The organism is Variovorax durovernensis, from assembly GCF_977011995.1.
In genome coordinates, this window is sequence record NZ_CDRNCW010000002.1 from 55,697 (window position 1) to 166,684 (window position 110,988).

General features: G+C 66.4%; 110 protein-coding genes and 4 pseudogenes (2 of these 114 only partly in view). 45 read left to right on the plus strand and 69 right to left on the minus strand.

All coding sequences use genetic code 11. The features are described 5' to 3' along the window. Positions 1–12: the 3' end of a hypothetical protein gene (locus tag ACWV14_RS32295; protein ID WP_454907905.1), read on the plus strand. Its footprint begins 258 nt before the window's first position; only the last 12 of its 270 coding nucleotides appear in the window; its start codon lies off the left edge, out of view; it ends in the stop codon at positions 10–12. 75 nt (positions 13–87) lie between these two features. Here ACWV14_RS32295 and ACWV14_RS32300 read toward each other — a convergent pair whose 3' ends face one another. The 4 genes from ACWV14_RS32300 to ACWV14_RS32315 form a co-directional block, all read right to left on the minus strand. After that, on the minus strand, positions 88–717 hold the full coding sequence (locus tag ACWV14_RS32300) for a phosphatase PAP2 family protein (RefSeq protein WP_454907906.1): 630 nt from the start codon (positions 715–717) through the stop codon (positions 88–90). Positions 718–848: 131 nt separating this feature from the next. Further along, positions 849–1,364 (minus strand): H-NS family nucleoid-associated regulatory protein, encoded by a 516-nt coding sequence (locus ACWV14_RS32305; protein WP_454907907.1) that lies wholly within the window; start codon positions 1,362–1,364, stop codon positions 849–851. A gap of 570 nt (positions 1,365–1,934) precedes the next feature. Next, positions 1,935–2,231: a hypothetical protein gene (locus ACWV14_RS32310; protein ID WP_454907908.1), complete on the minus strand. Its 297-nt coding sequence runs from the start codon at positions 2,229–2,231 to the stop codon at positions 1,935–1,937. 76 nt (positions 2,232–2,307) lie between these two features. Further along, on the minus strand, positions 2,308–2,958 hold the full coding sequence (locus ACWV14_RS32315) for a hypothetical protein (RefSeq protein ID WP_454908833.1): 651 nt from the start codon (positions 2,956–2,958) through the stop codon (positions 2,308–2,310). Between ACWV14_RS32315 and ACWV14_RS32320 the strand changes: the two are divergent. Then, positions 2,921–3,070, plus strand: a pseudogene (locus tag ACWV14_RS32320) (hypothetical protein); the annotation flags it as partial. The gene ACWV14_RS32315 and the pseudogene ACWV14_RS32320 sit on opposite strands and share 38 nt — an antisense overlap. A 15-nt stretch (positions 3,071–3,085) precedes the next feature. On the opposite strand, the gene ACWV14_RS32325 reads toward ACWV14_RS32320, so the two are convergent. From ACWV14_RS32325 to ACWV14_RS32355, 7 genes and pseudogenes are all read right to left on the minus strand, one after another. Then, positions 3,086–3,220 (minus strand): hypothetical protein, encoded by a 135-nt coding sequence (locus ACWV14_RS32325; RefSeq protein ID WP_454908834.1) that lies wholly within the window; start codon positions 3,218–3,220, stop codon positions 3,086–3,088. Then, complete coding sequence (locus ACWV14_RS32330) at positions 3,207–3,650, minus strand: NIF family HAD-type phosphatase (protein WP_454907909.1); 444 nt, start codon at positions 3,648–3,650, stop codon at positions 3,207–3,209. The genes ACWV14_RS32325 and ACWV14_RS32330 overlap by 14 nt, the downstream gene beginning before the upstream one ends. Before the next feature lie 348 nt (positions 3,651–3,998). Further along, on the minus strand, positions 3,999–5,000 hold the full coding sequence (locus tag ACWV14_RS32335; protein ID WP_454907910.1) for a hypothetical protein: 1,002 nt from the start codon (positions 4,998–5,000) through the stop codon (positions 3,999–4,001). An 84-nt stretch (positions 5,001–5,084) separates the two neighbouring features. Continuing rightward, positions 5,085–6,461: a J domain-containing protein gene (locus tag ACWV14_RS32340; RefSeq protein WP_454907911.1), complete on the minus strand. Its 1,377-nt coding sequence runs from the start codon at positions 6,459–6,461 to the stop codon at positions 5,085–5,087. Between the two features lie 8 nt (positions 6,462–6,469). Continuing rightward, a complete protein-coding gene (locus tag ACWV14_RS32345) occupies positions 6,470–8,191 on the minus strand; it encodes a molecular chaperone HscC (RefSeq protein WP_454907912.1) in 1,722 nt (573 codons plus the stop codon). 275 nt (positions 8,192–8,466) lie between these two features. Continuing rightward, positions 8,467–8,748 (minus strand): annotated as a pseudogene (locus tag ACWV14_RS32350) (hypothetical protein); the annotation flags it as partial. Then, positions 8,690–9,159, minus strand: a pseudogene (locus ACWV14_RS32355) (IS66 family transposase); the annotation flags it as partial. The pseudogenes ACWV14_RS32355 and ACWV14_RS32350, both read right to left, overlap by 59 nt. Before the next feature lie 241 nt (positions 9,160–9,400). On the opposite strand from ACWV14_RS32355, the gene ACWV14_RS32360 reads away from it, so the two are divergent. After that, complete coding sequence (locus ACWV14_RS32360) at positions 9,401–10,243, plus strand: dienelactone hydrolase family protein (protein WP_454907913.1); 843 nt, start codon at positions 9,401–9,403, stop codon at positions 10,241–10,243. Positions 10,244–10,257: 14 nt separating this feature from the next. On the opposite strand, the gene ACWV14_RS32365 is transcribed toward ACWV14_RS32360, so the two are convergent. Then, positions 10,258–11,484 carry a PQQ-dependent sugar dehydrogenase gene (locus ACWV14_RS32365; RefSeq protein ID WP_454907914.1) on the minus strand — a complete coding sequence of 409 codons (1,227 nt, stop codon included), beginning with the start codon at positions 11,482–11,484 and terminating at the stop codon, positions 10,258–10,260. A gap of 435 nt (positions 11,485–11,919) precedes the next feature. Between ACWV14_RS32365 and ACWV14_RS32370 the strand changes: the two genes are divergently transcribed. After that, positions 11,920–13,176, plus strand: a complete 1,257-nt coding sequence (locus ACWV14_RS32370; protein WP_454907915.1) for a lactonase family protein — start codon at positions 11,920–11,922, stop codon at positions 13,174–13,176. Positions 13,177–13,214: 38 nt separating this feature from the next. Here the strand turns inward: ACWV14_RS32370 and ACWV14_RS32375 are convergent, their stop codons facing one another. Together ACWV14_RS32375 and ACWV14_RS32380 are read right to left on the minus strand one after the other, a co-directional pair. After that, entirely contained in the window at positions 13,215–14,147 is a 933-nt protein-coding gene (locus ACWV14_RS32375) for an alpha/beta fold hydrolase (RefSeq protein WP_454907916.1), read from the minus strand. A 90-nt stretch (positions 14,148–14,237) separates the two neighbouring features. After that, entirely contained in the window at positions 14,238–14,894 is a 657-nt protein-coding gene (locus ACWV14_RS32380; RefSeq protein ID WP_454907917.1) for a dihydrofolate reductase family protein, read from the minus strand. A gap of 212 nt (positions 14,895–15,106) precedes the next feature. Between ACWV14_RS32380 and ACWV14_RS32385 the strand changes: the two genes are divergently transcribed. From ACWV14_RS32385 to ACWV14_RS32400, 4 genes are all read left to right on the plus strand, one after another. Beyond that, a complete protein-coding gene (locus ACWV14_RS32385; RefSeq protein WP_454907918.1) occupies positions 15,107–15,568 on the plus strand; it encodes an N-acetyltransferase family protein in 462 nt (153 codons plus the stop codon). Further along, positions 15,565–16,470: an alpha/beta hydrolase gene (locus ACWV14_RS32390; RefSeq protein ID WP_454907919.1), complete on the plus strand. Its 906-nt coding sequence runs from the start codon at positions 15,565–15,567 to the stop codon at positions 16,468–16,470. Before ACWV14_RS32385 ends, ACWV14_RS32390 begins: the two co-directional genes overlap by 4 nt. A gap of 236 nt (positions 16,471–16,706) precedes the next feature. Continuing rightward, positions 16,707–16,994 (plus strand): HU family DNA-binding protein, encoded by a 288-nt coding sequence (locus ACWV14_RS32395; protein WP_081269271.1) that lies wholly within the window; start codon positions 16,707–16,709, stop codon positions 16,992–16,994. A gap of 151 nt (positions 16,995–17,145) precedes the next feature. Continuing rightward, positions 17,146–17,682, plus strand: coding sequence for a C40 family peptidase (locus ACWV14_RS32400; RefSeq protein ID WP_454907920.1), 537 nt, complete (start codon positions 17,146–17,148; stop codon positions 17,680–17,682). A gap of 27 nt (positions 17,683–17,709) precedes the next feature. On the opposite strand, the gene ACWV14_RS32405 is transcribed toward ACWV14_RS32400, so the two are convergent. The 3 genes from ACWV14_RS32405 to ACWV14_RS32415 form a co-directional block, all read right to left on the minus strand. Then, positions 17,710–18,069, minus strand: coding sequence for a hypothetical protein (locus ACWV14_RS32405; protein WP_454907921.1), 360 nt, complete (start codon positions 18,067–18,069; stop codon positions 17,710–17,712). A gap of 1 nt (position 18,070) precedes the next feature. Continuing rightward, entirely contained in the window at positions 18,071–18,199 is a 129-nt protein-coding gene (locus tag ACWV14_RS32410; protein WP_454907922.1) for a hypothetical protein, read from the minus strand. A gap of 85 nt (positions 18,200–18,284) precedes the next feature. After that, the gene (locus tag ACWV14_RS32415) at positions 18,285–19,583 is read right to left on the minus strand and encodes an FAD-dependent oxidoreductase (protein WP_454907923.1); all 1,299 of its coding nucleotides are present in this window, start codon (positions 19,581–19,583) and stop codon (positions 18,285–18,287) included. Positions 19,584–19,795: 212 nt separating this feature from the next. On the opposite strand from ACWV14_RS32415, the gene ACWV14_RS32420 reads away from it, so the two are divergent. From ACWV14_RS32420 to ACWV14_RS32455, 8 genes are all read left to right on the plus strand, one after another. Next, the gene (locus tag ACWV14_RS32420) at positions 19,796–21,862 is read left to right on the plus strand and encodes a carbon starvation CstA family protein (protein ID WP_454907924.1); all 2,067 of its coding nucleotides are present in this window, start codon (positions 19,796–19,798) and stop codon (positions 21,860–21,862) included. A gap of 4 nt (positions 21,863–21,866) precedes the next feature. Next, on the plus strand, positions 21,867–22,073 hold the full coding sequence (locus ACWV14_RS32425) for a YbdD/YjiX family protein (protein WP_081269276.1): 207 nt from the start codon (positions 21,867–21,869) through the stop codon (positions 22,071–22,073). Between the two features lie 125 nt (positions 22,074–22,198). Then, entirely contained in the window at positions 22,199–23,479 is a 1,281-nt protein-coding gene (locus ACWV14_RS32430) for a M20/M25/M40 family metallo-hydrolase (protein WP_454907925.1), read from the plus strand. 156 nt (positions 23,480–23,635) lie between these two features. Beyond that, entirely contained in the window at positions 23,636–24,055 is a 420-nt protein-coding gene (locus tag ACWV14_RS32435) for a sel1 repeat family protein (RefSeq protein ID WP_454907926.1), read from the plus strand. A gap of 46 nt (positions 24,056–24,101) precedes the next feature. Continuing rightward, on the plus strand, positions 24,102–25,121 hold the full coding sequence (locus ACWV14_RS32440; RefSeq protein ID WP_454907927.1) for a LysR family transcriptional regulator: 1,020 nt from the start codon (positions 24,102–24,104) through the stop codon (positions 25,119–25,121). Positions 25,122–25,245: 124 nt separating this feature from the next. Beyond that, positions 25,246–26,835, plus strand: a complete 1,590-nt coding sequence (locus ACWV14_RS32445; RefSeq protein ID WP_454907928.1) for an AMP-binding protein — start codon at positions 25,246–25,248, stop codon at positions 26,833–26,835. Between the two features lie 32 nt (positions 26,836–26,867). Then, on the plus strand, positions 26,868–28,088 hold the full coding sequence (locus tag ACWV14_RS32450) for an acyl-CoA dehydrogenase family protein (protein WP_454908814.1): 1,221 nt from the start codon (positions 26,868–26,870) through the stop codon (positions 28,086–28,088). A 38-nt stretch (positions 28,089–28,126) separates the two neighbouring features. After that, positions 28,127–29,125, plus strand: coding sequence for a tripartite tricarboxylate transporter substrate binding protein (locus ACWV14_RS32455; protein ID WP_454907929.1), 999 nt, complete (start codon positions 28,127–28,129; stop codon positions 29,123–29,125). Between the two features lie 9 nt (positions 29,126–29,134). Here ACWV14_RS32455 and ACWV14_RS32460 read toward each other — a convergent pair whose 3' ends face one another. Continuing rightward, on the minus strand, positions 29,135–29,923 hold the full coding sequence (locus tag ACWV14_RS32460) for an alpha/beta fold hydrolase (RefSeq protein ID WP_454907930.1): 789 nt from the start codon (positions 29,921–29,923) through the stop codon (positions 29,135–29,137). 14 nt (positions 29,924–29,937) lie between these two features. After that, a complete protein-coding gene (locus ACWV14_RS32465; RefSeq protein ID WP_454907931.1) occupies positions 29,938–30,555 on the minus strand; it encodes a TetR/AcrR family transcriptional regulator in 618 nt (205 codons plus the stop codon). Positions 30,556–30,774: 219 nt separating this feature from the next. Between ACWV14_RS32465 and ACWV14_RS32470 the strand changes: the two genes are divergently transcribed. Beyond that, entirely contained in the window at positions 30,775–31,872 is a 1,098-nt protein-coding gene (locus ACWV14_RS32470; protein WP_454907932.1) for an alpha/beta hydrolase, read from the plus strand. An 89-nt stretch (positions 31,873–31,961) separates the two neighbouring features. Then, the gene (locus tag ACWV14_RS32475; protein ID WP_454907933.1) at positions 31,962–32,546 is read left to right on the plus strand and encodes a lipocalin family protein; all 585 of its coding nucleotides are present in this window, start codon (positions 31,962–31,964) and stop codon (positions 32,544–32,546) included. Positions 32,547–32,561: 15 nt separating this feature from the next. Here ACWV14_RS32475 and metC read toward each other — a convergent pair whose 3' ends face one another. The 4 genes from metC to ACWV14_RS32495 all read right to left on the minus strand — a co-directional run bounded on the left by metC (position 32,562) and on the right by ACWV14_RS32495 (position 37,175). Then, a complete protein-coding gene (gene metC, locus ACWV14_RS32480; protein WP_454907934.1) occupies positions 32,562–33,776 on the minus strand; it encodes a cystathionine beta-lyase in 1,215 nt (404 codons plus the stop codon). A gap of 46 nt (positions 33,777–33,822) precedes the next feature. Next, the gene (locus tag ACWV14_RS32485) at positions 33,823–34,845 is read right to left on the minus strand and encodes a Bug family tripartite tricarboxylate transporter substrate binding protein (RefSeq protein ID WP_454907935.1); all 1,023 of its coding nucleotides are present in this window, start codon (positions 34,843–34,845) and stop codon (positions 33,823–33,825) included. Between the two features lie 70 nt (positions 34,846–34,915). Next, positions 34,916–36,499: a rhodanese-like domain-containing protein gene (locus ACWV14_RS32490; RefSeq protein ID WP_454907936.1), complete on the minus strand. Its 1,584-nt coding sequence runs from the start codon at positions 36,497–36,499 to the stop codon at positions 34,916–34,918. 85 nt (positions 36,500–36,584) lie between these two features. Next, entirely contained in the window at positions 36,585–37,175 is a 591-nt protein-coding gene (locus tag ACWV14_RS32495) for a hypothetical protein (protein ID WP_454907937.1), read from the minus strand. A gap of 106 nt (positions 37,176–37,281) precedes the next feature. Here ACWV14_RS32495 and ACWV14_RS32500 point away from each other — a divergent pair, with 106 nt between their 5' ends. Together ACWV14_RS32500 and ACWV14_RS32505 are read left to right on the plus strand one after the other, a co-directional pair. Then, entirely contained in the window at positions 37,282–38,175 is an 894-nt protein-coding gene (locus tag ACWV14_RS32500) for a LysR substrate-binding domain-containing protein (protein WP_454907938.1), read from the plus strand. 46 nt (positions 38,176–38,221) lie between these two features. Beyond that, the gene (locus ACWV14_RS32505) at positions 38,222–40,318 is read left to right on the plus strand and encodes a TonB-dependent receptor (protein WP_454907939.1); all 2,097 of its coding nucleotides are present in this window, start codon (positions 38,222–38,224) and stop codon (positions 40,316–40,318) included. Here the strand turns inward: ACWV14_RS32505 and ACWV14_RS32510 are convergent. From ACWV14_RS32510 to ACWV14_RS32530, 5 genes are all read right to left on the minus strand, one after another. Next, the gene (locus ACWV14_RS32510; RefSeq protein ID WP_454907940.1) at positions 40,306–41,892 is read right to left on the minus strand and encodes a diguanylate cyclase domain-containing protein; all 1,587 of its coding nucleotides are present in this window, start codon (positions 41,890–41,892) and stop codon (positions 40,306–40,308) included. The genes ACWV14_RS32505 and ACWV14_RS32510 overlap by 13 nt on opposite strands. Positions 41,893–42,010: 118 nt before the next feature. Then, positions 42,011–42,868 carry a fumarylacetoacetate hydrolase family protein gene (locus tag ACWV14_RS32515; protein WP_454907941.1) on the minus strand — a complete coding sequence of 286 codons (858 nt, stop codon included), beginning with the start codon at positions 42,866–42,868 and terminating at the stop codon, positions 42,011–42,013. 49 nt (positions 42,869–42,917) lie between these two features. Then, on the minus strand, positions 42,918–43,670 hold the full coding sequence (locus ACWV14_RS32520) for an IclR family transcriptional regulator (RefSeq protein WP_454907942.1): 753 nt from the start codon (positions 43,668–43,670) through the stop codon (positions 42,918–42,920). An 18-nt stretch (positions 43,671–43,688) separates the two neighbouring features. Then, positions 43,689–45,188 (minus strand): bifunctional 3-(3-hydroxy-phenyl)propionate/3-hydroxycinnamic acid hydroxylase MhpA, encoded by a 1,500-nt coding sequence (gene mhpA, locus ACWV14_RS32525; protein ID WP_454907943.1) that lies wholly within the window; start codon positions 45,186–45,188, stop codon positions 43,689–43,691. Further along, the gene (locus ACWV14_RS32530) at positions 45,181–45,738 is read right to left on the minus strand and encodes a VOC family protein (protein WP_454907944.1); all 558 of its coding nucleotides are present in this window, start codon (positions 45,736–45,738) and stop codon (positions 45,181–45,183) included. Before ACWV14_RS32530 ends, mhpA begins: the two co-directional genes overlap by 8 nt. Positions 45,739–45,885: 147 nt before the next feature. On the opposite strand from ACWV14_RS32530, the gene ACWV14_RS32535 reads away from it, so the two are divergent. Further along, a complete protein-coding gene (locus ACWV14_RS32535; RefSeq protein ID WP_454907945.1) occupies positions 45,886–46,875 on the plus strand; it encodes a Bug family tripartite tricarboxylate transporter substrate binding protein in 990 nt (329 codons plus the stop codon). Positions 46,876–47,158: 283 nt separating this feature from the next. Here ACWV14_RS32535 and ACWV14_RS32540 read toward each other — a convergent pair whose 3' ends face one another. Together ACWV14_RS32540 and ACWV14_RS32545 are read right to left on the minus strand one after the other, a co-directional pair. Beyond that, positions 47,159–47,890: an aldolase gene (locus tag ACWV14_RS32540; RefSeq protein ID WP_454907946.1), complete on the minus strand. Its 732-nt coding sequence runs from the start codon at positions 47,888–47,890 to the stop codon at positions 47,159–47,161. 26 nt (positions 47,891–47,916) lie between these two features. Then, positions 47,917–48,894 (minus strand): Bug family tripartite tricarboxylate transporter substrate binding protein, encoded by a 978-nt coding sequence (locus tag ACWV14_RS32545; RefSeq protein WP_454907947.1) that lies wholly within the window; start codon positions 48,892–48,894, stop codon positions 47,917–47,919. 155 nt (positions 48,895–49,049) lie between these two features. Here ACWV14_RS32545 and ACWV14_RS32550 point away from each other — a divergent pair, with 155 nt between their 5' ends. After that, positions 49,050–49,928, plus strand: a complete 879-nt coding sequence (locus ACWV14_RS32550) for a LysR family transcriptional regulator (protein WP_454907948.1) — start codon at positions 49,050–49,052, stop codon at positions 49,926–49,928. Between the two features lie 35 nt (positions 49,929–49,963). Here ACWV14_RS32550 and ACWV14_RS32555 read toward each other — a convergent pair whose 3' ends face one another. The 3 genes from ACWV14_RS32555 to ACWV14_RS32565 all read right to left on the minus strand — a co-directional run bounded on the left by ACWV14_RS32555 (position 49,964) and on the right by ACWV14_RS32565 (position 53,440). Beyond that, positions 49,964–50,830 (minus strand): SDR family oxidoreductase, encoded by an 867-nt coding sequence (locus tag ACWV14_RS32555; protein WP_454907949.1) that lies wholly within the window; start codon positions 50,828–50,830, stop codon positions 49,964–49,966. A 144-nt stretch (positions 50,831–50,974) separates the two neighbouring features. Further along, complete coding sequence (locus ACWV14_RS32560; RefSeq protein WP_454907950.1) at positions 50,975–51,946, minus strand: Bug family tripartite tricarboxylate transporter substrate binding protein; 972 nt, start codon at positions 51,944–51,946, stop codon at positions 50,975–50,977. Positions 51,947–51,976: 30 nt separating this feature from the next. Continuing rightward, positions 51,977–53,440 carry an FAD-dependent oxidoreductase gene (locus tag ACWV14_RS32565; protein ID WP_454907951.1) on the minus strand — a complete coding sequence of 488 codons (1,464 nt, stop codon included), beginning with the start codon at positions 53,438–53,440 and terminating at the stop codon, positions 51,977–51,979. 88 nt (positions 53,441–53,528) lie between these two features. Between ACWV14_RS32565 and ACWV14_RS32570 the strand changes: the two genes are divergently transcribed. Then, entirely contained in the window at positions 53,529–54,458 is a 930-nt protein-coding gene (locus tag ACWV14_RS32570; RefSeq protein ID WP_454907952.1) for a LysR family transcriptional regulator, read from the plus strand. 321 nt (positions 54,459–54,779) lie between these two features. On the opposite strand, the gene ACWV14_RS32575 is transcribed toward ACWV14_RS32570, so the two are convergent. After that, the gene (locus ACWV14_RS32575; protein ID WP_454907953.1) at positions 54,780–55,703 is read right to left on the minus strand and encodes a LysR family transcriptional regulator; all 924 of its coding nucleotides are present in this window, start codon (positions 55,701–55,703) and stop codon (positions 54,780–54,782) included. A 165-nt stretch (positions 55,704–55,868) separates the two neighbouring features. Between ACWV14_RS32575 and ACWV14_RS32580 the strand changes: the two genes are divergently transcribed. Next, positions 55,869–56,981: a pectin acetylesterase-family hydrolase gene (locus tag ACWV14_RS32580; RefSeq protein WP_454907954.1), complete on the plus strand. Its 1,113-nt coding sequence runs from the start codon at positions 55,869–55,871 to the stop codon at positions 56,979–56,981. Positions 56,982–56,997: 16 nt separating this feature from the next. Here ACWV14_RS32580 and ACWV14_RS32585 read toward each other — a convergent pair whose 3' ends face one another. The 7 genes from ACWV14_RS32585 to ACWV14_RS32615 all read right to left on the minus strand — a co-directional run bounded on the left by ACWV14_RS32585 (position 56,998) and on the right by ACWV14_RS32615 (position 63,591). Beyond that, positions 56,998–57,603, minus strand: a complete 606-nt coding sequence (locus ACWV14_RS32585; RefSeq protein ID WP_454907955.1) for a nuclear transport factor 2 family protein — start codon at positions 57,601–57,603, stop codon at positions 56,998–57,000. Between the two features lie 44 nt (positions 57,604–57,647). Next, positions 57,648–59,099: an aldehyde dehydrogenase gene (locus tag ACWV14_RS32590; protein ID WP_454907956.1), complete on the minus strand. Its 1,452-nt coding sequence runs from the start codon at positions 59,097–59,099 to the stop codon at positions 57,648–57,650. A 30-nt stretch (positions 59,100–59,129) separates the two neighbouring features. Further along, positions 59,130–60,200, minus strand: a complete 1,071-nt coding sequence (locus tag ACWV14_RS32595) for an NAD(P)-dependent alcohol dehydrogenase (protein WP_455240228.1) — start codon at positions 60,198–60,200, stop codon at positions 59,130–59,132. A 71-nt stretch (positions 60,201–60,271) separates the two neighbouring features. Continuing rightward, positions 60,272–61,054: an ABC transporter permease gene (locus tag ACWV14_RS32600; protein ID WP_454907958.1), complete on the minus strand. Its 783-nt coding sequence runs from the start codon at positions 61,052–61,054 to the stop codon at positions 60,272–60,274. Next, entirely contained in the window at positions 61,051–61,812 is a 762-nt protein-coding gene (locus tag ACWV14_RS32605; protein WP_454907959.1) for an ABC transporter permease, read from the minus strand. Before ACWV14_RS32605 ends, ACWV14_RS32600 begins: the two co-directional genes overlap by 4 nt. Then, the gene (locus ACWV14_RS32610) at positions 61,805–62,617 is read right to left on the minus strand and encodes an ABC transporter ATP-binding protein (RefSeq protein WP_454907960.1); all 813 of its coding nucleotides are present in this window, start codon (positions 62,615–62,617) and stop codon (positions 61,805–61,807) included. The genes ACWV14_RS32605 and ACWV14_RS32610 overlap by 8 nt, the downstream gene beginning before the upstream one ends. A gap of 20 nt (positions 62,618–62,637) precedes the next feature. Next, positions 62,638–63,591: an ABC transporter substrate-binding protein gene (locus tag ACWV14_RS32615; protein ID WP_454907961.1), complete on the minus strand. Its 954-nt coding sequence runs from the start codon at positions 63,589–63,591 to the stop codon at positions 62,638–62,640. Between the two features lie 221 nt (positions 63,592–63,812). Between ACWV14_RS32615 and ACWV14_RS32620 the strand changes: the two genes are divergently transcribed. After that, the gene (locus ACWV14_RS32620; protein ID WP_454907962.1) at positions 63,813–65,606 is read left to right on the plus strand and encodes a sigma 54-interacting transcriptional regulator; all 1,794 of its coding nucleotides are present in this window, start codon (positions 63,813–63,815) and stop codon (positions 65,604–65,606) included. Between the two features lie 10 nt (positions 65,607–65,616). Here ACWV14_RS32620 and ACWV14_RS32625 read toward each other — a convergent pair whose 3' ends face one another. Further along, positions 65,617–66,243 carry a nitroreductase family protein gene (locus tag ACWV14_RS32625; RefSeq protein WP_454907963.1) on the minus strand — a complete coding sequence of 209 codons (627 nt, stop codon included), beginning with the start codon at positions 66,241–66,243 and terminating at the stop codon, positions 65,617–65,619. Between the two features lie 244 nt (positions 66,244–66,487). Beyond that, positions 66,488–67,429: an AraC-like ligand-binding domain-containing protein gene (locus tag ACWV14_RS32630; RefSeq protein ID WP_454907964.1), complete on the minus strand. Its 942-nt coding sequence runs from the start codon at positions 67,427–67,429 to the stop codon at positions 66,488–66,490. A 395-nt stretch (positions 67,430–67,824) separates the two neighbouring features. On the opposite strand from ACWV14_RS32630, the gene ACWV14_RS32635 reads away from it, so the two are divergent. From ACWV14_RS32635 to ACWV14_RS32645, 3 genes and pseudogenes are all read left to right on the plus strand, one after another. Beyond that, positions 67,825–68,304: an ester cyclase gene (locus ACWV14_RS32635; protein WP_454907965.1), complete on the plus strand. Its 480-nt coding sequence runs from the start codon at positions 67,825–67,827 to the stop codon at positions 68,302–68,304. 44 nt (positions 68,305–68,348) lie between these two features. Next, positions 68,349–68,789: pseudogene (locus ACWV14_RS32640) on the plus strand (IS30 family transposase); the annotation flags it as partial. Between the two features lie 17 nt (positions 68,790–68,806). After that, positions 68,807–69,325: a hypothetical protein gene (locus tag ACWV14_RS32645; RefSeq protein WP_454907966.1), complete on the plus strand. Its 519-nt coding sequence runs from the start codon at positions 68,807–68,809 to the stop codon at positions 69,323–69,325. On the opposite strand, the gene moaA is transcribed toward ACWV14_RS32645, so the two are convergent. Genes moaA through ACWV14_RS32665 form a run of 4 tightly spaced genes read right to left on the minus strand, consistent with a single transcriptional unit; the run spans position 69,288 to position 74,133 of the window. Beyond that, a complete protein-coding gene (gene moaA / locus ACWV14_RS32650) occupies positions 69,288–70,325 on the minus strand; it encodes a GTP 3',8-cyclase MoaA (protein WP_454907967.1) in 1,038 nt (345 codons plus the stop codon). The two genes, ACWV14_RS32645 and moaA, sit on opposite strands and share 38 nt — an antisense overlap. Then, positions 70,319–71,668, minus strand: coding sequence for an FAD-dependent oxidoreductase (locus ACWV14_RS32655; protein WP_454907968.1), 1,350 nt, complete (start codon positions 71,666–71,668; stop codon positions 70,319–70,321). Before ACWV14_RS32655 ends, moaA begins: the two co-directional genes overlap by 7 nt. Beyond that, the gene (locus tag ACWV14_RS32660; RefSeq protein WP_454907969.1) at positions 71,665–71,970 is read right to left on the minus strand and encodes a 4Fe-4S dicluster domain-containing protein; all 306 of its coding nucleotides are present in this window, start codon (positions 71,968–71,970) and stop codon (positions 71,665–71,667) included. Before ACWV14_RS32660 ends, ACWV14_RS32655 begins: the two co-directional genes overlap by 4 nt. A gap of 36 nt (positions 71,971–72,006) precedes the next feature. Further along, positions 72,007–74,133 carry a molybdopterin-containing oxidoreductase family protein gene (locus tag ACWV14_RS32665; RefSeq protein ID WP_454907970.1) on the minus strand — a complete coding sequence of 709 codons (2,127 nt, stop codon included), beginning with the start codon at positions 74,131–74,133 and terminating at the stop codon, positions 72,007–72,009. Positions 74,134–74,311: 178 nt separating this feature from the next. On the opposite strand from ACWV14_RS32665, the gene ACWV14_RS32670 reads away from it, so the two are divergent. After that, positions 74,312–75,196: a helix-turn-helix domain-containing protein gene (locus ACWV14_RS32670; protein WP_454914202.1), complete on the plus strand. Its 885-nt coding sequence runs from the start codon at positions 74,312–74,314 to the stop codon at positions 75,194–75,196. A gap of 96 nt (positions 75,197–75,292) precedes the next feature. Here the strand turns inward: ACWV14_RS32670 and ACWV14_RS32675 are convergent, their stop codons facing one another. The 11 genes from ACWV14_RS32675 to ACWV14_RS32725 all read right to left on the minus strand — a co-directional run bounded on the left by ACWV14_RS32675 (position 75,293) and on the right by ACWV14_RS32725 (position 86,047). Continuing rightward, positions 75,293–76,102: a GNAT family N-acetyltransferase gene (locus tag ACWV14_RS32675; RefSeq protein WP_454907972.1), complete on the minus strand. Its 810-nt coding sequence runs from the start codon at positions 76,100–76,102 to the stop codon at positions 75,293–75,295. A gap of 9 nt (positions 76,103–76,111) precedes the next feature. Next, a complete protein-coding gene (locus tag ACWV14_RS32680; RefSeq protein ID WP_454907973.1) occupies positions 76,112–77,206 on the minus strand; it encodes a hypothetical protein in 1,095 nt (364 codons plus the stop codon). Continuing rightward, positions 77,206–78,156 (minus strand): methyltransferase, encoded by a 951-nt coding sequence (locus tag ACWV14_RS32685; RefSeq protein ID WP_454907974.1) that lies wholly within the window; start codon positions 78,154–78,156, stop codon positions 77,206–77,208. The genes ACWV14_RS32680 and ACWV14_RS32685 overlap by 1 nt, the downstream gene beginning before the upstream one ends. After that, positions 78,150–79,040 (minus strand): iron-containing redox enzyme family protein, encoded by an 891-nt coding sequence (locus ACWV14_RS32690; protein ID WP_454907975.1) that lies wholly within the window; start codon positions 79,038–79,040, stop codon positions 78,150–78,152. Before ACWV14_RS32690 ends, ACWV14_RS32685 begins: the two co-directional genes overlap by 7 nt. A gap of 119 nt (positions 79,041–79,159) precedes the next feature. Beyond that, positions 79,160–80,353 carry a HupE/UreJ family protein gene (locus ACWV14_RS32695; protein WP_454907976.1) on the minus strand — a complete coding sequence of 398 codons (1,194 nt, stop codon included), beginning with the start codon at positions 80,351–80,353 and terminating at the stop codon, positions 79,160–79,162. Continuing rightward, complete coding sequence (locus tag ACWV14_RS32700; protein ID WP_454907977.1) at positions 80,340–81,521, minus strand: hypothetical protein; 1,182 nt, start codon at positions 81,519–81,521, stop codon at positions 80,340–80,342. Before ACWV14_RS32700 ends, ACWV14_RS32695 begins: the two co-directional genes overlap by 14 nt. Positions 81,522–81,526: 5 nt before the next feature. Next, a complete protein-coding gene (locus tag ACWV14_RS32705; RefSeq protein WP_454907978.1) occupies positions 81,527–81,811 on the minus strand; it encodes a hypothetical protein in 285 nt (94 codons plus the stop codon). 13 nt (positions 81,812–81,824) lie between these two features. Beyond that, positions 81,825–83,336, minus strand: coding sequence for a DUF4331 domain-containing protein (locus ACWV14_RS32710; protein WP_454907979.1), 1,512 nt, complete (start codon positions 83,334–83,336; stop codon positions 81,825–81,827). Between the two features lie 188 nt (positions 83,337–83,524). Beyond that, a complete protein-coding gene (locus ACWV14_RS32715; protein ID WP_454907980.1) occupies positions 83,525–84,355 on the minus strand; it encodes an urease accessory protein UreD in 831 nt (276 codons plus the stop codon). 127 nt (positions 84,356–84,482) lie between these two features. Then, positions 84,483–85,013 (minus strand): nucleoside deaminase, encoded by a 531-nt coding sequence (locus ACWV14_RS32720; protein ID WP_454907981.1) that lies wholly within the window; start codon positions 85,011–85,013, stop codon positions 84,483–84,485. Further along, entirely contained in the window at positions 85,010–86,047 is a 1,038-nt protein-coding gene (locus ACWV14_RS32725) for an ABC transporter substrate-binding protein (RefSeq protein WP_454907982.1), read from the minus strand. The genes ACWV14_RS32720 and ACWV14_RS32725 overlap by 4 nt, the downstream gene beginning before the upstream one ends. Before the next feature lie 336 nt (positions 86,048–86,383). Between ACWV14_RS32725 and ACWV14_RS32730 the strand changes: the two genes are divergently transcribed. After that, entirely contained in the window at positions 86,384–87,466 is a 1,083-nt protein-coding gene (locus ACWV14_RS32730; protein WP_454907983.1) for an aromatic ring-hydroxylating dioxygenase subunit alpha, read from the plus strand. A gap of 9 nt (positions 87,467–87,475) precedes the next feature. Here ACWV14_RS32730 and ACWV14_RS32735 read toward each other — a convergent pair whose 3' ends face one another. Next, entirely contained in the window at positions 87,476–88,777 is a 1,302-nt protein-coding gene (locus ACWV14_RS32735; protein ID WP_454907984.1) for a D-amino acid dehydrogenase, read from the minus strand. A 128-nt stretch (positions 88,778–88,905) separates the two neighbouring features. Here ACWV14_RS32735 and ACWV14_RS32740 point away from each other — a divergent pair, with 128 nt between their 5' ends. Genes ACWV14_RS32740 through ACWV14_RS32750 form a run of 3 tightly spaced genes read left to right on the plus strand, consistent with a single transcriptional unit; the run spans position 88,906 to position 90,318 of the window. Further along, entirely contained in the window at positions 88,906–89,373 is a 468-nt protein-coding gene (locus tag ACWV14_RS32740) for a winged helix-turn-helix transcriptional regulator (protein ID WP_237677263.1), read from the plus strand. Positions 89,374–89,393: 20 nt separating this feature from the next. Beyond that, entirely contained in the window at positions 89,394–89,888 is a 495-nt protein-coding gene (locus tag ACWV14_RS32745) for an N-acetyltransferase family protein (RefSeq protein ID WP_454907985.1), read from the plus strand. A 28-nt stretch (positions 89,889–89,916) separates the two neighbouring features. Next, complete coding sequence (locus ACWV14_RS32750) at positions 89,917–90,318, plus strand: OsmC family protein (RefSeq protein WP_454907986.1); 402 nt, start codon at positions 89,917–89,919, stop codon at positions 90,316–90,318. A gap of 23 nt (positions 90,319–90,341) precedes the next feature. Here the strand turns inward: ACWV14_RS32750 and ACWV14_RS32755 are convergent, their stop codons facing one another. The 3 genes from ACWV14_RS32755 to ACWV14_RS32765 are packed head-to-tail and all read right to left on the minus strand — an operon-like array spanning position 90,342 to position 93,030. Continuing rightward, positions 90,342–91,523: a serine hydrolase domain-containing protein gene (locus tag ACWV14_RS32755; RefSeq protein ID WP_454907987.1), complete on the minus strand. Its 1,182-nt coding sequence runs from the start codon at positions 91,521–91,523 to the stop codon at positions 90,342–90,344. A gap of 20 nt (positions 91,524–91,543) precedes the next feature. After that, entirely contained in the window at positions 91,544–91,903 is a 360-nt protein-coding gene (locus tag ACWV14_RS32760; RefSeq protein ID WP_454907988.1) for a winged helix-turn-helix transcriptional regulator, read from the minus strand. Between the two features lie 29 nt (positions 91,904–91,932). Next, positions 91,933–93,030, minus strand: coding sequence for an alpha/beta fold hydrolase (locus ACWV14_RS32765; RefSeq protein ID WP_454907989.1), 1,098 nt, complete (start codon positions 93,028–93,030; stop codon positions 91,933–91,935). A 244-nt stretch (positions 93,031–93,274) separates the two neighbouring features. Between ACWV14_RS32765 and ACWV14_RS32770 the strand changes: the two genes are divergently transcribed. The 3 genes from ACWV14_RS32770 to lpxO all read left to right on the plus strand — a co-directional run bounded on the left by ACWV14_RS32770 (position 93,275) and on the right by lpxO (position 96,378). After that, positions 93,275–93,958 (plus strand): response regulator, encoded by a 684-nt coding sequence (locus tag ACWV14_RS32770; RefSeq protein WP_081269315.1) that lies wholly within the window; start codon positions 93,275–93,277, stop codon positions 93,956–93,958. After that, positions 93,955–95,382, plus strand: a complete 1,428-nt coding sequence (locus tag ACWV14_RS32775; RefSeq protein ID WP_454907990.1) for a sensor histidine kinase — start codon at positions 93,955–93,957, stop codon at positions 95,380–95,382. The genes ACWV14_RS32770 and ACWV14_RS32775 overlap by 4 nt, the downstream gene beginning before the upstream one ends. A 99-nt stretch (positions 95,383–95,481) precedes the next feature. Next, entirely contained in the window at positions 95,482–96,378 is an 897-nt protein-coding gene (lpxO, locus tag ACWV14_RS32780; protein WP_081269317.1) for a lipid A hydroxylase LpxO, read from the plus strand. Positions 96,379–96,388: 10 nt separating this feature from the next. Here the strand turns inward: lpxO and ACWV14_RS32785 are convergent, their stop codons facing one another. Continuing rightward, positions 96,389–97,273, minus strand: coding sequence for a LysR family transcriptional regulator (locus ACWV14_RS32785; RefSeq protein WP_454907991.1), 885 nt, complete (start codon positions 97,271–97,273; stop codon positions 96,389–96,391). Positions 97,274–97,378: 105 nt separating this feature from the next. Between ACWV14_RS32785 and ACWV14_RS32790 the strand changes: the two genes are divergently transcribed. Continuing rightward, the gene (locus ACWV14_RS32790) at positions 97,379–98,371 is read left to right on the plus strand and encodes a Bug family tripartite tricarboxylate transporter substrate binding protein (RefSeq protein WP_454907992.1); all 993 of its coding nucleotides are present in this window, start codon (positions 97,379–97,381) and stop codon (positions 98,369–98,371) included. A 68-nt stretch (positions 98,372–98,439) separates the two neighbouring features. Continuing rightward, entirely contained in the window at positions 98,440–99,417 is a 978-nt protein-coding gene (locus ACWV14_RS32795; RefSeq protein WP_454908815.1) for a threonine aldolase family protein, read from the plus strand. A gap of 19 nt (positions 99,418–99,436) precedes the next feature. Here the strand turns inward: ACWV14_RS32795 and ACWV14_RS32800 are convergent, their stop codons facing one another. Then, a complete protein-coding gene (locus ACWV14_RS32800; RefSeq protein WP_454907993.1) occupies positions 99,437–100,126 on the minus strand; it encodes a phosphatase PAP2 family protein in 690 nt (229 codons plus the stop codon). A 112-nt stretch (positions 100,127–100,238) separates the two neighbouring features. On the opposite strand from ACWV14_RS32800, the gene ACWV14_RS32805 reads away from it, so the two are divergent. After that, positions 100,239–100,928, plus strand: a complete 690-nt coding sequence (locus ACWV14_RS32805) for a response regulator (protein WP_454907994.1) — start codon at positions 100,239–100,241, stop codon at positions 100,926–100,928. After that, positions 100,925–102,277 carry a sensor histidine kinase gene (locus ACWV14_RS32810; protein ID WP_454907995.1) on the plus strand — a complete coding sequence of 451 codons (1,353 nt, stop codon included), beginning with the start codon at positions 100,925–100,927 and terminating at the stop codon, positions 102,275–102,277. The genes ACWV14_RS32805 and ACWV14_RS32810 overlap by 4 nt, the downstream gene beginning before the upstream one ends. Here the strand turns inward: ACWV14_RS32810 and ACWV14_RS32815 are convergent. Next, positions 102,213–103,403 (minus strand): acyltransferase family protein, encoded by a 1,191-nt coding sequence (locus ACWV14_RS32815; RefSeq protein WP_454907996.1) that lies wholly within the window; start codon positions 103,401–103,403, stop codon positions 102,213–102,215. The two genes, ACWV14_RS32810 and ACWV14_RS32815, sit on opposite strands and share 65 nt — an antisense overlap. A 76-nt stretch (positions 103,404–103,479) precedes the next feature. On the opposite strand from ACWV14_RS32815, the gene ACWV14_RS32820 reads away from it, so the two are divergent. From ACWV14_RS32820 to ACWV14_RS32830, 3 genes are all read left to right on the plus strand, one after another. Then, positions 103,480–103,704 carry an oxidoreductase-like domain-containing protein gene (locus tag ACWV14_RS32820; protein ID WP_454907997.1) on the plus strand — a complete coding sequence of 75 codons (225 nt, stop codon included), beginning with the start codon at positions 103,480–103,482 and terminating at the stop codon, positions 103,702–103,704. Positions 103,705–103,794: 90 nt separating this feature from the next. Then, the gene (locus tag ACWV14_RS32825) at positions 103,795–104,052 is read left to right on the plus strand and encodes a hypothetical protein (RefSeq protein WP_454907998.1); all 258 of its coding nucleotides are present in this window, start codon (positions 103,795–103,797) and stop codon (positions 104,050–104,052) included. Between the two features lie 24 nt (positions 104,053–104,076). Continuing rightward, complete coding sequence (locus tag ACWV14_RS32830; RefSeq protein ID WP_454907999.1) at positions 104,077–104,715, plus strand: class I SAM-dependent methyltransferase; 639 nt, start codon at positions 104,077–104,079, stop codon at positions 104,713–104,715. Between the two features lie 24 nt (positions 104,716–104,739). Here ACWV14_RS32830 and ACWV14_RS32835 read toward each other — a convergent pair whose 3' ends face one another. The 4 genes from ACWV14_RS32835 to ACWV14_RS32850 all read right to left on the minus strand — a co-directional run bounded on the left by ACWV14_RS32835 (position 104,740) and on the right by ACWV14_RS32850 (position 108,345). Then, on the minus strand, positions 104,740–105,510 hold the full coding sequence (locus ACWV14_RS32835) for an ABC transporter permease (RefSeq protein ID WP_454908000.1): 771 nt from the start codon (positions 105,508–105,510) through the stop codon (positions 104,740–104,742). A gap of 13 nt (positions 105,511–105,523) precedes the next feature. Further along, positions 105,524–106,387 (minus strand): ABC transporter ATP-binding protein, encoded by an 864-nt coding sequence (locus tag ACWV14_RS32840; RefSeq protein WP_454908001.1) that lies wholly within the window; start codon positions 106,385–106,387, stop codon positions 105,524–105,526. Further along, the gene (locus tag ACWV14_RS32845; RefSeq protein ID WP_106938094.1) at positions 106,387–107,421 is read right to left on the minus strand and encodes an ABC transporter substrate-binding protein; all 1,035 of its coding nucleotides are present in this window, start codon (positions 107,419–107,421) and stop codon (positions 106,387–106,389) included. Before ACWV14_RS32845 ends, ACWV14_RS32840 begins: the two co-directional genes overlap by 1 nt. Positions 107,422–107,571: 150 nt before the next feature. Further along, a complete protein-coding gene (locus tag ACWV14_RS32850; protein ID WP_454908002.1) occupies positions 107,572–108,345 on the minus strand; it encodes an IclR family transcriptional regulator in 774 nt (257 codons plus the stop codon). A 157-nt stretch (positions 108,346–108,502) separates the two neighbouring features. Here ACWV14_RS32850 and ACWV14_RS32855 point away from each other — a divergent pair, with 157 nt between their 5' ends. Both ACWV14_RS32855 and ACWV14_RS32860 read left to right on the plus strand, forming a co-directional pair. Next, positions 108,503–110,137 carry an OPT/YSL family transporter gene (locus ACWV14_RS32855; protein ID WP_454908003.1) on the plus strand — a complete coding sequence of 545 codons (1,635 nt, stop codon included), beginning with the start codon at positions 108,503–108,505 and terminating at the stop codon, positions 110,135–110,137. Positions 110,138–110,188: 51 nt separating this feature from the next. Then, positions 110,189–110,988, plus strand: the 5' portion of a protein-coding gene (locus ACWV14_RS32860; RefSeq protein ID WP_454908004.1) for an S-methyl thiohydantoin desulfurase domain-containing protein. 262 nt of this gene lie beyond the right edge of the window; the window shows 800 of its 1,062 coding nt (coding positions 1–800); the start codon lies at positions 110,189–110,191; its stop codon lies beyond the right edge, outside the window.

Sequence of the window (110,988 nt, forward strand, 5' to 3'; positions counted from 1 at the left end):
GTCAAGCAGTAGGCGACGGGCAGCATTCCGTCAATGCCTGCTCGGGCATAAGCCCTCCGGCAGTTCTACGCCGCCTGCTTGACGACATCAGCCTGGGAAGGTGGCCAGCATGTCGTCACGGGTGTAGGGGCGCTCCCGGTTCGCCAGCTTTGCGGCAATAACCTCGAGAGCGTCTTGAGTCGGCGCTGGGCGCCCTTGTGAAGCCCCTGCAAGCAGAATGACAACAGCAACCAATGGCCATCGCCTGCCTTGAGCGGGCGAAATTGGCCGGCTGTGCCACCACAAAAAGCCGGCGCTGACGATGGTGCCCAGCACGGCACCCGCGACAACTTCCGAATTCGAGTGCACTTCCAGTGCCAGGCGCGAGATGCCAATGCTGATGGCCACGCACCAGCCCAGCGCTGCGGCGAGCAGCCGCCTACGTCGCGCCATGTGCGGCATAGCCATCCACAACAGCACAGGCCACACGCTGGTCGCCAATGCAGTATGACCACTGAAGCCGGTGAAATTGAGCTTTGCGCTGCCGATGCCCCAGCCCATGAAGGCGAGCTTCGACAGCATGACGATGAGACCGCAGGCACCGAACATCAGAACCCAGTGCAGGGCAGCCGTGCGCGAGCCTTTGTCAAGGAAGAGCCACAACGCGATGAGCAGCCCGGCAGGCAAGAGAAAGCCGCTGTCGCCCAATGAGGTGAAGGCCTGCCAGAAACTGTGCATGTGGCTAGGGGCGAGGTGTGAGTGGGAGAGAGCGGGAATTTCCCACCCTATTTAGCCCCAGTGCTGGCTCTGGATGGGCGCGATACAAGGGACTACGACAACTTCGCCCAGCTCATTCGCTCCCGAGACCGTCACGTTCCCGTTGCGGCCAGTTGCTCCAAGGTCTTGCCAGCCTCCAGTGCTTCCTTCAGCCATCGGGGCTTGGGGCCGAAGCCGGACCACGTGTTTCCAGCCCCATCGCGATACGCCGTAGCGATGCGCTTTTTCGTAGGCACGGCCTTGGCCTTCTTGGGTGCCTTCTCTGCTTTCGCCGGCGCAGACCCGCCTTGCGAGGCGAAGTCCTCGAGTGACTTGCCAGCAGCCAGCGCTGCCTTCAACCATTGCGGGCGTGGGCCGCGGCCGCCCCAGCTATTGCCAAGGCCGTCCGAGTACGCCGGGGCACCGGTAGCGCCCGCATTTCGCGCGTTGGCCTTTACCTTGCGCGGCGTGTCGCCATAGCCGAGTTGCTTTGCCGTCAAGCCGTAGTGGGCAATTGCCTCTTTGATGCGGGCAACGACGCCCTCGACCTCTTGAGCTCGAAGTTCGTCGGCTTGTCGTTGCAGTGCCTCGATCTGCTTCTGAATTTGTGCGTAGCTTTTCTGAGCCATGGGTATACCTAATTTATGTGAGTCCAGGGCGCGACTTTAATCCTATTTGCAAGTGGGCCTGTTATTCGACCGTGAGATGGATTCCGAATGCGATACCGCGCATTCGAAGTACAACGTCTGTCTGTTTGACTTTGAATGAGAAGTGCAACGGCGAAGAAACGCTCTCGAAGGTCTTTTCCGAGTGGCTGTTTGGATTCGCCGCATCGCTCCTGAAAGCGTTCCATATCTACAACCACAAAGCTAAACCACGATTTCAGCGCTGCGCTACGGACGTTTGCGTTCTCTCTCTGTGGCGAGCGGGACCTGTCTTTGAACTGCGTGAAATCCGTTCGTAAGACATCGACAATGTTCGCGCCAACGATCTCGATCTCGATCTCGATCTCGTAAGCATTTCCATGTCATGGTGAAACGCGATTACCTGACACGGCCGCTTCTGGCCGACAAATCGTCGTCCATTTACTTCCGCATCCGGCCGCGCTTGAAGCGAAAGAACATGCCGAGCCGCGAGCATCGCGAGGATGCCTCCCGGAATCAGATTTCCAACGATCGCAGCCAATGCCGCTCCCGAGATCAACCCGACGGAGATTGCACCGTCAATGAAGTGAAGTACTGCGTCCAGCTTTGCACCGGGATAGAGCTTGGCCAGTTGAGGATTTCAATGTCGGGTTGTAGCCAGGACTCCAATAAGGCTGTCCTTGAGCGGCAAGTGCTATCGCTGCCGTGAAGGCGCCACACCCTGATCTCGATGATCGAAGCAAATCTGCCATGCCAGCCCAAAGCAATCCTGGCACGACCGGCTTGAGACTGCCTTGCGACCCACGCACTCTCTGCGGGCAAAAGATCGGCGTCGTGGATGTCGTCGTTCATCGAGCTGAATCGTTGGTAGGCAGGGCCACGTCGGATGTCCGCTCACAGCGATATTGGCCGTCGGCACTCTGCGACCCTATCGATGCACCGCACTATGCGCTCGCAGTACCCTGTCTTTTTCCTGCACAGGCAGAAAGAAGACGCCTGGCTTGAGGCTGGAAAAATCCGAGCCCTCCAAGAGCAGCAATCTCGGGGTTGCATCGTTCTGGTGGGCGGACCGGATCTGCTCGAGGCTGTAGTGCATGAGCGGATCGAGTGGTACGAGCAATTTCTTTGGAACTCGTTTGGCGTTCGTAATCAGGGTCTCGTCGACGGCTACGTGAAGACGGATGACATTGTTCAAACCGGGCCCCGTACGCGCCTGACCATCCACGATGGGAAGGCCACTTCCGTCGACCATGTCAACGCCGACGACGTGACCGACGAGTACATGGTCGGCTTGCGCAACCATCTCGGCGAGGGACATTTGCAGCGGAAGACTTGCGAGTACGACCAAAGGGGTCGTTGCCGCCAGCGACAAGAGAAGGCGACCTATCAATCGTCCGACCACTTCACTACCTCCATGAGCATGTGATTCCTTCGGGTGCGTGCCGGCCACGGCAATGACCGCTGCTGCTGCCCGACTGTAGCCGGACAGGTTTTCTGCGCAAAGGGCGTACTTCCATTCAGAAATTGGCTGGTGGAGTTCGATGCCATCAACGTGGCCGGGGCGCGATTCAACTTCCATCTTCAGGGTCTACGGCAAAAGCGAAACCGAGATCGTCTTGGGCGAGGACGACAAGCACCTTGATTTCAGACTGTCATTACTCCATACCCCTGCCTTGTCTCCAACGCTCGGTGGCCAACTGACCATCTCAACGGTCGTCCACTGCCACAACCTCTTGGGCCAAGCCTATATTCCGAATCAAGTCTTCCGGATTGACCGAGCCACCGTAGGACAGCGGTGCAGGGCCTTTGGCGGCGTTGCGGGCAAGATCATTGAATTTCATCGGGTCGAATCCTCGCCGCCAGCGCATCAAGCATCTTGGCGAGTCCAGTATCCGTTGAGCTGTAGGGATAGTCGAAGTAGTCGATTTGCAGCCACTGTGCTTCCTGGCCTGGATGAACGTACTTCTCAAAATCGTCCACCAACAGCACTTGGTGTGGACGCGCGCCAGGGACAAATTGAAGGTCTTTTGTCTCCCCGTGCCAAGTGATGTACTCCACATCCGCAAACCACTCGGGTGCGACTCTTTCGTCCACGAGCAAGCGCGCGATCTTTCTGAAGCGTTCTTCCTTGACGGTGGTGAACATGACGATGCGGGGAAAAAGCTCGGCGCAACGAGTCAGGAACTCGGCCAAGCCCGGCCGCGGTATCTGGCTCATGGCGTTCGAGATCAAGGTGCCTTCGAGGTCGAGGGCAAGGACGTAGTTATTCATGAATCACCCTGGATCAACTGCGGGAAAGTCCCGTCCTGCCTGGGGCCGGCTGGTCGGCGGTAGTCAATTCGCATCCTCGGAACGGGCACGCGGTGCGCTGCAGGCCGCACAGTAGTTCGCGGCCGGCGTTCGAAGCGGTTTCCCGCATTCAGAGCACGGCGGCCCATAGAGGCTCAGGCGATGGTGGTAAAGAGCAAGAGGATGGCCTTCTTTGAAGGTAATAGTCCGACGAAGGCCGTCCTTGCCTGATGCGCGAGCCGCGGGAAGCATCTGGCCCGAATCCCAGACCCGCTTGGAGGTATGTGTTAACCCCCTCGACCCCAAGGCCCTGCTCGGCAAGAGCACCGTTCAGCCGGCGGACTGCAAGCGCAGCACCTCTTGCTTGAGAAGTTCGATGAAGGATGCCTTCAGTTCAGCGCTTGCGTGCGCGGTCAGTTGCAAAGGCACGCCCGCATCGTTGAGCACCTCGTCTCCCTTCTCCGAAAGCCGCAGCGAGCGCGCATCCAGCCTGTCGAGCGCGAGTCGCACCGGCGCTTCCATCAGGTCCCGGCTGTGAATGGCCTTCGTGGTCAGAGTGATCCCGTAGGGGCCGCCGAACAACGGAAAGTCGACCAGCGCCAGTTGCAATGTCTCGTCTGCGGGAATCTGGAATTTGCCGGCAACCTTGTCGAGTTTTTTGGCTACCTTGGCGTTTGCCGGGTCGAGCAAGGTGCCGCCGGCGGCGTGGTCGGCAATGAGGCCGCTCAATGTCCACATGCGTTGCGGTGCCTGCCGCTGGCTCGCGTGCTGCGCGTGGTGGGTCACGACAGTCTTCACGGCGGCTTCGAGCAGCACGTCGATGCGGTTCGACAGGGTCGCCTCGGGGCGGTCAGCCAAGGCGGTCCAATCTTTCCAGGCCTTGTATCGGCCAAGCAGCATCGACACAAAGGCGCCTGCGTCTTCGCGGCGCGCGGGCAGGGCGTGGCCCTGGGCCAGCGGGGGCGCGGCGGACAGGACGGTGAAGTCGTCCTGCACGTACATCGCCTGGTCGGTCAGCAACAGGCCTTGCGCCGTGCGCCGGCCGCTGAGCCGGTTCATGGCGTGGTAGCCGACGAACAACAGCGGTATCTCGTCGCCGACCCAGGGTTTGGGGCCGTACATCTGCTCGACCGCTTGCGCGAACACCTGGGCCGCGTCCTCGTGATCGGGGTGGTCCGTTTGGTCGGGCAGGAACAGGAACGCCGAGATGTCTGCATTGGACGGCCTGCGCACTTCCAGCGCGATGGCGGCGCGCAACGCGTCGCCATGGCACGCATGTTCGGCAGGCAGCGCCGCCAGATGGTCGGCGAACGATGAATAGACGAATGGCATGTTCTAGCTCTCCTTGAAACGGTCGATGAAAAAGCGATCTGATAACAACCTCCGCGCGCCCGGGCCGGCTGGCGCCGGAGCCGCCTACGGGCTTTTCGCCTTGGGCGGCAGGCAGCGCAAGGCATCTTCGCTTCGGCCCGCGCCCAACGCCGCGGCACGTTCCGCGCGCAGGCAGGTCATGAGCGTGTCGTTCTTGCGCGACCAAAGCCCCTTGTCCTGGCATCGCATGGCGCGGGTGGCGAGCAGCGCGACCGCATCGCTGTCGTCGACCTCCAGCCAGTTGGACTCGTGCACGAATTCTTCGGCGCTCTCGCAGCTGTCGCGCGTCACGGCGCCGGTGAACTCGTAGGCCAGCACCGGATCGGGCGTGACGGCAGGCACGCGCAAGCGATCGTTGCTGACGGCCGCGACCACGGCGGGCGCGGCATGGTTGCCGAGCATGCGGTTCATCACGCCCGACAGCATGGCGGTGACCAGCAGCAGCACGAAGAAGCCACCGATCAGAGTGCTCACCGTCTTTTTGCGCGTGCCGAAGTACCGCTCCTTTCGCTCGTCCTGTCGCGCCCACCGGGGCGCGAGCCTGGCCTGTACCGCTTGCCAAGCCTTCAGATGAGCGTGGCCCTGCGTGCCAAGGTGCAGCGCAAACCAGTCGGGAAAGTCGCCGGCCATGTCGGCAAGCACCTCCGCAAAGCGGCGCGTCTGTTCTGCGTCGGGTGATGCCACGTGCGTGACCGTGTTCAGCGCCTTGCGCTGCAGGTCCAGGGCCGATGGTTTTTGCGCTTGCCATTGCAGGCCCTGGTTGATCACACGCGAGATCCAGTGCACGGCGTCGTTGCTCGCGAAAGGCCGGGCATTTCGATCGGTCCAGTGGAAGCGGGCGGCGGCAGTGTCGAACAAAACGGCACGGCCGGTGGGGTCGGTGTGCAACAGATCGGCGATGCTGGCCTCCAACTGTGCGTGGCTGTCCAGGTGCAGCAGCCGCGGGTCGGCCAGGGCCGCTTCGAGCACCGCCATGACGCTCGCGGGCGGTGCGTCGCGCAACTGGTCGGTCCAATGGCGCAGCGCCTTGCGGGCTTCGTCCGGGCCTGTCGTGACGACCGTGGGCGGGCCGGGTGGCGATGCAAGGGGTGGGGGCGCATTCATTCGACGGGGATCGGCATGCGGCGCTGAGGGCTCGGCGTTGTCGGGCGTGTCTGGCGCGCCTTGATCGTCGTGGTCGCCGTGATCGCCCTCGTGGTCTTGCTCTATCTCCTCGTCTTGCTCCTCGTCTTCATCGTCCGTCTCTTCCGCACGCGCCGCCCAGGCCAGCGCTTGCTCATAGGCCTGGCGCAGCCGCTCGAACGCCTCGCGCTCGCTGGCCTGGTCGATGGCTTTCAGCGCCACGGCGTAGGCGCGCTTGATGGTCTTGACGTCGCGGGCCGGCGCAATGCCGAGCCGCTCGAAGGCGGCGCTCAACGACATGGCCGCGCTCAAAACACGAAGTCCGGGTCGAAGTGGCTGTCGCGCTCAAAGAAGCCCACGGCCTTGCGCAGCCGTTCGCGCGCCGCGCGAATCTGCCGCTCGTCCTGCGATTCGAGCGTGAGTTCGAAGCGAGAGATTTCGTCGCCCAGCCGTTCGCGTGCATCGCCGCGCAATTGCTGGAACACGCGTTCGGCCTGCGCCACCAGCGCGCGGTTCTCGGCTTTGTCGCGCGGGTGAATCTTGAGGTCGGCCAGTTGCTGCATGCGCGCTGCGATCTCCATGTCGCTCAGCACGCCGCTGTTGCCCTGTATCACCAGCCGGTGCACTTCGTGCGTGGCCACCACTGTGGCCTCCACCTCCAGCAGGCCGTTCATGTCGTAGGTGAAGCGCGCCTCCACGCTGGCCTGGTCGCGCGGGCCGCCGGGCAGCGGCACCTCGAGCGTGCCCAGCTTGATGTTGTCGCGCACCAGCCGCGCCTCGCCTTGAAAGATTTCCAGGCTCAGCACGCGCTGGCCGTCGCGCACCGGCACGTAGCTTTTCACGCGGCTGGCCGGCACGACGGTGTTGCGCTCGATGATGGGCGAGAAATAGCCGTCCACCTCGCCGCCACCAGGCATTCGGTGCACCGTTTCCACGCCCAGCGTGTACGGGCACACGTCGGTCATCACCACCTCCTTGAGCGCTTGGTCGCGCGCCTTCAGGCCGGCCATGACGGCGGCTCCGAGCGCCACCACCTCGTCGGGGTTGATGTCCATTGCGGGAAAGCGCCCGAACATGCGCGTGACCATCTGTCGCACGATGGGCGAGCGGGTGGCGCCGCCGGCCAGCACCACGTTGTCGATCTCGCCCGCACGAATGCTCGCATCGCGCAGCGCGCGCTCCACCGGGGCACGCAGCCGCGCCAGCAGCGGCTCGCTGATGGCGCGAAAGCGCTCCTGCGTAAGCACGAGCGTGTGTTCGCGGTCTTGCCAATGAAGGGTGAGGGTGGCGCTTTCGCTGTCCGACAGCGCGCGCTTGGCCAGCTCGGCGCGTGCCACCAGCTGTTGCATGAAGCTGCCGTCGGCGCGGGAGGCTTCAGGCAGGCCGGTCTCGGCGAAGAACAGCTGCACGATCGCGTTGACGAAGTCCTCACCACCAAGAAAGTTGTCGCCCGCCGTGGCACGCACCTCCATCACGCCCTCGAACATTTCGAGGATCGACACGTCGAAGGTGCCCCCACCCAGATCGAACACCAAAAATTGCGTGGCGTCTTCGTCCTGGTGCAGCCCGTAAGCCAGCGCGGCGGCGGTGGGCTCGTTCACCAGCCGCTCCACCTGCAGCCCGGCAAGCTGGCCCGCGATGCGCGTGGCCTTGCGCTGGCTGTCGGAGAAGTAGGCGGGCACGGTGATGACGGCTTCGGTCACCGGCTCGCCCAGCATGGCCTCGGCGTCGGCTTTAAGCGAGCGCAGCACCAGCGACGACAGCTCTTCCGCGCGAAAGCTGCGCGTGCCCAGCGGAAAGCTCTTGTCGCTGCCCATGTAGCGCTTGAAGAGCGAGGCCGTCAGCTCCGGGTGCGTTTGCAGCCGGTCGCGTGCGGCTTGGCCGACCAGCACGCTGCCGTCTGCGTCGAGGCTGACGCAAGACGGCGTGAGGTAGGCGCCCAGCGCGTTCACCACCAAGTGGGGGCGGCCGTCTTTCCAGATGGCGGCCAGGCTGTGCGTGGTGCCAAGGTCGATACCGATGATCGTCAAGGGAACTCCTCCGGTGCGCTTCGAATTGGCGCGAGGTCGCCATGATGCCGCATGCACGCAGCGGTCCCGTAGTGCTACGCTACGTCGGGTGCGGGTGTTAGCGAAAGTGGTCATTCAGGGCGACGCTCACGCCGACGAGGTGCCTTGCTCTGCGAATGTCCCGCGGCTTGATGCTTCCCCTGTCGCGCAAGAGCGTGGAGCCCATGGCCGCGCGGGTGCACGTGTCCGCCGTCCCATCCCATGCCCCGTAGCAGCATCACGTGCAGGCGCGGAAGCTCGATCGTCAGTGGCACCAGCAAGCGTCGCCACACCTTCGGAAGCACGTCCTCAAGTTCAACGTACACCAGCCAAGCGTGGAGGTCTTTCTGAGTGGAAGTCGTGCTCATGACGGCACTGTAGCGCCAGCGCAATGCGGTGGATTTCCGCAGTGCGCGCAAGACCTCAGGCCGCCTTGGCCACCGGCGGGTGCCACGCCGCTTGCAGCTGTGGTGCCACAACTCAGGGCAACAACTCGTCGATCCGATTGATCGGATGGTCGGCGATGCGCTCCAGCACATAGCGCAGATATGTCTGCGGATCTATACCGTTGAGCTTGGCCGAGCCGATCAACGCGTACAGCACTGCCGCACTGTTGCCGCCGGCATCGGAGCCGAGATGCAAGAAGTCTTTCCTGCGGATGGCGACCCCACGCAAAGCTCGCTCGGCCGCATTGTTGTGCGCCTCGATCCGGCCGTCGTCCACGAAGCGAGTCAATGCTGTCCAGTGGCTCAGCGAATAGCCAATGGCCAACGCCATTGGCGACTTCGCCGAGAGCTGCGCAAAGGTCGTCTCCAGCCAGACCTTCAGACCTTCAGATCGTCGAGCACCGGGCGTGTGCGCGCCTGCCGAACGCGCATGCGCTCATCGGGCGGCATGCCGCTTATCTCGGCCTCCACCTTGAAGATCTTGCCGATGCGCACCAAGGCCTGGTGCTGGTGGTAGCCACTCTTCCTCGATCCTTTCTATGAGGCACATGCCTTCTGGAGGCAAAAACTGCGCGTTCGACCTCACGAGTATGCGCAATTGGTTACGCCCATTTTTGGCTTGGCGGTTTGGCGTCCTCTGAATGCTTCTGAGACGCCGAGGGTCATGGAAAGCCCGCCTGCTTGCTAGCCGTCCCGATTCGTGGCAAAAGCTGACGTGTTCCTATCCTTATGAGGTAAACCAACCGTGTGTGATCTGAACGACCAGGAAGAACTCAAGAAGTACACCCGCCGCGACTTCGCTACGTGGGCCGCGTCCGCCGGCGTGCTGACCGCGTTGCCCAGCGTGGCCAACGCCGTGGCTGTTGCCGAGCGCGAGGTGACCATCGCCACACCGGATGGCAATTGCGACGCGTACTTTGTCGCACCCACGTCGGGGCCGGCACCCGGCGTGCTGGTGTGGCCCGACGTGTTCGGGCTTCGCCCAGCCTTCAGGCAAATGGGTCGGCGGCTGGCCGAATCGGGCTACAGCGTGCTGGTGGTGAACCCCTTCTACCGGCAGAAGAAAGCGCCCACCGCAGCGCAGGGCGGACAGACGCCGATCGCCGAAGTGATGCCGCTGATGCAGGCCCTGACGCCGGCCACGCATCTGAGCGACGGCAAGGCCTTCGTGGCCTGGCTCGATGCTCAACGCGAAGTGGACAAGGCGCGCAAGCTGGGGACCACCGGCTATTGCATGGGCGGCCCGATCGCGGTGCGCACTGCCACCGTGGCCCCCGGCCGCGTAGGTGCTGTCGGAACCTTCCATGGCGCGGCCATGGTGACCGCTGCGCCCGACAGCCCCCATCGCCTGGTGGCTCAGACGCAGGCGCGCTACCTGATTGCGGTGGCCCAGAACGACGACGCCAAAGATCCCGAAGCCAAGGTCACGCTGCGCGCCGCGTTCGACAGCGCGAAGCTGCAAGCCGAGGTGGAGGTGTACCCGGCAGCCCACGGCTGGTGCCCGCCCGATACGCAGGTCTATGACGCCGCCCAGTCCGAGCGCGCATGGACGCGCCTGCTGGCGACGTTCAGCACGGCACTGGCCTGATCACCTCGACGTGACTACTTCGGCGTGAGCCGATACAAGCCGCCCTCGTGGTCGTCCTCGATCAGCCACAGCGCGCCATCGGGCGCCTGCTCGACGCCGCGCACGCGAAAGCCGACGGTCCAGTGCTCTGCCGGTTTCGCGATCGCACCGTTTACCTCGATCCGGTGCAGGGCACGGCTGACGAGGCCGGTCGCGAACGCTGAGCCCTTCCATTTCGGAAACATCGCGCCGCTGTAGAACATCAGGTTGCCGGGCGCGAGAACAGGCGTCCAGTAGATCGCGGGCTTGGCGAGGTCGGAGCGCGTGTCGGGGCTTGCAATGGGCACGCCGTCGTAGTTCACCGCATAGGAGACGAGCGGCCAACCGTAGTTCTTGCCTGGCTCGATCAGGTTGAGTTCGTCGCCGCCGCGCGGCCCGTGCTCGAGCTCCCAAAGACGGCCATCCGGCGCGAATGCGAGGCCGTAGGGCGTGCGATGCCCCGAGGTCCATGTCTCGGACGGCGTCAGATTGGGGCCATCGAAAACATAGGTGCGCACGACCGGCGCGGTCTTTGCGGCCTCCGTATCTCTTGGCGGATCGATCACCGGCACCGACCGCGCACCGGTTTTCCCCTCCATGGGGTTGCCGGGTGCGGGCTTGCCGTCCAGGGTCAGTCGCAGGATCTTGCCGGCCGGTTGGTTCGGGTCTTGAGCGGGGGTGAAGCGCTGCCGATCGCCGGCCGTGAGGAAGAGAAATTTCTGGTCCGGCGAAAAGGCCACGGCAGCGCCGACCTGGCCTCCCTTGCCCTTGATCGGGTCGCGCCAGACGACCTTCAGGTCCTCCAGCGAGGCGGTGCCGGTGCCGATCCTGAGCGTTGCACGGGCGAGCGCCAGGCTCGAGGTGCCCGCGTCCTGTCCGGGTTCCGAATAGGTCAGGTAGATCGCCCCATCGCTCGCAAAGGACGGGGCCAGGTACACGCCGAGCAGGCCGTTCTGGTTTTGGTACAGCACTGGTGGCACGCCGGTGACTTCGAGCTTCTGCCCGGACTGAGTTGTGAGGTAGAGCTTGCCGCTCTTCTCGGTGACCAGCATGCGCCCGTCCGGCAGGAATGCGATGCGCCATGGCAGATCGAACTGCGCGACCTTCGTGAGCTTGAACGGCGGCGACGGGGTGGGGGGCAGCGTGCCGGCGTTGATCTGCGCAAGCACGGGCGTTGCACCGAGGAGCAACCAAGGGATGAGTCCGGACTTCATGAATTGCATGCTTCGTTCGTCGGTGGGTAGTTCGAAGAGTATCCGGCCACAGTGAAAGCAGTGCCGAGCGCGGGCTATCGCGTGCCGCATGGCGCAGCCGTCCTGCTTGCGTCTACCAGTTCTCGGGTATGGATCGATCCGCGCGAAAAACTCACACTCCGACACGTTTTGAAATTCATTTGATCTGAAAGCTCTTTGATGTCTGCACCAGTCCCACCCGGCGGCATTTGTTCTCAGCCTTCACGTGGTGAGATCACCCGTCAATCCTGGTCGGCTCGCCTGGGTCGGCTCGTGCTCGGCGCAGTGGTCGTCGCTTTGACCGCTTGCGGTGGAGGTGGTGGCGGCGGCGCAGGCTCGATTCCCTTTGCAGTGAGCCCACCGGCACCGGCAACCCCTGCACCAGATGCACCCGTATCTCCGGCTGCCCCTGATGCGACTTACGCCGTGAGCGGCAATGTCAGCGGCTTGCTGGGCTCGGGCCTGGTATTGCAGAACAACGCCGGCGACGACCTTCCCATCGCGGCGAACGGCAACTTCAGTTTCCCCACCCAGCTTGTCAGCGGCGCGGGCTATGCGGTCACGATCAAGAGCCAGTCCAGGATCCTGACCCGGGTCTGCACCGTCAGCAACGGCGCCGGCACCGTTGCGAACGCCGCCATCACCAACGTGGCGGTGAACTGTGCTGCGCCCGCGGCACGCTTTGCCTATGCGCCGAACTACGCTTCCAACAACCTGTTTCCTTACACCGTCGATGCCAGTACCGGCGCGTTGGGCACCGCCGGGCCGATGGTGGGGACAGGCAACGGCCCTATCTCGATTGCAGTGGACCCGGCGGGACGGTTTGCCTATGTCGCGAATCAAAGCGACAACAATGTATGGATCTACAAGGTTGATGCCGGCACCGGCGTGTTGAGCCCGATGGCCGTGCCGACGGCAGACACGGGGACTGCCCCTAGATTCATCACCATCGACCCCACGGGCCGGTTTGCCTATGTGGCGAATTCAGGCTCCGACAATGTGTCGGCCTACAGCATCGATGCGAGCACCGGCGTCTTGAGTCCTATGGCCACGCCGCTGGTGAACGCAGGCGTCGTGCCTTACTCGATCACCGTCGATCCCACGGGCCGGTTTGCCTATGTGGCGAATACAGGCTCCAACGATGTGTCGGCCTACACCATCGATGCGAATACCGGGGCGTTGAGCCCGATGACCACGCCGACTGTCGGCGCAGGAGCTAACCCCAACTCCATCACCGTCGACCCCACGGGCCGGTTTGCCTATGTGGCGAATACAAACTCCAACAACGTGTCGGCCTACAGCATCGATGCGAGCACCGGCGCCTTGAGCCCGATGGCCACACCTACGGTGGACACAGGCGTCGGCCCTCGCTCCATCGCGGTGGACCCCACGGGCCGATTTGCCTATGTGGCGAACCTGGGCGACAACACCGTGTCGGGCTATTCCATCGATGCCAGCACCGGCGCATTGAATCCGATGCCTACGCCAACGGTGCCCGCACTGTCTACTCCCGTCTCCGTCACCGTAGACCCCACAGGCCGGTTTGCCTACGCGACGAACAATGGTTCCAAGGACATATCGGCCTACACCATCGATGCCAGCACCGGCGCATTGAGTCCGATGGCTGTGCCGACGATTGCGACCGGGGGTATCGGCCCGCGATGCCTGGTCTTGTCCAGATAGGCAGCTTCGCCGACTTGTACTTCCAGCCCTGAGCGGGTTCAAGTGGCTGGCGAAGGCCAGTGCGCAGCCAGGAATGGCTTCAGCGAGGCGAGTACCGCGTCGGGCGCTTCCTCCATCATGAGGTGGCCGCAATCGATCTCATCGCCCGTGACGGGGACGCTTTCGGCCGCGGCATCGCGCCAGATGTGCACGGGCGTGCGATCGGCAGGGAAGCGTGCGCGCTCCCACAGCACGTGCACCGGGCAGCGAACGCGTTCGCCGGCGGCGCTGCTGCGCTCGTCGTGTTCCAGGTCGATCGACGCGGCGGCGCGGTAGTCCTCGATCATCGCGTGGCGCACTTCCGCGCGAGAGAACGCGCGAAGGTACTGCGCACGGGCCTCTGGCGTTACGGCGTTGGCGCCGGGGTCGCGCACCATGTGGCGCAGCGTCCAGTCGAGAAAATACGCCGGGTCCGCTGCCAGCAGCCGCTCCGGCAGGTCGAAGGGCTGGGCGAACATGAACCAGTGCCAGCTCTTCATGCCGAAACCCATGTTCGCGCGTTGCCACATGTCGACCGTGGGAATCACCGTGACCGAGCCGAAGGCGGCGACCTGCGCCGGATGGTCCAGGCACATGCGATGCGCGACGCGTGCGCCCCGGTCATGGCCGATGACCGCGAAGCGCTCGAAGCCGAGCGTGCACATCAGCTTCACCTGGTCGGCGGCCACGGCGCGCTTGCTGTGCGCAGTGTGCAGCGTGTCGCCGGGCGGCCCGCTGCTGTCGCCGTAGCCTCGCAGGTCGCTTGCCACCACGGTGTAATGCTGCGCGAGCACGGGCGCGACGCGGTGCCATGCGGCATGTGTCTGGGGGTAGCCGTGGAGCAGCAGCAGTGGCGGGCCCGAGCCGCCGGTCTCGGCGAAGATGCGTGCATCACCGACATCGACCGTGTGTGTGCGGAAGCCTTGAATGAAACCATCGGGCTCGGTGGTCATGCGCGCTCTGCTTTCCCTTATGTGCGGCATCTTTGCCGATCTTGTCGTCGGCTCCTTCGGCGCATGCCCTGACCCTTCACTCGTTCCTCGTCAAGGCGCGTTGCGGCGCAGGAACACATGCGTGGCGCGCTCGCCTGCCACCTGCCGTTCACAGCTGTAGCCCAGGGCAGGCAGGTCCAGGCCGGCGAAAAGCGCCTCGCCCTTGCCCAGCAGCACCGGCCGCACGGCCAGGTGCAGTTCGTCGATCAGCCCCGCCTTCAGGTATTCGCGCACGGTGGCCGCGCCGCCGCCCACACGCACGTCGCGTGTGCCTGCGGCCGCCCGTGCCAATGCCAGTGCCTCGTGGATGCCGCCGGTGACGAAATGGAAGGTGGTACCGCCTTGCATCGTCAGCGGCGCGCGGGCATGGTGGGTAAGCACGAAGACCGGCACGTGATAGGGGGGCTCGTCGCCCCACCAGCCTTTCCAGCTCTCGTCGGGCCAGGGACCGCGCACCGGTCCGAACATGTTTCGCCCCAGGATCCACGCACCCATCTCGGCGAAGCCCTGCTCGGCGATCTCGTTGTCGATGCCGGTCTCGCCGTTGGTCTCGCCCGTGCTGTGCATCTGCTGCCAGACGCGCGTGGGAAAGAACCAGTCCATGAGTTCGGGGCCGCGAACGCCCAGCGGGTGCTCCAGGCTCTGGTCTGGGCCGGCAGCGAAGCCATCGAGCGAAACGCCGAAACTGCGCACGAGCAATCGGGTCATGGAGTCGTCTCCTGAAAGAACGAAGCGGCAGTTTAGCGCTGGAGGTGCCTCGCGGAGATGGCAAAGTCGGGGGAGGAGAAAACGATGGCCGAGATGGCTGCGACGCTTGCCTTCTTCTTCTCATGGATACGCCGCCAAGACCGGTGATTCATGACTCATGGCCGGCTTGGTAGCTTTGGCTCTATTTATGGGATTTGCTTCTGCAGTACGACATGAACTCAACTTCCGTCCGTCAAGCCGTTCTCTCCGATCTGGAAGAGCTCACCACGCTCTTTGACCAGTACCGTCAGTTCCAAGGCCAGGCGAGCTCGGTAGCTGCGGCACGCTCGTTCCTCCGGGAAAGGTTTAACCACGGGGAGTCGGTCGTCTTCATCTGCCACGATGGCGATGCGCCTGTGGGATTTGCTCAACTCTATCCAAGCTTCTCATCCGTTTCGCTCTCTCGGGTCTTCGTGGTCAATGACCTTTTCGTCCATGAATCCGGGCGCCGCAAGGGCGTCGCCTCCCTGCTGCTCCTGGCCATCGAGTCATACGCTTGGGCGTTCGGGTCTGCCCGCGTGACGCTGAACGTCGCGCGGGGCAATACTTCGGCCCAAAAGCTCTACGAGGAGCGGGGCTGGAAGCAGGATGATCAGTTCTTCATGTATCACCGCTTCACTGAAGACTCGCCATGATGGAGAACACCGCTTCAGCCGAGAGGCAACGTGCGATGAGTGAAGAAAGAACCAATGTGATCTTGCGCAAATTGCGCCGCTCCTGCGCTGCAGCGCTTGGAATTCTGGCCGCAGCAACCCTTGCGACATCACCGCAAGCTGCAGAAGATCCTGCGAACCAGATCGCAACACCGAACGCTTCGGTGTACCGGAATATTGCCGGTCGCGATCTTCGAATGTTCGAGTTCCAGCCTGCAGACGTCGCGGGCAGTGCGCGGCCTGCCATCCTTTTGGTACAAGGCGGCGCATGGTCGCGCGGCAGTCCCGAACAGCTCTTCAGATCGGCACGATACTTTTCAGACAAGGGGTTCGTATCCGCGGTGCTCGAGTACAGACTGGCGGATGCAACGAATTCGCCAGTCGAATCGTTCTCAGACGTTTGCTACGCGCTCGCGTTCATGAGAAAGAACGCCGGCAAGCTTGGCATTGCGCCGTCCAGGGTTGCACTCTGGGGAATTTCGTCGAGTGGACAACTCGTGGCATCTGCAGCGACGGTCGGCTGCGATGCCGCAGCGGATAGCTCGGGCAATGGCGGCCCCGACGCATTGCTGCTTGTCTCCCCCGTAGTCGACGCCGTCTCGGACGGGTTGTTTCGTGATCTGATGAAGGGACACGGGAAGCCTTCGTCCTTGTCGCCCATGCACACTTTGACCAGAAGTCTTGTTCCGACGCTCATCATGCAGGGCGACGCCGATAAGACAACGCCAATCGAGCGGAGCAGGGTGTTCTGCGAGCGAGCGCAAGGCTTGGGCAGCCGGTGCGAACTCATAGCTCTTGAAGGACAGGGGCACGTGCTTGACCGGTCAACTCGGGATAGCGTGCTGGACCGCCAGGCCAGGTTTCTGAAAGAGATCTGGCAATGAGGATGATTGAGGCCGACATCTGGTCGATCTGTCACCGCTGGCCGTTGTCCGTAGGGTTGTAGACCACAACACCCGGAATTTCCCGGCTGGCACCTGACCCGTCTCGACCAGATGTTTCACTCCTGAAACGCATGCGCCCCGCCATCCGCCGCCGGGGCGTTTAAAGTTCGGTCCCCGGTAGCGCTTTCTCGCTACCGTTTTTCCTAACCGCTTGATTGAAGAAAGAGCATCCCGTTTTGAACAAGACCGAACTCATCGCCGCCATCGCCACGGACACGAACCTCAGCAAGGCCGATGCCGGCCGCGCCCTCGACGCCGCGATCGAAAACCTGTCGCGCGCGCTGGCCGCCGGCGACACGGTGCAACTGATCGGCTTCGGCACCTTCGCCGTGGCAAGCCGCCCTGAGCGCACGGGCCGCAACCCGTCGACCGGCGAGCCGATGACCATCAAGGCCAGCAAGGCGCCCAAGTTCACCGCCGGCAAGGCGCTGAAGGACGCGGTCAACGCTGTCGCCGCCAAGTAAGCGGCACGCCTCGCGTCATTCTTTTTTGCATCTTCTCCCTCCGCGGCGTCGGCGCAGCTAGCGCAGACCCCGGAGGGCGTGGCCTCTTCTTCAGGAAGCGGGCGCGTTCCGCGCTAGAGTGCGTGCACGTTCACAAGCTCAGCCATCCGACATGTCCGACGCACCTGTGTCAACGCCACGTTCCCGCATGCCTGCGCCACCGCGGCTGCTTCAGATTCTCGTCGTCGGTGCCTGCCTCCTGATGGCGGGCTGCGCAAGCCCTCCGGGCCCGCGTCAGGGACGAGGCCCCGCACCTTCGATCACCAGCACGCCGCTGACGGACGAGCAGTCGAACAGCATCGCCATCCACGCGCTGGGGCTGGTCGGCACGCCATACCGCTATGGCGGCAACACGCCGGACGGCGGTTTCGACTGCAGCGGGCTCATCGGCTACGTCTATCTCAACAGCGTGGGGCAATCGCCGCCGCGCACGGTCGCGCGCATGTCGGGCTTCGGGCAACCCGTGGCGATGTCGGAGCTTCGCACGGGCGACCTGGTGCTGTTCGGTTCGTCCACGCCGACGCATGCCGGCATCTATGTCGGGGGCGGTCGCTTCGTGCATGCGCCGTCCACGGGCGGCGAGGTGCGGCTCGACCGGCTCGATGGCGTGTACTGGTCGCGCCAGCCGACGCAGGCACGGCGGCCCTGAGCATCGAGCCCGGGGCGCATCGCCCGGTCAGTCTTCCGCGTCGTGCTGTTTTCTTCGTCGCCAGCCGGCCCGCTCGTCCATGCGTGCCCAGGCATTGAGCAATGCGGATCGCGTGATGTCGCCGGCCATGCGGATGGCGATGGTGTCGTCGGCGTTCAGCGGGCGCCAGTCGGTCGGATCTTCCGCGCGCGAGATGCTCATCCACCGGGCGCCGCAATGGCTGCACGATGCCACGAGGACGTTGCCCGTCTCGACGTGGCCGAGCATGGTCTGTTCGTCGAGCGCCGGCGTGCCGCAGCATGACCAGTAGAGCGTCATGTCGGGCCGTGCCTGTGCCTGCCGGGCCCAGGCGGCCGCGCGATACCAGAGGGTCGCGTGCAGTGCCATGTCACGCCCTCCCAGGCGGCATGCGCGGCGTGCGCCGCCTGCGCGGCTTGTCGAGCCGATAAAGCCTCACCAGCGTCTCTGCCGAGACGACCCACAAAGCCGCGACGGCGGCCAACCAGACGATGTCCATTGCTCACTCTTGTCTTGGAGTGGATGGAGTATCGAAAGACGCGCATAAAAACGGCATCGAATGCCGGTGGCCGCGCGTAAAAACTTCATAAAGATCGGTGCGGCGACGTCACATGCTCCGGACGCACGCCCAGCCCCACGGCCCGCGCCGGCAGCCTGCGAAGCACGGGCCAGCGCGAGAGCAGTCGCAGCGGCCACGGCACATGCCCCGCCACCGCCGTCATCTTGCCGCCGAGCACCGGCACCAGCACGCGGTCTTGCACCATGCGCTGCGCCGCCTGCGTCACGCGCACCGGCCATTCCCTTCGCCGCTGCAGCTGCGGCAACATGTCGTCGATCTGCTTGTCGGTGGCAGTGCCGGCCAGCATCGGGGCCAGCAGGTTGGCCGCGGCCACTGCGTCCTGCACGGCCAGATTGATGCCGACGCCGCCCACGGGCGACATGGCATGCGCCGCATCGCCGATGCACAGCATGCCCTTGCATGACCACGACTCGAGCCGGTCGACCGTCACCTCGAGCAGCTTCACCGCGTTCCAGTCGGGCAGCGCTGTTGGAAGCCGGTCGATGAAGAAGGGCGCGATCTTGCCGATCTCGGCGTGGAAGGCGTCGATGCCCCGGGCCTGCAGCGCGGCATGCCCGCCCTTCGGAATCACGAATGCGCACTGCCAGTAGTCGCCGCGGTTCAGCGTCACCAGCAAGTGCCCACCGGCGATGTGCCCCGCTGTCGCCTCCGGGTCGCCGCTTTCCTTGGGAATGCGCATCCACAGCACGTCGATCGGCGCGCCGTAGCTGATGTGCGGCAGCGCGGCGGCATCGCGCAGCATGGAGTGGCGGCCGTCGCTCGCGACCACCAGCGAGGCGTGCAGCTCCACGTCCTGCGGCTTCCCGGCCCGGCGCCCGCGCCGCACCTTCACGCCGTTGACGCGCCCCTTGTCCTGCAGCAGGCCGACGGCCTCGGCGTCGGTCCACAGCTCGAAGCCCGGATAGCGCCGCGCCTCGTCGCACATGAAGTCCAGGAACTCCCACTGCGGCATCAGCACCAGGAACTTGCTGTGCGAGGGCAGGTGGGTGAAGTCGGCCACGGGAAAGTTACGGCCCTCGAAGCTGGCGCACAGCTGCTCGATGCGGTCGTGCGGGCGCTGCAGGAAAGCCTCGAGCAGGCCCAGTTCGTGCAGTACCTCCAGGGTCGACGGGTGCACGGTGTCGCCGCGGAAGTCGCGCAGGAAGTCGAGATGCTTTTCCAGCACCACGACGGGCACGCCGGCTCGCGCGAGCAGCAGGCCGAGCACCATGCCGGCGGGGCCGCCGCCCACGATGCAGCAGCGCACCTGCGCCTGGCTGGCCTGGTTCGCCTGGATTGGAGGAGGGGAAGCGGTGTCGGTCAATCGGCTGGCTCGCTTGTTGAAGACAGACCCCTATTGTTCCGGCTTGGTCCGGTTCGTGCGTGTAGGCCCGCAGGCATTGAACTGCGGACCTCCGGCAGGGGTATCCGGGTTTTCCATTACGCAAAGCCACGCGCCCGGCCTGCGCGGTCCGACGGATGCGCCGCGGTGCCCGCGCGGCAAAACTCCCGGGGTTCAATCCTGGAGACATCCCAATGCAAAGCATCCGACGCCACCTGGTGTGGCTGGTCGTGGCCGTGGTCGGCGCGTTTTCGCTCGCCACCGTGGCCCTGACCCGAGGTGAAAGTGTCAACGCCCTCTGGGTGGTGGCAGCCGCGATCTGCACCTACCTGATCGCCTACCGCTACTACAGCCTCTTCATCGCCGACAAGGTGCTGGGCCTGGACGGCAACCGCAAGACGCCCGCGCACCGCCACAACGACGGCCTGGACTACGTGCCGACCGACAAGAACGTGCTGTTCGGCCACCACTTCGCGGCCATTGCCGGTGCAGGCCCTCTGGTGGGCCCGGTGCTCGCGGCGCAGATGGGCTACCTGCCCGGCCTGCTGTGGGTGCTGGCCGGCGTGGTCTTCGCCGGCGCGGTGCAGGACTTCATCATTCTTTTCATCTCCACGCGGCGCGACGGCCGTTCGCTGGGCGACCTCGTCAAGCAGGAGATGGGCGTGGTGCCCGGCATGATCGCGCTGTTCGGCACTTTCATGATCATGATCATCATCCTGGCGGTGCTGGCGCTGATCGTGGTGAAGGCACTGGCCGAATCGCCGTGGGGCACCTTCACGGTGGCGGCCACGGTGCCGGTGGCGCTCTTCATGGGCGTGTACCTGCGCTACCTGCGCCCGGGTCGCATCGGCGAGGTGTCGCTGATCGGCTTCGTGCTGCTGATGCTGGCCATCTTCGGCGGCCAGGCCGTGAGCCAGAGCCCCGAGTGGGCGCCGCTCTTCACCTTCGACGGCAAGGCACTCACCTGGATGCTGGTGGGCTACGGCTTCGTCGCCGCGAGCCTGCCGGTGTGGCTGCTGCTGGCGCCGCGCGACTACCTGTCGACCTTCCTGAAGATCGGCACCATCATCGCGCTGGCCATCGGCATCGTGTTCGTGATGCCCACGCTGCAGATGCCGGCCGTCACGCAGTTCGCGCAGGGCAACGGCCCGGTGTGGTCGGGCAGCCTGTTCCCGTTCCTGTTCATCACCATTGCCTGTGGCGCCGTCTCGGGCTTCCATGCGCTCATCTCCTCGGGCACCACGCCCAAGATGCTCGACAACGAGCGCCATGCGCGCTTCATCGGCTACGGCGGCATGCTGGCCGAATCCTTCGTGGCCGTGATGGCGCTGGTGGCGGCCTCGTGCATCGAGCCGGGCATCTATTTCGCGATGAACAGCCCGGCCGCGCTGGTGGGCAGCACCGCGCAGCAGGCGGCGCAGACCATCTCGAGCTGGGGCTTCGTGATCACGCCCGAGATGCTGGTGCAGACCGCCAAGGACGTGGGCGAGACCACCATCCTGGGCCGCGCAGGCGGCGCGCCGACCCTGGCGGTGGGCATGGCCCACATCCTGCACCAGGTGATCGGCGGCCAGGCCATGATGGCCTTCTGGTACCACTTCGCGATTCTGTTCGAGGCGTTGTTCATCCTCACGGCGGTGGACGCCGGTACCCGCGCCGGCCGCTTCATGCTGCAGGACCTGCTGGGCAGCTTCGTGCCGGCGCTCAAGCGCACCGACTCGCTGCCGGCCAACCTCGTGGCCACGGCGCTGTGCGTGGCGGCCTGGGGCTACTTCCTGTACCAGGGCGTGGTCGATCCGCTGGGCGGCATCAACACGCTGTGGCCGCTGTTCGGCATCTCCAACCAGATGCTGGCCGCCGTGGCGCTGATGCTGGGCGTGGTGGTGCTGTTCCGCATGAAGCGCGAGCGCTATGCCTGGGTGGCCGCCGCGCCGGCCGCATGGCTGCTGGCCTGCACGCTCACGGCGGGCTGGCAGAAGATCTTCTCGGCCGACCCGAAGATCGGCTTCCTGTCGCATGCCGCCAGGTACACCGAGGGCATCGCCAACGGCGTGCTCGTGGCGCCGGCCAAGACGCCCGAGGCCATGTCGCGCATCGTGTTCAACGACCGGCTGGATGCGGCGCTGTGCGCGCTCTTCATGTTTGTGGTGCTCAGCGTGCTGGTCTACAGCATCAAGGCCTGCCTGGCGGCTCGCGCGGCCAACCGGCCGACCACGCAGGAAACGCCGTTCGAGCCGCTGGCCGCATCGGCCGCGCGCTGAAGCCATGGGCCTCGCATTGCCCGAAGCCGGGCGCTACTTCGCGCGCTCGCTCAAGCAGTCGCTGCGACTCATGGTCGGCATGCCCGACTACGACGCCTACCTGACCCACATGGCGGCGACCCACCCTGACCGCCCGCCCATGAGCTACGAAGCCTTCTTCCGCGAGCGGCTGGAGGCGCGCTACGGGGCCGGCAAGGGGCGTTGCTGCTAGCCAGCGCTTCGTTTGCCGGTCTTCGTGTTCGCTTGACCCGCGCAGAATGCGGGTGATAGCCTGCCCTCGCCCGCGAGGAGCAGGCTTTTCTTCGTCGAACACCAGCGAACAACACAACGGAACTCATGACTTCTTCCAAGCGCTCATCCTCCACCAAGCTCACCAGGAACCCGGCGCCGCTGCGCTCCCTCTGCCACGGCGTGGTGCTCGCATGCGCGCTGCTGGCCGGCGGCAACGCGCTGGCCCAGAAGCCGCACCAGGGCGCGCTCGATGCGGCCACGCAATACAAGGACGAGGCGCTCCAGATGCTCGAGCGCATGGTCAACATCGACTCGGGGTCGGCCAACACCGAAGGGCTCGACAAGGTGCGCGAGATGGCCGTGGGCGAATTGCGCAAGCTCGGCGCGCGCATCGAGACATTCCCCGCCGACCCGCATCCCGGCACCAACGTGGTGGCCACGTTCACGGGGCAGGGCAAGAAGAAGATCCTGATCCTCGCCCACATGGACACCGTGTTCAAGGACGGCACGGCCGCCGCCAAGCCCTTCTACATCAAGGACGGCCGCGCCTACGGCCCCGGCGTGATGGACGACAAGGGCGGCGTGGTCGCGGGCCTCTATGCGCTGAAGATCCTGCAGCAGATCGGCTTCAAGGACTATGGGCAGATCACCTTCCTGCTCGACACCAACGAGGAAACGGGTTCCGTCGGCACCAGCGCCCTGATCGAGCGCGTGGCCAAGGAGCATGACGTGGCGCTGAACCTGGAGCCGGGCCGCCCGGCCGACGGCCTCGTGGTCGAGCGCAAGGGCTCGGCCACCGCGCTGGTCGAGGTGAAGGGCGTGGCCGCGCACGCGGGCGTGGCGCCCGAGGCCGGCCGCAATGCCGCGATGGAAGTTGCGCACCAGGTGCTGCAGCTGTCGAAGACGGCCGACCCGGTGAAGAAGACCACGGTCAACTTCACCGTGCTCACCGCCAACGGACCGACCAACGTGATTCCCGCCACCGCGAGCGCCAAGGGCGACGTGCGCGCGGCCACGCCGGAAGAGTTCGACCGTGTCGAGAAAGACTTGGTGCGCATCGCGCAGAACAAGCTGATTCCCGAGACCGAGGTGCGTGTGCGCCTGGTGCGCGGCCTGCCGCCGATGCCGCGCCTGCCCGCATCGGAGAAGCTGGTGAAGATCGCCGAGGGCATCTACGCCGAGATCGGCAAGAAGCTCACCATCGAGAGCAGCGGCGGCGCGGCCGACGCGAGCCTGGTGGCGGGCGTGGGCGTGCCGGTGCTCGACGGCTTCGGCATCGTGGGCGGCGGCATCCACACGCCGGAGGAATACGCCGAGGTCGAGAGCGTGGTGCCGCGCCTCTACCTGCTGTCGCGCATGCTGATGGACCTGAGCGCGAACAACTGATCCGGCGCGGGCTCCCTTCCTCGTGGCGCTGTCGATCTTCCGGCGCCGCGAGGCTGAAGGCTCAGGCGAAGGCTGAGGCCGCCTGAGCCAATTCCAGCTTTTCCCATCGGCGCCGCGGAGAGACGATGCATGCCATCTCATTCGCGGAGCTTGCCGATGTCATCCGAACTCAACCAGATCGCCAGCTGGTCCTTGCGCTGGCGCATTGCCTTGTCGGGCGCGCTGTGCGCCGTTGCCGCGTTGTGCGCCGCGCAGCCGACCGACGCGAGCGCCCAGCTGCATGCCGAGCAGCGCTTCCAGCTGGCCCTCGAAGCGCAGTCGGACCGCGACTACGCCACCATGCTCGACATGCTGCGGCAGGCCGCCGACGAAGGCCATGCCGAGGCGCAGGAGATGCTGGGCATGGTGCTGCTGACCGGCCCGACGCTCTATGGCTCCGCCGTGAAGGCCGACCGCTGCGAGGCGCGGGCGTGGATGCATCGGGCGGCGGCGCAGGGCAGCGAGAGCGCGCGGGCGCAGCTGGTGTTCCTGAACCGGTTGCGCGGCTCGCCCGCAGGGCGCAGCGTCTGCGGCTGAGGCGCGCGTCTCGGGCGGCCGGCCTTCGGGTCAGAATCGGGAGTTGATGGAACTCCGATCCCTGCGCTACTTCATTGCCGTGCTCGAGGCAGGCAGCCTCTCGCGCGCCGCCGTGGCCCTGTATGTCGCGCAGCCCGCGCTGACGGCGCAGATCAAGAAGCTGGAGCTCGAACTCGGCACACAGCTGTTCGAACGCTCGCACGCGGGCGTCACGCCCACGGCCGCCGGCCTGCAGCTCTACCAGGATGCGCGCAAGCTGCTGTCGGATGCGAGCGCGATGCGCGATCGCCTGCAGCGTCCGCCCGAGGGGCCGGAGGGCTCGGTCACGGTCGCGGTGCCGTTCCTGCTGTCGTCGCTGCTGCTCGGCCCCGTGCTGGCGCGGCTCAAGCGTACGCACCCGCGCATCCGCGTGTTCGTCATCGACGACCTGAGCCTGATGGTGCGCAAGGCCATGGTCGATCGCCGGGCGGACATCGGCCTGCTGGTCGATACCGAGTACCTCAACGGGCTGGACGTGACGCCCTTCGTGCGCGAGCCGATGTTCATCTGCGGCTACGACCCCGGCGGCGAAGTGGCCGCGATGACGCTGCCTGCGTCCGGCAGGAAGAAGCAGGGGCGGGGCGAGGCCGCCTCGGTGCAGCGTCCCGTGCTGCCGTTCGTGCGCGCTGCCGGTCTGCCGCTCGTGCTGCAGTCGCGCCGCTTCAGCATCCGCGCGAGCGTGGAGGCTGCGGCAAACGACCTGGGGCTGGAACTCAACATCGCGCACGAGCACGATTCGGCCCGCGTCATCCGCTCGCTGTACCTGGCAGGCGCGGGCTTCACCTTCTCGCCGGCCTGCGCGATGGCCGATGCGCCGCCTGCCGGCAGCGGCTGGCTCGCGGCGCGCGTGGTGCAGCCGGATCTGGCGCGCACCTACTACCTTGCGACCCCCTCGGCGCGCGAGCCCGATCCCGCGGCACGCGCCGTGATGGAGGTGCTGGTCGAAGAGACCCGCGCGCTGATCGACGCCGGCCGCTGGGAGGCCGAGTTCCTGCCGGGCAAGCGCGGCAAAACGGCCAGGCCATAGCGGCGAGCACGAGGCATTGGGCTGGCCATCATCTTTTTTGATGGCCGCGCATCAGCAATCGGTATTTGTTGTTCGGCGCTGTCTGCGGCGAAAGTCGTCCGTACCGCGTGCTTGTGGCACGCGCATGAAGGAGACAACTTTGCTGCCCCCAGCCGCCCATGAGATCGCCAACGTCGGCGCGCTCGTATCCCGCGCCGCGCGCATCCACGCCCGGCGCCTTGCCGTCACGAGCGCATCGCGCGCCGTCACCTACCAGCAACTGGAACAGCGCTCCAACCGGCTGGCCAACGCGCTGTGCGGCCTCGGCCTGCAGCGCGGCGAGCGCGTGGGTGTCTACCTGCCCAACTGCATCGAGATCGTCGAGCTGGAACTGGCCTGCTACAAGGCCGCGCTCGTGAAGGCGCCGATGAATGCACGGCTCGCGCCCGTCGAGGTGGCCGAGGTCATCGCCAACAGCGAGGCTGCGCTGGTCGTCACCACCGCCGAGCGGGCCGAGAGCTTCCTGCCGCACCTCAAGGGTGCCGCGCCGCGGCTTCTGCTGCTCGACGCCGCCCAGGACACGCCCGCCTCCTACGAGGGCCGGATGGCGCTGGCCAGCGACAGCTTCACCGCGGCGCGCGTGCATGCGGACGAACTCGCGGTGCTGCACTACACCTCGGGCTCCAGCGGCGTGCTCAAGGCGGCCATGCAGACCTTCGGCAACCGGCTCGCGCAGTTGCGCAAGTTCTTGATGCGTGCCGACAACCCGCGTCCCGGCGACCTGCTGGGGCTGGTCGGGCCGATCACGCATGCGTCGGGCATGCAGCTGGTGCCGGCCCTGTGCAGCGGCGCGACCATCCGCCTGTTCGCCGGCTTCGAGCCCGCGCGCTTCATCGCCGAGATGAAGCGCGAGCGCGTGACCCACACCTTCATGGTGCCCACCATGATCAACATGCTGCTGGCCGAAGTGCAGGGCCAGTACCGCCCGCTGCCCGACCTGCACCGGCTGGGCTACGGCGCGGCGCCCATGGCGCCGGCGCGCATCATGCAGGCGATGGACGTGTTCGGCCCGGTGCTCTCGCAGGGCTACGGCGCGGGCGAGACCACCTCCGGCGTGTGCGGCCTGAGCGTGGACGACCACCTGTTCGCGCGCGCCGCGATGCCCGAGAGGCTGGCCTCGTGCGGCCGCCCCTTCCTGGAGTCGCAGGTCGACATCTGCGACGACGAAGGCCAGCCCGTGGCGGCAGGCGAGATCGGCGAGATCGTGGTGGGCGGGGCCGACGTCTTCGCGGGGTACTGGCGCGCGCCCGAGCTCACGGCCGAGGTGCTGAAGAACGGCCGCTACCACACCGGCGACCTCGCGCGCGCCGACGACGAGGGCTACATCTACATCGTCGACCGCAAGAAGGACATGGTGATCAGCGGCGGCTTCAATGTCTACCCGTCGGAGGTCGAGGCCGTGCTCTACCAGCATGCGGCGGTCGACGAGGCCTGCGTGTTCAGCGTGCCCGACGACAAATGGGGCGAGGCCGTGGCTGCGCACATCGTGCGCAAGCCCGGTGCCGTGCTCGACGCCGCCGCGCTCGATGCCTTCTGCGCCGAACGGCTCGCCGGCTTCAAGCGGCCCAGGCGCATCGAGTTCGTCGACGCGCTGCAGAAGAACGCCAACGGAAAGATCGCGCGCAAGGCCATCCAGACGCCCTACTGGGCCGGGCACGACCGCCGCGTGAACTGAGGAGCAGAGAGAACACCATGAATGCCGAAAACATGACCCCCGAGCCCACCCTGGCGGCCGACGTGCGCGCGCCGCTCTTCGACGGCCCCTTCGAAGGCTCGCCGCGCGCGGCCGAACTGATCGCCCGCATCGGCGACTTCCTGAACGGCGAGCTTGCCGCGCTGGTGCATGAGAAGGGCATCGACCACGAGCACAGCCCCGACAAGGCGACGCTGCAGCGCGTGTGGCGCCGCTCGCACGAACTCGGCTTCTACGGCATGACGCTGCCCGCGCAGATGGGCGGGCTCGGGCTCTCGCTGCTCGACCATGTGCTCATCAAGGAGTCGATCTATTCGAGCGGCTCACCGCTTGCGCCGCATGTGTTCGGCGAGCTCAGTGGGCCGCCGCGCGTGGGTGCGCTCGCGCGATTTGCATCGCCCATGCAGCTCGCCAAATTCATCCTTCCCGTGGCGCAGGCCGAAAAGGCCATCTGTTTCGCGCTGACCGAAGCCGAGGCCGGCTCCGACGCCGGCGCCGTGCAGACGCAGGCGCGGCGCGAGGGCGACATGTTCGTGCTCAACGGCCGCAAGCGCTTCATCTCGGGTTCGCCCTTCGCGGACTACGCGGTGCTGATGGCCTCCACTTCCGACAGCCCGGAGCGGCGCGAGGTCTCTGCCTTCTTCGTCGACCTGGGCCAGCCCGGCGTGGCGGTGCAGTCCGGCTACAAGACGATGGCCGGGCAGTCGACCACCGGCGACATCGTGTTGACCGATTGCCGCGTGCCGGCCACCCACCTCATCGGCGAGACCGGCCGGGGGCTCGCGCTGGCGCTGGGCCGCATTGCTGTCAACCGGCTGCTGCATTGCCCCGGCATGGTGGGCCTTGCCACGGTGGCGCTGAAGGACGCGCGCGACTACGCCCGCACGCGCCGCCAGTTCGGCCGCCCGATCGTGGAGTTCCAGGCCATCCAGCATTCGCTGGCCGACATGGCGACGCAACTGGCCGCGGCGCGCGCGCTGATGATCTCGACCGCACGGCAGCTCGACGCGGGCGGCGACGCGCGCGCCGACGCGTCGATGGCCAAGCTGTTCTGCTCCGAATCCGCGTTCCGCATCGCCGATGCGGCAGTGCAGATCCACGGTGGCGAAGGCATCGTGCAGGGGCGTCGCGTGGAGTTCCTGTTTCGCATGCTGCGCATGTACCGCGTGCTGACCGGCACCAGCGAGATCCAGAAGAACATCATCGCGCGCGAACTCATCGGCGAGGCGAAGTAGCCGCCGCCGAAAAGAAGAATTCCAGGAGACAAAAGACCGTGCAGACCCACCTCACGCGCCGCGCGCTGTGCCGCGCGCTCGCGACCTCGCCATTCATCCCCCTGCTGCCGCTGGCCGCCACGGCCGCGAACGCCGCCGATCACTGGCCGAGCCGGCCCATCAAGTGGGTCGTGCCCTACCTGGCCGGCACCGGCCCCGACATCGGCGCGCGCATCCTGGCGGAGGCGGCCGGGCCGTTGCTGGGCCAGCCGATCATCATCGAGAACAAGGGCGGCGCCGCCGGCAACATCGGCGCGCGGCAGGTGGCGCGCGCCGCGCCCGATGGCTACACCTGGATCTACTCGGCCGCGCCCATGGCCGCGAACGTGCAGATGTACCAGAACCCGGGCTACGACGTGATGAAAGACTTTCGCCACGTCATGCGCATCACCACGTCCGACGTGCTGCTGGTCGTCGGCGAGTCGTCGGGCATCGGGTCGGTGCAGGAGCTGATCGCCAGGGCCCGCGCCAACCCCGGCAAGCTCGACTACGCATCGGGCGGCGTGGGAACGCCCTCGCACCTGGGCGTGGAGCTCTTCCTCAATGCCGCAGGCATCACCGCCACGCACGTGCCGTACAAGGGCGCGTCCGAGCTGGTGAACGCGGTGCTGGGCAACCAGGTGAGCTTCGGCATGCCCATCTTCGCGGTGGCGTATCCGCACGTGAAGGGCGGCAAGCTCAAGGCGCTGGGCGTCGCGGGCACGAAGCGCAACCCCGCGTTGCCCGACGTGCGCACGCTCGCCGAGCAGGGACTGCAGGGCGTCGAGCTCACATCGTGGGGCGGCCTGTCGCTGCCGGCCGGCACACCGGATGCGATCGCGAACCGCATCTACGAAGTGTTCAGCGGCCTGCTCAGGGAGCCGAAGGTGATCGCCGCGCTGACGGAGTTGGGCAGCCAGGTCATGCCGTCGACGCCGGAGGGCTACCTGCAGGTGATCCGCAGCGAGATCGACCTGACGGGGCGGATGATGAAGAGTGCGAGGATTTCGCCGCTGTAGCTCAAGCCATCAGGCGCGAAGAAAGGCCTGCAGCTCCTTGCCCACCATGTCCGTCGCCTCCAGCGGAAGCCAATGCCCAAAACCCGCGTAGTGTTTGACGCCGCGTGCGCCGAACATATCGGCGAACCCAGGCGCGATGTAGGGATCGTCGTCGCTCCACAGCACAAGGGACGGAATGGAAGATGCCAGATGCTGGATTTGCGCTTCCCATTCCTTGAAGTCTTCCAGTTGCGTCGAGCGGAAGAAGTGCAGCGCCATGAGCTTCATCGATGGCGTGATGCGCTCGAAGATCGCATTGATCTGGCTTGAAGTGAGCTTGCTTGCGCCGCGCTTCATTTCCCGTGCGAAGGCCCTGCGGCCGGTCAGCCACTGCGCGATTTCTCCCAGTACCGGCGTGCGCCAGATCCGGTGCAAGGGTGTCCACCGGTAGTTGGAAGAAAAGGCGGTATTGAAGATGACCAGTCGTGCCACCTTGTGGGGATTGCGGGCCGCCCAGGCCAATCCGTATTGCCCGCCGATGTCGTGGACGACGAGGGTGAGCGGCGTTGGCAGTCCCGCTTCGGTGATGAGCCTGTCGATGAAGGCCGCGAGGTTGTCCAGCCTGCAATCGAAGTCAGCGGGCGCGCTCGAAAGTCCGAAGCCCGGAAGGTCGGGCGCCACACAGCGGTGGGTTGCATCGATCTTGCCGATGAGGGGACGCCAGACTTCCGATGTGTCCGGATTGCCGTGCAGCAAGAGAACCACGGGCCCCTCGCCTTGATCGATGCAGTGGACTCGGACGTTGTCGACGGCGAGCATGGGTGTTGTCCTGTTCAGGGCTTGGGTGATGGAGGCGGGGCACCGGCGCCGGTCATGATCAGGCGCAGCGTGGTGTCGAGAACGGTCTGGAACTTGGGCGTATCCGCAAGCTTGCCCGCCAGTTGCAAGGACACCGCGCCGTGGATCGCGCTCCAGAGCACACGTCCCAACAAGCGCGCATCGCCGGAAACGAGCCCTTCGGCAGCCAGGCGCTCCAGCGGGGCCGCCATGATGCGGTCCGCTCTTTGCGCAGCCTCCGAAAGGCCAGCGTGTTCTGCAATGTCGGGATGCGGCGTGTCGAACATCAGGCGATAGGCCTTGGGATGCTTGAAGGCGAAGTGGATGTATGCCTTGCGCACAGCCACGGCTTTTTCGCCGCTGCCGCCCTTGATGGCGAATGCCTTTTCCAGCGATGCAGAAAAGCGATTGAGCAAGGAAGCGGTGACCGCCGCGAGGATTTCATCCCTGTTGCGGAAGTAACGGTACGGTGTCATCGGGCTGCACCCCAGCTGCTGCGCGAGCTGCCGCATCGTCACGCCATTTGGGCCGTGAGCGGCGAATGCGGCTTCGGCGCTCTTCAGGAGCCGCTCGCGGAATTCATCTTTTGCCTCGGGTGACAGTACTTTGGGCATGGGTTGCCTTTAAATTTACATCGTAAATATACATCGTAAATTTAAAAGACAGGAACATCTTGTTGCGCAGCCTTGCTGCCGCAACCACACGATTCGTTTCGCGCTACCACCGCGCTGTAGCACCGTTGTCTCCTGTGCGTACACACAGGCGGGTTTCAACGGAGGCCCGTGCCGGAAGGGCGGTGAGAGCATCGCGCGACAACACAGGAGCCAAAACTGATGAACGTCGCCATTCCCCGTGTCGCAGCGCTGCTCGCGGCCCTCGTGCTCGCTGCGTGCGCGCAAACCCCGCAGACCTATGCCGACAAGGCCACCGCGCAGGCCGCCGCCAACGCGCAGCCTGGCGCACGGCGATCGCCGGCGCAGGTCAGCCCGGTGCCGGTCAACGAGGTCAGTCCGCAGATGCAGGCGCTGATCGCAGGGCCGTATCCGTCGCACTTCAATGCGGCGCCGCAGAACGCGGCCGAGTGGAAGGAGCTGATCAACCGCCGCGCCGCGCCGGTGATCGCCGCGATTCCGGCATTGAAGGAAAAGCTCGGCGTGTCCGTGCAGTCCGTGAAGATCGCGGGCGTGAATGCCTTCATCGTCACGCCCAACAGGATCGCGCCGGGCAACGAGAAGCGGCTGCTGATGCATGTGCATGGCGGCGGCTATGTGTTCGGCCCCGGCGAATCCGCGCTGCCCGAGGCCATGCTGCTGGCCGGCTTCGGCGGCTACAAGGTGGTGTCGGTCGACTACCGCATGCCGCCCGACTACCCCTACCCCGCGGCCATGGACGACGCCATGGCCGTCTGGAAGGAACTGCTCAAGACCAACAAGCCGCAGAACATGGCCGTGTTCGGCACTTCCACCGGTGGCGCGATGACGCTCGCGCTGGTGCTGCGCGCCAAGGCCGAGCGCGTGCCGCTGCCCGGCGCCATCGCACCGGGCACGCCCTGGTCCGACATCGCGAAGATCGGCGACAGCTACCAGACCAACGAATGGATCGACAACATCCTCGTCACCTGGGACGGCTGGCTCGGCCGGGCCGCGCTGCTCTACGCCAACGGGCGCGACCTGAAAGACCCGCAGCTGTCGCCCATCTACGGCGACTTCAAGGGCTTTCCGCCCGCCATCCTGACCACCGGCACGCGCGACCTGTTCCTGTCGAACACGGTGCGCACGCACCGCAAGCTGCGCCGCGCCGGGGTCGAGGCCGAGCTCAACGTGTACGAAGGGCAATCGCACGCGCAATACGGCATCGATCCGAACGCGCCGGAAACGCGCGAGGCGTTCGGCGACATCGCACGCTTCTTCGACAGGCACCTGGGGCGCTAAGTAGGCAGGGCAGGCAAGGCGCCGTCCGACGCGAGTTTCTCCGCAGGACCGGTACGCTTCGCGCTCCGATTCCCCCCTGTGGAGGCATGATGAAGCGATCCCTGCGAACTTTCCTGGCCAGCCCGCCCGTTCTCATCGCCGCGGGCGCGGCGGTGGCATTGCTCATTGCCGGCTGCGCTGTCTCGCCGCCCACGATCCCGCCGGTCAAGCAGGTGGACCTGCAGCGCTTCATGGGCGACTGGTACGTGATCGGCAACATCCCGACGCGGCCGGAGCGCAACGCCTTCAATGCGGTGGAGTCGTACACGCTGCAGCCGGACGGGCGCATCGACACGCGTTTTCGCTACCGCGAAGGCGCGTTCGACGGCCCGCTGAAGACGATGAACCCGGTCGGCAGCGTGGTGCCGGGCACCGGCAACGCGGTGTGGGGCATGCAGTTCATCTGGCCGGTGAAGGCCGAGTACGTGATCGTGGATGTCGACAGGGACTACCAGCTCACGATCATCGGCAGGAGCGATCGCGACTACGCCTGGATCATGGCGCGCACGCCGACCATTTCCGAGCCGGTGTACGAGGCGGCAGTCTCGCGGCTGAAGACGCTGGGCTATTCGACGGACAACCTGCGCCGGGTGCCGCAGCGCTGGCCCGAAGACGCCGCAGCGGGTGCGAAATAGTCGAGGAACGGGCGATCAGCCGGGGGCTTGCGCATGCAGCGCCGCGAAGCCGCGTGCCAGGTCGGCAGTCAGGTCGGCGGGCGCCTCCAGCCCGATGTGCAGCCGCACGACCGCGCCGCGCCCGCTCCAGTCGGTCACGCTGCGTGCCGCGCGCATGTTGGTCCAGGCCACGAGGCTTTCGTAGCCGCCCCATGACGAGCCGCGCCCGAACAGCGTGAGCGCGTCGACGAAGCGCTCGACCGCCGCGTTGCCGATGCCCGGCTGCAGTTCGATCGACAGCAGCCCGTTGGTGCCCTTGCAGTCGCGCTTCCAGAGGTCGTGCCCCGGGTGCTGCGGCAGCGCGGGGCAGAACACGGTCGCCACCTCGGGCCTGGCCTCGAGCCAGTGCGCCACTTCGAGTGCATGGCGCTCGTGCACCTGCAGCCGCGCCGACAGGGTGCGCATGCCGCGCAGCACCAGCCATGCGTCGTCGGGGCTCACGGTCATGCCGAAGGCGTCGCAGCGCTCGTTGAGCGGGCGCCATGCGGCCTCGGTGGTCGCGACCGTGCCCATCATGACGTCGGAGTGGCCGCCGAGGTATTTGGTCGCGGCCATCGTCGAGATGTCCGCGCCCAGCGCGAGTGGCCGGTATTGCAGGCCCGACCCCCAGGTGTTGTCGGCCGCCAGCAGCGCGCCACGCGCATGGGCCAGTGCCGCGAGCCGGGGCAGGTCGCACATCTCGTAGACCAGCGAGCCCGGGCATTCGGCATACACCAGCCGGGTGTCGGCTTCGAACAGCTCCTCGATGCCGCTGCCGTCCGCCGCGAAGAAGCTGCTGCGGATGCCGTAGGGCTCGAGGAACGAGGTCACGAGGTTGCGCGTGGGCTCGTACACGCTGTCGGACATGAGCACGTGGTCGCCCGGCTTCAGGTACGACAGCAGCACCATGCCGATGGCGGCAAGGCCCGTGGGAAAGAGCCGCGTGCGGTAGGCGCCTTCGAGTTCGCTCACCGCGTCTTCGAGCGCGAAGGTGGTGGGCGTGCCGCGCGCGCCGTAGCTGAAGACGCGTTCCTCGTCGCGCCGCGCGCGGGCATCGCGCATCGCGCCCACGCTGTCGAACAGCACGGTGCTGGCGCGCACCAGCGGCGTGTTGACGGGCGCGCCGCCGGCATACGAGGGGCTCTTGCCGGTGCGCGTGAGCCGGGTGTCGAGGGACTGGCCGGCGGGGTCGTCGTTGTGCGGAGCGGACATGGTTCGATGAGGGGCGTGGAAGGTGGCGGCAGGCCGCTATGTTGCGTCAATCCGCCTTGGCACCGGAAAGCTTGACGATGCGCGACCAGCGCTCGATGTCCTGGCGCAGCTGCGCCGCGAAGGCTTCGGGCGTGCTGGCCACCACCTCGCTGCCGCCGTCAGTGACGAGCTTGGCCACTTCGGGCAGGTGCAGGGTGCGCACGATGGCTTCGTTCAGGTAGGCCACGCGTTCGGGCGGCGTGCCGGCCGGTGCGAAGAAGCCGTACCAGTCCTCGAAGCGCGCGCCGGCGTAGCCCAGTTCTTCCAGCGTGGGAGCCTTGGCGAACACGCCGATGCGGCGCGGGCTGGTGACGGCCAGCACGCGCAGCTTGCCGTTCTGCACCAGCCCCGCCACCGACGAGGTGGAGGTGACCAGGATGTCGACCTGTCCGCCGAGCAGGTCGGTCAGGGCCGGGCCGGCGCCCTTGTAGGGCACGTGGGTCATGGCGATGCCGTTGTCCTTCGACAGCACCACGCCGACGAGGTGCGACAGCGTGCCGTTGCCGGGCGTGGCGTAGGTCACCTTGCCGGGGCTGGCCTTGGCCTTGGCGGCGAGGTCGGCAAAGCTCTTGAGCGGCGAGTTGGCGTCCACCACCATGGCGAGCGGCGCGGCGTTGATCTGCGTGATCGGGATGAAGTTCCTGACCGGGTCGAAGCCGGGCGATGCATAGAGCGAGGGGTTCACCGCCATGATCGACACCTGCGAGGTGAGCACGGTATAGCCGTCGGGCCTGGCCTCGGCGACGGCCTTGGCGCCGATGTTGCCGCCCGCGCCGCCGCGGTTGTCGACCACCGCGGCCTGGCCCATGATTTCCGGCAGGCGCGTGGTCACCAGGCGCGCCGTCGCATCGTTGCCGCCGCCGGGCGGGAAGGGCGAGACGAAGCGGATCGTCTGCGACGGAAACCCGTTGCGCGGTGCCAGCGTTTCGGCTGCTGCGGCGGGCTGCAGGGCGGATGCCGCGAGCCAGGCGGCAAGCGCCGTGGAACCGGCGAGACGGACAAGATGCGGGATGCGGCTGGCGAACGACATGACAGGACTCCTGGAATAGGAACGGACAAGGACGAACAGAAAGGGCAGCGGGGAAAGGCGGGCGTCGGCCCTAGGCGTGCGGTGCGGCGGCCGGTGGCAGCCGGAAGGCGGCGCGCTCCTGCGCATCGAGCTGCGCGACGAGGCCGGTCTCCCATGCGAGGTAGCGGCGCGCGGCTTCCTTGTTGCCGTCGTGGCGGTCGTGCACGAAGAACAGGTAGTCGATGCAGTCCGCGTCGGCGGGCAGCGCGGGCGTGGCCTCGACCGGCAGGCCTGCGGCGCGCCATGCGGCCATGCCGCCTTCGAGCGCCAGCGGCGCGGGAGCACGGCCCGCGAGTTCGGATGCGGCGGCCCAGGCCGCGAGCGCAACGTCGTCGGCCACGAGCACGAGCTGGCGCGGCTCGTGCTGGAGGTCGCGGGCCAGGCGCGGGCGGATCGACCAGCGCGCCTGCGGGATGTGGCCGGCGCGAAACTGCATGCTGCCGCGCAGGTCGACCAGCGCGACGTCGTCTTTCTCGAGCCGCGCGGCGAGCGTCTGCGCGTCGATGGCGGCCAGCGCAGGCGCGGCCGGCGCGTCGGCGGGCGCCAGCGACAGGCCGCTTGCCAGCCCGCCTTCGAGCACGCTCGCGTCATGCCCCATCTGCCGCAGCCAGCTCGCGACGGTCGGTGCGCGCACGCCGTCGTTGTCGAACAGCACGAGGCGCGCGTTGCGCACGCCGAAATACTGGTCGCTGGCCTGCATCAGCTGTCCGCCGGGCGTGTGCTGCGCGCCGGGCAGGCTGCCGGCCGCGAATTCCTCGGGCGTGCGCACGTCGCACAGGAACAGGCTGCGCTGCGCATCGCCGGCCCATTGGCGCACGGTCTGCGCATTCACGGTGGGCACGTCGAAGCGGGCGGCCAGCGCCTTGGCCGCGGGGCGCAGGTCGGTGTTGCCGCTGTCGTCGGCATAGCGGCGCGTGCCGCCGTGCTCCAGCACATGGTCGCCGAGGTACCAGCCCTGCGTGCCGTTCTCCAGCGCGTAGACCGGGTTCGGCAGGCCCAGGTTGATGAGCGTCTGCGCGCCGATGATGCTGCGGGTGCGGCCCGCGCAGTTGATGACGATGGGCGTGGTGGTGTCGGGCACCAGCTGGCGCACGCGGTAGGCCAGCTCGCCGTTGGGGCAGCAGGTGGCGCCGGGGATGTTCATCTTGTGGAACTCGCTGACGGGGCGGCCGTCGAGCACCACCACCCTGTCCTTGCGCGCCAGCATCTCGGCCAGCTGGCCGGCGCTGACGCGGGGCGTGTGATAGGCCTCCTCGGCCAGTTCGCCGAAGGTCTTGGAGGGCAGGTTGACGCCCGCGAAGAGCACGTAGCCCGCGGCCTTCCAGGCGCGGGTGCCGCCCTGCAGCACATGCACGGCGGTGTAGCCCAGCGTGGCCAGCCGTCCGGCGGCGCGCTCGGCCACGTCGGTGTCGCCTTCGTCGTAGACCACCACGCGGACGCCGCGGCGCGGCACCAGGCGCGGCGCGTCGAGTTCCAGCCGGCTGAAGGGAAGGGGAATGCCGTAGAACAGGTGCGCCTCGCCGTACTGGCCGTGCTCGCGCACGTCGAGCAGCGCGATCTCGCGGCCGTCGTGCAGCCAGGTCTTGAGGGTCTTCGGGTCGATGAAGGAGGTCATGAGGGCAAGTCGTTGGGACGAACGAGGTCCTGCGAGGCCGCCGTGCGCGGCCCGCATGAAGAAAAAAGAAGGTTGAAGGGGCGCCTCAGCGGCGCGTCTGCACGCCGATACCCATGGTCTGGTACGTGCCGGCCGCCAGGTCGTAGGCGGTGCGGCTGTTCAGCGTTTCCAGTGCGCGGCCGTACATGTGCAGGTGGCGGATCACCTGTTCGCCCTGGATCTCCACCGAATGGATGTCCTCGGGCATCAGCGCGATGCCCTTGCCCGGCGCGACCACCACGAGCGCGGTTTCCTCGAGCTTGCCCACGCCGGGCACGCTGCCGTCGTCGGTGCGCTCGTACACGCGGTTGTGCTCGGTGCCTTCCACGGCCGCGATGCAGGCCCAGGTCGTGTGGTTGTGCGGCACGATCTTCTTGCCCGGGCGCATGACGTTCAGGTAGAGCGCATAGCTCTGGTCCGGGTCTTCGGCAATGAGGTAGCGCGCCTGGTGCTCGCCGGCCTCGGGCGCCGGAAAGTCGGCGGCGCCCCAGTACTCGGCGTGCGCGGCCAGGTCCTGCAGCGAAGCGAGCACCGTGTCGAGCTTTTCCCGGGTCGCTTCAGTGCCGCCGATGGCTTTCTTCATGGTGGCGATGGACGCGGCGACGGCCTGCTTGCGTTGCTCGGACGGGGTGCTCATTCGGTTTCTCCAGTGGGGTTGCCTGTTTGGTGTGCATTCACTGTAGTGACGGCGGCGTGACGCAACAATCCAAGCGGCGCAAGAAACACATTAATAAAATTGATGCATGCCCACGCTCGACCTTGAACTACTGCGCTCCTTTGCCGCCGTGGTCAGCCACCACAGCTTCGCGGCGGCGGCCGTCCACCTGGAGCGCACGCAGTCGGCCGTGACGCAGCAGATGCAGCGGCTCGAAGAGCAGATTGGCCATCCGCTGTTCGTGAAGCAGGGGCGCCAGAAGCGGCTGACCGGGCACGGCGAGCGGCTGCTCACTTACGCGCACCACATGCTGGCGCTGAACGACGAGGCGCTGCGCAGCCTGCGCCAGGGCCAGCTGGAAGGCAACCTGCGCATCGGCGCGCCGCACGACGTGGCCGAGACCATGCTGCCGCTGCTGCTGACCGAGGTGGCGCGCACCTCGCCGCTGCTGCAGCTGGACATCCACATCGGCCGCAGCCCCTACCTGATGACCTCGCTCAAGAGCGGCGAGGTGGACATGATCATCTCCAACCGCGCGGACGAGCAGTCGCAGTTCGAAGGCGTGGTGCTGCGCAACTCGCCCACCGTGTGGCTGTGCGCCGCGAGCTATGTGCACGACCCGGCCAAGCCGGTGCCGCTCATCATGGCCGACGGGCCCAGCATCTTCCGGCGCATAGGCCACGAGGCGCTCGACGCGGCAGGCGTGGCCTGGACGCCGCGCTACACCTCATCGAGCCTGATCGGCATCAAGGCCGCGCTGCGCGCGGGGCTGGGGGTGACGGCTCGCGGCGTGGAGCAGCTCGACGCGGGGCTGCGCGTGCTGGGCGCGGGCGACGGCATGCCGCGCCTGCCCGACCTGGCCTACCACCTCTACGTGCGCAGCCACGTGGTGAACCCGGTCACCCGGCAGGTGTTCGAGACGCTGAAGAAGCACCTGCGGCTGCCGGCCGCCGACGAATCCAGCAAGGGTTTCGCCGCGTAACCGATGTGCTTGCGTACAACAACATCGGTCCGGGACAAAGGCCTCCATGAACTTCTCATCTCGCGCGTCTTCGCGCCTCCCGAGGCCCTGGCTTCTCGGCGCGCTGTTCGGCAGCGCGGCGGCCTGCGCGCAGCAGAGCCATCTGCCGGAGATCCAGATCGTCGGTCCGCGCGATGCGGCCATCGGCACGGCCGACAGCGCGAGCGAGGGCGCGGTGGAGCGCGAGTCTTTCCAGTCCAGGCCCAAGCTGCGGCCCGGCGACATCGTCGAGGCGGTGCCCGGCGTGGTCGCCACGCAGCATTCGGGTGACGGCAAGGCCAACCAGTACTTCCTGCGCGGCTTCAACCTCGACCACGGCACCGACTTCGCGGTGACGGTCGACGGCATGCCGGTCAACATGCCCACGCACGGACATGGCCAGGGTTATGCCGACCTGAACTTCCTGATTCCCGAGCTGGTGTCGGGCGTGCGTTACCGCAAGGGCCCGTACTTCGCGCAGAGCGGCGACTTCTCGCTCGCAGGCAGCGCGTCGCTCGACTATTTCAGCGCGCTCGAGTCGCCCTTTGCCGAAGTGACCGTGGGCTCGCACGGCTTTCGCCGCCTGCTGGCCGCGGGCTCGCGCACCGTGCAGGACCAGACCTGGCTCGGCGCCATCGAGCTCGAAGGCAACAACGGCCCCTGGAACGTGCCCGAGAACCTCAAGAAGACCAACGCCGTGCTGCGCTATTCGCAGGGCTCGCAGACGCGCGGCTTCAGCGTCACGGCCATGGCCTACAAGAGCCAATGGACCTCGACCGACCAGGTGCCCGAGCGGCTGATCGACAGCGGCGAGCTGCCGCGCTTCGGCAGCCTGAACCCGACCGACGGCGGCAAGACCCAGCGCATCAGCCTGTCGGGCAAGTGGTTCGACAAGGGCCCGGGCGGCGACACCGAGTTCAGCGCCTACGCCATCGACTACCGCTTCGACCTGTTCTCCGATTTCACCTACTTCCTCAACAACCCGGTCAACGGCGACCAGTTCGAGCAGACCGATCGCCGCCGCATCTTCGGCGCGCAGGGCTCGCATGCGATGGCCAACAAGATCGCGGGGCTCGACGGCCTGCTGAGCTTCGGTGCGCAGTGGCGCGGCGACCGCATCGGCGAGGTCGGCCTGTACGACACCGAGGCGCGCCAGCGCCTGGGCACAGTGCGCAACGACAAGGTCTCGCAGGACCTGTTCTCCGTGTATGGGCAGCAGCTGGTCAACTTCAGTGACCGGTGGCGCGGCTATGTGGGCCTGCGCGGCGACGCGCTGCGCTACAACGTGCAGGGCCGCGAGCCGGTGTATGGCCCGCTCAACAGCGGCAAGGGCCACGACTCGCAGCTGAGCCCCAAGTTCGGCCTGGCCTTCTCGCTCACGCCGGCGCACGAGTTCTATCTGAACGGGGGCGTGGGCTTCCACAGCAACGACGTGCGCGGCGCCGTCATCACCACCGACCCGCGCAGCGGCCTGCCGGCCGACCGCGTGCCCGCGCTGGTGAAGGGCCGCGGCGCGGAGATCGGCTGGCGCTTCCAGCCCGACGAAGACCTCACCGCCACGGTGGCGCTGTGGAAGCTCGACCTGGCTTCCGAGCTGGTCTATGTCGGCGACGCGGGCACCACCGAGCCGGGGCGTGCGAGCACGCGTCGCGGGCTCGAGGCCACGCTGCGCTGGAAGTTCGACCGCGCCTGGCGCCTGGAGGTGGACGCTGCCGTATCGCGCGCCCGCTTCAAGGGCGCGGCGCCCGAAGGCGAGGGCAACTACATCGACAACGCCGTCGAGCGCGTGCTGGCGGGTGGCATCACCTACATCGAAGGCCCGTGGACCGCATCGCTGCGGCTGCGCTACATGGGGCCGCGCGCGCTCGACACGCTGAACAGCGTGCGCTCGCGCGCCGCCACGCTGCTGAACTTCGGCGCCCGCTATGCGGTCGACAAGCACCTGACGCTGGGGCTCGACGTGTTCAACCTGGCGGGCCGCAAGGGCAACGACATCGAGTACTACTACGCCTCGTGCACCGCGGGCGAGGTGGCGGGCGGCACCTGCGGCGGCGGCGTGAACGACCGCCACATCCACCCGATGGAGCCGCGCAGCGTGCGGGTCAGCGCGCGCTACACGTTCTGAGCGGCCGTGACACAGTGGCCGCGCCCGTTCTGCTTGGCCCGGTACATCGCCTTGTCGGCGGCGGCCAGCAGGTCCTGCGGGGTTTCACCGCCGCTGCCCAGGGCGATGCCGATCGACGCGCCGATCACGGTTTCCGACCGCGCCAACTGCAGCGGCCGGGCGATCGCTTCGACGCATCGCCGCGCCAGCGCCAGGGCGTTCTGGTCCGCGGGCTCTTCGATGTCGGCGGCCAGCAGCACGAATTCGTCGCCGCCGATGCGTGCCACCGTGTCGGTCTGGCGCACCAGCGCCTGCAACCGGCGCCCGATTTCCCTGAGGGCCTGGTCGCCCGCCTCGTGGCCGAGGGTGTCGTTGAGCATCTTGAAGCCGTCGAGATCGAGATAGAGCACGGCCACCCGGTGCGAATGCCGCCTGGCGCGCGCCAGCGCCTGCAGGAGCCGGTCGTCCAGCAGCTTGCGGTTGGGCAGGCCGGTCAGCGTGTCGTGATGGGCCAGGCGGGCCAGCGCCTCCTGGTTGTCCTGCAGCTTGGCCAGCAGCCGGTTGAAGGCCTGCGTCAGGTGGCCGATCTCGTCGTTGCGCACCACCCGCAGCGGTGTGAGCGCGAGTTCGCCGCGGGTCATCCGGTCGGCCTGGTCGGCGGCGCGCAGCAGCGGGCGCAGCAGCCAGGCCATGATCAGGCCGATCACGATCAGCACCGCCGCCACCGCGGGCGCGCGCTGCTGCAGGATGAAGGTCTGCATGCGCCCCACCGGCGCCAGCGCCTGCGCCACCGGCAGCCGCGCCACCACGAACCAGCCGCTGTTCGGCACCGATGCGATGGCGGAGATTTCCTCGATGCCCTTGGCGTTGCGGGTCGTTCCGCTGCCGCGGTAACCGGCCATGGCCCGGTCGTGCAAGGGATTCACGCCCTCGCGCGGGGTGGGCGTGAGCGACATGGTGACGTCCGTGGAGGCCACGAAGATCCGGTCGCGCGGCGACACCACCAGGATGCCCCCGTCCTGGCCCACGCGCCCGCGCTGCAGATGGTCGAGCAGGCCGTCGGCCGAAAGGTCCGCGGTGCCCAGCAGCACGGCGGTCACCTGGCCGGCGGCGTCGCGCACCGGCACGGCCATGGGCAGTATCGAATGGCCGGAGACTGCCGCCTGCGCCCGGCCCAGCGCGGGCTGCCCGCGGCGCGCCGCCTCGAATTCCGGATCGTCCGTTGTGAGCTGGCCTGCGCCGTCGAGCCGCTTGCCGGCGGTGTCGGCAACCTTCAGGCCGATCGGGAAGAGGGCGCTGAGGGTGCAGCGTTCTTCAAGCCAGGCCCGCAGCCGCTCGGGCCGGGCCAGGAGCTCGGGCGGCAGCGTGGCCGCCAGGCGCTCGAGGAACGAGAGGCGCTCGCCCAGGTAGTTGTCGACATCGCGCGCCACGTAGTCGGCCAGGGCCGTCTGCTGGACCGCCACCGACCGGGTCAGGTCTTCCCGCAGGAAGCGGGTGAGCTGGATGTAACTGGCGGCGGTTCCCAGGACTGCCATCAACAGGCCCATCACGAGCAGGCGAAAAACCAGACTGTTGGCAGATCTTCTGAGGTTCACTCTGGCTGCTGGTCGTGGAGCGGATGTTATGTAAATGTAAACGAATTACCTCATCTTTTACCCGCACCTTCTGCAACGCCGCAACCGACCGGCCCTGGATCCTGCCCGGCGGGAGGTGTCACTCCACACGCACACCGTTGCGCAATACACCGATCGCATCGACCTCCACCTCGACACTGTCTCCCGCCTTCATCCACACGGGTGGCGTGCGCTTGGCGCCCACGCCGCCGGGCGTGCCGGTGACGATCACGTCGCCCGCGGCCAGCGGCATGAAGGCGGAGATGTGCGCAATCTGCCGGGGGATGCCGTGGATCAGCTTGTCGGTGGTGGTGCGTTGCATCTCCTGGCCGTTCAGCCGCGTGACCAGCGTCATGACCTGGCCGTCGGCGATCTCGTCGCGCGTGACCATCCATGGACCGAAACCACCGGTGCGCCAGAAATTCTTGCCCGCCGTCCACTGCGGTGTCGCGGTCTGCCAGTCGCGGATGCTGCCGTCGTTGTAGCAGGCGTAGCCGGCAATGTGGTTCCACGCATCGGCCTCGGCGATGCGCCGTCCGCCCCGGCCGATGACGATGGCGATCTCGCCCTCGTAGTCGAGCTTGCTCGACTCGGGCGGCAGCACGATATCTTCGCCATGCGCCACTTGTGACTCGGCCACGCGCAGGAAGAGCGTGGGCTTCTCGGTGATCTCGCGGCCGGTCTCGCGCACGTGCTCGCCGTAGTTGAGTCCCACGCAAACGATCTTGCCGGGGTTGGGGATCACGGGCAGCAGCTGCACTTCGCTCAGCGGGAGGGTCGCGTCGGCGTTGGCCATGGCCGCGGCGGCTTCGTCCAGCAGGCCGGCGGCAATCAGCGCCTTCAGGTCCGTCGCGCGGCTGCCGAAGATGCCGCGCAGGTCGGCAACACGGTCTGCGCGCTCGCCTGTCACCGCGCCGTAGCTGTCGATGCCGTTGTGTTGGTAGCTGATGAGTTTCATGGTCTGTCCGTGAGGCCCGCGAGGGCACGTGGTGGTTGTGGAAACGGGTTTACGCCAGGCGACCTCCAATGCGCGAAGCGCCCTCGGTGATCAGGTGAACCATCTTGTCGAGATCGACGATCGACAGGCGCGAGGTGTCGAAGACCAGCGAGATGGCGCCCCATGCGCCTCCATCGGCCTTCAGGATCGGCGCGGCGACGGCCGCGAGTTGCGGCTCGAGCTCGCCGATCGATATGTAGTGGCCCGCCTTGCGGATCGCCGCGTAGTGGCGGCGGAACTCGCTCCACTCGGCGGGCAGCCCGCAGCGCACCAGCTCGTCGTGGCGGGCATCGAAGACCTTGCGCAACTGCGCCGGCGCGAACGTGGCCAGCAGCACCTTGGGCGCGCCGCCCTGGAACAGCGGACGCGGCCTGCCGCGCCCATAGGCCAGTGCGGGCGGCGCACCGCCCATCTCGCGGTGCGTGTCCAGCACCTGCATGCCGAAGAGCCCCGAAGTGACGCAGTCGAAGCCGGTGGCCGCCACCAGCTCGCGCATCACCGGAATGCCTTCGCGCAGCACCGGGTCCGCCTTGCGGATGTAGTGGTCGAGCAGGATGATGCGCGGCCCCAGCGCGTAGTGCGAATCTTCCACGCGCTGCAGCAGGCCGGCCTCCAGCAGCAGCCGTACGTAGCGGTAGCCCGTGGGCAGCGACACGTCGAGCGCGGCCGAGATGTCGTCCGCCGTGCGTGTCAGGTGCGTGTCGTCGAACAGGTCGAGAACGCCCAGCATGCGACCCAGGCTGGACAGGGATTTTTCCGGCACGCGATTTCCTCCAGGATGTCATGGCGCGACGGGGAGGTGTTGCGAGATGCGATCCAGATCGAGCCCCGTGCGCGCGATGCCGACGATATATCGGTCGGGCCGCAGTATCACCGCTTGCGCTTCCTGCGCGTCGAGCCAGTCGCGCAGCGGCGCGTCGGGCTGGTCGATGACCATCGCGTCGGCGCGGCGCCAGCGCTCGACGGTGGCGGGAGCAGCGGCCGCGAGTGCGGCGGGCCGGCCGATGACCGCGCTGCGGCGACCCAGCAGATCGTCGAGCAGCCGCCCGTCGCAAAGGCGCGGCTGCGGAAACGGCCGGCCCGCCGGCGAGCCGGGCTGCGCGTCGAAGGCGCCTTCGCCCAGCACCTGCGGCGGCAGCTCGAAGATCTCGGGGCGGCCCGCGCGGAACTTCGCGTCGCGCTCGGCCGCGAGCGCCGGGTCGGTGGTCTGGATGATGTTGCCCAGCCGCACCGCCAGTTCGATGAGCGCGCGCACATGCGATGCGCGCTCCGACTCGTACGTGTCGAGCAGCGCATCGGGGGCCTGCCGCGCCAGCACCGCTTCCAGTTTCCATGCGAGGTTGGCCGCGTCGCGGATGCCAGCGCACATGCCCTGGCCGAGGAAGGGCGGCGTCTGGTGGCAGGCATCGCCCGCCAGCAGCAGCCGGCCCCGGCGCCAGCCCTGCGCAATAACGGAGTGGAAGGTGTAGATGGCTGCGCGCTCCAGCCGCGCCTGTTCGGGCCGCACCCACGGCGCGACCAGGCGCCAGAGCGATGCGGGCTGCACCAGCGCTTCGCGGTCGTCGCCGGGCAGCACCATGATTTCCCAGCGCCGCCGGTTGCCGACCACGTTGCAATAGGTCATGGGTCTTGCCGGGTCGCAGTGCTGCACCGTGTGCGTAGGCAGGTCGACCGGCTGGCGCAGCACCACGTCGAACACCAGCCACGGCTGGCGCAGGCCGAGGTCGAGCATCGCGCTGCCCATGTGCTGGCGCACCGGCGAGCGCGCGCCGTCGCAGCCGATGACGTAGCGCGCGCGCACGGTGGACGTCTGGCCGCCGCCGGTTTCGCGCACGGCCAGCGTGGCGCCGTCCGCGTCCTGCGCGATGCCGGTCACCTCGCTGCACAGCCGCACCTGCACATTGCCGAAGCGCGCCAGGCCTTCGCGCAACACGGCCTCGAGTTCGGGTTGGTGAAAGTAGTAGTTGTTGGCGCAGCCGTGCGGCCCCAGCGCGGCGCTGCCGCCACGTATCAGCATGGTCTCGCCCGCGCCGTTGACGAAGTGCATGCCCTGCTCGCCGGGGCGTGCAATGGCCAGGGCCTGCTCGCGCAGTCCCGCGCCCTGCAGGATGCGCAGTACCTCGCCGTCGAAGTGAATCGCGCGCGGCAGCGGGAACACGCCGGCTTCCCGCTCCAGCACCACCACGGACAGCCCCGCCGCGCCCAGCAGGTTGGCCAGCGTGGCGCCGGTGGGACCGAGCCCGACGATCGCGACGTCGTGCACGAGCCGCGTCTCAGCCACGCTGGTCTTCCTCCATGCGGCGCGCCACCTCGGCCTGCCATTGGGCGCGGCTCATGAACTTCGGAAATCGTTTGGCGATGGCCTCCGCCCGCGCAAGGATGACCTCGTCGGGCTGGGACAGGTCGACGGGCTCGCGCAGCGGCTGCTCGCAGTACCAGGGCGTGTCCATGAAGAGCTCGAGCCGGTTGCCCTCGGGATCGCGGCAATACACCGACACCGCGTTGCCGTGCGTCACCGGGTGCATGTCGCTCGCACCCTCTGCCAGCAGCCGGTCGTGGAACTGGCGCAGCGTGGCGATGTCGGGCACGCGAAAAGAGATCTGGTTGACCACGTTGAAGCCCGGATCGGCCGGCCGGCCGGTGGCGAGCACCAGTTGGTGGTGCTCACGCGGGTCGCGGCTCAGGAACACCAGCTGCACTGCGCCCAGGTCGCCCGCGTCGGTCTGGGTGAAGCGCAGGGCCTGCCGGTAGAAGCGCGCCATGCGCGGCAGGTCGTTCACGTACAGGCCGATGTGGCTGAACTGCAGGTTCAATGGGCTGTTGTCGGTCAATTCAATGTCTCCTGGCGATAAAGCGTGCCGGCTTTCGGCTTCGCGTTGGAGAAATGATATTGAAATTATCGTATTTTGACAATACGGAGTATTTAACTATCATTCGAGCTCGTGCAACGGCACGCAAGATCAACAGGAGACAAACCGATGAGAGTTCTGAAGATGGCGGCACGCCGCTGGATGGCCCTTGGCGTGATGGCCGCGGCAAGCGCCGTGGCGGGCGGCGCGGCGGCGCAAGCCGACTACCCGAGCAAGGCGGTGCGCATCATTGCCCCCTTTCCCGCAGGCAGCGGGCCCGATGCGAATGCGCGCGAGATCGCCGCCGAGCTCACGAAGATCCTGGGCCAGACCTTCTATGTGGAAAACCGGCCCGGTGCCTCGAACATCATCGGCACCGAGGTGGCCGCCAAGGCGCCGGCCGACGGCTACTCGCTGTACATCGGCACGACCAGTTCGCTGTCGGTGGTGCCTCACCTGTACTCGAAGCTGCCCTTCAACGCCGAGAAGGATTTCGCGCCGGTCAGCCTGTTGGGCGTGCTGAACACGGGCCTCATCGCCACGCCCGGCGTCGAGGCGAAAGATGCGCGCGCGCTCATCGCGGCGCTCAAGGCCAGGCCCGATTCGGTCGCGGTCGCAACGGCGGGCATCGGCAGCTATTCGCACCTGTCGGCCGTGTGGTTCAACAATGCCGCGGGCGTGAAGACCAACCTCGTGCCTTACAACAGCACCAGCCCCTACACCGATCTGATCGCGGGCCAGGTGCAGGCCATGTTCGACGGCCTGCCCGCTGCCGCTGGAAGCATCCGCGCCGGCCGGCTGAAGCTGCTGGCCATCACCGGCAGCAAGCGGCACCCGAGTTTTCCCGACGTGCCGACCTTCGCCGAAGTGGGCCTGCCGGACTATGCCCCGATCGCCTGGCAGGGCATCCTCGCGCCGGCCGGCACGCCCAAGCCCATCCTGGAAAAGCTCAGCGCCGCCATGCTCAAGGCCTGCCAATCCGATGAGCTGGCGAGGAAGTGGCGCGACTACGGCGGCGAACTGCGCTGCAACTCACCGGCAGAGTTCACCGCCTTCATCAATGCCGACCGGCAGATGTGGGGCAAGGTGATCAGGCAGGCCAACGTCAAGCTCGACTGACGCGCGGCGTCCCGCCCTCGCTGCCGCCAGGCAGGTCTCTGTCCAGCATGCAGTCAATGAAAGCGCGCAATGCCGCCGGGAAGTGGCGTCGGCTGGCATGGTAGAGGAACAATCTGCGTTTGCCCGGGCGCATCGCCACATGCCAGGTCGGTCCTGCGACCTCTACTCGCTTGCCTTTGAGTTGTAGTCGACGGACCTGGCAGAGCATCGGATCGATATCGAATCGTCCCGATGCCTGCACTGAGCGCATAGTCCGCGGCGACCGCAAACGGGTGGGGCTAAGTTATGCAGCGCCACGCCGTGCCTGACGTGCCCAGTAGGCGAAGGTGGCATTCACGATCGCTGGCTGCAGCAGAAAGTCATGCGCCTCGCGTCCGGCTGCCGGCTTGATGGGTTGAATGGCGCCGGCTGAGAGGGCGTCCAGGCACATGCGGGCGTTGCGCTCGGCGAAGACCATGAGGTAGATGGCTTCTTGAATGCTTGCACCGGTGCAGACAGCGCCGTGGTTGACCAAGAAGGCGGTCCGCTTGCCTTTCAGTGCCTGCGAGATCAAAGCGCCCTCTTCGTCACCGGTCGGCACGCCCGGCCAGTCCGCCAGAAAGCCGCAGTCGTCGTAGAACATGGCCGCATCCATCTGGGCCACCGGCATGGGAATGCCGAGCATCGACAAGGCCGACAGCGCCGGCGGGTGGGTGTGGACGATCGCGTTGACCTTCGGGTGGTGGCGGTAGATCCAACTGTGGAACAGCACACCGGGGTTTGGCCGGCCCGCGCCTTCGAGCGTATGAAGGTGTTCATCAACCCGCAGCAGATGGCGGGCCTCGACCTCGTCGAAGCCGGTGCCCAGCGCGACAGTGCGCATGCAACCGCCGTGACCGTCTCGCAGCGTTACCTGGCCGGCCAGTCCGGACGAATGGCCTTGTGCGCCGAGGATGCGGCATGCGTCCAGCAAGGTATCCGTCGCACTGTCCAGGGGAGGGCCAGCGACTGGCTCCAGAAAAAGTGTCTTGGGCAAGGTGTTGTCTCCGGGTGGGGGTGCAGTCAGTCGTCCAGCTTGATGCCCTGGTGCAGGATCAGGGTGCGGTAGCCGGCTACATCGTTGCGTACGAGGGTTGCGAACTCTCCGGGCGATGACTTGAAAGGCACGAAACCGATCGCTCGAACTCTTGACACGAAGGTGTCGCTGCCGGCCGCAATGGCAAGTGCGCGTGTCAGGCGCTGCGTCACCTCTGCGGGCAAGCCCGCCGGCGTGACGAGGCCCAACCAGGGCGCCGCGTCGAAGCCCTTCATGCCGAGCTCGTCAAAAGTGGGCACCGTGGGCAACAGCGGACTGCGCTCGAGTGCGCCGACGGCGAGCGGCTTGACGCGCCCGCTCTTCACGTACTGGGCGCCGAGGTTGGTGTCGATGAACATCAAGTCGACATGCCCGGCCACAACGTCGGCCAGCGCTGGCGCGCCGCCGCGGTAGGCGATGTGCGTCACGAAGACGCCGGCGCGCTGCTTGTACGATTCGAAGGCCAGGTGCAAGGGGCCGCCCACGCCGGAAGAGGCATAGCTCAGTTTGCCCGGCCTGGCCTTGGCCAGGCGCGTGAGTTCGTCGAGGCTGTTGGCCGCCACCGACGGGTGCGCCACCAGAACCAGCGGTATCTTGGCGACTGTGCCCACGTACTGGAAGTCCTTCGCCACGTCGTAGGCGATCTTCTTTTGCAGCGCCGGATTCACGGCGAGCGCGCCAACGTCCTGCAGGCCTATGGTGTAGCCATCCGGGGCCGAGCGCGCGATGACCTCGGCCGCGATCATCCCGGCGGCACCGGCGCGGTTCTCGACGACCACTGGCTGGCTCAGTGCCGTGGCCAGCGACTCGGCGAGCATGCGTGCCACTGTGTCGACGGCGCCGCCGGGCGGCAGGCCGACGATCATCCTGATGGGGCGATCAGGATAGGTCTGGGCGAACGCCGGCCGGCTGGCCAGGCCCATGGCGCCGAGCGAAAGCGCGCAGGTGAAGGAACGTCGTTTCATCGCGGTGTCTTCGGGGCAACGAAGCAGTGGGTGGGATGAGGCAGTCTAGGAAGCGGCCTCCCGTCCCGCAACGCGGTTGCGGGCATGGCTCGAATAACCATGGGTTATGGCGCGCGGCGGCACTGATCGTCAGAATTGACGCTACTGTCCTTGCCATGCAGCCCAACGATCATCAACTCCGAGTCTTCCTGGCCGTATCGCGCGCAGGCTCCTTGCGCGCCGCGGCAGACATGCTCGGCGTGACGCAGCCGGCCTTGAGCAAGCAAATGGCGGCACTGGAGCAGACGCTCGGTGTGCGGCTGTTTCGCCGCAACGGCCGCGGCATGGCACTCACGGATCGAGGACAACAGCTGTTTCGCACCATGAGCCACAGCTACGACATCGTGGATGCGGCCTACGGCGCCGCGGCGGCATCGGCGGGGCGTTTGTCGATTGCCACCGTGAACACCTTGGCGGCCTATTTGCTGCCCGATGCCATGGTGCGTCTCGCGCAACGCTGCTCAGGCGTTACTGGAAGCATGATGACAGCCAGTTCGCCCGAGGTGGTCGAGCGCGTGGAGCGCGGCTATTGCGAACTGGGCCTGGTGTACGACTCGGCCGTCGACTCCGATGCCTTTGCGGTTCACCGCCTGCACGTGGAACACTTGTGCGGCTACCTGGCAGCGCGCGAGAACACACCACTGGCTTTCAACCGCGAGCAACTGCTGCTCGAGCCGCTGATCGTTGCGCCCAGGACCTATGCGCTGCGGCGTGCCCTTGAGCGCGAACTCGGAGGCGCACCTCGCGTGGCTTTCGAATGCAATTCCATCAACCTGTCTCTCGACTTCGCTGCGCGTGGCTTGGGCATTGCAGTGCTGCCGCGCCACCTACCCGACAGCATGATCGTGCCGCGAGGGCTGTCTCGCGCCGAGGTCTTCGAAGGACGCCTGCAGCGGCAGGTGGTGGCGATCTCGCGCAAGAGCGAGCCGATGACCGCAACGGCGGCTGCCGCGCTGGAGGCCGTGCGGGCGATTGCGCAAGCGCTCCAGCCTTGATAGGGCGGAAAGGAATGCGCCCATTGGCAGCAGCCTCAGGCTTGCAACCGGCCCTGAAGCGCCTGTCTTGTCGCCTCGGCCACGGAGGTCGTGGACCGACCGATGAGCCGGGACAGATCGCGAGATGAGCTCTCCAGTTCGCCCTGTGCCGCCTTCACGCTGGCATCGACGACGACATCGACGATCATGTCCGGCAGTCCGATGCTGCGCAGCACCGCCGCGAAATCGGTTGCCGGCAAATCCTTGTAGACGACGGCCTGACCCGTTTGCTTCGACACTTCCGCGGCGAACTCGTGCATGGCGAAGGATTGGTCGCCCGCGAGCTCGTATGTCTTTCCTTCGTGCCCGGGCTGGGTGAGGACTGCAATCGCTGCAGCTGCATAGTCCGCGCGCGATGCGGAAGAGAACCGACCGTCTCCGGAACTGCCGATGATGGAGCCTTGAGTCAGGGCAGCCGAGAGCGCCTGCGTATCGTTCTCCAGATACCAGCCGTTGCGCAGCAGAATGAACTCGAGGCCGGAGTTCTTCAGGTATTGCTCGGTTTCCCAGTGCTCTTTCGCGAGCGCCAATGCGGAGGTTTCAGCGCGCAGCATGCTGGTGTAGGCGATCAACCTGACGCCGGCTTGCCTGGCGGCGTCGATGACCGCCTTGTGTTGACCCAGTCGCTTGCCCGGGACGACTGCCGATACGAGCAGTAGCTTCTCCACGCCCTCAAGCGCCTTGACAAGCGTTTCCGGGCGATCGTAGTCCGCCTCGCGCACCTGCACCCCCATGGCAAGAAGGTCCAGCGCCTTCCCTGGGTTGCGCACGAGCGCGACGATCTGATCCGCCGGGATTCGATCCCGAAGTCCTTGGATGGCAAGACGCCCCAAGTTTCCATTTGCACCGGTGATGGCGATCATTTCAATTTCCTTTTGGTTTTCAGGTTGTTGTTCAGGGTTTTTTAAAGGCCGTGAGCCTCGAGCAGCAGGTTGGAATACCACCGTCCGCAGGCACGTTGGTCCCGCGGATCCACGCCGAGCCATCGGAATGGCGCGACGCACTCATCATTCAAGAACGATCTGCCGCGCCTTGACGATGCCCGCCGACTTCAGGGACTCGCTTCTGATGAATTGACCGAACTCCGCGGGCGACATCTTCATGAACTGGAACCCCAGGTCACTGAAGCGTTTCACCGCCCTGGGTTGCGTCATTGCATATGCGATCTCGTCGTGCAGGCGCTGCACGAGCGGCGCGGGTGTCCCCGCGCGCGCGACCACACCCAGCCACAACGAGAGGCCGACTGCGGGCAGTCCCGCCTCCGCCATCGTCGGAACATCGGGCAGTTCGGGCAGCCGCCGGGGTCCGGCCACGGCAAGCGCCTTCAGCTTCTGCGTGGACAGATAAGGCAGGCCTGGACCGACACCATCGAACAGGAGATCCACCTGGCCCCCCAGCAGATCCGTCATGGCAGGCGCGGACCCCTTGTACGGGATGTGATTGAACTGCCCGCCGCTGTCGCTTTTGATCATTTCTCCGAGCAGATGGCCCAGGCTGCCGCTCCCCTGCGAGGCGTAGTTCAGTGGTCGCTGCTTCGAGGCTGCGACCAGATCGGCCACGCTGTTGAACGGACTTGCTTTCGGTACATAGAGCACCATCGGCATGAGCATCAACGGTGAGACCGCAGTCATGTCCGCCACGGGGTCGTAGCCGAAGTTGGGATAGATGAACTTGTTGATGCCCAGGGTCGACGTGTCCCCGATCATCAGGGTGTGCCCGTCGGCAGGGGCTCGCAGCAGCGCAGCCGCTGCGACCTGGCCACCTCCGCCGGGCCGGTTGTCCACGATGACCGGCTTGCCCAGCCGCTCGCTCATGACTTCGCTCAGCGCGCGTGCCATCAGGTCGGCGGGCCCTCCCGGCGGGTAAGTCACCAGGATGCTCAACGCCTTGGTCGGGAAGTCCTGCGCGTGTGCCGCAATGCCGGTACCGAGCCACCCCGCTACCGCCCACAGGGCCGTCAATGTCTGTCTGCGATCCATGGTTTGTCTCCTTCAGTTGTTCTGGTGCGCTCAAGCCGCGGTCGATTCGCTCTTGTGCGCTGTGGTGTCCGCAACCTTGCGTTCCGGCTTGCGGACCACGACGCCTTGGCGCAGCAGTTCGTCCTGGACCGCGCCGATCTCGACGGCGCGTGGCGCCACGCCTTGCGACACGGACAACGAAGCCGCCACGCCGGCCGCCTGCCCGGTGACCCAGCACTGGGGAATTTCGCGCATGAACCCATGCGAGTTGCGATCACAGGAGATGTGGCGCCCTGCGGCCAGCAGCCCGTTGAGTGATCGCGGCACCAGGCAACCGTAGGGGATCGAGATGTTGGGGAACTTGGGCGAGACCGCCGGCGTGACGCCGATCTCGTCGGCGTGCACGCGCGCCGTCGGCCAGTCCTCGCGCAGGACGCTGCCGGATCCGACGAGTCTGCGCGTATGGCGCACGCCGAGTTGGGGCGCGCTGAGCATCATGAAGGCGCCTTCGAAGCCGGGTGCGTGCGTGCGATAGAAGTCCAGATGCGCCGCCATGAGCTTGTGGGAGCGCACCTCCACCTCGGTGAGGTCGTCGACGTTCAGTCCTGAATAGCCCGTTTGGCGAGGCCCCATGAACAAGGCGACGTCGTTGCGCCACGAAACGAACGGGCGCTCGAACAGGCCCAGGGCCTCGCGCCCGGCCTTGGTGAACTGCGAGAACTGCTCCGGCTGCCCCACCTTGAACTCGATCCAGCGGGTCATGTCGACGCCAGCGAACAACCACGACGTGTTCATGCAGTGATGAACATCGTCCTGATCGACGTCGATGGAAGTCGGTGCGCCGGCCCGGGCGAACATGTCGCCGTCGCCCGTGCAATCGATCACGACCTTCGCCAGGATCGCCTGCCGGCCTTCCTTGCTTTCGAAGACGACGCCGCGCACGGTGTTGTCTTCGACGATCGGCGCGGCGGCCCACGAGTGATAGACCAGCCGTACGCCGCGCTCGATCAGGATCTGCTGCGACAGGAGCTTGAGGCGTTCCGGATCGATCGTTGGCGACCAGGTCACCATGCCGTGGAACGCGGCCGTTCTTTGCGCCCAGTAGGCGGCACGCAGGGGGTCCCTGGAGCCCCATTCGCCCGGGGACGGACCGGCGATGCCGTCGGGCGGCAGCCGGGTCATCAGTTCTTCCGCGAAGCCGCGGATGGTCGGCCGGCCGTCCCAGTCCGTCATGCGATCGATCCAGATCACCAGTCCGCCCGTCGACAGGCCGCCCAGGTGGTTGTAGCGCTCCAGAAGCGTGACGTCCGCGCCCGTCGCTGCTGCAGCGGCCGCCGCCGCGGTCCCCGCAGGGCCGCCCCCGACGACCAGCACGTCGCAGCGGTGATAGATGCCGATGTCGCGACCGCGCTCGGACCATGTGCCGCCGTCCCTGCGTGGAGTCCGGGGTTCTTTCTTCACCTCGAAGATGTCCGAGGAGAGAAAGCGTTCGTCGCCTTGTACCGTGGTTTTCATGCCGCGATCTTAGGAATTCGTCGCTATGCTGAATAATGCTATTCATCGATAGCTGTTAACCGGTTTCCACATAGCTTGCTGCCGCCCCATGGACAATCGCCTGCTCGACTATTTCCTCCGCGTGGCCGAACTCGGAAGCATCAACAAGGCCGCGGCGAGTCTGAATCTTTCGCAGCCTGCCCTCTCGCGGCACATGAGCGCCCTCGAGCACGAAATGAGGGCGCCCCTGTTGATCCGGACGCAAAGCGGCGTGCATCTGACCGAGGCAGGGCAGATCCTCGCAGCGCGCGCTCGGCCCTTGTTGAAGCAGTTTTCTTTGCTGAAGGAGCAGGTTGGACTGACGGCCGCCGGCCAGCTTGCGATCGGCACGCCGCCGGCTTGGCATCACCTGTTCACCGCGCCCTTCGCGGAAAGGCTCCTGAAGGAACATCCGGGCATTGCGCTGCAGCTTCACGAAGGCGTGAGCAATCTGCTGCGCGAATCGATGGTGGTCGGGCTGCTCGACCTGAGCATCGTCCCCTCGGGCACGGTGCCGGTGGGCACCTACCGGCAGACCCCGCTCGTCCGGGAGCCGATCGTGATCGTCGCGAAGAACGAGGAAGCGCTGAGCGCGCACCGGCCGGTGCCCATCACTCACCTGGATGGCAGGAAGGTGGTCCTGCCAAGAAAACCCAATGCCCTTCGGACCCAGATCGAGCACGCCCTGGAGCGCAAGGGCCTTGCATTCCATCTGGCGGCGGAGACAGACACGCTGGAACTCTGCCTGGGCTTGGCACAGCGTGGCTTGGGCATGGCCCTGGTTCCGGCATGCACGCTCTACGGCCATCGGCTCGAAGGACTGAGCTGGGCCCCCATCAAGGGTCAGTTCATCACCTGGGTCCTCTGTGAGAACGTGTCGCGCTCGGACTCGCGGGCAGTGCGCGAAGGGCGGGCACTGGTGTTCGATACCGTTGCTGCGGCGCTGGGCAAGGACATCTGGTTCGGTGCTCAAGGCATTGCAGTAGAACTTGCAAGGTGAACTTCACATGCCTGTTTCGTCGCCGCGATCTTTCGAAGGGCTGTTTGCGATGGAGCGTGAGGTGGGCGACTTGGACACGGAGCACCGCCACCGAACGGCAAGAGAGAGCTCAGCCGGTCGCCTTAGCGTTGCGCATCTGGATGCCCGCTCAGCGTGTGCGGGCCACGGACGGCACTGCGCTGGCCCTGGCGCTGGACTACGGCCTGAAGCTCTGAGCGGGACTGACCCATTACCTCGACAATGGGCAATTGCTCATGGACAACAACTGCACTCCAAGCGATCCTGTTGAATTGACGCATGTGAGTAAGGTCGAGTCTCCAATCACGCCTTGAGCGCATCCTGGCACACAGTCACGAATGTTTCACGTAACCAGCAATGAGCAGGGTCTGCGTCGAGCCGGGGGTGCCACATCGCAGAGATCACGATCTCTGGCACCACAACAGGGAGTTCGAAGACTGTGAGGCCCTGTGCGAGCGCCAGGGCGCCGGGCAAGCGGGCGCACAACAGGCTCCTCGGCACCTGCGCGATGACGTCCGACTCGTGGGCGATGCGCACCGCTTCCGGGAAGCCGTTGACGACGGCAACGATCCTGCGTCGCAGGCCAAGTTGCGCCAAGGCGAGGTCGACGGGGCCCTCAAAGGCAGCTTTGCGCGAAGCCACGACGTGTTGGCAAGCCGCGAAAGTGGCCGGTGTCACTGGACTCGCGAGTAGTGGATGACCCGCGCGAGTCACGCCGACGAAGCGGTCGCGGAAGAGTGATCGAGTCCTTACCTCTGGCGCCGAATTTCCTAATACGCCGATTTCAAGATCGACTTGTCCTTCACGCAGGGAATTCGCATCTTTGATCGGCCTCGACACAAACCGCAGTTGAACGTGAGGCGCGGTGCCTACAACGGCGCTGACCAGCGATGGGGCCAACAGGCCAACGAATCCTTCGTTCGCGCGCACGACAAAAGTGCGCTCCAACGCGGCGAAATCGACCTCGGTCACTTGAGGACTGAGAAGAGTTCGTGCGTCCCGCGCGACATCACGCACCTGGTCTCGCATCGCGATGGCCCGTGGCGTGGGTACCAGCCTGCTCCCTGCACGGACCAGGAGCGGGTCGCCTGTAGCCGATCTGAGCCGCGCGAGCGCACGGCTCATGGCGGAAGCACTCAGGCCGAGTCGACGCGCTGCGCCCGTCACGCTGCCTTCGGCGAGCAAAGCATCTAGAACGGGTAGGAGGTTCAGATCCAAGTTGTCCATGGACTGAGCCTATCGCAATTGACCCGTTGAACCTGGCGTCTGGCACAACTGCATTGTGCGCCCCATGCGTCTGGCGCTTGCTTGGCATGCTCCATACATTCGATGTCTATCCGCACGGCAAGCTGCCGAATTTCGTCGATGTCCAAATCGTCCAGGACGATAAATATGCCCATTCAATCTGCTACATCCGTCAAACCTATTTGGCGCAACGTGCTGCCGGCCGCCGCGCCTGGATGCTCGCAAGGCACACCGTACTCGTTTTGGGCGAAGGAGGGCGACCCCCAGAAAATCGCCGTCATCCTTTCCGGCGGCGGCGCCTGCTGGACAGGGGAGAACTGTGCACTGCATTGCCGGCCGCACTACCGGGCGTTCGCAGGCCTTGAGTTGGATCCCAGCGAACTGGGCGGTATTTTTGACACAGACAACGTCGAAAACCCGCTCGCCGACTACACCCTGATCTACCTCCCCACGGCCAACGGGGACGTCTTTCTGGGCGACGCAACGCCCGTTTATGACACGCCGGAGATGAACGGCCACCCCGAAGGCAAGCTCAAAATCCTGCACAAGGGCTTCGACAACGCCATGCTCGCGCTGGACTGGATGTTCAGGATCTATCCGCAGCCGAAGACTGTCGCGGTTATGGGCTGGAGCGCCGGCGCCCTGGCGTCGCCCCTCTACACGCACATCGTCGCGCAGCAATATCCTGGAGCCCAGGTAACCCACTTCGCGGACGGCGGTGGGGCTTATCACCTGAGCGACAAGCTCGCCCCGCTATTCAAGTCGTGGGGAACCGAAAACGTCCTGAAGCGCGTCGAAGGCTTCGAGGATTTGCCAATCGACGGTCTGACCATCGAGGACCTCTATATACGCGCGGCCAAGCTTCATCCCAACATCGTCTTTCACCAATACAACGAACGGCACGATGCCGTGCAGGCGATGTTCATGCAGCTAATCGGGGAGAAAAGGCCTGACGTTCCGGCTAAGCTGGACCAAGCGCATGCGTATATCCGCGCGGAAATTTCCAATTTCCGGACCTATACCAGTTGGGGGCACGACGAAGCCATCATTGGCGGGTACTACGATGCCGTGCTGGCAAAAAATGCGTTGGACAACCGCGGACGACCTCATGTGTTGGACCGGTTCTATACGCGCCAGACCAGCGGAGTGCGATTCCTCGATTGGTTTGCTGCAGCGGTGACAGGTAAGCCAGTGGAGAACGTGGCCTGCGTGGACTGCGAAACCCCTGAGTACCATTGGACGCGCCCAGGGTTTCCTTGATGAAACGTTCAGACCCCTAGCGTTCGAGCGCTGCGCCGGCTAACCATCGTGCGCCACGAGCGTAGAGATCCTTCACCTCTTCTCCCTTGAGCATCGGCATGTCCATCTTTACCGAATATCCGATGCGCGTCTGTATGTAGGCGAGATGGCGATATCCCGCCGGCATTCGCGCAAGGAAATCGGCATCGAGCTGAAGATTCACAGCCGGATCCACAGGGTCGATGCGGTCCTTCTCGTAGATCGGTTGACGGTGCAGCAGTTTCCACTCCCCTTCGTGCCTGATCACGAAATCATAGAAGCGACCCGTGCACAGCACGTCGCACAGCACTCCTTCGACCGATCCCCTTTGCGAGATCGTCATCTTGGTCTGTGCGATGGCACGATCGCCCGAGACCTCGATCGCCGAGCCACCGAGAAAGTGCAGGATGCTGACGCCGTTTTCCCACCCTTCCTGTGTCACGCGAATGAAGTCTTTGAACGAGCCCTGAAACCAGGTCGCCATCATCATTCCGTCCGGATGCCATACCGTCGCGAAACGTTCCCAATCGCCGGCATCGCGCCATAGGGCCCACCGCTCGATCATTCGACGAATCTCGAGTTCCTGTGTCAGTAGTTCACTCATCACTATCTCCTTTAAAAACGGGTTATCCGGCTTGAGCGCCGGTTTCAGAACGGGTATTGGCGATCGGTCGTCTGGATCGTGATCCAGCGCAGGTCGGTGAACTCGTGGACGCCGGCCATTCCGTTGAAACGCCCCCAGCCCGAGCCCTTCACGCCGCCGAAAGGCATTTGCGCTTCGTCGTGAAGCGTGGGGCCGTTGACGTGGCAGACACCGGATTCGATGCGGCGCGCCACATTCCAGGCACGTCCCACGTCACGCCCGAACACGGCGGCCGACAGCCCGTATTCGTTGTCGTTCGCGCAGGCAACGGCTGCCTCGACGCCGTCCACGCGGACCAGGCACTTGACCGGACCGAAGGACTCTTCTGCGTAGATGTGCATTGCAGGCGTCACATGGTCCAGCACGGTCGCGGGCATCAGCATCGTGTCGTTCCTGCCGCCGCACAGCAGCTTCGCGCCTTTCTCCAGCGCATCGTCGATCAGCGCGTTGCAGCGCTTGACCAGGCTCGCATCCGCCAGTGCCCCGAGCACGGTCGGACCGTGGCGCGGATCACCCAGCGGGAGGGCTGCCGCCCGGCTTGCAAACTTGCGGGCGAACTCGTCTGCAATCTTCTCGTCCAGGATGATTCGTTCCGTCGACATGCAGACCTGTCCCGAATTGGCGAAGGCACCAAAGACCGCGGCCGAGACGGCTGCATCGACATCGCCGTCGTCGAGCACGATGAAAGGCGCCTTGCCGCCGAGTTCGAGCACCGAAGGCTTGAGGTGCTTGGCGCACGTCTGAGCAATGATGCGGCCCACACGCGTGGAGCCGGTGAAGTTGACCCGGCGCACCGCAGGGTGCGCGATGATCGCGTCGACCACCGCGCCGGCGTCCTCGGGGGCGTTGGTCACGAAGTTGACGACACCCTTCGGGAAGCCGGCTTCCAGCAGGCACTCGACAACGAGTTGCTGCGTCTTCGGGCAGTACTCCGAACCCTTGAGCACCACGGTGTTGCCGCAAGCCAGCGGAGTCGTCAGTGCACGAACGGCGAGGATGACTGGGGCGTTCCATGCCGCAATGCTCAACACCACCCCCGCCGGTTGGCGCACGCCAAGCGCCAGGCTGCCAGGCACGTCCGACGGAATCACTTCGCCCATGATCTGCGTTACCAGCCCCGCCGCCTCCTGGAACATGGTGGCTGCCAGATGCACATTGAAGCTCGCCCACTGCGAAGACGCCCCGGTCTCCGCTGCCATGGCGGCAATGAAGTCCTGACTTTTCGCCTCGAAGACTTCAGCCGCCTTCATCAGCAACGCCCTGCGCTGCGCGGGGCCTGTCTCGCGCCATGTCGTGAAGGCGGCCGCGGCGGCCTCGACTGCCAGGATCGCGTCGCCCGGCGTTGCTGCCGCAGCCACGGTGGCGACCGTCCCGTCTAGCGGATTTCGCCGCTCGAATGTCGCACCGCCCGTGGCAGCGCGATGGGTTCCGTCGATGGAGAGTTCGATATTGAACATGTGTGGAGTCCTTGTCGTTGGAGAAAAGAATTACGGGGTCTGCAGATCCATGCGCAGCACGGGCTTGATGGTTCGCCCGGCCTCCGTGTCGCGGATCGCGGTGTTGATTTCGGAGAACGGATAGAAGCGGATCAGCTTGTCGAAGGGAAAGTATCCTTCGCGGTACCAGGCGATCATTTGCAGGATGAAGGCCTTCGGATCGGCATCGCCTTCGACGATGCCGCGCAACTGCCGGCCGCCCGTCATCACGTGCATGGCATCCAGCGAGATCCTCGTGCCCTCCGCCGAGGCGCCGACGATTCCGCAGATCCCGCGGGGTGCGAGCACATCCATGGCCGTGCCGATGACATTGCTGCGACCCGTGGTGTCGAACGCGAAGTTCACGCCACTGCCAGTGGCATCCATGACGATGCCGACTGCGTCCTGAGTGGTCGGGTTGACGGTGTGCGTCGCGCCCAACTCCCTTGCGAGTGCAAGCCGCTCATCCACCACGTCGACCGCCACGATCACCGAGGCACCCGCTATGCGGGCGGCCATGACCGCACTCAGCCCCACAGTGCCGGCACCGAATACTGCGAGCGATTCGCCCGGCCGCATGCCGAACGAATTGACGACCGCGCCCGCTCCTGTCTGCACGCCGCATCCCAGCGGGCCCAGAATTTCCAGCGGAACGTCGCCTGGCACTTTCACGGCGTTGCGTTCCCTGCACAGCGCGTACGTCGCGAACGAGGACTGCCCGAAGAAGTTGCCGTGCACAGGTTCACTGCCTTTAGACAGGCTGACGGAGCCATCGTCTCGCGTTCCCGCGAAGTTGAAGTCGAAATAGCGATGGCAGTACTGCGGCTGCTTCGCATTGCAACTCGCGCAGGCGCCACAGAAGTCGAAGCTCATCACCACGTGGTCGCCGGCGACCAACTCGTGCACCGCGCTTCCGGTGGCGACCACGATGCCCGCGCCTTCGTGCCCGAGCACGATCGGCTGAGGCACCGGGTAGGTCTGGTCCCTCATCCCCACATCGGTGTGACAGATACCCACGGCCGTCACCTTGACGAGCACCTCGTCGGCGCGCGGGTCGTCGATGGTGAGTTGCTCGAGGGACAAATCCGCATGCTTGCGCCGCGCCACGGCGCCATAAACAGACTGCATTGCTTTCTTTCGGTTTGGAAAAAGGGTCAGCGGTCGCCGCGCCACCGCAGTGCGCGCCGCTCGGCGTACACGATCACGGCGTTGATGCCGTAGCCAATGGCGCCGATCAGGGCAATGCCGGCGAACAGCTCCGCACTTCGGAAGTTGCGACTGGCCAGCAGGATTTCTGCGCCGATGCCTCCGTTGAGCGTGATCATCTCGGCCACGACGCACAGGATGAGGGCCAGCGTCAGCCCCAGGCGAAGGCCCGCCACGATGTCGGGCAAGGCCCCCGGCAGAGCGACCTTGGCGAGGTATTGCAGCGGCGTGAGTTCGAGGGTGTGCGCAACCTCCTTGAGCCGTGGGTCGATGGCACGAAAGCCGGAGATGGCGTTGAGCAGCAGCGGCCATATGGAGCCGAACGCGATGACCGCGACAATGGTCTTGTCCGAAAGGCCGAGCATCAGCACCATGACGGGAATCACGGCTGCAGCGGGCAATGGCCTGATGAACTCCAGCGTGGGCGTCAGCAGCGCCGCCAGCCGGCGGTCGAAGCTGACGAAGATGGCCAGCGCAAGGCCGCATACCGACGCCAGCAGCCAGCCCGCGCCCATGCGCCACAGGGTCTTGGCGAGCGCATCGCCCAGTTCGCCCGACGCCCACCAGGCGCGCAGCGCTTCGAGCACATCGAGGGGAGGCGGCAGGAAGATCCTGGAGATCACGGCCGACGAAGTCAGCGCCTGCCAGAGTACGACGGCCAAGATCAGCAGCCACAGCCGCGAGAATGCCTGCCCGGCGAGCCAGCGCATGTGGTTCATGAGGCGAGTCATCGTTGCACGCTCCATCTGAAGAGACGGTTCTCGAGCGTCTTGAGGCAGGCGCTGGTCGTCCAGCCCACCAGGCCTACCCAGAGGAGACAGCCGAATACGAGGTCGGCGCGCAACGCCACCTGGGCAGAGACGAGCCTGTAGCCCAGGCCCATCGGGTTGACGGCGATTTCCACCGTGACAGCCACGACGAAGGCCACCCCGATCGCGAGCTGCATTGCGACGAATATTTCCCGCAAGACTGACGGCAGCAGAAACTTGCGCAAGCGCTCGGCCCCGGAGAACTCGAGTGCCCGCGCGACCTCCATCGTCTGTGGATCCACGCCTCGGACCGCACTGCGCAGCAGGATCATCACCGGCCAGAAGCTCGCGAATGCGATGACCGCTATCTCCAGGCTGAAGCCGAAGCCGAAGACCAGAAGCGCGAGAGGCATGATCGCAATGGCCGGGACCGGGCGCAGGCATTCCACCAGGGCACTGCTTGCGCGGTCCGCACCGCGCGAAACGCCGACCAAGAGGCCCGCGATCACCCCCAATGCGGCACCAACCGCCACGCCTGCGAACGTGGACACCATGGTCTCGGCCGTCGCGGTCAGGAGCGACCCGTCGATCAACGCCGAGGCCATTGCCGCGGCTACGTCCACGGGCCGCGAGACCGTCTGGAGCGGAAATCCCGGCAACAGCGAGGCGAGTTGCCACGACAGCAGAAGAGCCAGCGGAACATACAGCCTGCCGCGGCGAAGCCATGCTGCTTCATTCATGGGCATACCCCGCGAAGAAGTCGTATAGACGATGCCGGTAGGCCAGAAACTGCGGGTCTTCGCGCGAGGTCAGTTGATTGCGCGGCCGCGTCAGGTCGATGCGGATCCGGTCGGCGATGGCGCCCGGGTTCGCGGACAGCGCGACCACTTCATCGCCGAGGTAGATGGCCTCCTCCAGATCGTGCGTCACAAACACGATCGTGATTCCGCGCTCGGCTGCCAGGCGCAGAAGCTCGTCTTGCAGGGACTGGCGAGTCATGGCGTCAAGCGCACCGAAAGGCTCGTCCATCAGAAGCAAGTCCGGGTCCTGTGCCAGCGCGCGCGCAATCTGCGTGCGTTGTTGCATGCCGCCCGACAGCTGCCGCGGATAGGCGTCTGCCGCATGTGCGAGGCCGACCTGGCGTATCAGCGGATCCACGATGGCCGCCATGTCCTGGCGCGCGACGCCGCGTGCCTCCAAGGCCAGTTCGACGTTGCCCCGCACGGTTCGCCAAGGCAGGAGTGCGCGGCCGTAGTCCTGGAACACGAAGGCGAGGCGACGGCTAGGGCCTTTCAGCGGCTCTCCGTCGAAAATCACCGTGCCCGAACTCGCAGGTGCAAGCCCGCCCATCATTCGAAGCAGGGTGGTCTTTCCGGAGCCCGAAGGGCCGATGAGACACACGAAAGAGCCCTTGCGAATGTCCAGCGAGACCGGCGAGAGTATTTCTTTCGAGGCAACGCAAAAGCTCGCCGAGTGCACCGACAGAATCGCCGGCACCTCGTCAAGCCCACGTGTCGCATGCGTTGCCGAATCGACGACGCTCAACGGAGTCGGCGCGTGGCGACTCATGCGGGCATCCCCGCCATGAGTGCGTCGACCTGCACATCGCGCCGCAGCATGCCCTGCCCCCGAACGACCTTGACCCAGAACTCGACCTGCGCGCGATGGATCTGGCTGGCCAGGACGGGCGGCGTGACCTTTGCGATGACATCTTCGGGGAGCCCGAGGTACTTCGCCACGCTGCGTCGCGTCGGCTCGGGGTTGGCGGCCGCGAAGGCATGGGCCTCGTCGATCGATTGCCTGAAGGCCAGCAGCGCCGGCTTGTTCTTCGCAGCAAAATCCGCCGTCACGCAGTAGTTGCCGGACAGCGCGTTGTCCATGACCGCATCGAGCAGGTTGCCCACCGGGCGCCCCACGCCCGCTGCGACGATGCGGCTCAGTGCGGGGTCACTGGCGACGAGTGCATCCACCTGGCCGCCGCGCAGCAGGTCGAACATCTGCGTGAAGGGTGTTTCCACGAAGGAGACCGATTTCCAATCGACGCCCCCCTTGGACAGCCATTCGCGGGCGATGACATGGAAGGTTGCATTGAGCGCGGAAACGCCGACACGCCTGCCCTTGAAGTCCGTCACCGAGCCCAGTCCACTGCCGTCTCGGGCGAGCATCCGGATGGTTGGATGCGCGGCCGACAAGACGCCGGCACCGCACAGGAACTGGAGGTTCATCCCCCCTTCGACCGCCTGCAATGTCGTGGTGATGGAAGGGGTTCCGATCTGAATGCTGTTCGACAACAATGCCGCCGGCATCGTCGCGTTCACGGGGATGAGTTGGAGCTCGACGTCGAGTCCCCGCTTCTGGAAGAAGCCTTGGTCTTTGGCGACAAAGAGCCCCGTGTATTCGTTGATCGGCGAAAAGCCGACTTTCAGCCGGTTCGGCGCCTGCGCTGCGGAGAGGCCCGAATGAAGTGAGAGGCCGGCCGCCGCACTGGCCAAGAAGATGCGCCGCGAAATAGTGTCCATGTCGTCTCCTGCGTCAAATGAAAGACCCTGATCCATCTTTTCTTGATGAATTCTTCACTTGATGACGCAAGGGCGATGCCAGCTACGATTTCGACATAATTTCTTTTAAATTCAAATACTTATCAAACAATCACCGAGGTAAACCCTCAATCAAAACTTATGGTTTTTGCAAGTTTTGATGATAAATTATTGATCTGTTTGACTGGCATCTCCAGACCACGATGGCCCGATCTCCCTCCAGACTTTCATTGGCGCAACTCCAGGAAGCTTCCAGGCTGACGCGTACCAGCGAAGACATCGACGAAGGCGCGAGGCCCACCCAGAGGGACCTCGCCGAAACGCTGTCGTTTTCACCAGGTGACGGGCGAATCTGGATGAACGACCAGCGCATGGTGCTCTGGCGCTCCTCGACCTACGGCTCGCTGCGCAGTGAGTTGATCGCCGCCATGGGCCAGGAGCAGGCCCGTTCCCTGTTCACGCGAGTCGGCTATGCAGCTGGCGCGCGAGATGCTGAACTGGTCAGGCGCATGTGGCCCGACAGCGATCCAGCCAACACGTTTCATGCAGGGCCGCGCATGCACAAGTTGGAAGGTGCCGTGCGCCCCGAGACGATCACCTTCGAATTCGACATTGCGCGCGGCGACTTCTTCGCCGACTACTGGTGGCACGACTCCAGCGAAGACGACGAGCACATCGCAGCCTTCGGCATCGGCACCGAGCCCGCTTGCTGGATGCAGGTGGGTCATGCGAGCGGCTATGCGAGTGCTTTCATGGGCAAGCTCATCATCTACCGTGAAACCGAATGCCGCTCGATGGGCGCCAAGGTCTGCCGCATCACCGGACGACCGGCCGATCAATGGCCCGACCCCGAGCTCGACCACCACTATTTCGCACCGAACGCCAAGGCCCAGAGGGTGCGCCACAGTTGGCCCCCGACCTTGTCCGACGTCAGCCGGCGAGGCGCCGCTACGGCCCCCGTCGCGACGGGCTCCTCGGCCCTCATCGGGATCTCTTCGAGCTTCAGCGTTGCGCGGCACCTGATCGAGAAGGTCGCCCCCACGCAGGCGACGGTGCTCTTTACCGGCGCCTCGGGCGTCGGCAAGGAGCTCTTCGCGCAGACACTGCATGCGATCAGCCCTCGTTCCGAAAAGCCCTTCATCGCGATCAATTGCGCGGCCGTTCCCGACACCCTGATCGAGTCCGAACTGTTCGGTGTCGAGCGAGGCGCCTTCACTGGCGCGACCGCCTCACGTCCAGGCCGCTTCGAAAGAGCGCACGGCGGAACACTGTTCCTCGACGAGATTTCCTCGCTGAGCTTCGTCGCCCAGGGCAAGCTGCTGAGGGCCTTGCAGGAGCGCAACGTGGAACGTATCGGGGGCACGAAGATCATCCAGGTCGATGCCCGCGTGGTGGCGGCCAGCAACGTGAACCTGCACGAGGAGGTCAAGGCGGGGCGGTTTCGCGAGGACCTTTTCTTCCGGTTGAACGTCTTTCCGATTGCATTGCCCACGCTCAAGGAGCGGCGCGACGACATTCCCCTGCTGATGGAGGCGTTCCTCGGACGGTATTGCATCCTGCACAAGCGTGATGTTCCCGGGTTCACCCCGCGCGCTGTGCGCACGCTGCTGCAATACGATTTCCCTGGAAACATCCGGGAGCTTCAGAACCTGGTCGAGCGAGGCGTCATCGTCGTCGACGAGGGCGAACCGATCGACGTGCACCACATGTTCCGCGCCGACGAGGTGAGTGCGCACGGTGCCATGGGTTTGGATGAAGGCGGCTTCCTTGCAGTCACGGCAGGCGCAGAAGACGCTACTGCCCTGGCGGATGCCGGGCCCGCATCCAGGAAGCGAAAAGGCCAAGCGACTGCGGCAGGCACCAGTGGAGGCAACGAAGCCCACGCCTACCGCAAGGCACTCTCAGCGAGTCGCTACAACGTTGCAGAAGCCGCTCGCACATTGGGATTGACCCGCGCCCAACTCGCCTACCGGCTCAAGAAGGCGGGCATCGCCTAGCGCATGCGGCTCAACGCGCGAATGTTTGTCCCCAGCGACCCGCATGCAAGAAGTCGATGATCGGCTTCCTCACGCGCGGCGCGGCCTCCCTTTGCTGATGCGCTTCGGACAAATCCGATGGATCGCCGGGTCGTCCCACTGCAAAGGCGGTCGCGACCTCGTGCGGATGCGGCACGCCGCATACCTCGCGGGCCACGTCGTGTTCGATGCCCACCATTTGATGAACCGCAAGGCCTTCGAGCGTTGCCTGAACAGAGAGACAGGCCACGGCCTGACCGAGGTCGTAAAGCGCGGTTCGATTGGCCTCGGCGTTGAGCGAGAACCGCGTTCGGGTGGTCGCGATCGCGAGAAGCGCCGCACGCTGCGCCCACAGCTGGTTGTAAGGGTGCAAGCAGCCGAGCAAGCGCGCGAAGGCCTCCTTGTCTTCGCGGCGCGCCACGATGAAAGACCAAGGCTGTTCGTTGTAGGCGGACGGCGCCCAACGCGCGGCTTCAAAAAGTCGCGCGATCTCCCCGTCCGTGATTGCATCCGGAGCGAATGCGCGCGGGCTCCAGCGCAATCTCAACAAGTCGCTGATGGGGACATCCGTTTCCGCAGGACGTACATGGGGTGAAAGAAGAAGACTGGTGGTAGACAAGTGATGCTCTGCTTGTAGGTTGGTCGATCTCGTATCCACGGGCAGGTTCGGGCGCTCCATGCCGCACGAGTAGCGAGAGATAGGTACGCCGATCGTCGGCTTGCGCGCATGCTATTGAGAAAACCGCAACAGGACTTGGGCACACACGCACAAAGCTTGTTGAAAACCTGCGCGATCGCGAAGTCCGAACAGGCGACGCGGCATCAACCTTGGTAAGCCGCCGTCACGGACCAGCCCCGAGCCTTCATGAATTCGCTCGGTGAGACACCGTGTCGCGTCCGGAACGCCTGGCTGAAATGCGAGGCATCGTTGAGCCGTTCTGGAATGCGATGGACGCCAGATTCAGGCGTTTGCCGGCTGCGCGCTCCATCGCCTGGCACACACGCACCAGCCGCTGCTCTTGAACATAGGATCGAAATCGCAGGCCATGCAGTTCGAAAAGTCGGAAAAAATACCTCAACGAAATGCCCAGCGCTTCAGCACAGCGCTCAGCACGGAGATCCGGCTCGCAAAGATTGGTATCTATGTAATGCATGCATTGCTGCCACAACACCTCGGCGGGGGTCAACCGGTCGGTCTGGACGGCGTGCTCCATGTACATGGACAGCGTGAGTTGGACGAGCGCACGCTCCAGCGTGCCAGCCACGCAATTCTTGGGGTGACGCAAGCGCCCGCCGAGCAGGTTCGCGGTCCGCTGAACGATGTCCGTCAGCGCTGCGGTCGACCGAAACAGCACAGGCTCGAGATGAAGGGGGGCAGGCAAGTTGGCCTTCAACTCGCTTGCTGGAATCGAAAGGAAGCTCAAGCGAGACGGCACGTCGAATATCGCTTCGGACGGCAGTCGGGCGCGGCGAAAAACGATGTCTCCCTCTTGGAAGTCGAAGGCTTCATTTCCCTGAATGACTCGCCCGCCACCGCGATGTGCGACGAACACCAGCAGCGCATCTTCCTCCAGCGCATTCACGTCCTCGATGTCATGCTGAATTCTGGCGCCGGCTACGCAAATATCTGCGAACTTTCCTCCGTTGGACATCTCCCGCACGCAGAAGGATCCGCCGCTGCCAGGACTCGTGCGCTTGAAATCACCAGGGATGAACTCCTTGGCAACCAGCGTCGACCATTCGTGGTCCGACAGTGACGCGGCGTCTTCGCCGCTGCGTGTTCTGGATTCATTTGAGCCGTTCATGCAGTCATTTCGAATGTTCGAAAAAGCATTGCTTCAATGCGCTTGCACTGCCCGCAACCTTCGCGCCGAATTTTGTACCGGTAGTCGTGTTCGGGCGCGGAAATCAGAATTTCATTCCTGCTCTTTTCTTTCTCGCCACTCGGCGTGAGACGTCAGCCCACACAGCCAAGCATGATTTCAACAGTGTCCATGCATGTTCAGCAAAGATGTTCTCATCGGCCTACCTATCATTCGGCAGCGGAAGAATCGTGTGATCGAACGTGTCGGAGCCGGCTTCTCTGCCCCTTCCTTGCGGTTTGTCACACCTTGAATTCGCCGGCGCCTCTAGCTCGGATCTTTACCTCTCACTCTTAACGATATTCATGGTCACTCACGCATTTAAGTTCACGGCACTCATGCTGATTTCTCTCGCTTGCGCATCGCACGCTGCGGCCGCAGATGCTTGCAAGGCGCCTGCGAGCAAGGAAAAAAGCATCGCACTGGTCAAGAACTTCTACGAAGCCTTCAACACGAAGAACAAAGCCCAGCTCGACGTGGTACTTGCACCGAATTGGATCGATGTGCCAGCAGCGCCGGGGCAAGCGCCGGGACGCGACGGAATGAAGGGTGCGATGGACCACTACTTCGAGAGCTTTCCTGACTTCACACTGAAGAACGAGGACTTCATCGTCTCGGGCAACAAGGTCGTTGTTCGGTCGGTGCTCCACGCGACCCAGCGCGGTGATTTTTCCAGCATCAAGGCTTCCGGGAAGCCCATCGAAGTCATGACGATCGACATTCACGAGATCTGTAACGGCAAAGTGGTCCAGACTTGGCATCTGGAAGACTGGCTCGCCGGGATGTTCCAGATGGGAGTCTTGCCGCTTCAGAAGTAATTCTGTTGAACGCCAGTGTGGAGAGTTGGAAGTTCGCAGAAAGAATCTCTCGGCGCTGGAAGAACACCTTCATTGAGCAATTCATCGAGGCGGTCGACTCGTACAGCATCCACGTGCGCCCGCCCGAGATCGAGGACCGCGTGATGCCCGGACACTGGGAAGGCGACTTCATCAAGGGGGCGGACAACAGGTCCTCCGTGGGCGTCCTGGTGGAGCGCCCCAGCCGCTTGATGCTGCTTGCTCGCATGGAAGATGCCACCGCCGCCTCGGTGCTCGCTGGCTTCAGCGTCAAGCCCGATTCGATCGCCGCACCGATGCGCCACAGCTTCACCTACGACCAGGGCAAGGACATGAGCCGTCACCAGCAACTGGCCCTGAACACCGGCGTGCGCGTGTACTTCTGCGAGCCGCACAGCCCATGGCGGCGCGCAACCTGTGAGAACACCAACGGCCTGCTGCGCCAGTACCTGCCCAAGAGCTCGAACAGTGGCACGACGCTGGCGTGGACGGCATCAACATGATCTGCCAGATGCATCCTGCGACCTACGTCGACTTCATTGACCACGTCACTCCGGTGCTGCAGAAGCGCGGTCTGGCACAAACCGAGTACGCCCCGGGTTCGCTGCGTCAAAAGATGTTCCCGGAAAGCGGTGGACGTTTTCGTGTGCGCGCGAGGCTTGAGCCTGCGCCGCGCCAGCGGGCTCATCGGCATGCCACGCGCCACGCCCAGCTACAAGCTGCAGTGGTCGTGCAGGAACTCGCGAGCGCAGACGTCAATGTCCTGGCCACGCTGCTTGGCACCTGGCTCGGGCCACGGCCCCTGCCGAGCCATGAGACTGAAGAGCATAAGCGCGCTTTCTTCCCGACTTCATCGCAGCCAGCCCCACCGCGGAGACCGCGGCCTGTATCGCGAGCTGAGGTTCAGGGTGCGCAGGATATGCTGAACATGGGCAACCTCGAGGCCAACACCGACGAAGCCATGCCTACCCACCAGTCGCGGACATGTGGCGGACCAGCTTGACCGGCAAGATGCGTCCTTGAAGCGAGAAGTCGTGTCCCTTCGGCTTTTGCTCAACGGCATGGCCGATGGCCTCATGCACGTGCGCCTCGCTCATCGGGCTGCGCAGCAGCTCTCTCAGATCGACGCCGTTCTCGTGGCCGAGGCAGGTGTAGAGAGTGCCGGCAGCCGTCACGCGAACGCGATTGCAGTCACCGCAGAAGTGCGAGGTGAGCGGTGTGATGAAGCCGATGAGCCCGCCGGTTTGCTCGACTCTTGCGTAGCGCGCAGGGCCGCCGCTGCGATCCGTCACGTCGCTCAGAGTCCAGTGCCCGCTGATCTCACGGCGAAGCGCGTCCAGGCCCAGGAACTGTTTCGTGCGATTGCAGCCGGTCTCGCCCAGGGGCATGGTTTCAATCAGGGTCAGGGTCATGCCGCGACCATGTGCGAATTCGATCAGCTCATGGATCTCCAGGTCGGTGACGCCGCGCAAGGCCACGGCGTTGAGTTTGACGGCCATGCCTGCTTCTTGCGCCGCGTCGATGCCGTCCAGCACTTTTTCCAGCGCGCCGCCTCGCGTGATCTGCGCGAAGCGTCGCGGATCCAAAGTGTCGAGCGAAACGTTCAGCCGTCGCACACCTGCTGCCGCTAGGTCCTGCGCGAAGTGCGCCAGCCGCAGGCCGTTGGTTGTCAGTGTCAGCTCGTCCAGAGAGCCATCCTTCAAGCAGCCGGACAGTGACCGGAACAGCTCGATGACCCCCTTGCGCACCAGAGGCTCGCCGCCGGTGATGCGCAGCTTTCTCACGCCACGCGCAATGAACAGGCGAGCGACCCGGTCCAATTCCTCAATCGAGAGCAACTCCGGGCTGGAATGAAATTGCATGTCCTCCGACATGCAGTAGACGCAGCGCAGGTTGCAGCGGTCGGTCGCGGACAGGCGCAGGTAACTGATCTGCCGATCAAATCTGTCGACCAGCGGCGCCACAGTTGGCGCCGACGCAGTCCGGCGCAGTTCCATCAGCATGGAAGCTCCTCGCGCGCTGCTGCGTAAAGATGCTCGAGCGACACGAATTTTTCCCTGGGCTTGCCGAGCTTGGCGCCGCGTGCCATCTCGGCGGCGTTGATGCGCGCCCAGCCCTGGAAGTCGATGTATTTCCCGAAGTGGTGCGTGAGCCTGGTGCCACGGAGGGGATATTCGACCGCCAGCGTCCGATGCGCCAGGGCAGGCAGATCGGCCAGCACCGCCTCGGCGGTCTCGTGGCTGCAGGCGCGGTTGGTGCCGATGGTGCCCTGGGGCCCGCGCTTGCTCCAGCCGCATACGTAGAGGCCGCGCACCAGCTTGCCGTCGTCGACGACGCGGCCGTGGAGATTGGCGTGCGTGCCTCGGCCTTCGTCGTAGGGCACGCCCTCGATCGAGCAGGACCGGCGTCCGATGCTCGAGAACACAAGGCCGCATTCGATACCGACGGACTGCGGACCCGCCGGCCAGCTGCGCGGTCTACTGAAACGAATACGCTCGATCGACGCGGCGCCTTCGATGCCTTGCGGCTCCAGGTGAAAGCGGAACACGCAGCGTTTGTCCTTGGCAGCGCGAACGCCTGCCAGGCGCTCCAGCATTGCAATGGCCGCAGCCTTCTCCGCATCCGTTCCGGCGGGCACCGCGAAGCTTTCGGCACGGATGTCGGCGGTGTCCACCAGCGCGTCACATGAAGGCAGCTCGGCGATCTCATGCAGCTCCCTGGGCGAGAAGCGGATATCGGCAGGACCACGGCGCCCGACGATATGCACCTCGCGAACGCGGCTGTGGGCCAGGGCCTCCAGCGCATGGGCCGCGATGTCGGTGCGGCGCAGTTCGTCCACGCTCTTGAGCAGGATGCGCGCGATGTCGAGCGAGACGTTGCCTTGGCCGACGATCACCGCGCGTTCTCCGGACAGGTCGAAGTGCCAGTTCTTCTGGTCCGGATGGCCGTTGTACCAACCGACGAAATCGCTGGCCAGATGGCTGCCAGGCAGGTCTTCGCCCGGGATGCCCATGTGCCGGCCGAGCGGTGCACCCGTGGCCAGGATGAGCGCGTGGTAGCTCGCCAGCAGGTCGTCGACCGACACGTCCGAACCAAGTTCAAGGCCGCCGACGAACCGAAAGCCGGGCATCGCCGCGATCCGGTCAAAGACGGCGGTCACCTGCTTGAGCTTGGGATGATCGGGGGCCACGCCGTAGCGCACGAGGCCGTAGGGCACGGGCAGGCGCTCCAGCATGTCCACGCGCATCGGCAGCGCCGAGCTCAGGAGGCGCTCGGCGGCGTAGAAGCCGCTGGGGCCCGCGCCCACGATGGCCACCCTGAAAGGTGATGTGCTGGCATCGCTCATAGCCCCAGCTCCATTCGTCGCGCTTCAGCGGTGGGCAAGGGCGGCAGGCGTTCGGAGATCACTGGCGTCTCGGTCGAGCGAAGCCTGTTGATTTCGATCCACTGCGCTTTATCGACTGGAAGAAGGAACGAGGCCTGGATGGCGCCCACGGGACATGCGGTGGCGCAGCCGCCGCAGTCGATGCAGTTCTCTGGATCGATGTAGGTCATCCGCTCGTCCATGTGGAAGCAGGTGACAGGGCAGACGGTGACGCATTCCGTGTAGCGGCACCCGGTGCAGAGGTCGGTGACAACGTAGGCCATATGCGTGAACGAAGAAAAGATGGAAGGGGCGCCCGCTCAGAGCGCGACGACCTGCACCAGCGCGTCGGAGAAGGTCGGCGCGCAGCCCAGGTCGGCGAAGGCCAGAGGCGTGAGCGCGTGCACCGTGGGGCCGGCGCGGTTCGAGCGGTGCCAATAACCCGAGGGCGCCATTACCAGTCCCGGCGAGACGTCTGCTGAGAGCGTGGCCTTGGCCTCGAAGGCTCCCCGATCGTTGAAGACGCGGATCGGCGTTCCGGCGCTGATACCGCGGGCACTCGCGTCATCGGGATGCAGAACCACCATCTGTTCCTCTCCGGCCTGCGCGCGTTGAGCCGGCAGGTTGCCGTAGTTGGAATTGAGAAAGGCATGGCTCTTGGGCGAAATCAGGCTCAAGGGATAGCGCTGCGCCAGGGCGACCGCAGTTGCCGGGCTTTCATTCGGTGCGATGTAGTGCGGTAGCGGGTCCACCGGTTCACCCGACTGCTGGCCGCCGAAGCCCTGTCTGAAGAGCGGCGCCACGAAGTTTCCGCCCTCTGCCATCGACGACTTGAACTCGCACTTGCCGGACGGCGTCGGAAAGTTTCCGTCGCGATGCGGCGCCCAGTCGTCGGAAGCAGGCATGTTCAGGCGCATGAAGCCCTTGCGCCTCAGTTCCTCCAAGGTGATGCCCTCGAGAGCCGGGCTGCCCCAGTCCATGGACGCCTCGATCATCTCGTCGTCGGTCCGATGGAAGAAGGGGTCGTCGATGCCCATTGCCTTGGCCAGGCGCCTGAAGAGCTCGGTGTTGGACACCGCCTCGCCCAACGGCTCGATGGCCGGGTTGTTGTACGAGAGATAGAGATGGCCCCAGGAGAACATGATGTCCTTCTGCTCTAGCTGCGTCGTGGCCGGCAGCAAGATGTCCGCGTAGCGCGCGGTGTCGGTCATGAAGTGCTCGCTGACCACGGTGAAGAGGTCGTCGCGCGCGAGGCCTCGTTCTATCTTGTCCTGGTCGCTGACCATGGCCATCGGGTTGGCGTTGTAGACGAACAGCGAGCGGATCGGCGGATCGAGTGGCGTCTCGCCCGTGAGCGCCGGGCCCAGGCGCCAGGAGTTGATCACACGCATCGATTCGGGCTGAAGATCCGGGCGCATCAGCCCCGGCCAGTTCACCGGAAAGGCCCAGATCGGTAGTTGCAGCAAGCCGCCGCCCACATGCTTCCAAGCGCCGATGAGCGCGGGCAGGCAGGCGATGGCACGCACCGTCTGCCCGCCGCCCGCATGGCGCTCCACTGCGACGCCGATGCGCACGACCGCGGGGGGCGTTGCGGCGTATTCCCGGGTCAGCTTGAAGATGTCCTCCACGGGAATGCCAGTTTGTTCCGCGGCGAACTCTGGCGTGTACTTCTCCACGCGCTCGGCCAGTTCATCGAAGCCCAGCGTGTGCCGGTCGATGTAGTCGCGATCGATCAGGCCTTCCTTGATGAGGATGTGCGCCATCGCCAGGGCCAGCGCACCGTCAGTGCCCGGACGGATGGGAATGTGCCAATCCGCCAGCCGCGCGGTGCGCGTGCGCACCGGATCAATCACCACCAGCTTGGCGCCGTTCTTGCGCGCCTGCTCGATGAAGGGCCAGTGGTGCGAATTCGTGCTCAGCGTGTTGCAGGCCCATAGCACGATGTACTTCGAATGCACGAAGCTCTCGGGGTCTGCGCCTGGCGTGTGACCAATGGTCATCATGTAGGCGGTGCACGAGCCCGAGTCGCAAAAGGTGCGCTCGCACACCGTGGCGCCCAGCTTGTTGAACAGGGGGTCGCCCACGTTCAGGCCGTTGAGGATGCCCTGGGTTCCCAGGTAGCTGTAGGGCAGGATGGACTGTGGGCCATCCGTGGCAATGAGTACCTTCCACCGGCTGGCGATTTCGGCCAGCGCCTCGTCCCACGAGATCCGCTCGAACTTGCCGCTGCCCTTGGGTCCGCTGCGGCGCATTGGATGGAGCAGTCGCTGTTCGCTATAGGTCCGGTCCTGGTAGTTGTTGACCTTCACGCAGAGGCGCCCCCGCGTGAAAGGGTGATCCGGATTGCCGCGCACCGCGACAGCCTTGCCGTCTTCGACGGTGGTCAGGATCGAGCAGGTATCGGGGCAATCGTGGGGGCAGGCGCCCACGACAACGTGTCGGGCCATAGTGTGTCCTTTCTCTCCGGTGCTTTGATGCGATTGGCGTTTGCAGCAAGTCTGGCGAGCAAAGGGCCCAAATGCCTTTTCCGATTGCGACCTTTACTTTTCCTGGTGTGCGAATGATGATTCGGCACGTTTCTTGCGCCTGCCATCCGCAATCAACCTCTTGAGTCGGCCTCGCACCATGTTCGCGCATTCGTTGGACAAGTACGTCAACAGCACGATGCGCCAGACCTCCAATGCGCAGGGCTGGTCGAACATCCTGGCCGAGCGTTGGAGCCATTCGGCAGGCGAGCTTCCGAGGCTGGTGCCGCGCGACACCGAGGTGGCCATCCAGCTGAGCGGCCAGTCACTCGTCGATCGCGCGGGCGGTGGCCGGCGCGAGCACACCCGTGGCCACCGCGGCACTATTTGGCTGTGCCCTGCGGGCGTCGAGGAGGAGTACATCAACGTGGCTGAGCCCATAGCCGACTGCTTGCATTTGTTCTTGCCCGGCCAGGCGTTCTCCGAGACGGTGCAGCGTGAGTTCGACATCGATCCGGCGCGCGCCGGCCTGCGCTACCAGGCGATCGATCACGATCCCTTCGTGAGCATGATCGCGGACCAGATCGTGGGCGAACTGTCCAACGAGACGGGGGTGGGGCGGCTGTTCGTCGAGAGCCTCTCGGTGGTGCTCAGCGCCCACCTCCTGAAAAACTATTCGGAGCTGGGGCTGGTCCGGCCGCCAGCGAACAAGGCGCCCAAGCCGTTGGACAGCCGGCGCCTGTCGCGTGTGGTCGACTTCATTGACGGCAATCTCAACCAGGACTTCACCGTGCTCGAACTTGCAGGCATTGCCTGCATGAGCGTGGGCCACTTCACGCGCAGCTTCAGGGCGGCGACGGGCCGGGCGCCGCATGCCTTCGTAGCCGAACGGCGGCTCATGATGGCGCAGCGCCGTCTGCGCGACGAAAGCTGCTCGATCGAGGAGATCGCGTTTTCGGCGGGCTTCTCGTCGCTGGCCAACTTTTCCAAGGCCTTCCGTCATTCGACCGGTTTGTCGCCCAGCCAGTTCAGGGCCCGCTCCTGAACGCGCACTGCGTGCGGGGCCATCCCGACATGGAAGCGGAAGTGCTCAACGGTAACCGGGGCGAATGAACATCATCGTGCCCCTGTGCCAGAGGATTCACGCCGTCACGCCAAAGAAGTGCTGGCGGTAGCGCGGGGAAACTTCGTCCAGCCGCAACATCAGCGGCAGGTCGGCCGTGTTGAAGGCCACGTCAAGCGCGGGCGGCCCGAGCAGGCGCGCGCCGCAGCGCAGGTAGCCCTTGATGAGCGGCGGCGGTGTGATGTCGCTGTCGGTATGGCGCTCTGACCGCGCGTCTAGCGGCAGCGCAATCCGGGGCGCCACGCGCCAGCGCTGCTCCACCATATGGGTGCGGCACAGCCGGTGCCACAGCCGCGCGGCGGCCAGGCCGTGGTCCTCCATGCCGATGCTGGCGCAGCCGATCATGGTGTCGAGCCGGTGCTCGACCATGTACTGCCCAAGTGCCGTCCACAGCGCCATAATCACGCTGCCCGAGCGCCACTCGGCGTCCACGCACGAGCGGCCCAGTTCCAGCGCGCGGCCGCGCAACGGCATGAGCGGGGTCAGGTCGAACTCGGTGTCGGTGTAGAAGCCGCCCGCGCGCCTCGCCGCCTCGGGCGTCAGCACGCGGTAGGTGCCGATGAGCGGGCCGGGGCCGTTCACGGGGTCCACCGCGCGCACCAGCAAGTGGTCGCAAAACGTATCGAAGCGATCGGCATCGAGCCCGGGCGGCGTGCCCTCGGGCGGCGACAGACTGGCCCCCATCTCCTGCGCAAAGACGCGGTAGCGCAGGCGCTGGGCGTCGCGAAGGTCTTCCTCGCAGTCGGCCCAGCGCGTCTCCAGCACCGGCACGTGCGCGGCGGGCCCGTGGGTTGAAGATGCGTGCGGGGCGATGGTTTCCGTCTGCATGCTGATCTCTCAGTTGGAAGGCGGGTACCGCTCGACCAGGCGGTTCTGCCGCCGGTTGAGCCGTGCCAGGGCCAGCAGCCCGATGGGCCGCACGCCGTTCCTGCGCTGCGCTGCGCCGATGGCGAACAGCAGCCGCTGCTTGGCGAAGACCATGCGAAAGCCTTGCAGCACGCCGATGTCGGGGTCCCAGGCCTCGATGGCCTCGGAGCCCGCGCCGTTGATCTCCATGATGTTGAAGCCGCGCCCGGCGGCCAGTTCGCGCAGGCTGTCGAAGCGCACGTCGAAGCGGCCGAAGTGAAAGGCGGGCATGTCGCGCGCGACCGCGTCGATGGCGCGAGCGAGCTCCGGCGTGGCCAGCGCCGCGCCGTTGCGGTAGAGCCCGCCGACGCGGGTCGAGCCAATGGTGGCCAGCCGCACATGCTGTCCGGCGGCGGGAACGCTGTCGAGCGGCACGCGGCATTCGTGGCGCGGCGAACGCGCGATGCGGCGTGCGCGCGTGTCGGCCGCGATGAGCTCGGCCACGGTGCTGCGGCCGTCGCCCGTCACGCGCGGAAAGTAGCGCAGCGCCAGGCCGATGATGCGGCCCTCGTCCGTCACCGGATCGCGCGCGTAGAAGATGCCGGCTTCGCCCTCCTGCGGCAGGTAGCGTTGCAGCACCACTGTCTCGTCGCGCGGGAACACCGCGAGGTAGGCCTGCAGCGCGGCCATGTCGTGCAGCAGGCGCACGCCGTAGCCGCACAGGCCGAGGTTGGGCTTGACGACCACCGGAAAGCCGAAGCCGCTGCGTTCCATGGCCTGGCGCAGCGCGGGCTCGGTGGCGGTGTCGTCGTTGCGCACAGCGCAGTGGTCGGCGGTGAAGGAGCGCGCGAGCGGCCCCATGCCTTCGAAGTACTCGAGCTTGCCTTCGCCCACCAGCCCGCCCGACGTGAGATGGGGGTTGGCCGCCGACGGCACGGTGACGCCGCCGTGGCGCACCGACAGCCACAGCCACTGCACGACCAGCGGCACGCAGATGAGCCACTTGGGCATGCGTTCGAGCAGGCTGCATTCGCGCACCTGCGACAGGCGGCGCGTGTCGGGGCCGATGTCGAGTTCGGCGGCCACTACCCGGCCCCCACCGGACGGCGGGCGACGAGGCCGACGGCGGCGATGCGGTCGATGTGCGCGTACACCGGCCGCTCCAGCTCTTCCCCGAACACGTCGGGGTCGATTTCCGCATACGACCACTCGAAGCCCGAGGCCGCGAGCAGCGGTTGCACCTCGGAGAGGAAAGGATCTTCGCCCTCCACCATGGCCACGCCGGTGTACAGCAGCAGCCGGCCGCCGGGCGCAAGCCGCTTCAGCGACTCTGCCGCGATGCGCGCGCCCAGTGCCCGTCCGAGGCGCGCGCCGCCGTGCCGGTAGGCGCGCTGCGCGGCGTCGTCGAGGTAGGGCGGGTTGGAGACGATGAGGTCGAATGTGCCCTGCACCGCCGACAGCGCGTCGCCCTGCGCCAGCGCCACGGGAACGCCGGCCACCGCCGCGTTGACGGCGGTGTATTGCAGCGCGAGCGGGTTGATGTCGTTCATGACCACCGTCGCCGCCGCGCCGGCTTCGGCCAGTGCACGCGCCGCGACGATGCCGCCGGCACCGCTTCCGCAGCCGATGTCCAGCACGCGCAGCGGGACTGCGCCGCGGGGCTTGAGCGCTTGCAGGGCATGGCCGATGAAGCGCGCGAAGCGGCTGGTGTCGGGGCCGAAGAACACGGCGTTTTCTTCCACCGTGGGATAGGCCGAGTGGAAGAACAGGTCGTCGCCGAGGCTGGCGATGCGCACGGTGCTGCGCAGCAGCGAACCGTCGCGCCGAACGATGCCGGCTTGCTCCATGCCGGCCAGCAGCGCGGGCGGCAGCGCACCCGCTTCGAACGGGAGGTTCCAGCCGAAGACGTCCCGCAACGTCGAGCCCGGCTCGCGACCGCGCCGCGCGAGCACGCGCTGGTGGGTGAGGGGGGTGACGGTGGTGAAGCGGTAGCCCGTGGCCGCCACCTGGCGCAGTACGCCGGCGGCGTTCAGCATGCGGCGGCCTCCTCGATCTGCAGTTCCGCCGCATAGCGCGCGAAGCAACGCTCGCCGCAGGCCAGCCGCATCAGCGCGCCCTCGGCGATGAACTGCCCGCAGGCCGGGTCGTCCTCGACCAGCGGGCGGATCACTTCGCGCAGCCAGGCGCGTGCGTGCGACACGTCGAGCGCCGCATGCAGGTCGAAGTAGGCGCGCGCGCGGCCGCTCAGGCCCAGGCGGCGCATGCCGGCCGCCACCTGCTTCACGCGGCCCGGCGCGGTGAGCTCGATGACGCCGAGCGCGCCCACGGCGTGGTACGCATAGCGCCGCGAGGTCGCAAGACCCACCATGGTGTTGGCCAGCGCGAGCGACTCCCACACCGTGGTGTCGATGGCCGGATGCAGGTCGAGTTCGCGCACCATGTGCTCGAGCATCTGGCCGTGCATGGCGCTTTGCTTGCCGTGGCCCATCTCGTCCCAGAAGTTGCGCGCGCATTCGAGCTTGGGCTGCGGCGGCAGCTTGACCTGGGTGAAGGCCAGCAGGTCTTCGAAGCCCGCCTCGCCTGCGGCCTCCTGTGTGAGGAACCAGCGCATCTGCGCCAGCGTGGCTTCGTCGGCCAGCCAGTCGAACAGCGGGTGGTGCTGGCCGGGGCCGGTGTGCTCCAGCATCTCGAACCAGCTTGCGAAGTGGTCCGCATTGCCGGCCGCGGCGCAAGCCGCCACCCGTACTTCGCCGCGCAAGGATTCGAGGAAGTCGCCTTCCAGCAGCCGGTGTTCGTGCTCGCGCGCGAGGTCTTTGCGCCACTGGAGGGAAGGAATCCCCGGCTTCAGCCGAGCGGCGTTGAACCGGGCGAGGCGCCGATGCAGTCGCGTCTGCGGGTCCGTGATGTCGTCTGCGGACATGGGCGGTCCTTCTCGTGCGGTGGAGGAAAAGGGCCAGCGTGCGCTTTTGCAGGGTGGCTGTCCGTCAGACAGGGTCTACACATGCGCTCCAGCGCCGGGGCACGCAGACCGCTTTTGCGCTACGAAAAAGGCAGCACCTTGACGTCGAACACCCGCTCGCCGAGCCAGATGGCCGCCACCAGCACCGCCAGCGCCGAGCCGCCGCGCAGCACCAGCGGCGGGTAGCGCTGCCAGTTGCGCAGCGCCAGCAATGCGACGAGCACCACGGCCACCACCATCAGCTGCCCGGCCTCCACGCCCAGGTTGAACTGCAGCAGCGCGACCACGAAGTCGCGCAGCGGCAGGTCGAGCTCGGCCAGCGCGCCCGCGAAGCCGAAACCGTGGATCAGCCCGAACAGGAAGCTGAAGAGCTTGCGGCGACCGCGCAGCACCGGGTAGATGTTGTCGATGGCGGCCAGCATGATGGTGATGGCGATGCCGGGCTCGATGATGCGCGGCGAGATGGTCACGATCTTCAGCCCCGCGAGCGCCAGCGTGATCGAGTGCGCGATGGTGAACATGGTGACGATGCCCAGCATCGGCCACACCGCTTCGCGCCATGCGAGCACCGGCTCCCAGCCGTCCGCACGCCGGCGCAGCACGGCGGGCAGCAGCAGGCAGATCAGGAACAGGATGTGGTCGTAGCCGATGAGGATGTGGTGGATGCCGTCGCGGAAGAAACCGCCGTCGGCCTGCGCTGCGGCATCGATGCCCGCCGCGCCGGCCTCACCGGCATTCCCCGGCCAAGGCACCGAAACCGCCCCGGCCGAGGGGTCGAGCGAGCGCACCGTGGGCTGTGCGCCGCCGGCGCCTTCCGCTTCCATGCGCAACAGGCCTCGATGCGTGGGATCGACCTCGCGGAACAGGCGGTAGTCGATGTCGAGCGCGGCGCCCGCCTTGCATGGCGCCTGCAGCCGCAGCACGAGGTAGGCGCCGTCGATGCGGTCTTCCACGGCCGGCGGCTGCGCTTCGGCCAGCACGCATTGGCCTTGCTGCAGGCGCAGGCGTGCCAGCGCATAGGCGCGGATGTCCGGCAGGCGCGTGCGCACCTCTCCCCAGCTGAGCTTGCGGTCGGCGTTGGTGTCCAGGTCGAGCATCGCGTCGAGGTCGCGCAGCGCGATGTCCCAGCGCAGGTCGATCGTGTCGCCCTTGCGCTGCAGCTGCAGGTAGGCATCGCTCGCCTTGTGGGCGTGCGCCGGCGCCGCGCCGAAGAGCAGCGCGACCAGCACCAGCATGGCGAGCGCGGCCAGGCCGGCGCGTTCAAGGCGTTGCATCGACACGCGCATCCTTCAGTCCGATCTGTTGCATAAGTGCCTTCACTTCGTCGCGCGCGGTGGTGTCGCTGGCGGCCGAGGCGGCTCGCGCGAACACCAGAAAGTCGATGGGCTCGCGCTGCAGTTTGACGTTCAGGCGCGCGAGTTCGAGCGCGCGCTTCGGGTCGTTCTGCACGTCGAGCGCGAACATGGCTTCCTCGCGCGCATGCAGCGCGGTGGTGCCTGGGCGAAGCGCGGCGGCCTCGAAGCGCTGGCGCAGTTCGTCGGCTTCGGCCTGGGCGCTCTTGTCGCGCGCCGCGGCGCCGGCAATGGCCAGCCGCAGCAGCACGGCGTCGCTGCGCGCCTCGTTGGCCAGCAGCTTCGGGATTTCGGCATGGCGCCCGACGCGCTGCAGATAGTCGCTGTAGGCCAGCAGCAGGTAGCCGGAGCGTTGCGCCGCCACGGCCTTGCGATAGGCGGCGTCGGCTTCGGCCTGGCGGCCCGCCAGTTCCTCCACCTCGGCGACGCTGGTCAGCAGCCACTGCCGCGTGTCGGCCTTGTCCGCGTCGCGCAGCGCGGGGTCTGCCAGCAGGGCCTGCAACGCTTGGCGGGCGTCGGCGTGGTTGCCGCGCAGCCCGGCGTTTTCCGCGAGGCAGGCCACGCCGTAGAAGGCGGGGCCCGATCGTCCGAGCGAGCGGCAGGCGGCGTCCGATTCGTTGTAGCGCCCGCGCACGCGAAGAATGGTGGCGAGCGTGATCCACGCCTGCGCATCGTTGGGGCGTCTGGCGAGCGCCATCCGCAGGGTGGCCTCGGCACCGTCGAAGTCATGAAGGAACTGCGCGACCGTGGCGCGCATGACCAGCACGGCCGGCGGGGTCTGGGCCGGCGGCGTGGCTTCCCAGGCCTGCAGCGCGCCCATGGCGTAGCCGGCATATCGCGCGTCGCCCTGTTCGCGGGCCAGATCGAGGTAGGTGGAGGCCGCCGCGATGGCCGTGGCCTCGTCGTTCGGCCGCTGCGCCAGTTCACGGCGCAGCCGGCGTTGTTCGCCCGACCAGCCGGCGACGACGGGCAGTGTCTCCACCACCTCGTCGTCGCTGGCGGGCATGCGCGGCACCGCATGCGTCGCGAAAGCGGCCAGCGCGAGCGCGGCGCCTGCCACCCATGCTGTCGCGGATGCGGTGCGGCGCATGTCGGCTACTGCGTGGCGACCGGCTCTTTGGTCTCCGACGTCGGCGGCGGGTCGAAGACCGCCACGTTCGCCGGTTCGCTCGTGTCGAGCATGGTGGCGACCATCGCCTGCACATAGGCGATGAACTGGTCGTAGGGATCGGCCTGTGCGGGCGGCGGGTTCTGCGGCGGGTTGTTTCCGCCGATCGGGAACGGGTAGAACCCGCCCCCGCCGCCACCTCCGCCGCCGCAGCCGGCAAGGGCCGCGGCCAGAAGCAGGGCGGCGCCGATGCGATGGATGTTTCGGTTCATGCCGTGCTCCCGTTCATGGTGCCGCGGCGGCGTTGACGGCGCCGGGCAGCGGGGTGTTCAGGTAGGGGAACGCAGCCGGGAACTGCGACGGGCTCTGCAGCGCGCCATCGGTGATGGCTGCGCCGCCTGCCGGTGCATCGCTGGGCTTGCAGCCGACCTTGAGCGTGTCGCTGGCACCCGTCAGCACGCACAGGGCGCCCATGGCCACGCGCAGCTCGATGTCCACCACGTCGTCGCCCGGGCGTCGCCCGTTCGGAAAGCCCGCGTTGTCGCCGCCGGCCACGCCCAGGTTGCTCTGGCTCGCCATCGCGGTAGGTGCGATGCCGGTGTTCAGCCGCAGCATTTCCGAAGCCTTGACGTTGGCGGGCTTGTTCAGGCCGTCGATGCCCGTCAGGAAGGCCGCGACCAGGTCGGTGCGCGGGAAGTTCGTGGGCGCCGGCGCGCTGGGGTACAGCGACTGGATCAGCGCGGGCAGCGTCGGGTTGGTCACGTAGGTGGCGAACTGGCCGTCGTCCATCGGCTTGGAGCTGTTGAACGCGTCCTTGTCCTTCAGGCCGATGACCACTTCGTTGACCAGCGGCATGCCCAGGCGCGAGACCTGCGCCCATGCGCCGCCGTTGAGCGTCGTGGTGCCGTGGCCGCTCTTGGGCGGGCTGGCGATCAGCCGGCCCTGGCGCGCGCTGGCCGTGGTCCAGCCGCCGATGATCGGGCCGGTGCCGCCAGCGGTGAGGCAGGAGATCGGCACCTCGAGCGCCAGCGTGCTGACGTTGCGCGTGGCCAGCGTACCCGCGCCGTAGGCGCTGGTCGAGCCGAGCGGGTTGAGGTTGATCAGGTCGAACACCTGGCCCAGCGCGACCGCGAACGGGTCCTGGCGCTGGCCCGCGAACACGCGGCCCCCCGCGGCGCAGCCCGGGATGTTGATGTTGTAGATCTGCTGGGCCGCGTAGGCGGCATAGCCGCTCGGGCCGCCGAAGGTCTTCTCGCCGATATTGTCGGTTGGCCTGTCGAACACGGTGTTGCCGTTGGCGGCATTGGTGACGGCGGCGGCCTGGCCCTTGCGGCGGTCGCCGCGCACGACGGTCAGCGTGAACGTCTCGCGCAGGTTGCTCGTGGCCTGGTTGGGCGCCGAGATCTGGCCGGCCTGCACCAGCGGAATCGAGACCTGCTTGCCCGAGATCGGCAGCTGGATGTCGCGCAGCGTGTTGGTGAAGCGGAACTGGAAGGTCAGGGCTTCCATCGCGCTGCCGGTGTTGTCGATGTGGATCTCGTACAGCCCGTTCGGGTCCATCGTGTAGTAGTTGGGGCCGCCGTACGGGCCCTGGTCGGGCTGGTAGTTGGCGATCAGCGTCACGTAGTCCTGGCGGTTGGGCTCGTAGCTGCGGAACATGTAGAAGTCGGTGCCGTCGAGCTTGGGCATCCCCGCGATCGAGGGCGCCTCGCGGTGGCTGGAGGCGAATGCGCCGACGGCGGCGAGCGCACTGAGCGCGAGAACACAGGCCTGGACAGGCGTTTTGGACAATCTCATCGACGTCACCTCGGTAGTGAAAGTGTTGGAATGGGCACGGACGACTTGCGCGGCCGCGGGCCGGCGCTGTCTGAGTACGGCCAACAAGTTCAGCTGGATGTGTCGACGCGGCTAGGTGCTTGCTCCCTTGCCAGGCCCGCCGTTGTGGTGCAAACGCACGCGGGCGCGGTCAGGTGCGCTGACGGCGCTCAGGTTGCCCAGATGCGCGGCGTGGCGCTCGGCAACTGCCACAGTTCGCCGCGCCATGCCTGCCACACCTGGCGCAGCAGTTGCATCGCGGGTTCGACCACCGGGGCCAGCACGCGCAGCACCACCACCTCGGCATGCGGGCTGGTGGCTCCGGCGCTGTCGTGCAGCGGGCCGGCTTCGAGCAGGCCGCGCGCATGCGCCAGCAGCGCGTCGCGGCGCGCGCGCGCCAGCGGCGAGCCGGCCACGAAGAACAGCGAGGCCATGCAACGGTGGCCGCCAAGGCCCAACGGGCTTTGCAGCAGCCGATGGTCGGCCGCGTCGATGCGTCCACGTTCCAGCCACACGCCCGGCACTTCGATGTGCTGCAGGTAGGTGCCGCGTTCGAAGGGCTGGCCGGCGTTGGGCAGGCCGAGCGCGGTGACGTCCCAGCCGATCAGCTCGGCGCCCGGTGCCACCTCGATGCTCAGGCGGTTCTCGGCCTGGCAGCCGCTGTAGCAGATGGCTTCGAGCGGCAGCCACTCGAGCCGCGCGCCGGCCGCCAGGCGGATGCGGGTGCGCTGCAGCGCCAGTTCGCCTTCGGAGCGGTAGAAGCGCGAGGCCCCGGGCGTGGTGATCAGGCCGTGGCTGCCGTCGGCAGCCTCGATGTCGATGTCGAGCGTGTCGCCGCCCACCAGGCCGCCTGGCGGGTGCACCAGCACGTTGTGGCAGACGGTGTCGCCTTCGGGGTAGAGGCTCTGCAGGATGCGCAGCGGGCCGTCATGGCGAAAGCGAGCGACGGTGCGGGCGGCTTCTTGTCGGTAGTCGAGATGGAGACGGGCGTGCCAGGGCATGCGGCGAGTCTAGTGGTTGCGCCTATTCGAGAAACACCGAGGAACCGGCTTTGCCGGGCCTCAGGTGTTGCCCCGGCCGGGGGATGGAGAAGCGGCACGAAGTGCGCGAAGCCTGGGGGCGGGGACCTTATTTCCAGGCGCCGTCGTGCGCGGCGCTGGCTTCGTCGATCAGCGCGGGGCCGATGCACTCGATGGGATGCGGCGAGGCGCGGAACACGTCGCGGCACGACAATTCGGCGTCGCGCTGGTCCTGCCGCTCGCCGCGGAACACGCGCAGGCGCTCGGCATCGATGCCGAACACCACGCGGCCGATGTTCGACCAGAAGATCGCGCCAGCGCACATCACGCAGGGCTCGCCCGAGGCATAGAGCGTGGCGCCGGCCAGCTCTTCGCGCGAGATGTTGCGTCCTGCCAGCGCGCGCAGTGCGTTGACTTCCGCATGGGCGGTGCAGTCGCCGGTCTCGGTGTTGCTGTTGCCGGCCTCGGCCAATACCTCGCCGGCGGCCGAGACGATGACCGAGCCGAAGGGGCGGTTGCCCCGTCGACGCGCCGCGTGCGACCACACGATGGCCTTGCGCAGGTAGCGGCCGTCGCGCTCGTCGAGCGTTGTTTCGGCGGGATAGGCGGTGTTGTTGTTGCTGCTGCTGAGGATGTTCATGCCTTGGGTAGGGAGCGTTCGCTGCGCGATGGGAGCATTGAAGTGTTGAAGATGGCGTCGGACGCGGGCTTGACCTTGAGGCCGAAGACATCGGCCACCTCGTCGACCTGCTGCTCGAGCGTGAGTTTCTTTATATCGCCAAGGCCGTGGCCGCGCGTGTCCGCCGCGCCCACGTACTGCGCCGTGATGCCCCAGCGCTCGAGTTCGATTTTCTCGTCGAGGATGGGTTCGCGCTGGCGCATGGCCGCGATGCTGGGCGCGGGGTTGGCAAAAGTCTCGACGATGGCCCGGTTGCTCGCGCGCAGGAAGGCCGCCACCGCCTTCGGGTTCTGCGCGACGAGGTTGCTGCTGGCGAGGATCGCGTTGCCGTACAGGTTGACGCCGGCGTCCGCGTACTTGAGCACCGACAGTTCCTCCGGCTTCATGCGCGCGAACAGCGACACCGCCGAGTCGTGGAAGTAGGTGGCGGCATCGACGTCGCCGCGCACCATCACGTTGTCGCGCGCGCTGAAGTCGGTGGTCTGCCACTGGAAGGCATCGGCGCGCATGCCCTGCTTGCGCGCCACCATCGGCCAGGCGCGCCGTGTCGATTCGACGGCTGCGGCAGCCACCTTCTTGCCCGCGAGGCTCCTGAAGTCGGCGCCGACGCCGCGGTCCTTGCGGCCGATGATCACGAATGGTGCGCGGTTGTAGTACTGGTACACGGCCTGCACCATCGGCGTGCCCGGGTTCTGCGCGTTGAACTCCACCAGCGAGCTGATGTCGCCCAGGCCCAGCTGGTACACGCCGCTGGCAATGCGCGTGATCGAGGCGACCGAACACGCGCCGGTGTCGATGCTCACATCGAGCCCCTCGTCCCTGTAGTAGCCCTTGGCCAGCGCGAGGAAGAAGGGTGCGGTCTGCCCGTTGATGCGGAAGTCGAGCGTGAACTTGAGCGGGGTGAGCTTGCCGGTGCTGCCCTGGGCGAACACGGAAGGCGCGGCGATGGGGGCAAGGGCGGCGGTGCCGGCCGCAAGAAAGAATCGACGTTGCATGTGGGGCCTCGGAGTCTTCGGGTCTTGAATCCCTCCGCCGCAAGGCAGAAGGCGTTTCAAGAGCAATTTCCGGGCGGGCGCACGTGGATGGTGCGTGCGCTGCTGAACGCTTCTACTCTTGCACCGGTTGATGCACGAGGCATGCCAAGGCTTTTGCTCGGGCATTGCAAAGGAATGCGTGCATTGCGGAAAAAGCGGAGCCACAATCCGGGCGCGCAATTTGCAAGGCAGCTTGCGCAGAGTAGAAGCGTTCAGCCACGTACCGGGCATCGTCCGTCCCTGGCAGGAAATTGCTCTTTCAGTTCGTCCCCACACGACCACAGAAGGAGTCCGCGCATGCTCGTTACCCAACAACCCGTCTTCCGCAAGTTCTGGCATGCCGTCATGCCGCTCACCGAACTCGCCAACGGCCCGAAGCCTTTCAAGTTGCTGGGCGAAGACATCGTTCTCTTCATCGATTCGCACGGCCAGCCCGCCGCGCTGCGCGACCGCTGCTGCCACCGCACCGCGAAGCTGTCAAAAGGCTGGTGCGTGGACAGCGAAGGCCAGGCCTGCGGCACCGGTGCCATCCAGTGCGGCTATCACGGCTGGACCTACGACCGCAGCGGCCAGGTGGTGCGCATTCCGCAGTACGACGCCGACCGCAAGATTTCGCCCGAGTACCGCACCACGGCCTACCACTGCACCGCGCGCTACGGTTATGCCTGGGTTGCGCTGGAAGATCCGATCGCCGACATCCCCGCCATTCCCGAGTTCGACGACCCGGCCTACCGCACCATCTTCCAGTTCTACGAGGAGTGGCAGACCAGCCCGATGCGCGCGCTGGAGAACTCCTTCGACAACTCGCACTTCAGCTTCGTGCATCGCGCCACCTTCGGCGTGGCCGCGAGCCCGAAGCCGAGCAAGTACGAGCTGGTGGAAAACGATGCGGGCTTCTACGCGGAGACGGTCATCGAGGCCACCAACCCGGTGAAGTTCCATGCGATCAGCGGCGTGACGGACCCCATCACCACGCGCCACATGCGCAACGCCTACTTCCTGCCGTTTTCGCGCCGTCTCGACATCGAGTATCCGAGCGGCGTGCGCCACATCATCATCAACTGCTTCACGCCCATCGACGACGGGCGCATGCAGCTGTGCCAATGGCTGTTCCGCAACGACACCGAGGCCGACTGCGCGGCGCAGATGCTGATCGACTTCGACGATGCGGTGACGCGCGAGGACAAGGACATCCTCGAGTCGACCGACCCGGACGCGCTGGTCGACACGCGCCGGCGCGGTGTGGAGTATTCGATGGAGTCCGACAGGCCGGGCATGCTGATCCGCAAGCACCTGATGCAGCTGCTGGCCAAGCATGGCGAGGCGGAGGTGTACCGCGGCATGAACGCCGCGGTGATTCCGATCGCGAAGGCGGCCTGAACCGCCTCGTTAGGCGTGCGCGGTGGCGGGATTCGGACGCGAGGCGCGCGACGATCCCTGCTCGTAACGGTCCATCGCGAGGCCGTCGGTGCGGATCTCAGGGCGCTGGCCCATCACCATGTCGGAGATGAGCTTGCCCGAGCCGCAGGCCATGGTCCAGCCCAGCGTGCCGTGGCCGGTGTTGAGGAACAGGTCGGCGTAGCGCGTGCCGCCGACGATGGGCGTGCTGTCGGGCGTCATCGGGCGCAGGCCGGTCCAGAAGGTGGCGCGCGGCACGTCGCCGCCGGGGAACAGGTCGGTCACGACCTTTTCGAGCGTGGCGCGGCGCGCCGGGTTCAGGCGCAGGTCGAAGCCGCCCAGCTCGGCCATGCCGCCCACGCGGATGCGGTTGTCGAAGCGCGTGACGGCCACCTTGTAGGTCTCGTCGAGCACCGTCGATTGCGGCGCCAGCGATTCGTCCAGCAGCGGCACGGTCAGCGAATAGCCCTTGACCGGGTACACCGGGATCTCCAGGCCCAGCGAGGCGACGGCGGCGCGCGAATAGCTGCCGAAGGCCATCACGTAGCGGTCGGCCGTGAGGATCTTGCCGGTGGTGGTGCGCACGCCGGTGATGCGGCTGCCGTCGGTTTCCAGGCCGGCAATGCTCTGGCCGAAGCGGAAGTCCACGCCCAGGCCGCGCGCGATTTCCGCGAGGCCGCGGGTGAAGAGGTGGCAGTCGCCGGTTTCGTCGTTGGGCAGGCGCAGGCCGCCGGTGAGGCGGTCGCGCGCGCCCGCCAGCGCGGGCTCGATGCGGGCGAGGCCGTCGCGGTCGAGCAGTTCATAAGGCACGCCGCACTCCTCGAGCACCGCGATGTCGCGCTGCACCGCGTCGAGCTGGGCTTGCGTGCGGAACAGCTGCAGGGTGCCGCCGGTACGCTGCTCGTACTGCAGGCCGGTGTCGGCACGCAGCTGCTGCAGGCAGCCGCGGCTGTATTCGGCCACGCGCATCATGCGTTCCTTGTTCACGGCGTATGCCTCGGGCGAGCAGTTCCGCAGCATTGCGGCCATCCAGCGCAGCTGGAACATCGTGCCGTCGGGGCGGATCGACAGCGGCGCGTGCTTCTTGAACATCCACTTGATGGCCTTCAGCGGAATGCCCGGCGCGGCCCACGGCGTGGAGTAGCCGGGCGACACCTGGCCGGCGTTGCCGAAGCTGGTTTCCTCGGCGGGACCGTCCTGCCGGTCGAGCAGGGTGACCTCCGCGCCGGAGCGCGCGAGGTAGTAGGCCGTGGTGGTACCGATCACGCCGCCGCCGAGAACAATGACTTTCATGGTGTATCCGCCGATTCAAATGGAATGAAAGGAATTTAAGATGCACAATCCAGTGGATTCCATTGTTTTTTGAAATTCGGCAGTGAAATCCACTGCCGTAAATCGCCCAAGGCCGCCTGCGAAGTGAAATGCCCGAACTCGACCGAATCGACCGCCGGATCCTCGATGTTTTGCAGCGCCAGGGCCGCATTTCCATGACCGAACTGGCCGAGCACATCGGACTGTCGGCGTCACCCTGCGCGGAGCGGGTGAAGCGCATGGAGCGCGACGGCGTCATCACCGGCTATCACGCGCGGGTGTCGCCCGAAGCACTGGGCAAGACGCTGCTGGTGTTCGTCGAGATCAAGCTGTCGGCCAAGTCCGGCGACGTGTTCGACAAGGTCAAGCAGGAGCTGCTGCACATGCCCGAGGTGCTCGAATGCCACCTGGTGTCGGGCAGCTTCGACTACCTGGTGAAGGCGCGGCTCAGCGGCATGAGCGAATACCGTCACCTGCTGGGCGACATCCTCAAGAAGCTGCCGGTGGCGGCCGAGTCGCACAGCTACGTGGTGATGGAAGAAATCAAGGAAACCCTGACGCTGGCCGTGGACCGGTGAACAGACCGCTGAACACAACGATGAGCACGAACCGCGACATTCCCGACATCACCATCCGCCCCTGGCGGCTGGACGACTTCGACGCCGTCAAGGCCATCCTCGACGACACCTTTGCGAGCACCTGGCTGCCGCAGCTCACCCCGGAGGCCGCGCGCACCTACCGCGAGAGCGGCGAGCCCGTGGGCTACATCGACGAGATGGGCCCGGCTTTCTTCGTCGCCGAGATCGACGGCGAGGTGGTCGGCATGGTCCACTGGGAGCACGACTTCGTGCATGCGTTGCACGTGCCGGCCGCGCAGCAGCGCCGCGGCATCGCACGCGCGCTGATGGCCTTCGCGGAAGACGGCATGCGCGCCGGCGGCGTGACGCTCGCGCGGCTGGAGACCGACACCTTCAACACGCAGAGCCAGGGCTTCTACCTCGCGCTCGGCTATCGCGAGGCCGACCGCTACCCCGATCTCGAATGGCACAGCGGCTTCACGACCATCCTGTACGTGAAGCCGCTTTCATCCTGAACCGCAACGTCTCACCAAGGACATCCGCATGACCATCTCGATCCGCCGCGACGGCACCACCGGCACGCGCCACATCCTGAAGATCCGCAACCACGAGATCCCGGTCGATGCCTCGCCGGCCGGCGGCGGCAGCGACGCCGGCCCCGAGCCGCACGACCTGTACGACGCATCGCTTGCCGCCTGCAAGGCGCTCACCGTGCTGATCTATGCGCGCCGCAAGGGCATTCCCGTGGAAGACATCGAGGTGGTGGTCGACCGCGACGACAGCGAGGAACGCAAGGGCGTCTACCGCCTGAAGTCCGGCCTGCGCCTGAGCGGCGACCTGAGCGAGGCGCAGCGCGACGAACTGCTGCGCGTGGCGGGCAAGTGCCCGGTGCACAAGCTCATGACCGAGGTAAAGACCGAGATCGAGACCGGCTGGGCCGACTGAGCCCGCGCGGCATTCGTTCGCGCTCAGTTCAGCACGCGGTACGCCCGCAACGCGCGCAGCAGCGCCCACAGGCCGGCCTCGGCCGGCACGCTCTTCTCGTTGAACGACACGGCGATGTACACGTCGTCCGCCGGCACATAGGCCACGACGCTGGTGAAGCCCTCGATGCCGCCGCTGTGGCCCAGCATCAGGCCCGGCCCGTCGGGCACGTCGTAGAGCTGCACGCCCATGCCGTAGAACGAATTGCTCCCCGCGTAGGGGCCGAGCATGGCGGGCATGCCGGTGAACATGCGGTGCACCGAGGCCTCGGGCAGCACCCGGCCGGCCAGCAGCGCGTGCCAGAAGCGCACCAGGTCGCCGCCCGTCGAGGCCAGCGCACCGGCCGCGTAAGGCGTGGCGTACTGGTCGGGTGCATCGACCGGCCGGCCGGCCGCATGCCCGGTGGCCACGGGCAGCTCGACGCCCGGCTTGCGCATGACCGTGTGCGTGAGTGACAGCGGCCGGATGAGCCGCTTTGCGAGCACGTCCGCCAGCGGCGCGCCTTCGACCTTCTCGATGATCACGCCGAGCATCGCGTATCCGGTGTTGGTGTAGCTCCAGTTGGTCCCGGGGCAGAACTGCGGCTTCTGCGCGGTCCCGAGCGCGATGATCTCCGCCGGCGTCCGATAGGCCGTGCCGAACGTGGGCAGGGCGTTGAAGCTCACGAGGCCGCTGGTGTGGCGCAGCAGCTGCTCGACGGTGATGAGCCCGGCGTTGGGTGCATCGGGAAACCACCTGTCGATGGTGTCACCGAGCTTGAGCTTGCGCTCTTCCACCAGCTGCAGCACGACCGCAGCCGTGAGCGTCTTGGCGGTGCTCGCCACCTGGAAGGGCTGCTCGGGTGCCACGGGTTGCGGCGGCTCCTTGCGCGCCAGCCCGCGCGTGGCCGACCAGGTGCCTTCGCCCGGAATCGCGACCGCCACGCTGGCGGCGGGCACGTGCTGCAGCATCTTGTCGAGCGCATTGCCGAGCGAGGCCTGCAGCCCGGCGGGAAGCTCCCCGTCGATGGAGCGCCTGAAGTCTTTCTGCCAGACCGCATTGGGCGCAGAACGCATCGGCGGCCCGGCGTAGACGGGCGAGGGCGCACACGCCGGCTGCGCTTGCGCCAGGCCCCACCACACCGAGGTGGCGAGCAGCACCGCCGACGAAATTTTCAGCAACGTCATTCGAAATTCCGGTTCACGGGCTACGGCTGCCTGGCGGCCTCCGCCTTGGCGCGCGCGGTCTGCACGCGCTTTGCATTGCGGTCGCCCCAATCCGCCAGCGGGCCGAGTGCCTCGTTGAGCGAGGTGCCCAACTTGGTCGCGGAGTATTCCACGCGCGGCGGCACTTCATGGAACACCTCGCGGTGGACGATGCCGTCGGCTTCGAGTTCGCGCAGCTGCTGGATCAGCATCTTCTCGCTGATGCCGGGCAAATGCCGCTTGAGTTCGCCGAAGCGCAAGGACTGCGCGTCCAGTTCGCGGAGGATGACGGCCTTCCATTTGCCGCCGATGACGTCGAACGCAGCGGCGATGCCGCTGTTGCCGGATTTCTTTGATTTCATTCTTGGCCTGGAGGATTGCACCGTCGGGCTCAGGCCCATGTCATGAACTGGATCGCGCGCAGCACTTCGGCTTCGCGCTCCATGAAGAAATCGGTGTGGTTGCTGTTGTCGAGGGTCAGGCGATTGGGCGTGTCGAGTGCCGCCACGAGCTTGTTCGAATCGGAAATGCGCGCGCGGCGAAGGATCCGCAGGTAGGTCTCCGCATCCTTCTGCGTTTTCGCATCGAGCGGCTGCTCGAGCCAGGGACACAGGTCGCGGTTTTCCGCGGGCAAGGCGCTCACGACCAGGGACGGAGCCCGCACGGCCTTGTAGTCGGGTGAGTAGGAGTGGGCTGCTGTATCCATTGCGTTGTTCACTTCGCTCGGTGTGTTGATGCTCACGCTGCCGTCGGCATGGATGTCGATGGCGTTGCGCAGGTTCGCCTCCAGCGCCGGCCACCAGTTCTTCGACGTTCGGCGGGCGAAGGCAATGGCCGCCTGCAGCGAGCGAAGGTCTTCCGGCTTCGGGCTGGGCTCTTCGAGCAGGGTGTTCTTCGGCGCCTCCTCACCGCCGCTGTCTCCGTCAACCGTGTAATCGAAAGTCGTGTCGAGGTAGATGAGACCTTGCGTGCGCTCAGGGTAGAGCCCCGCGAAGCGCGTGATCTCGTTGCCCGCGATCGAATGGCCGGCCAGCACCGCGCGATTCACGCCCATCGCGTCGAGCACCGCTTTCAGGTCGGCCACGAGCGTGTCCACCTCGTAGAACTGCGTGGTGGTCTTCACCGGCAGCGGCTTGTCCGAAAGGCCGTAGCCGCGTCGGCTGATCGCGATCACGCGCGACTTCGCGGCCAGCGCCGGCGCGAGACTGTCGAAGCTGCCCGCGTTGGCGCCGAGTCCGGCCAGCAGCACGAAGACCGGGCCGGTGCCGCGAGGCGATTGCCAGTCGCGCACCTGCAGGGAAACTGCAGGCGAGTCGGACACCTTCACCCGGCGGTCGATGACGGAGACCTTGCCCTCGTCGACCGTACTGGCTGCGCCTGCACCCGCATCTCCGCTCGCCCCAGTGCCGCTCCCCGCGATGCCGATGCCGCCATGGCCGCGTCCGCCGCCGCCGCAGGCCGCAAGTCCGGCGACACCTGTCAGGGCCATGGCCTGCAGGAGGTTCCTGCGCCGGAGCCGAACACGGTCGGGCTGGTCCTGGGGCTGCAAGAGGGGAGAGGAGCGACGCATTCGATGTTCCATTTCCGTATGTGAGGAGTCGCTGCAGTGTCGTTTTCGTACCTGAAGGTCCGCTTGGGCGTTCATGAAGATTTCCTGAAGTACCCCGCAGCCGCTTGTCAGATACTTCGGCCTCATTCCCGCCACCGGGCGGGGTTCGTTCGCATGGAGGCCCATGAATCTTTTGCTTGTTGAGGACGACCTTGATCTGGGCAACGGCGTGCGCATTGCGCTGGCCAATCAAGGCATGGATGTGGTGTGGGTCCGCAGACTCGACGACGCCCTGCGCACCCTCGACGGCGGCACATTCGACATGGTGTTGCTCGACCTCGGCCTGCCGGACGGCGACGGGCTCGACCTGCTGTTCCGCCTGCGCCGCGACCGCCAGATATTGCCGGTGCTGGTGCTGAGCGCGCGCGATGCGCTCAACGACCGGCTGCGCAGCCTGGACGACGGTGCCGACGACTACCTGGTCAAGCCCTTCGCGCTGGCCGAGCTGCTGTCGCGGGTGCGTGCGCTCGCGCGCCGCAGCTACGGCTTCAACGACGAGACCATCCGCATGCGCGGGCTGGCGCTGCACGAGCCCACGCGCGGCGTGCTCGTCGACGGCGAGCCGGTCGAGCTGTCGCGCTGCGAGTTCGACCTGCTGGCGCTGCTGCTCAAGCGCACCGGCCGCGTGGTCACGCGCCGCGTGATGGAAGAGCAGGTGCTGCCCGGCGGGCAGGCCAACGGCAGCAACTCGCTCGAAGTGCATATCTCCAACCTGCGCCGCAAGATCGGCCAGGGCTATATCCGCACGGTGCGCGGCATCGGCTATGTGATCGACGTGCAATCGCTGGTGCGGAGCACGACGAAATGATGCAGGCGCTGGCGCAGCGCTGGAAGAACTGGAAACAACCTTCCCTGATGCGGCGCCTGCTGCTGGCGCAGATGGGCGTGGTGGCCTTGCTGTGGACCATGGCCATCGCGCTGCTGCTGTACGACTCGTACGAAGACCCCGAGCTGCTCAAGTACGACAAGATCTTCCAGACCGTGCTGGCGATCTCGCAGAACACGGCCGACCATCCCGAAAAGCAGCAGGAGACGCTGGCCGCCTTCGACGCGGCGCTGCTCGAGACGGTGGGCGACGGCGACGCCGCGTCCGATTCCGCCCCGGTCATGCAGGTGTGGCAGGGGGACAGGCTGATCTACCGGTCGACCGCGGCGGTGCCGGTGATCCTCAATTCGGCGCCCAACCGCATCGAGACGGTGAAGGCGGGCAACCGCGAATGGCGCGCGCGCACGCTGGTGTCTCCCACCACGGACACCCGCGTCATGCTGGCCGAGCCCAGCGTGTGGCGCCTGACGGTGACCGTGATGTACCGGGGCTACTACCTGCTGCCGCTGGTCATCAGCCTGCCGTTCCTGGTGTTCCCGGCGTGGCTGTCGGTGCGGCTCGCGCTGCGGCCCTGGCGCCAGGTGAGCAAGGAAACCGCCGAGCGCGGTCCCGCCGACCTCACGCCGCTGTCGTACACGCCGCCGCACAAGGAGCTGCAGCCGCTGGTGCAGAGCATCAACAGCCTGCTGCAGCGGGTGCGCGACAGCACCTCGCGCGAGCGCAGCCTGATCGCCGATGCGGCGCACGAACTGCGAACGCCGCTGGCCGCCATGCGCGTGAACGTCGAGGCGCTGAAGGAGCAGAGCACCGACGAGGGCCAGCGCGAGCTCATGGGCAACCTGCTGCGCAGCAACGACCGCGCGGCCCGGCTGGTGGGGCAGCTGCTGCAGCTCATGCGCAGTGATGCGGTCTCGGACAACGCGCTGCCGGTGATGCTGTCGCTCGACGCGCTGGTGCAGGACCGCCTCGCGATGATCGAGGGCCTGGCCAGCGCCCGGGGCATCGAGCTGGAACTGGTGTGCGAAGACAACGTGCCGGTGCTGGGCGAGCGCGAGAGCCTGGTCTCGATGATCGACAACCTCGTCAACAACGCCATCAAGTACAGCCCCGCGGGCGGCACGGTGATGGTCCACGTGGCGCACGAGGGGCCGCATGCGCTGCTGACGGTGGCCGACCAGGGGCCGGGCATTCCGGCCGCGCTGCGCGAGCGGGTGTTCGACCGCTTCTTCCGCAACCCCGACCAGACCCAGAGCGGCAGCGGGCTGGGCCTGGCCATCGTGAAGTCGGTGGTCGACCGGCACGGCGGCGAGGTGACGCTCGGCGAAACCGCCGAAGGCGGCCTGCTGGCGACGGTGCGGCTGCCGCTGGCGATGGCCGAGGCGCCGCAGCCCATGCTCTGCAGCTGAGACCGCCCCGGGGACGTCCGAAAGGGCAATCGGCCCGAGTCAGGTCCGTTTTGGGGCGACGATTTACACTACCCGGCGCCGTTTACAGGACACTTTCCAATGAAGTGGGTCATTCTTGCCATCTTCGCGCTCAGCGCGCTCTACGTTCATTTCCGCGGCCAGGTACGGCATCGTTTCTTCAGACAGCTCTCTGATCACTCGACCTTCCTCGCCCCGCTGAACGTCTTCATGTACCTTTTCTCGAAGGTGCCGGGTACGCCGTACCTGTCGCCCGCGCAGTTCCCCGAGATGCGCATCCTCGAGGAGAACTGGGAAGTCATCCGCGAGGAAGCGCTGGCCATGCGCAACGGCGGCAGCATCAAGGCCTCGAGCCAGTTCAACGACGTGGGCTTCAACTCCTTCTTCAAGAGCGGCTGGAAGCGCTTCTACCTGAAGTGGTACGACGAGGCGCATCCCTCGGCCGCCGTGCTGTGCCCGCGCACCACCGAGCTGCTCAAGGGCATCGGCACCATCAAGGCCGCGATGTTCGCGGAGCTGCCCCCGGGCAGCCGCCTTGTGCGCCACCGCGACCCGTTCGCGGGCTCGCTGCGCTACCACCTGGGCCTGTGGACGCCGGGCGTGGAAGGCTGCTACATCGACGTGGACGGCCAGCGCTACCACTGGCGCGACGGCGAGGCCGTGGTGTTCGACGAGACCTTCATCCACTACGCCGAGAACACGACCGACCACGACCGCGTGATCCTGTTCTGCGACATCGAGCGACCGCTGAAGTACCGCTGGGCCAGCGCGGTGAACCGCTGGTTCGCCAAGAACCTGCTGGCCGCGGCCAGCTCGCCCAACGACGCGGGCGACAAGACCGGCGGCATCAACCGCGCGTTCAAGTACATCTACCAGATCCGCGTGGTCGGCAAGCGCCTGAAGGCCTGGGACAAGCGGGTGTACTACCTCGTGAAGTGGGCCATCTTCGGCGGCCTCGCGCTCTGGATCTTCTGGTAAGGCCGGTTTTTCACGGCTTTCGCTGAAGGCCGAAGGCGGTTGCGAAGGCTTGTGCAACCGCCTCGACATTGCGGCTGCCTTCGTCCGAGTTTCGCCAGACCAGCGAGAGCTTGCGAAACGGAGCGCGGCTTCCCAGGCCCACTTCGCGGACCGCATAGGCATCGACCAGCGGGCGCCTGGGCTGGGGGACGACGGAAACCCCCAGGCCCTGGGCGACCATCGCGACGATGGCGTCCATCGAACGCAGTTCCATCACGCAGCGCGCATCCGGCATCAGGCTGCGCACGTACCGAGCGGCGACGCGTCCTCCCGAAAGCGACAGGTCGTAGCCCACCCAGTCGTAGGCTTCGAGCAATTGCCTGACCGTTTTGCCGGAGGCATTCGGCGGCGCCAGCAGCACGTAGGGCTGGCGGTGCAGTTCCCGCCAGACCAGCCGGCGCGAGCCACCGGCTTCCGGCCTGACGAGCAGCGCAAGGTCGAGCCGCGCTGCCTTCAACTCCGAGATCATTTCGTCGCTGTCGTTCAGTGGAGGAACCACCACGTCCAGCGACGGATGCTTCTGGCGAAGCGTATGGAGCGCCTGCGGCAGCACGTCGCTCTGCATGCTGGTGATCACGCCTACCCTGATGCGGCCTGCCACTTCCACGACCGGGCGGGAGCGAAGCATCTGCAGCCGGTGAGAGAAGTCGCCCACCACGCTCACCACCTCGTGGGCAAAAGCCGTAGGCGCCACCACGCGGGTGGAGCGGTCGAACAGCGGCTTGCCGAAATACTGCTCCAGTTGCTTGACCTGCAGGCTCACCGCGCTCGGGCTGCAGCCCACGACGCCGGCCGCGGCGGTGAAGCTGCCATGCTCGAGGATGGTGCGCAAGGTGACCAGCATCGTGAGATTCATGAGAAATCCTCACAGTTGATATTTGTATATCTCGCTTTACTCATTTTATGGCGCGCCTAGGATTCGCCGGATCCATTCAACCTGCCTGACCGGAACCACCCGCCCATGAACGACATCCGACGCCACCGTCTCGCAAGCGCCAGAAGCCTGGCATGCATCCTGGGGCTCGCGCTCGCAGCCTGGCAGTCGCACGCGGCCACCGCGTGGGTGCCCGAGCGCGCCATTCACCTGGTCTCGCCGAGTCCTCCGGGCGGGGGGACGGATGCCGTGTGCCGCCTGCTTGCGGCCAAGCTGGGTGAACAGGCGAAATGGCAGGTCGTCGTCGATACGAAGCCAGGCGCGGGCAACAACATCGGCCTGGAGTTCGGCGCGAAGTCGCCGCCTGACGGCTACACCGCCGTGCTCGGCGAAACCAGCAACCTGACGGTCAACCAGTTCCTCTACAAGAAGCTCAGCTTCGATCCCGCCAGGGACCTGGCGCCGGTCGCGCTGGTCGGCACGGGCGTGTCGGTGCTGGTGGTGAATGCCTCCAGTCCGTACGACAGCCTCGCTTCGCTGCTGGCGGCCTCGAAGAAGAAGCAGCTTGCCTATGCATCGTCCGGCAATGGAACCGTCGGGCATCTGGTGGCAGAAAACCTGCGCGTCACGGCGGGAGCCAACGTTCTGCACGTGCCCTACAAGGGCGGCGGTCCGGCCATGACGGACATGCTGGGCGGACAGGTCGACTTCTACATCTCCTCCCTCGTCTCGGCGCTGCCGCTCATCAAGGACCACAAGCTGCGGGCGCTCGCGGTGACTTCGGGAGCGAGGGATGCGTCACTGCCCGACGTGCCCACCTTCATCGAGAGCGGCTTCAAGGGCTTCGAGTACTACACGCTGTACGGCGTCGTGGTGCCCGCCAGGACACCGGAGAACATCGTCCGGACCATGAACACGGAAATCAACCGGGTGCTCGATTCGGCGGATGTCCGGGCCAATCTTGCCGCGCGAGGCATTTATGTGCGGACCGGAACGCCGGAAGCGTTCAACACGTTCCTGAACAGCGAGAGAAAGAAATGGGCGGAGCTCGTGAAGGCAACCGGCGCGACGGCCGAATGAACCAGGAAGACCGCATGAATCCGCCGGTGGACCTGCGCAGCGACACCGTGACGCGCCCCACGCCCCAGATGTACGACCGCATCGCGTCGGCTCCCCTGGGCGACGACGGGCTCGACGGCGACCCGACCGCGCTCGAGCTGGAGGCGGAGGCCGCCCGACTGCTGGGCAAGGAGGCTGCGCTGTACGTTCCGAGCGCGACGATGGCCAATCTGCTTGCCATCCTCGCCCAGGCCGGGCGGCAGGAAGTCGTTCTTGCCGAAGCGGCGTCGCACATCTACGTGACCGAACGCGGTGCGGCCGCGCTGACGGGGTCGTTCTATCAGGCCATCGCCGGTGTCGACGGCGCCATGGAACTGGGCCAGCTGCAGGAGGCTCTGGAGCCGGGCCGCAACAAGCTGCGCACCGGACTCATCTGCCTGGAAACCTCCCACAACAACGCCGGCGGAACGGTGTTGCCGCTCGCCCACATGCAGGCGGTCTTCGAGGCGGCCAAGGGTGCGGGCGCCACCGTCCACCTGGACGGCGCGCGGTTGATGAACGCGGCCGTGGCACTGGGCGTGCCGGCTTCGGAGATCACGGCCTTTGCCGATACCGTTTCGCTGTGCCTGTCCAAGGGCCTGAGCGCACCCATGGGGGCCGTGCTTGCCGGGCCTGCGGACACCATCCGGCGTGCCAGGTGGCACAGGAAGCTGCTCGGGGGCAGCCAGCGCCAGGTCGGAATCGCCGCGGCCGCAGGGCTGGTTGCCATCACCACCATGGTGGGGCGGCTGGCGGACGATCACGCAGTCGCGCGCCGCCTCGCTCACGGCATCGGCCGGCTCCAGGGGCTTGGCGCCAATGAACCGCAGACCAACATCGTGCAGGTCGACGTGAGCGCCACGGGGCTCGATGCGGCGCAGTGGGAGGCCGCACTGCGCAAGCTGGGCGTCCTGGTCCGCCCATGGGGCAAGCACAGGCTGCGCTGCGTCACCCATCGCCATACGGGCGAGCGAGAGATCGATCAGGCGCTGGAGGCTTTCAGGGCCGTTGCCGCGGGCGCTGCCTGACTGCCCGACGGATCGGGGCTCAGGCCTCGGTCCACACCAGCCGGTCGCGCGTGGTGCCTGCCCAACTCACGACGGCCGCGAGCAGCGTGCCGCTGAGCACGTCGAGCAGCACATGCTGGCGCGTGGCCAGCGTCGAGTAGACGATGCCGAAGGCCCACAGCACGTTCAGCGCGCGCAGCCACGTGGGCGCTGCCACGCTGCGCAGTTGGCGCTCCAGCAGCACGGCGGTGAGCACCGCGAACGCGACGTGCAGCGACGGAAACGCATTGCCGCCCACGTCGGTGGCCTTGAGAAACTGCAGCGCCGGATACTGCGACCAGTCGACCGGAAACACCGGCACCGTGGTGGGGAACAACCAGAACACCACGAGGCCGACGCCCGCCATGATGGCGGCGTCGCGCGCGCAGGCCCAGAGCTCCGCCTTGTCCTTCGCGAAGGCCGGCGCCAGCGAGATGTAGAACCACAGCGAGCCGTAGAGCACCATCGCGTCGTCGCTCACGCCCACCCAATGGTCGAGCCGCGTGAGCGGCATCACCGTCGGCTCCGAAGGCGGGTGGTGCATCACCCAGAAGTACACGACGAAGAAGCCCGAGATGCCGACGGTGGTGCCGATCATCTTCACCAGCCAGAGCGTGGCGATCCGATGGCCCAACGCCAGGTACCAGGGCCGCGAAGGCAGAGGGGAGGAAGTCGCCGGGCGGGAGGTCATGGAGCGCCCCAGCTTATGCCGCTGCATTGCGTGAACATTGCGCCTTCCGCAAGGGAGCCTCTCCTAGAATGGCCCGCCTCTTTTCCCGCATCCAGCCCTTGCCGCATCCCTCATGAGAATCCTGCTCGTCGAAGACGAAGTCGACCTGGCGCAAGCCCTGGCCTCGGCCCTGCGGCAGAACCAGGCGGTGGTCGACGTAGCGGGCTCGCTGCGCGAGGCCGAGGAAGCGGTGCTGAGCGCGCCGCACGACGTGATCGTGCTCGACCGGGGCCTGCCCGACGGCGACGGCCTGTCGCTGGTGCGCTTCCTGCGGCAGAACGAGATTCCCACCGCCGTGCTGGTGCTCACGGCCATGACCGATGTGGCCGAGCGGGTGCTGAGCCTCGACGGCGGCGCCGACGACTACCTCGCCAAGCCCTTTTCGATGGACGAGCTGATGGCCCGCGTGCGCGCGCTGGCCAGGCGCCCCGCGGTGCGCGCCAACTTCACCATGACGCTGGGGCAGCTGAGCTTCGACCACCACATGCGGCAGGCCCATGTCGGTGACCTGAACCTCACGCTGCCGCGCCGCGAACTGCTGGTGCTGGAGGCGCTGCTCGAGCACCGCGGCCGCACCGTGCTGCGCGAGACCATGCAGGACCGCGTCTACGGCCACAAGGACGAGATCCAGTCGAACGCGCTCGACACCCACGTGTCGCGGCTGCGCTCCAAGCTCGACAAGGCCGGCGCGCAGGTCGAGATCCACGCGATCCGCGGCGTGGGCTACCTGATCTGCGCGGCCACGCCGTCGAACAACGGATGAGCCTGAGCCTGCTCTCGCTGCGCTGGCGGCTGATCTGGAGCCTGATCCTGCTGCAGGTGGTGGTGGGTTCGCTGGTGCTGGGCGGCTTCATCGGCCTGGCGTGGGTGGCGGGCCGCATGGTCGACGAGACCGGGCAGGAGACCATCGCGGTGATCCAGCGCGCGCTCATGCGTGACGCCGAAGGCCGGCTCGCCGTCGCGCCGACCCCCGAGATCCAGCGCCTGGACGAGGCCGACTCGTCCTTCTGGTTCATCGCGCGCGATGCCGCGGGCTCCGAAGTGCGGCACGGCGATGTACCCGCGAAGTACGCCGGCCTGGCGACCACGCTCGACGGCATGGAGCGCCTGACCATCGATCCGTCGAAGGACAACACCCAGCCAAAGGCCCGCTTCGAGCGCGTGGAAACCGACGCGACGGGCCCCGTCAACGTGGTGGCCCAGACCGGCGCGCCGCTCACCGTCAAGACCACGCTCAAGGGCACGGGCCTGGTGTTTCTCTTCCTGGTGGCGCCGATGGCGCTGGTGACCTGCCTTGGCGTGATCCTGGCCACGCCCTTCGTGGTCAAGCGCGGGCTCAAGGGCGTGGTGGCCACCGCCGAGCATGCGGAAAGCATCGACGTGCACGAGCGCACCACGCGGCTGCCGCTGGCCAACGTGGCGAGCGAGATCCGCCCGCTGGTCAACGCCGTGAACCGGGCCTTCGACCGGCTCAACGAAGGCTACGACCGGCAGGAGCGCTTCCTGGCCGATGCCGCGCACGAACTGCGCACGCCCATCACCACCCTGCAGATCCACCTGGAGCGGCTGCCCCACGATCCGCTGAAAGTGAAGCTCAAGCAGGCTTCCGCGCGACTGGCCACGCTGGCCGAGCAACTGCTCGACCTGCAGCGGCTGGACCGCATCGCCTCGCACGATGCGCAGGTCGACCTGAAGCCGCTGTGCGAGCGCGTGGCGGCCGACATCGCACCGCTGGCGATCATGAACCGCTGCACGCTGTCGGTCGAAGCGCCCCGGGCGCTGCTGGTGCGCGGCGACGCGCCTTCCCTCGAACGCGCGCTCACCAACCTGATCCAGAACGCCATCGAGCACGGCGGTCAGGGCTGCGACATCCAGGTGCGGCTGTGGGAGCCGTCGGGCTTCGAGGTGCTCGACTCCGGGCCGGGCATTCCGGAGGCCGACCGCGAGCGCGTGGTGGCACCGTTCCACCGGCTGGTGCCGCGCGGGCGCGGCGCAGGGCTCGGCCTGCATCTGGTGGCGGAGGTCGCGCGGCTGCACGGTGGCCAGCTCACGATCGGGTCGAGCGAATCGGGCGGGGCGAGGATGCGGCTGGAGCTGAACCTGGCGGCCTGAGCGCGCGGTTGCACGGCTGCGAGAAACCCTGCGCCAGCCATTGCCCGAGCAGGCCCGAGGCTGCGACCACCAGCACGAACCAGAGCGGTATCCACGCGGGCGGCGCGCCGCTGCGCTGGAACAGCCACGCGCCGGGAATCACCACGAACATGTGAGTCAGGTAGACCTCGTAGCTGTGACGGCCGAAGCACCGCAGCGGCGCGGCGGCCATGCCGGCGCACCAGCCCCAGGGGCGCCAATGCGTCGTCACCAGCAGCAGCGCCACGCCCAGTTCCAGCAGCGAGACCTGTAGCCCGAAGCGCGTGAGTCCCCACTGGTGCACCTCCTTGCGCAAGCAGAAGACCAGCAGGCTGAGCGCGAGCCCGCCCAGCATGACGGCACGCCGCACGAGTGGCGGCGGCAGGCGCGGCACGCGGTGCGCGAGCAACGCGGCCAGGCAGCCGAAGGCGATGCCGTCCATGCCCGAAAGGTACGAATGGTCCTGCCACAGTTCGTTGTTGCTGAACACGCTGCTGCGCGCGAGCGGCCCCAGCATGATCGGCACCGCCAGCAGCCACGCCATCCGCCGCTCGCTGCCGGCCAGCACGCACAGCAACGGGAAGAACAGGTAGAAGGCTTCTTCCACCGACAGCGACCACAGCACGCCCCAGGGTCCCGGCAGGTAGCCGACCTGCGCTTCCAGCCAGTTCAGGTGCAGGCCCAGCGCCGCGAGCAGTGCGCGCCAGAGCGGAACCTTGGCGGTGTCGAGTGCGAACCAAGGGCTGCCCGCCAAGTGCAGCACGGCCAGCACCGCCAGCAGCAACAACAGGCTCGGCAGGATGCGCGCCGCGCGGAATCGATAGAACGCCGCCGGCCGTACCCTCGACAGGTCGCCCCAGCGCCATATCGAAGCGCTCGTGATCAGGTAGCCCGAGACCACGAAGAACACGATCACCGCGTAGTAGCCGCTGCGAAAAAGGATGCCGGAGATCCGTGGCCCCAGCATCTCCGCCAGCGCCGGTGGTCCGAAAGGAATGCGCAGGTTCGCATGCAGCAGGACGACGAACACGACCAGCATGCCGCGAAGCAGATCGACGTGCGCCATGCGCGCAAGAGGCTGATCGGTGGGCGCTGCGACAGGGGCCATCGCGGCGATTCTGCAAGCCGCCATCGTCCAGTGTCTGAAGGGCTGCTGAAGCACCGACAATAAGAGGCTGCCCGCCATGCCTCTTGCCGATCACGACCTCTTCCCGCCCAACGACCTTGCCAGTGCCCATGCGCTGATCGCCCGCGTGCAGTCGTTGCTCGATGCCCAAGGGATCGCAATGCGCGCACCGCCACCCGAGCCCACCACCTGCTGCGGGCGCGGCTGCAATGGCTGCGTGTGGGAAGGGTGGCTGGGCGCGGTGGCTTATTGGCGGGACGAGGCCGCGCTGTTGCTGGGTTGAGTGGGGCTGTATCCCTTCTTGCAAGGGGTGTGGCTATCGGACGGCGCGGCAGAATGAGCGGCACCTGAACCTGTGGTTCAAAGGAAATCTGTGGACGACATCATGAAATGGCCGTTCGACCAGCCTCGCAACTGTGCGGCTGTCTTCTCCAAAAGCGTTCTGGATCGAAGCAGGCCGATCCTGCATGTTTCGCACGACGAAGACGACCACGGCTGGCGGTTCCTGGACGGTGTCAGCGAAGAACTGGACGACAGTGCCTTGGTCGCATCCGAAGGCGCAATGACGCTCATCGGTGTTGCTGCCTACGTCGCTGCCGGCGTGGGTTGGTACTTTTTGATTTGGCCCTGAGCCTGCGTACTTGGAGGGGTCGCCATGGGTATGGAGAACGACGCCAGATTCTGGGATCGCACCTCACGCAAATACGCAACGAGCACGATCGCGGATCAGGCCGGCTACGAGCGCACCCTGGCTCGGACTCGTGCCCTGTTGAAGCGAAATGCCAGCGTGTTGGAACTGGGCTGCGGAACGGGGACGACGGCGCTGCGGCTCGCAGGCGGCGTTCAGCGCTATCTCGCGACCGATATTTCCACTGGGATGATCGAGATCGCCAAGGAAAAACACGCCGCCGCGCCGATGCCGGCGCTGGCCTTTCGCGCAGCGACCGCAGAGGTGCTGGCGCTGGACGCATCGAGGTTCGACGTCGTCATGGGCCTCAACTATCTCCACCTGATCCGCGACCTGCCTGGCACGCTGCGCTGCATCCATGCCTTGCTTGCGCCGGAAGGCCTGTTTATCTCCAAGACCCCCTGCCTTGGAGACATGAATCCGCTCATCCGGCTTGCCCTTTTGCCCGCGATGCAGGCGATCGGGAAGGCGCCCTATGCGGGCGCATTCCAGGCGGCAGAACTGAGCCAGTGCATAGATGCCGCAGGCTTCGAAGTCCTTGCGGTTGAACGCCACGCAGCGAAGGGCAGAGACAACTGCCCCTACATCTTGGCTCGCAAGAACTGACTGGTCCGCCCGGCGGCCCGCAGCCTACTGATTCTGTGACCCCCGGTGCGCCCACCCCGTCGTGTGCTTCTCGATCACGCTGAAGAGTTCGTACATCAGCATCGCCATCGCGCCCACCACCATCAGGCCCGCGAAGGCCAGGCCCATCTGCATGGCCGAGCCGGCGGAAATGAGCAGGTAGCCGATGCCTTCGTTCGCCGCCGTCATTTCGCTCACCGTTGTGCCGACGAAGGCCAGCGTGATCGCGACCTTCAGCGAGCCGAAGAAGTAGGGCATGGAGCGCGGCAGGCCGATCTTCATGAGCACGTCCCAGCGCTTGGCGCCGAGCACGCGCAGCACGTCTTCGAGTTCGGGCTCCAGCGTCGCGAGGCCGGTCGCGATGTTGACCATGATCGGGAAGAAGCTGATCAGGAAGGCCGTGAGGATCGCCGGGCCCGCGCCGATGCCGAACCACACCACCAGGATCGGCACGAAGGCCGCCTTGGGCAGTGCGTTGAAGGCCGTCATGAGCGGGTAGATCGCCGCGTACGCGACGCGCGAGCTGCCGATGACGAAGCCCATCAGCACGCCCACCACGATCGCCAGGCCGAAGCCCGCCATCGTGACCCAGAAGGTGCGCCACGCGTGGCCCGCGATGATTTCCTTGAACTCCCAGAACTGGTTCCAGATGCGCAGGGGGCTGGGGAAGATGAAGTCGGAGACCTCGAAGCCCGCGCAGATGACCTGCCACAGCAGGAGCACCGCCACGAGCAGCAGCCACGGCGACCAGCGTTCGATTTGCTTGGTGTTCTTCATGGTGATGCGCGGCTCAATGGGACACGGCGGCGGCGGTCTGCGCCGCGCTGATGCCGGTGTTGCGGATGGCACCGATGTGCCCGCGCAGCTCCAGCACGATGTCGGTGAACTCCTTGGTGTAGGTGAGCTCGAGTTCGCGCGGGCGCGGCAACTCGATCTCGCGCTTGACCACGAAGCGTCCCGGGCTCTTGCTCATCACGTACACCGTGTCGGCCAGGAACACCGATTCGCGCAGGTCGTGCGTGACCAGGATCACGTTGAACTGCTGCTCGGTCCACAGATCGCGCAGGATGCACCACAGCTCTTCGCGCGTGAACGCGTCGAGCGCACCGAAGGGCTCGTCGAGCAGCAGCATCTTGGGCTCGTGGATGAGCGCGCGGCAGATGCTCGCGCGCTGCTGCATGCCGCCCGAGAGCTGCCAGGGAAACTTGTCCTCATAGCCGCCGAGGCCCACCTTCTGCAGCAGCCGTCGGGCGCGCTCTTCGTATTCCTTGCGTTTCGACTTGAAGTTGGAGCGGTAGGGCTCGACGATCTCCAGCGGCAGCAGCACGTTGTCGACGGTGGTGCGCCACGGCAGCAGCGACGGCGCCTGGAAAGCCATGCCCGAGATCTTGAGCGGCCCGGTCACGGGCTGGCCGTCGATTCGGATCTTGCCCATCGACGGCATCTTCAGCCCGGTGGTGAGCTTCATGAAGGTCGACTTGCCGCAGCCCGAGGGGCCGACGATGGCGATGAACTCGCCGCGCTTGACCTTCAGGTCGATGGCCTCGACCGCGAAGTGGTTGGCGCGAAGCAACTCCTCGTTGTAGGCGAGCCAGACGTCCTGGAAGTCGACGAAGGGGGCGGCCGTGTTTGTTGCGAGCGATGCGTCCGCCATCACTTCTTCGTCAGGACGTTGAGTTCGGCCGCCGGCGGCAGCATGGCCGAGGTCCACACGGCGTCGGGGTTCACGCGCGTCTTGGTGGCGAAGGCGTCGGACACCTGCGAGGCCATGAGCGACATGCGGCCCGAGTTCACTGCGCCAAAGCCCTCGGCGCGCGCATCGGCGCTGTTGATGACGGTGTCGATCGCCAGCTGCAGCCGGCGGGTTTCGAGCTTGCTGTCGATGATGCCGTCGCGCGCCTTCACCGACTCGATGGCCACGGCCGGGTTGGCGATGACTTCCTTCGCGCCCTTGGCAAAGGCCGAGAGGAATTTCTTCACCGCCGCCGGGTTCTCCTTGATGAGCTTGGGCGAGGCGATGATGACGTTGCCGTACAGCTTCACGCCGTAGTCGGGGTAGGGCAGGATCACCACGTCGGCCGCCTTGGCGCCGCGCGCCTCTAGGTTGAGCAGCGAGGTGAAGGTGAAGCCGGTGATGGCGTCGATGTCGCCGCGCATCAGCATGGTCTCGCGCAGCGTCGGGTCCATGGCGGTCCAGTTGACGGCGCCGATGTTGTTGGCCTTGGCGAAGATGGGGAACGCGCGGCGGCCCGCGTCGAACACCGGCGCGCCCAGCTTCTTGCCGGTGAGGTCGCCCGGCTTGGTGATGCCGCTCTTCTTGAGCGCCATGACCGAGGCCGGCGTGTTGTTGTAGACCATCATCACCGCGACCGGCTTGTTGGGGCTGTCGGGGTTGTTCGCGTGGAACTCCATCAGTGCCGCGAGGTCTGCGAAGCCCATGTCGTAGGCGCCCGAGGCCACGCGCGTGACGGTGCCGCCCGAGCCGTTGCCCGCGTCGATCGTCACGTCGAGCCCGGCTGCCTTGAAGTAGCCCTTGGCGGCGGGATGCAGGAACAGCGCGGCCGGTCCTTCGAAGCGCCAATCGAGCTGGAACTTGATCGGCGTCGAGGTCTGCGCGAAGGCCGGAGCAAGGCCGAAGCTGAGGGCCGAGGCGGCGAGGAAGGACTGGAGCAGGTGGCGCTTGTTCATGCGGGATCGTTCCGTGAAAGGTGAATGCAAGGTGTTGCCGGCATTCAAGCAAAAACGGTGCCCGCACGTGATTGGTGCGAACCCTTCCCGTGAATCAGGGTGGTGCGTTGCCCCTGGAATCTGCACCTTCGACGGGAAATCCCTTCGATTTCAAGGGGCGCTTGCACCGAATGCGAGCCAATATGGGTCGCCCACGCGCTTGCCGACACTCGCCGCGGCGTCGCGCACGATGGCGCCGAAGCGTTCGACGAGCGCGTCCGACAGCATCTCCGCGGGCAGCGCGATGCCGAAGGCGTAGGCCTGCCGCGTGGCCGCGTCGAACACGGCCGATGCGATGCCCGCCACGTTGGTCACGTATTCGCCGCGCGACAGGGCCCAGCCGGTCTCGCGGATCACGGCGAGGCGGGCCAGCAGGTCCTTGCGCGTGCGTGGCGCGTCGCCGCGGCCCTGGTCGAGCCGGCCGCCGAGCAGCGCCGTCACTTCGGCGTCGCTCTGCCGGGCCAAGAGAGCGCGTCCCATGGCGCTGGAGTAGGCCGGTGCGCGGCTGCCCGGCGGCGTGTAGATCTGCAGTGCGCCGGCGCCGGTACGCATCTGGATCACCAGCGTGTCGGTGCCGTCGAGCACGTTGATGTAGCCGGTGAAGCGGGTCTCGGCCACCAGCGCGTCGAGCGCTTCTTCCACCAGCGAGGCGGCGTTGCGCGAAGCGCGGAAGTGGTAGGAGGCTTCCATGATCACCCCGCCCGGGCGGTAGGCGCGCGTGGCCGTGTCGCGGTCGAGAAAGCCGTAGCCGGCCATCATGCTCAAGGTGCGCGAGGCCGAGCTCTTGGGCAGGCCCAGTTCCGTCACCACGTCGGTCACCGTGATGTCGCGGCGCAGCCGCGCAATCAGCTTCAGGACGTCCATGGCGTTGGCGAGGGTGCTCATATTTCTTGGCTTGTTGACGGTTGGGGATCATAGGTTCGGCGCGCGGGGTGTTCGCCGGATCGGGGTGAACCAGCCTTGACAGCGGTTTGGCCAGTCATATCATTAAGTTCAATTTTATTGGACTTGGTTCCATAAAATGGAACTACAAGGAATGACCATGAACCACGAGGTGACGGCCGCCGTGCCGCCGCGCGACGACGCCCATGCCACCCACCCGTCTTCGGAACTGCACCCGAAGGCGCTGGCGCCCGCCAACCTGATCCTCACCGTGGTGCTGAGCGTGTTCGGCGCCATCGTCGGCATCCAGATGCTGGCGAGCCTGGGCATCACGCCGAGCACTTCGCTGATCGGTGCGCTTGCGGCCATGACGCTGGCGCGCGTGCCGCTCGCCATGTTCCGGGGCTTCCGCTCGGTGCATGCACAGAACCTCGCGCAGACCAGCATCTCGTCGGCCACTTTCGGCGCGGCCAACAGCCTGTTCCTGCCCATCGGCATTCCGTTCCTGTTCGGGCTGCCGGACATGGTGGTGCCGATGCTCGTCGGCGTGAGCCTGGCGATGCTGCTCGACGCCTGGCTGCTGTACCGCATGTTCGACACGCCCGCGTTCCCGGCCAGCAACCCTTGGCCGCTGGGCATCGCGGCGGCCGAGGCCATCAAGGCGGGCGACGGCGGCGGCAAGCAGGCCTGGCTGCTGCTGGGCGGGCTGGCCACGGGCGTGGCGGGGGCGGTGTTCAAGCTGCCGATGTCGGCCTTCGGCGTGGCGCTGATCGGGGGGCTGGGCGCGATGATCGCCTTCGGTGTCGGGCTGCTGGTGCGCGGCTATTCGACGCCGCTGTTCGGGCTGGACATCGGCGCGCTCCATGTGCCGCACGGCATGATGATCGGCGCAGGCATCGTGGCGCTGGCGCAGGTGGGGCGCGTGGTGCTCGGCAGGCGCGGCGCCGCGCCCGGCGCCCCGGTCTCGCAGGAAGCGCGCGGCGCCACCGCGCTCGGCCGCTCGCTGCGCCTGGGCGGTGCGGGCTACCTCGCCATCATGGTGCTGCTGGCCGTGGGCACCGGCGTGTACACCGGCATGTCGCCCGGCATGCTCGTTTGCTTCGTCATCTACGGTACCTTCGCGGCCTTCGTGCACGAGCTGATCGTGGGCATCGCGGCCATGCACTCGGGCTGGTTCCCGGCCTTCGCGGTGGCGCTGATCTCGCTGCTGATCGGCATCCTGATCGGCTTTCCGCCCGAGGCGCTGGTGGTGCTGGCGGGCTTTTCCGCAGCCACGGGCCCCGCCTTCGCCGACATGGGCTACGACCTGAAGGCCGGGCACCTGCTGCGCGGCGAAACATCGGGCACGCCCTTCGAGACCGAGGGCCGGCGCGAGCAGATGATCGCGGGCATGGTGGGCTTCGCCGTGGCGATCGTGGTCGTGGCATGCAGCTACAAGCTGTTCTTCGCCAATCACCAGACCGCGCCCATCAATGCGGCCTACGTGGCCGCCATCAAGGCCGGCATCTCCGGCGACACCGCGCGCAATCTTGCGCTGTGGGCCGTGCCCGGCGCGCTGCTGCAGATCCTGGGCGGCGCACGCCAGCAACTGGGCGTGCTGTTCGCCACCGGGCTGCTCATCGCGAGCCCGATGGCCGGCTGGATGGTCGCCGCCGGCATCGCCTGTCGCCTGCTGGTTCACCGGGTGCTCGGCGCCACGGCACGCGAGAAGCTCGAAGTGTTCGCGGGCGGCGTGATCGCCGGCGATGCGCTCTACAGCTTCTTCTCAGGCGTCGTGAAGAGCCTGCGCAAGTAGCGCCGCGCGCCTTTCCTTTCTTCCCTTTCACTACTCAGGAACAACGAATCCATGAAACGCAATCTGACAAGCGACGACCTCCGCGCGGCCATCTGGGGCGGCGCCATCCTCGGCGGCGGTGGCGGCGGGCTGATCGAATCCGGCGAGCGCGCCGCCCGCCTGGCGCTGCAGGTCGGCACGCCGCAGCTGTGGAGCGTCGACGAGTTCGACCATTCGGCGCTCACCGCCACCATGGCGCTGGTCGGCGCCCCGGCCGCGCCCGACCCGCACGTGCAGCCCGCGCATCTGCTTCGAACGCTGGAACTTCTGCGCCGCGAGCTGCCCGCGGGCCAGAAGCTGGTCGGCCTGCATGCCAACGAGAACGGCGCCGAGACCACCGTCAACGGCTGGTTCCATGCGGCCATGAGCGGCCTGCCCGTGATCGACCTCGCCTGCAACGGCCGGGCCCATCCGTCGAGCGTGATGGGTGCGCTGGGCCTGCACACCGAGCCCGACTACCTCTCGGTGCAGGCCTACTCGGGCGGCGAGCCGCATCGCTACGTGGAAGGCGTGGTGTCGGGCCGCCTGGAGCAGACCTCCGCCGTGGTGCGCCGCGCTTCCGTCGAGGCCGGCGGCCTCGTGGCGGTGGCGCGCAACCCGGTCAACGTCGGCTATGCCCGCCAGCACGGTGCGCCGGGTGCCATCAGCCAGGCGATCGCGCTGGGCCAGACCTATCTCGACGGCGGCGTCGATGCCGTGGCCCGCGCGCTGGAAGGGCGCATCGTGGCCGAAGGCGAGGTGCTCACCTACCGCTGCGAACAGCAGGAAGGGCTGGACGTGGGCATCGTCGAACTCGACGACGCGGCGCGCAC

Coding starts and splice junctions, on each gene's coding strand:
- ACWV14_RS32300 (WP_454907906.1), bottom strand. CDS start 717: ATGCACAGTTTCTGGCAGGCCTTCACCTCATTGGGCGACAGCGGCTTT.
- ACWV14_RS32305 (WP_454907907.1), bottom strand. CDS start 1,364: ATGGCTCAGAAAAGCTACGCACAAATTCAGAAGCAGATCGAGGCACTG.
- ACWV14_RS32310 (WP_454907908.1), bottom strand. CDS start 2,231: ATGAACGACGACATCCACGACGCCGATCTTTTGCCCGCAGAGAGTGCG.
- ACWV14_RS32315 (WP_454908833.1), bottom strand. CDS start 2,958: ATGGAAGTTGAATCGCGCCCCGGCCACGTTGATGGCATCGAACTCCAC.
- ACWV14_RS32325 (WP_454908834.1), bottom strand. CDS start 3,220: ATGAAATTCAATGATCTTGCCCGCAACGCCGCCAAAGGCCCTGCACCG.
- ACWV14_RS32330 (WP_454907909.1), bottom strand. CDS start 3,650: ATGAATAACTACGTCCTTGCCCTCGACCTCGAAGGCACCTTGATCTCG.
- ACWV14_RS32335 (WP_454907910.1), bottom strand. CDS start 5,000: ATGCCATTCGTCTATTCATCGTTCGCCGACCATCTGGCGGCGCTGCCT.
- ACWV14_RS32340 (WP_454907911.1), bottom strand. CDS start 6,461: ATGTCGTTGAGCGCCGCCTTCGAGCGGCTCGGCATTGCGCCGGCCCGC.
- ACWV14_RS32365 (WP_454907914.1), bottom strand. CDS start 11,484: ATGCAATTCATGAAGTCCGGACTCATCCCTTGGTTGCTCCTCGGTGCA.
- ACWV14_RS32375 (WP_454907916.1), bottom strand. CDS start 14,147: ATGACCACCGAGCCCGATGGTTTCATTCAAGGCTTCCGCACACACACG.
- ACWV14_RS32380 (WP_454907917.1), bottom strand. CDS start 14,894: ATGACCCGATTGCTCGTGCGCAGTTTCGGCGTTTCGCTCGATGGCTTC.
- ACWV14_RS32385 (WP_454907918.1), top strand. CDS start 15,107: ATGAACTCAACTTCCGTCCGTCAAGCCGTTCTCTCCGATCTGGAAGAG.
- ACWV14_RS32390 (WP_454907919.1), top strand. CDS start 15,565: ATGATGGAGAACACCGCTTCAGCCGAGAGGCAACGTGCGATGAGTGAA.
- ACWV14_RS32400 (WP_454907920.1), top strand. CDS start 17,146: ATGTCCGACGCACCTGTGTCAACGCCACGTTCCCGCATGCCTGCGCCA.
- ACWV14_RS32405 (WP_454907921.1), bottom strand. CDS start 18,069: ATGGCACTGCACGCGACCCTCTGGTATCGCGCGGCCGCCTGGGCCCGG.
- ACWV14_RS32410 (WP_454907922.1), bottom strand. CDS start 18,199: ATGGACATCGTCTGGTTGGCCGCCGTCGCGGCTTTGTGGGTCGTCTCG.
- ACWV14_RS32420 (WP_454907924.1), top strand. CDS start 19,796: ATGCAAAGCATCCGACGCCACCTGGTGTGGCTGGTCGTGGCCGTGGTC.
- ACWV14_RS32425 (WP_081269276.1), top strand. CDS start 21,867: ATGGGCCTCGCATTGCCCGAAGCCGGGCGCTACTTCGCGCGCTCGCTC.
- ACWV14_RS32430 (WP_454907925.1), top strand. CDS start 22,199: ATGACTTCTTCCAAGCGCTCATCCTCCACCAAGCTCACCAGGAACCCG.
- ACWV14_RS32435 (WP_454907926.1), top strand. CDS start 23,636: ATGTCATCCGAACTCAACCAGATCGCCAGCTGGTCCTTGCGCTGGCGC.
- ACWV14_RS32440 (WP_454907927.1), top strand. CDS start 24,102: ATGGAACTCCGATCCCTGCGCTACTTCATTGCCGTGCTCGAGGCAGGC.
- ACWV14_RS32445 (WP_454907928.1), top strand. CDS start 25,246: ATGAAGGAGACAACTTTGCTGCCCCCAGCCGCCCATGAGATCGCCAAC.
- ACWV14_RS32450 (WP_454908814.1), top strand. CDS start 26,868: ATGACCCCCGAGCCCACCCTGGCGGCCGACGTGCGCGCGCCGCTCTTC.
- ACWV14_RS32460 (WP_454907930.1), bottom strand. CDS start 29,923: ATGCTCGCCGTCGACAACGTCCGAGTCCACTGCATCGATCAAGGCGAG.
- ACWV14_RS32465 (WP_454907931.1), bottom strand. CDS start 30,555: ATGCCCAAAGTACTGTCACCCGAGGCAAAAGATGAATTCCGCGAGCGG.
- ACWV14_RS32470 (WP_454907932.1), top strand. CDS start 30,775: ATGAACGTCGCCATTCCCCGTGTCGCAGCGCTGCTCGCGGCCCTCGTG.
- ACWV14_RS32475 (WP_454907933.1), top strand. CDS start 31,962: ATGAAGCGATCCCTGCGAACTTTCCTGGCCAGCCCGCCCGTTCTCATC.
- metC (WP_454907934.1), bottom strand. CDS start 33,776: ATGTCCGCTCCGCACAACGACGACCCCGCCGGCCAGTCCCTCGACACC.
- ACWV14_RS32485 (WP_454907935.1), bottom strand. CDS start 34,845: ATGTCGTTCGCCAGCCGCATCCCGCATCTTGTCCGTCTCGCCGGTTCC.
- ACWV14_RS32490 (WP_454907936.1), bottom strand. CDS start 36,499: ATGACCTCCTTCATCGACCCGAAGACCCTCAAGACCTGGCTGCACGAC.
- ACWV14_RS32495 (WP_454907937.1), bottom strand. CDS start 37,175: ATGAGCACCCCGTCCGAGCAACGCAAGCAGGCCGTCGCCGCGTCCATC.
- ACWV14_RS32500 (WP_454907938.1), top strand. CDS start 37,282: ATGCCCACGCTCGACCTTGAACTACTGCGCTCCTTTGCCGCCGTGGTC.
- ACWV14_RS32505 (WP_454907939.1), top strand. CDS start 38,222: ATGAACTTCTCATCTCGCGCGTCTTCGCGCCTCCCGAGGCCCTGGCTT.
- ACWV14_RS32515 (WP_454907941.1), bottom strand. CDS start 42,868: ATGAAACTCATCAGCTACCAACACAACGGCATCGACAGCTACGGCGCG.
- ACWV14_RS32535 (WP_454907945.1), top strand. CDS start 45,886: ATGAGAGTTCTGAAGATGGCGGCACGCCGCTGGATGGCCCTTGGCGTG.
- ACWV14_RS32545 (WP_454907947.1), bottom strand. CDS start 48,894: ATGAAACGACGTTCCTTCACCTGCGCGCTTTCGCTCGGCGCCATGGGC.
- ACWV14_RS32550 (WP_454907948.1), top strand. CDS start 49,050: ATGCAGCCCAACGATCATCAACTCCGAGTCTTCCTGGCCGTATCGCGC.
- ACWV14_RS32555 (WP_454907949.1), bottom strand. CDS start 50,830: ATGATCGCCATCACCGGTGCAAATGGAAACTTGGGGCGTCTTGCCATC.
- ACWV14_RS32560 (WP_454907950.1), bottom strand. CDS start 51,946: ATGGATCGCAGACAGACATTGACGGCCCTGTGGGCGGTAGCGGGGTGG.
- ACWV14_RS32565 (WP_454907951.1), bottom strand. CDS start 53,440: ATGAAAACCACGGTACAAGGCGACGAACGCTTTCTCTCCTCGGACATC.
- ACWV14_RS32570 (WP_454907952.1), top strand. CDS start 53,529: ATGGACAATCGCCTGCTCGACTATTTCCTCCGCGTGGCCGAACTCGGA.
- ACWV14_RS32575 (WP_454907953.1), bottom strand. CDS start 55,703: ATGGACAACTTGGATCTGAACCTCCTACCCGTTCTAGATGCTTTGCTC.
- ACWV14_RS32580 (WP_454907954.1), top strand. CDS start 55,869: ATGCCCATTCAATCTGCTACATCCGTCAAACCTATTTGGCGCAACGTG.
- ACWV14_RS32585 (WP_454907955.1), bottom strand. CDS start 57,603: ATGAGTGAACTACTGACACAGGAACTCGAGATTCGTCGAATGATCGAG.
- ACWV14_RS32590 (WP_454907956.1), bottom strand. CDS start 59,099: ATGTTCAATATCGAACTCTCCATCGACGGAACCCATCGCGCTGCCACG.
- ACWV14_RS32600 (WP_454907958.1), bottom strand. CDS start 61,054: ATGACTCGCCTCATGAACCACATGCGCTGGCTCGCCGGGCAGGCATTC.
- ACWV14_RS32605 (WP_454907959.1), bottom strand. CDS start 61,812: ATGAATGAAGCAGCATGGCTTCGCCGCGGCAGGCTGTATGTTCCGCTG.
- ACWV14_RS32615 (WP_454907961.1), bottom strand. CDS start 63,591: ATGGACACTATTTCGCGGCGCATCTTCTTGGCCAGTGCGGCGGCCGGC.
- ACWV14_RS32620 (WP_454907962.1), top strand. CDS start 63,813: ATGGCCCGATCTCCCTCCAGACTTTCATTGGCGCAACTCCAGGAAGCT.
- ACWV14_RS32630 (WP_454907964.1), bottom strand. CDS start 67,429: ATGAACGGCTCAAATGAATCCAGAACACGCAGCGGCGAAGACGCCGCG.
- ACWV14_RS32635 (WP_454907965.1), top strand. CDS start 67,825: ATGCTGATTTCTCTCGCTTGCGCATCGCACGCTGCGGCCGCAGATGCT.
- moaA (WP_454907967.1), bottom strand. CDS start 70,325: ATGCTGATGGAACTGCGCCGGACTGCGTCGGCGCCAACTGTGGCGCCG.
- ACWV14_RS32655 (WP_454907968.1), bottom strand. CDS start 71,668: ATGAGCGATGCCAGCACATCACCTTTCAGGGTGGCCATCGTGGGCGCG.
- ACWV14_RS32660 (WP_454907969.1), bottom strand. CDS start 71,970: ATGGCCTACGTTGTCACCGACCTCTGCACCGGGTGCCGCTACACGGAA.
- ACWV14_RS32665 (WP_454907970.1), bottom strand. CDS start 74,133: ATGGCCCGACACGTTGTCGTGGGCGCCTGCCCCCACGATTGCCCCGAT.
- ACWV14_RS32670 (WP_454914202.1), top strand. CDS start 74,312: ATGTTCGCGCATTCGTTGGACAAGTACGTCAACAGCACGATGCGCCAG.
- ACWV14_RS32675 (WP_454907972.1), bottom strand. CDS start 76,102: ATGCAGACGGAAACCATCGCCCCGCACGCATCTTCAACCCACGGGCCC.
- ACWV14_RS32685 (WP_454907974.1), bottom strand. CDS start 78,156: ATGCTGAACGCCGCCGGCGTACTGCGCCAGGTGGCGGCCACGGGCTAC.
- ACWV14_RS32690 (WP_454907975.1), bottom strand. CDS start 79,040: ATGTCCGCAGACGACATCACGGACCCGCAGACGCGACTGCATCGGCGC.
- ACWV14_RS32695 (WP_454907976.1), bottom strand. CDS start 80,353: ATGCAACGCCTTGAACGCGCCGGCCTGGCCGCGCTCGCCATGCTGGTG.
- ACWV14_RS32700 (WP_454907977.1), bottom strand. CDS start 81,521: ATGCGCCGCACCGCATCCGCGACAGCATGGGTGGCAGGCGCCGCGCTC.
- ACWV14_RS32705 (WP_454907978.1), bottom strand. CDS start 81,811: ATGAACCGAAACATCCATCGCATCGGCGCCGCCCTGCTTCTGGCCGCG.
- ACWV14_RS32710 (WP_454907979.1), bottom strand. CDS start 83,336: ATGAGATTGTCCAAAACGCCTGTCCAGGCCTGTGTTCTCGCGCTCAGT.
- ACWV14_RS32715 (WP_454907980.1), bottom strand. CDS start 84,355: ATGCCCTGGCACGCCCGTCTCCATCTCGACTACCGACAAGAAGCCGCC.
- ACWV14_RS32720 (WP_454907981.1), bottom strand. CDS start 85,013: ATGAACATCCTCAGCAGCAGCAACAACAACACCGCCTATCCCGCCGAA.
- ACWV14_RS32725 (WP_454907982.1), bottom strand. CDS start 86,047: ATGCAACGTCGATTCTTTCTTGCGGCCGGCACCGCCGCCCTTGCCCCC.
- ACWV14_RS32730 (WP_454907983.1), top strand. CDS start 86,384: ATGCTCGTTACCCAACAACCCGTCTTCCGCAAGTTCTGGCATGCCGTC.
- ACWV14_RS32735 (WP_454907984.1), bottom strand. CDS start 88,777: ATGAAAGTCATTGTTCTCGGCGGCGGCGTGATCGGTACCACCACGGCC.
- ACWV14_RS32740 (WP_237677263.1), top strand. CDS start 88,906: ATGCCCGAACTCGACCGAATCGACCGCCGGATCCTCGATGTTTTGCAG.
- ACWV14_RS32745 (WP_454907985.1), top strand. CDS start 89,394: ATGAGCACGAACCGCGACATTCCCGACATCACCATCCGCCCCTGGCGG.
- ACWV14_RS32750 (WP_454907986.1), top strand. CDS start 89,917: ATGACCATCTCGATCCGCCGCGACGGCACCACCGGCACGCGCCACATC.
- ACWV14_RS32755 (WP_454907987.1), bottom strand. CDS start 91,523: ATGACGTTGCTGAAAATTTCGTCGGCGGTGCTGCTCGCCACCTCGGTG.
- ACWV14_RS32760 (WP_454907988.1), bottom strand. CDS start 91,903: ATGAAATCAAAGAAATCCGGCAACAGCGGCATCGCCGCTGCGTTCGAC.
- ACWV14_RS32765 (WP_454907989.1), bottom strand. CDS start 93,030: ATGGCCCTGACAGGTGTCGCCGGACTTGCGGCCTGCGGCGGCGGCGGA.
- ACWV14_RS32770 (WP_081269315.1), top strand. CDS start 93,275: ATGAATCTTTTGCTTGTTGAGGACGACCTTGATCTGGGCAACGGCGTG.
- ACWV14_RS32775 (WP_454907990.1), top strand. CDS start 93,955: ATGATGCAGGCGCTGGCGCAGCGCTGGAAGAACTGGAAACAACCTTCC.
- lpxO (WP_081269317.1), top strand. CDS start 95,482: ATGAAGTGGGTCATTCTTGCCATCTTCGCGCTCAGCGCGCTCTACGTT.
- ACWV14_RS32785 (WP_454907991.1), bottom strand. CDS start 97,273: ATGAATCTCACGATGCTGGTCACCTTGCGCACCATCCTCGAGCATGGC.
- ACWV14_RS32790 (WP_454907992.1), top strand. CDS start 97,379: ATGAACGACATCCGACGCCACCGTCTCGCAAGCGCCAGAAGCCTGGCA.
- ACWV14_RS32795 (WP_454908815.1), top strand. CDS start 98,440: ATGTACGACCGCATCGCGTCGGCTCCCCTGGGCGACGACGGGCTCGAC.
- ACWV14_RS32800 (WP_454907993.1), bottom strand. CDS start 100,126: ATGACCTCCCGCCCGGCGACTTCCTCCCCTCTGCCTTCGCGGCCCTGG.
- ACWV14_RS32805 (WP_454907994.1), top strand. CDS start 100,239: ATGAGAATCCTGCTCGTCGAAGACGAAGTCGACCTGGCGCAAGCCCTG.
- ACWV14_RS32810 (WP_454907995.1), top strand. CDS start 100,925: ATGAGCCTGAGCCTGCTCTCGCTGCGCTGGCGGCTGATCTGGAGCCTG.
- ACWV14_RS32815 (WP_454907996.1), bottom strand. CDS start 103,403: ATGGCCCCTGTCGCAGCGCCCACCGATCAGCCTCTTGCGCGCATGGCG.
- ACWV14_RS32820 (WP_454907997.1), top strand. CDS start 103,480: ATGCCTCTTGCCGATCACGACCTCTTCCCGCCCAACGACCTTGCCAGT.
- ACWV14_RS32830 (WP_454907999.1), top strand. CDS start 104,077: ATGGGTATGGAGAACGACGCCAGATTCTGGGATCGCACCTCACGCAAA.
- ACWV14_RS32835 (WP_454908000.1), bottom strand. CDS start 105,510: ATGAAGAACACCAAGCAAATCGAACGCTGGTCGCCGTGGCTGCTGCTC.
- ACWV14_RS32840 (WP_454908001.1), bottom strand. CDS start 106,387: ATGGCGGACGCATCGCTCGCAACAAACACGGCCGCCCCCTTCGTCGAC.
- ACWV14_RS32845 (WP_106938094.1), bottom strand. CDS start 107,421: ATGAACAAGCGCCACCTGCTCCAGTCCTTCCTCGCCGCCTCGGCCCTC.
- ACWV14_RS32850 (WP_454908002.1), bottom strand. CDS start 108,345: ATGAGCACCCTCGCCAACGCCATGGACGTCCTGAAGCTGATTGCGCGG.
- ACWV14_RS32855 (WP_454908003.1), top strand. CDS start 108,503: ATGAACCACGAGGTGACGGCCGCCGTGCCGCCGCGCGACGACGCCCAT.